General features: G+C 73.6%; 104 protein-coding genes and 3 pseudogenes (1 of these 107 running past the window's edge). 38 read left to right on the top strand and 69 right to left on the bottom strand.

Features of this window, described 5'->3' with window-relative positions; genetic code table 11:
- The 12 genes from ftsZ to mraZ all read right to left on the bottom strand — a co-directional run.
- Positions 1 to 574, bottom strand: partial view of a cell division protein FtsZ gene (gene ftsZ / locus A8711_RS19735; protein ID WP_030500246.1) — the 5' portion only. Its footprint begins 542 nt before the window's first position; 574 of the gene's 1,116 nt are visible here — the first part of the coding sequence; its start codon is at positions 572 to 574; the stop codon falls past the left edge of the window.
- A 227-nt stretch (positions 575 to 801) separates the two neighbouring features.
- A complete protein-coding gene (locus A8711_RS19730) occupies positions 802 to 1,620 on the bottom strand; it encodes a cell division protein FtsQ/DivIB (protein ID WP_069089027.1) in 819 nt (272 codons plus the stop codon).
- Positions 1,617 to 3,095 (bottom strand): UDP-N-acetylmuramate--L-alanine ligase, encoded by a 1,479-nt coding sequence (gene murC / locus A8711_RS19725; protein ID WP_064445228.1) that lies wholly within the window; start codon positions 3,093 to 3,095, stop codon positions 1,617 to 1,619. The genes A8711_RS19730 and murC overlap by 4 nt, the downstream gene beginning before the upstream one ends.
- Positions 3,096 to 3,126: 31 nt before the next feature.
- Positions 3,127 to 4,233 carry an undecaprenyldiphospho-muramoylpentapeptide beta-N-acetylglucosaminyltransferase gene (gene murG, locus A8711_RS19720; protein ID WP_043329477.1) on the bottom strand — a complete coding sequence of 369 codons (1,107 nt, stop codon included), beginning with the start codon at positions 4,231 to 4,233 and terminating at the stop codon, positions 3,127 to 3,129.
- Entirely contained in the window at positions 4,233 to 5,648 is a 1,416-nt protein-coding gene (locus A8711_RS19715) for an FtsW/RodA/SpoVE family cell cycle protein (RefSeq protein ID WP_176722845.1), read from the bottom strand. Before A8711_RS19715 ends, murG begins: the two co-directional genes overlap by 1 nt.
- Before the next feature lie 231 nt (positions 5,649 to 5,879).
- Entirely contained in the window at positions 5,880 to 7,007 is a 1,128-nt protein-coding gene (gene mraY / locus A8711_RS19710) for a phospho-N-acetylmuramoyl-pentapeptide-transferase (protein ID WP_043329473.1), read from the bottom strand.
- Positions 7,004 to 8,413, bottom strand: coding sequence for a UDP-N-acetylmuramoyl-tripeptide--D-alanyl-D-alanine ligase (gene murF, locus A8711_RS19705; protein WP_064445227.1), 1,410 nt, complete (start codon positions 8,411 to 8,413; stop codon positions 7,004 to 7,006). Before murF ends, mraY begins: the two co-directional genes overlap by 4 nt.
- Positions 8,410 to 9,972: a UDP-N-acetylmuramoyl-L-alanyl-D-glutamate--2,6-diaminopimelate ligase gene (locus A8711_RS19700; RefSeq protein ID WP_176722836.1), complete on the bottom strand. Its 1,563-nt coding sequence runs from the start codon at positions 9,970 to 9,972 to the stop codon at positions 8,410 to 8,412. Before A8711_RS19700 ends, murF begins: the two co-directional genes overlap by 4 nt.
- A 52-nt stretch (positions 9,973 to 10,024) precedes the next feature.
- A complete protein-coding gene (locus A8711_RS19695) occupies positions 10,025 to 12,217 on the bottom strand; it encodes a penicillin-binding protein 2 (protein ID WP_069089025.1) in 2,193 nt (730 codons plus the stop codon).
- A gap of 3 nt (positions 12,218 to 12,220) precedes the next feature.
- A complete protein-coding gene (locus tag A8711_RS19690) occupies positions 12,221 to 12,802 on the bottom strand; it encodes a hypothetical protein (RefSeq protein WP_043329466.1) in 582 nt (193 codons plus the stop codon).
- A complete protein-coding gene (gene rsmH, locus A8711_RS19685; RefSeq protein ID WP_043331095.1) occupies positions 12,799 to 13,908 on the bottom strand; it encodes a 16S rRNA (cytosine(1402)-N(4))-methyltransferase RsmH in 1,110 nt (369 codons plus the stop codon). The genes A8711_RS19690 and rsmH overlap by 4 nt, the downstream gene beginning before the upstream one ends.
- A 204-nt stretch (positions 13,909 to 14,112) precedes the next feature.
- On the bottom strand, positions 14,113 to 14,544 hold the full coding sequence (gene mraZ / locus A8711_RS19680) for a division/cell wall cluster transcriptional repressor MraZ (RefSeq protein ID WP_013287610.1): 432 nt from the start codon (positions 14,542 to 14,544) through the stop codon (positions 14,113 to 14,115).
- Positions 14,545 to 14,899: 355 nt separating this feature from the next.
- On the opposite strand from mraZ, the gene A8711_RS19675 reads away from it, so the two are divergent.
- The 3 genes from A8711_RS19675 to A8711_RS19665 are packed head-to-tail and all read left to right on the top strand — an operon-like array spanning position 14,900 to position 17,566.
- Positions 14,900 to 16,147: a MurT ligase domain-containing protein gene (locus A8711_RS19675; protein WP_064446416.1), complete on the top strand. Its 1,248-nt coding sequence runs from the start codon at positions 14,900 to 14,902 to the stop codon at positions 16,145 to 16,147.
- Positions 16,137 to 16,859, top strand: coding sequence for a type 1 glutamine amidotransferase (locus tag A8711_RS19670; RefSeq protein ID WP_043329464.1), 723 nt, complete (start codon positions 16,137 to 16,139; stop codon positions 16,857 to 16,859). Before A8711_RS19675 ends, A8711_RS19670 begins: the two co-directional genes overlap by 11 nt.
- 29 nt (positions 16,860 to 16,888) lie before the next feature.
- Entirely contained in the window at positions 16,889 to 17,566 is a 678-nt protein-coding gene (locus A8711_RS19665; protein ID WP_369830121.1) for a TVP38/TMEM64 family protein, read from the top strand.
- A 46-nt stretch (positions 17,567 to 17,612) separates the two neighbouring features.
- Here A8711_RS19665 and leuS read toward each other — a convergent pair whose 3' ends face one another.
- Complete coding sequence (leuS, locus tag A8711_RS19660) at positions 17,613 to 20,453, bottom strand: leucine--tRNA ligase (RefSeq protein WP_069089023.1); 2,841 nt, start codon at positions 20,451 to 20,453, stop codon at positions 17,613 to 17,615.
- 400 nt (positions 20,454 to 20,853) lie between these two features.
- Between leuS and A8711_RS19655 the strand changes: the two genes are divergently transcribed.
- Genes A8711_RS19655 through A8711_RS19645 form a run of 3 tightly spaced genes read left to right on the top strand, consistent with a single transcriptional unit; the run spans position 20,854 to position 25,694 of the window.
- Positions 20,854 to 21,909: a MoxR family ATPase gene (locus A8711_RS19655; RefSeq protein ID WP_043329458.1), complete on the top strand. Its 1,056-nt coding sequence runs from the start codon at positions 20,854 to 20,856 to the stop codon at positions 21,907 to 21,909.
- 1 nt (position 21,910) lies between these two features.
- On the top strand, positions 21,911 to 23,209 hold the full coding sequence (locus A8711_RS19650) for a DUF58 domain-containing protein (protein WP_030500230.1): 1,299 nt from the start codon (positions 21,911 to 21,913) through the stop codon (positions 23,207 to 23,209).
- Positions 23,210 to 23,225: 16 nt separating this feature from the next.
- Positions 23,226 to 25,694, top strand: coding sequence for a DUF3488 and transglutaminase-like domain-containing protein (locus tag A8711_RS19645; protein ID WP_043329454.1), 2,469 nt, complete (start codon positions 23,226 to 23,228; stop codon positions 25,692 to 25,694).
- Positions 25,695 to 26,193: 499 nt separating this feature from the next.
- Here A8711_RS19645 and A8711_RS19640 read toward each other — a convergent pair whose 3' ends face one another.
- The 10 genes and pseudogenes from A8711_RS19640 to A8711_RS19600 form a co-directional block, all read right to left on the bottom strand.
- Entirely contained in the window at positions 26,194 to 26,592 is a 399-nt protein-coding gene (locus A8711_RS19640; RefSeq protein WP_030500228.1) for a DUF3040 domain-containing protein, read from the bottom strand.
- A gap of 115 nt (positions 26,593 to 26,707) precedes the next feature.
- Positions 26,708 to 27,967 (bottom strand): DNA polymerase IV, encoded by a 1,260-nt coding sequence (locus A8711_RS19635; protein WP_069089022.1) that lies wholly within the window; start codon positions 27,965 to 27,967, stop codon positions 26,708 to 26,710.
- 84 nt (positions 27,968 to 28,051) lie between these two features.
- Positions 28,052 to 29,215, bottom strand: coding sequence for an alkaline phosphatase family protein (locus A8711_RS19630; protein WP_069089021.1), 1,164 nt, complete (start codon positions 29,213 to 29,215; stop codon positions 28,052 to 28,054).
- Positions 29,212 to 29,943, bottom strand: a complete 732-nt coding sequence (locus tag A8711_RS19625; RefSeq protein ID WP_069089020.1) for a methyltransferase domain-containing protein — start codon at positions 29,941 to 29,943, stop codon at positions 29,212 to 29,214. Before A8711_RS19625 ends, A8711_RS19630 begins: the two co-directional genes overlap by 4 nt.
- A gap of 31 nt (positions 29,944 to 29,974) precedes the next feature.
- Positions 29,975 to 30,154 carry a hypothetical protein gene (locus A8711_RS19620; protein WP_030500224.1) on the bottom strand — a complete coding sequence of 60 codons (180 nt, stop codon included), beginning with the start codon at positions 30,152 to 30,154 and terminating at the stop codon, positions 29,975 to 29,977.
- A gap of 96 nt (positions 30,155 to 30,250) precedes the next feature.
- Positions 30,251 to 33,601 carry an error-prone DNA polymerase gene (locus tag A8711_RS19615; RefSeq protein ID WP_069089019.1) on the bottom strand — a complete coding sequence of 1,117 codons (3,351 nt, stop codon included), beginning with the start codon at positions 33,599 to 33,601 and terminating at the stop codon, positions 30,251 to 30,253.
- 18 nt (positions 33,602 to 33,619) lie between these two features.
- A pseudogene (locus A8711_RS33195) lies at positions 33,620 to 34,075 on the bottom strand (DNA polymerase Y family protein); the annotation flags it as partial.
- A 132-nt stretch (positions 34,076 to 34,207) separates the two neighbouring features.
- A pseudogene (locus tag A8711_RS19610) lies at positions 34,208 to 35,446 on the bottom strand (DNA polymerase Y family protein); the annotation flags it as partial.
- Positions 35,443 to 36,204 carry a hypothetical protein gene (locus A8711_RS19605; RefSeq protein WP_064445216.1) on the bottom strand — a complete coding sequence of 254 codons (762 nt, stop codon included), beginning with the start codon at positions 36,202 to 36,204 and terminating at the stop codon, positions 35,443 to 35,445. The pseudogene A8711_RS19610 and the gene A8711_RS19605, both read right to left, overlap by 4 nt.
- A 155-nt stretch (positions 36,205 to 36,359) precedes the next feature.
- Positions 36,360 to 36,866: an SAV_6107 family HEPN domain-containing protein gene (locus A8711_RS19600; RefSeq protein ID WP_069089017.1), complete on the bottom strand. Its 507-nt coding sequence runs from the start codon at positions 36,864 to 36,866 to the stop codon at positions 36,360 to 36,362.
- Between the two features lie 509 nt (positions 36,867 to 37,375).
- On the opposite strand from A8711_RS19600, the gene A8711_RS19595 reads away from it, so the two are divergent.
- The 6 genes from A8711_RS19595 (at position 37,376) to A8711_RS19570 (ending at position 42,690) form a co-directional block, all read left to right on the top strand.
- The gene (locus tag A8711_RS19595; RefSeq protein WP_043329446.1) at positions 37,376 to 37,864 is read left to right on the top strand and encodes a YbaK/EbsC family protein; all 489 of its coding nucleotides are present in this window, start codon (positions 37,376 to 37,378) and stop codon (positions 37,862 to 37,864) included.
- Entirely contained in the window at positions 37,861 to 38,589 is a 729-nt protein-coding gene (locus A8711_RS19590; RefSeq protein ID WP_069089016.1) for a monooxygenase, read from the top strand. Before A8711_RS19595 ends, A8711_RS19590 begins: the two co-directional genes overlap by 4 nt.
- Positions 38,586 to 39,140 (top strand): GNAT family N-acetyltransferase, encoded by a 555-nt coding sequence (locus A8711_RS19585; RefSeq protein ID WP_043329442.1) that lies wholly within the window; start codon positions 38,586 to 38,588, stop codon positions 39,138 to 39,140. Before A8711_RS19590 ends, A8711_RS19585 begins: the two co-directional genes overlap by 4 nt.
- Before the next feature lie 119 nt (positions 39,141 to 39,259).
- The gene (locus A8711_RS19580) at positions 39,260 to 40,066 is read left to right on the top strand and encodes a carotenoid biosynthesis protein (RefSeq protein WP_069089015.1); all 807 of its coding nucleotides are present in this window, start codon (positions 39,260 to 39,262) and stop codon (positions 40,064 to 40,066) included.
- Positions 40,063 to 41,190: a glycosyltransferase family 2 protein gene (locus A8711_RS19575; RefSeq protein WP_069089133.1), complete on the top strand. Its 1,128-nt coding sequence runs from the start codon at positions 40,063 to 40,065 to the stop codon at positions 41,188 to 41,190. Before A8711_RS19580 ends, A8711_RS19575 begins: the two co-directional genes overlap by 4 nt.
- Before the next feature lie 12 nt (positions 41,191 to 41,202).
- On the top strand, positions 41,203 to 42,690 hold the full coding sequence (locus A8711_RS19570; protein ID WP_069089014.1) for an NAD(P)/FAD-dependent oxidoreductase: 1,488 nt from the start codon (positions 41,203 to 41,205) through the stop codon (positions 42,688 to 42,690).
- A gap of 161 nt (positions 42,691 to 42,851) precedes the next feature.
- Here A8711_RS19570 and A8711_RS19565 read toward each other — a convergent pair whose 3' ends face one another.
- Positions 42,852 to 43,541 carry a CDP-alcohol phosphatidyltransferase family protein gene (locus A8711_RS19565; protein ID WP_064445211.1) on the bottom strand — a complete coding sequence of 230 codons (690 nt, stop codon included), beginning with the start codon at positions 43,539 to 43,541 and terminating at the stop codon, positions 42,852 to 42,854.
- A gap of 44 nt (positions 43,542 to 43,585) precedes the next feature.
- Positions 43,586 to 44,503 (bottom strand): methylenetetrahydrofolate reductase [NAD(P)H], encoded by a 918-nt coding sequence (metF, locus tag A8711_RS19560; protein ID WP_064445210.1) that lies wholly within the window; start codon positions 44,501 to 44,503, stop codon positions 43,586 to 43,588.
- 219 nt (positions 44,504 to 44,722) lie between these two features.
- Between metF and A8711_RS19555 the strand changes: the two genes are divergently transcribed.
- Together A8711_RS19555 and A8711_RS19550 are read left to right on the top strand one after the other, a co-directional pair.
- Entirely contained in the window at positions 44,723 to 46,150 is a 1,428-nt protein-coding gene (locus tag A8711_RS19555) for a helix-turn-helix transcriptional regulator (protein WP_069089013.1), read from the top strand.
- A gap of 9 nt (positions 46,151 to 46,159) precedes the next feature.
- A complete protein-coding gene (locus A8711_RS19550; RefSeq protein ID WP_043329435.1) occupies positions 46,160 to 47,242 on the top strand; it encodes a polyprenyl synthetase family protein in 1,083 nt (360 codons plus the stop codon).
- Between the two features lie 136 nt (positions 47,243 to 47,378).
- Here the strand turns inward: A8711_RS19550 and A8711_RS19545 are convergent, their stop codons facing one another.
- The gene (locus A8711_RS19545) at positions 47,379 to 47,759 is read right to left on the bottom strand and encodes an Rv2175c family DNA-binding protein (protein ID WP_043329433.1); all 381 of its coding nucleotides are present in this window, start codon (positions 47,757 to 47,759) and stop codon (positions 47,379 to 47,381) included.
- A gap of 142 nt (positions 47,760 to 47,901) precedes the next feature.
- Between A8711_RS19545 and pknB the strand changes: the two genes are divergently transcribed.
- Both pknB and A8711_RS19535 read left to right on the top strand, forming a co-directional pair.
- Positions 47,902 to 49,887: a Stk1 family PASTA domain-containing Ser/Thr kinase gene (gene pknB, locus A8711_RS19540; protein ID WP_064445208.1), complete on the top strand. Its 1,986-nt coding sequence runs from the start codon at positions 47,902 to 47,904 to the stop codon at positions 49,885 to 49,887.
- The gene (locus tag A8711_RS19535) at positions 49,884 to 50,753 is read left to right on the top strand and encodes a deoxyribonuclease IV (protein WP_176722844.1); all 870 of its coding nucleotides are present in this window, start codon (positions 49,884 to 49,886) and stop codon (positions 50,751 to 50,753) included. The genes pknB and A8711_RS19535 overlap by 4 nt, the downstream gene beginning before the upstream one ends.
- Positions 50,754 to 50,796: 43 nt before the next feature.
- Here the strand turns inward: A8711_RS19535 and A8711_RS19530 are convergent, their stop codons facing one another.
- From A8711_RS19530 to A8711_RS19515, 4 genes are all read right to left on the bottom strand, one after another.
- Positions 50,797 to 51,816, bottom strand: coding sequence for a low specificity L-threonine aldolase (locus A8711_RS19530; protein WP_069089131.1), 1,020 nt, complete (start codon positions 51,814 to 51,816; stop codon positions 50,797 to 50,799).
- A gap of 59 nt (positions 51,817 to 51,875) precedes the next feature.
- Positions 51,876 to 53,282, bottom strand: coding sequence for a class II 3-deoxy-7-phosphoheptulonate synthase (locus A8711_RS19525; protein ID WP_064445207.1), 1,407 nt, complete (start codon positions 53,280 to 53,282; stop codon positions 51,876 to 51,878).
- A 57-nt stretch (positions 53,283 to 53,339) separates the two neighbouring features.
- Complete coding sequence (locus A8711_RS19520) at positions 53,340 to 53,855, bottom strand: hypothetical protein (RefSeq protein WP_069089012.1); 516 nt, start codon at positions 53,853 to 53,855, stop codon at positions 53,340 to 53,342.
- Between the two features lie 173 nt (positions 53,856 to 54,028).
- On the bottom strand, positions 54,029 to 55,663 hold the full coding sequence (locus tag A8711_RS19515; RefSeq protein WP_069089011.1) for a glycosyl hydrolase family 18 protein: 1,635 nt from the start codon (positions 55,661 to 55,663) through the stop codon (positions 54,029 to 54,031).
- Positions 55,664 to 55,806: 143 nt separating this feature from the next.
- On the opposite strand from A8711_RS19515, the gene A8711_RS19510 reads away from it, so the two are divergent.
- Positions 55,807 to 56,295 (top strand): glutathione peroxidase, encoded by a 489-nt coding sequence (locus tag A8711_RS19510; RefSeq protein WP_064445204.1) that lies wholly within the window; start codon positions 55,807 to 55,809, stop codon positions 56,293 to 56,295.
- A 72-nt stretch (positions 56,296 to 56,367) separates the two neighbouring features.
- Here the strand turns inward: A8711_RS19510 and A8711_RS19505 are convergent, their stop codons facing one another.
- From A8711_RS19505 to A8711_RS19475, 8 genes are all read right to left on the bottom strand, one after another.
- Positions 56,368 to 57,171 carry an SGNH/GDSL hydrolase family protein gene (locus tag A8711_RS19505; protein ID WP_043329427.1) on the bottom strand — a complete coding sequence of 268 codons (804 nt, stop codon included), beginning with the start codon at positions 57,169 to 57,171 and terminating at the stop codon, positions 56,368 to 56,370.
- Between the two features lie 106 nt (positions 57,172 to 57,277).
- Positions 57,278 to 57,472, bottom strand: a complete 195-nt coding sequence (locus A8711_RS32625) for a hypothetical protein (RefSeq protein ID WP_069089010.1) — start codon at positions 57,470 to 57,472, stop codon at positions 57,278 to 57,280.
- Entirely contained in the window at positions 57,469 to 57,630 is a 162-nt protein-coding gene (locus A8711_RS32620; RefSeq protein WP_198033323.1) for a hypothetical protein, read from the bottom strand. The genes A8711_RS32625 and A8711_RS32620 overlap by 4 nt, the downstream gene beginning before the upstream one ends.
- An 8-nt stretch (positions 57,631 to 57,638) precedes the next feature.
- Positions 57,639 to 57,989, bottom strand: a complete 351-nt coding sequence (locus tag A8711_RS19495) for a DUF2203 domain-containing protein (RefSeq protein WP_018785307.1) — start codon at positions 57,987 to 57,989, stop codon at positions 57,639 to 57,641.
- Between the two features lie 35 nt (positions 57,990 to 58,024).
- Positions 58,025 to 58,351 carry a DivIVA domain-containing protein gene (locus A8711_RS19490; RefSeq protein WP_043329425.1) on the bottom strand — a complete coding sequence of 109 codons (327 nt, stop codon included), beginning with the start codon at positions 58,349 to 58,351 and terminating at the stop codon, positions 58,025 to 58,027.
- On the bottom strand, positions 58,351 to 59,424 hold the full coding sequence (locus tag A8711_RS19485) for an FAD-binding oxidoreductase (RefSeq protein ID WP_233607756.1): 1,074 nt from the start codon (positions 59,422 to 59,424) through the stop codon (positions 58,351 to 58,353). Before A8711_RS19485 ends, A8711_RS19490 begins: the two co-directional genes overlap by 1 nt.
- Positions 59,421 to 59,783 carry a hypothetical protein gene (locus tag A8711_RS19480; RefSeq protein WP_244206187.1) on the bottom strand — a complete coding sequence of 121 codons (363 nt, stop codon included), beginning with the start codon at positions 59,781 to 59,783 and terminating at the stop codon, positions 59,421 to 59,423. The genes A8711_RS19485 and A8711_RS19480 overlap by 4 nt, the downstream gene beginning before the upstream one ends.
- Positions 59,774 to 60,028 (bottom strand): hypothetical protein, encoded by a 255-nt coding sequence (locus tag A8711_RS19475; protein ID WP_043331086.1) that lies wholly within the window; start codon positions 60,026 to 60,028, stop codon positions 59,774 to 59,776. The genes A8711_RS19480 and A8711_RS19475 overlap by 10 nt, the downstream gene beginning before the upstream one ends.
- A gap of 228 nt (positions 60,029 to 60,256) precedes the next feature.
- On the opposite strand from A8711_RS19475, the gene A8711_RS19470 reads away from it, so the two are divergent.
- The gene (locus tag A8711_RS19470) at positions 60,257 to 61,090 is read left to right on the top strand and encodes a DUF5919 domain-containing protein (protein ID WP_051611420.1); all 834 of its coding nucleotides are present in this window, start codon (positions 60,257 to 60,259) and stop codon (positions 61,088 to 61,090) included.
- Positions 61,087 to 61,878: an inositol monophosphatase family protein gene (locus tag A8711_RS19465; RefSeq protein ID WP_069089009.1), complete on the top strand. Its 792-nt coding sequence runs from the start codon at positions 61,087 to 61,089 to the stop codon at positions 61,876 to 61,878. Before A8711_RS19470 ends, A8711_RS19465 begins: the two co-directional genes overlap by 4 nt.
- A 432-nt stretch (positions 61,879 to 62,310) precedes the next feature.
- Here the strand turns inward: A8711_RS19465 and A8711_RS19460 are convergent, their stop codons facing one another.
- The 10 genes and pseudogenes from A8711_RS19460 to A8711_RS19415 all read right to left on the bottom strand — a co-directional run bounded on the left by A8711_RS19460 (position 62,311) and on the right by A8711_RS19415 (position 70,837).
- Positions 62,311 to 63,951: an ammonium transporter gene (locus A8711_RS19460; RefSeq protein WP_069089008.1), complete on the bottom strand. Its 1,641-nt coding sequence runs from the start codon at positions 63,949 to 63,951 to the stop codon at positions 62,311 to 62,313.
- Complete coding sequence (gene yut / locus A8711_RS19455; protein WP_051611418.1) at positions 63,929 to 64,999, bottom strand: urea transporter; 1,071 nt, start codon at positions 64,997 to 64,999, stop codon at positions 63,929 to 63,931. Before yut ends, A8711_RS19460 begins: the two co-directional genes overlap by 23 nt.
- Positions 65,000 to 65,017: 18 nt before the next feature.
- Entirely contained in the window at positions 65,018 to 65,941 is a 924-nt protein-coding gene (locus A8711_RS19450; protein ID WP_043329422.1) for an urease accessory protein UreD, read from the bottom strand.
- A complete protein-coding gene (gene ureG, locus A8711_RS19445) occupies positions 65,938 to 66,567 on the bottom strand; it encodes an urease accessory protein UreG (protein ID WP_013287653.1) in 630 nt (209 codons plus the stop codon). Before ureG ends, A8711_RS19450 begins: the two co-directional genes overlap by 4 nt.
- Positions 66,568 to 66,598: 31 nt before the next feature.
- On the bottom strand, positions 66,599 to 67,276 hold the full coding sequence (locus tag A8711_RS19440) for an urease accessory protein UreF (protein WP_233607755.1): 678 nt from the start codon (positions 67,274 to 67,276) through the stop codon (positions 66,599 to 66,601).
- A 17-nt stretch (positions 67,277 to 67,293) separates the two neighbouring features.
- Complete coding sequence (ureE, locus tag A8711_RS19435; protein ID WP_013475749.1) at positions 67,294 to 67,857, bottom strand: urease accessory protein UreE; 564 nt, start codon at positions 67,855 to 67,857, stop codon at positions 67,294 to 67,296.
- A 59-nt stretch (positions 67,858 to 67,916) separates the two neighbouring features.
- Positions 67,917 to 69,635 carry an urease subunit alpha gene (locus tag A8711_RS19430; RefSeq protein ID WP_043329421.1) on the bottom strand — a complete coding sequence of 573 codons (1,719 nt, stop codon included), beginning with the start codon at positions 69,633 to 69,635 and terminating at the stop codon, positions 67,917 to 67,919.
- A 184-nt stretch (positions 69,636 to 69,819) separates the two neighbouring features.
- Positions 69,820 to 70,155 (bottom strand): annotated as a pseudogene (locus A8711_RS19425) (urease subunit beta); the annotation flags it as partial.
- Between the two features lie 43 nt (positions 70,156 to 70,198).
- A complete protein-coding gene (locus A8711_RS19420) occupies positions 70,199 to 70,501 on the bottom strand; it encodes an urease subunit gamma (RefSeq protein ID WP_064445193.1) in 303 nt (100 codons plus the stop codon).
- A 93-nt stretch (positions 70,502 to 70,594) separates the two neighbouring features.
- Positions 70,595 to 70,837: a hypothetical protein gene (locus tag A8711_RS19415; RefSeq protein WP_069089006.1), complete on the bottom strand. Its 243-nt coding sequence runs from the start codon at positions 70,835 to 70,837 to the stop codon at positions 70,595 to 70,597.
- A 15-nt stretch (positions 70,838 to 70,852) separates the two neighbouring features.
- Here A8711_RS19415 and A8711_RS19410 point away from each other — a divergent pair, with 15 nt between their 5' ends.
- Positions 70,853 to 71,575: a YoaK family protein gene (locus A8711_RS19410; protein ID WP_223201362.1), complete on the top strand. Its 723-nt coding sequence runs from the start codon at positions 70,853 to 70,855 to the stop codon at positions 71,573 to 71,575.
- A 3-nt stretch (positions 71,576 to 71,578) separates the two neighbouring features.
- Here the strand turns inward: A8711_RS19410 and proC are convergent, their stop codons facing one another.
- From proC to A8711_RS19390, 4 genes are all read right to left on the bottom strand, one after another.
- Entirely contained in the window at positions 71,579 to 72,397 is an 819-nt protein-coding gene (gene proC, locus A8711_RS19405) for a pyrroline-5-carboxylate reductase (protein WP_043331082.1), read from the bottom strand.
- A gap of 78 nt (positions 72,398 to 72,475) precedes the next feature.
- Complete coding sequence (locus A8711_RS19400; RefSeq protein WP_043331080.1) at positions 72,476 to 73,504, bottom strand: 6-phosphofructokinase; 1,029 nt, start codon at positions 73,502 to 73,504, stop codon at positions 72,476 to 72,478.
- A gap of 179 nt (positions 73,505 to 73,683) precedes the next feature.
- A complete protein-coding gene (locus tag A8711_RS19395) occupies positions 73,684 to 74,187 on the bottom strand; it encodes a pyridoxamine 5'-phosphate oxidase family protein (protein WP_069089004.1) in 504 nt (167 codons plus the stop codon).
- Between the two features lie 56 nt (positions 74,188 to 74,243).
- On the bottom strand, positions 74,244 to 74,747 hold the full coding sequence (locus A8711_RS19390; RefSeq protein ID WP_069089003.1) for a polyadenylate-specific 3'-exoribonuclease AS: 504 nt from the start codon (positions 74,745 to 74,747) through the stop codon (positions 74,244 to 74,246).
- 248 nt (positions 74,748 to 74,995) lie between these two features.
- Between A8711_RS19390 and A8711_RS19385 the strand changes: the two genes are divergently transcribed.
- On the top strand, positions 74,996 to 75,688 hold the full coding sequence (locus A8711_RS19385) for a Crp/Fnr family transcriptional regulator (RefSeq protein ID WP_013287664.1): 693 nt from the start codon (positions 74,996 to 74,998) through the stop codon (positions 75,686 to 75,688).
- Between the two features lie 62 nt (positions 75,689 to 75,750).
- On the opposite strand, the gene A8711_RS19380 is transcribed toward A8711_RS19385, so the two are convergent.
- Positions 75,751 to 75,993, bottom strand: a complete 243-nt coding sequence (locus A8711_RS19380) for a hypothetical protein (protein ID WP_043329413.1) — start codon at positions 75,991 to 75,993, stop codon at positions 75,751 to 75,753.
- Between the two features lie 59 nt (positions 75,994 to 76,052).
- On the opposite strand from A8711_RS19380, the gene A8711_RS19375 reads away from it, so the two are divergent.
- Positions 76,053 to 79,601, top strand: coding sequence for an adenylate/guanylate cyclase domain-containing protein (locus A8711_RS19375; protein ID WP_233607754.1), 3,549 nt, complete (start codon positions 76,053 to 76,055; stop codon positions 79,599 to 79,601).
- 3 nt (positions 79,602 to 79,604) lie between these two features.
- On the opposite strand, the gene A8711_RS19370 is transcribed toward A8711_RS19375, so the two are convergent.
- The gene (locus A8711_RS19370; protein WP_043329411.1) at positions 79,605 to 80,300 is read right to left on the bottom strand and encodes a 1-acyl-sn-glycerol-3-phosphate acyltransferase; all 696 of its coding nucleotides are present in this window, start codon (positions 80,298 to 80,300) and stop codon (positions 79,605 to 79,607) included.
- A 186-nt stretch (positions 80,301 to 80,486) separates the two neighbouring features.
- Here A8711_RS19370 and A8711_RS19365 point away from each other — a divergent pair, with 186 nt between their 5' ends.
- Positions 80,487 to 81,326: a DUF308 domain-containing protein gene (locus tag A8711_RS19365; RefSeq protein WP_043329408.1), complete on the top strand. Its 840-nt coding sequence runs from the start codon at positions 80,487 to 80,489 to the stop codon at positions 81,324 to 81,326.
- A gap of 172 nt (positions 81,327 to 81,498) precedes the next feature.
- Positions 81,499 to 82,917, top strand: coding sequence for a trehalose-6-phosphate synthase (locus A8711_RS19360; RefSeq protein WP_043329406.1), 1,419 nt, complete (start codon positions 81,499 to 81,501; stop codon positions 82,915 to 82,917).
- A 16-nt stretch (positions 82,918 to 82,933) separates the two neighbouring features.
- On the opposite strand, the gene A8711_RS19355 is transcribed toward A8711_RS19360, so the two are convergent.
- From A8711_RS19355 to A8711_RS19330, 6 genes are all read right to left on the bottom strand, one after another.
- Complete coding sequence (locus tag A8711_RS19355; RefSeq protein ID WP_069089002.1) at positions 82,934 to 83,758, bottom strand: alpha/beta hydrolase; 825 nt, start codon at positions 83,756 to 83,758, stop codon at positions 82,934 to 82,936.
- Positions 83,755 to 85,161, bottom strand: coding sequence for an NAD(P)/FAD-dependent oxidoreductase (locus A8711_RS19350; RefSeq protein ID WP_043329402.1), 1,407 nt, complete (start codon positions 85,159 to 85,161; stop codon positions 83,755 to 83,757). The genes A8711_RS19355 and A8711_RS19350 overlap by 4 nt, the downstream gene beginning before the upstream one ends.
- Positions 85,162 to 85,500: 339 nt before the next feature.
- The gene (locus A8711_RS19345; RefSeq protein ID WP_043329399.1) at positions 85,501 to 86,199 is read right to left on the bottom strand and encodes an endonuclease/exonuclease/phosphatase family protein; all 699 of its coding nucleotides are present in this window, start codon (positions 86,197 to 86,199) and stop codon (positions 85,501 to 85,503) included.
- Between the two features lies 1 nt (position 86,200).
- The gene (locus tag A8711_RS19340; protein ID WP_030500161.1) at positions 86,201 to 87,148 is read right to left on the bottom strand and encodes an ROK family glucokinase; all 948 of its coding nucleotides are present in this window, start codon (positions 87,146 to 87,148) and stop codon (positions 86,201 to 86,203) included.
- Positions 87,149 to 87,221: 73 nt separating this feature from the next.
- Complete coding sequence (locus A8711_RS19335) at positions 87,222 to 87,857, bottom strand: hypothetical protein (RefSeq protein WP_043329396.1); 636 nt, start codon at positions 87,855 to 87,857, stop codon at positions 87,222 to 87,224.
- Between the two features lie 47 nt (positions 87,858 to 87,904).
- Positions 87,905 to 88,360 carry an SRPBCC family protein gene (locus A8711_RS19330; protein ID WP_043329393.1) on the bottom strand — a complete coding sequence of 152 codons (456 nt, stop codon included), beginning with the start codon at positions 88,358 to 88,360 and terminating at the stop codon, positions 87,905 to 87,907.
- A 166-nt stretch (positions 88,361 to 88,526) separates the two neighbouring features.
- Between A8711_RS19330 and A8711_RS19325 the strand changes: the two genes are divergently transcribed.
- From A8711_RS19325 to A8711_RS19305, 5 genes are all read left to right on the top strand, one after another.
- Positions 88,527 to 90,326: a long-chain fatty acid--CoA ligase gene (locus tag A8711_RS19325; protein WP_064446408.1), complete on the top strand. Its 1,800-nt coding sequence runs from the start codon at positions 88,527 to 88,529 to the stop codon at positions 90,324 to 90,326.
- Between the two features lie 14 nt (positions 90,327 to 90,340).
- Positions 90,341 to 92,035, top strand: coding sequence for a GAF domain-containing sensor histidine kinase (locus A8711_RS19320; RefSeq protein ID WP_043329391.1), 1,695 nt, complete (start codon positions 90,341 to 90,343; stop codon positions 92,033 to 92,035).
- Positions 92,036 to 92,042: 7 nt separating this feature from the next.
- A complete protein-coding gene (locus A8711_RS19315) occupies positions 92,043 to 92,711 on the top strand; it encodes a response regulator transcription factor (RefSeq protein ID WP_013287678.1) in 669 nt (222 codons plus the stop codon).
- A gap of 196 nt (positions 92,712 to 92,907) precedes the next feature.
- Positions 92,908 to 93,720, top strand: coding sequence for an SAM-dependent methyltransferase (locus tag A8711_RS19310; protein ID WP_069089001.1), 813 nt, complete (start codon positions 92,908 to 92,910; stop codon positions 93,718 to 93,720).
- Between the two features lie 76 nt (positions 93,721 to 93,796).
- Positions 93,797 to 95,464 (top strand): bifunctional diguanylate cyclase/phosphodiesterase, encoded by a 1,668-nt coding sequence (locus A8711_RS19305; RefSeq protein ID WP_205797365.1) that lies wholly within the window; start codon positions 93,797 to 93,799, stop codon positions 95,462 to 95,464.
- 48 nt (positions 95,465 to 95,512) lie between these two features.
- Here A8711_RS19305 and A8711_RS19300 read toward each other — a convergent pair whose 3' ends face one another.
- The 4 genes from A8711_RS19300 to A8711_RS19285 all read right to left on the bottom strand — a co-directional run bounded on the left by A8711_RS19300 (position 95,513) and on the right by A8711_RS19285 (position 100,265).
- Positions 95,513 to 96,637: a glycosyltransferase family 4 protein gene (locus A8711_RS19300; protein ID WP_069089000.1), complete on the bottom strand. Its 1,125-nt coding sequence runs from the start codon at positions 96,635 to 96,637 to the stop codon at positions 95,513 to 95,515.
- Positions 96,634 to 97,893 carry a M48 family metallopeptidase gene (locus A8711_RS19295; RefSeq protein WP_069088999.1) on the bottom strand — a complete coding sequence of 420 codons (1,260 nt, stop codon included), beginning with the start codon at positions 97,891 to 97,893 and terminating at the stop codon, positions 96,634 to 96,636. The genes A8711_RS19300 and A8711_RS19295 overlap by 4 nt, the downstream gene beginning before the upstream one ends.
- 535 nt (positions 97,894 to 98,428) lie before the next feature.
- Complete coding sequence (locus tag A8711_RS19290; RefSeq protein ID WP_043329386.1) at positions 98,429 to 98,656, bottom strand: hypothetical protein; 228 nt, start codon at positions 98,654 to 98,656, stop codon at positions 98,429 to 98,431.
- Between the two features lie 208 nt (positions 98,657 to 98,864).
- Positions 98,865 to 100,265, bottom strand: a complete 1,401-nt coding sequence (locus A8711_RS19285; protein ID WP_064445184.1) for an NYN domain-containing protein — start codon at positions 100,263 to 100,265, stop codon at positions 98,865 to 98,867.
- Between the two features lie 127 nt (positions 100,266 to 100,392).
- On the opposite strand from A8711_RS19285, the gene A8711_RS19280 reads away from it, so the two are divergent.
- The 5 genes from A8711_RS19280 to A8711_RS19260 all read left to right on the top strand — a co-directional run bounded on the left by A8711_RS19280 (position 100,393) and on the right by A8711_RS19260 (position 105,846).
- Positions 100,393 to 102,150, top strand: a complete 1,758-nt coding sequence (locus A8711_RS19280) for a DEDD exonuclease domain-containing protein (protein ID WP_043329382.1) — start codon at positions 100,393 to 100,395, stop codon at positions 102,148 to 102,150.
- Positions 102,151 to 102,279: 129 nt separating this feature from the next.
- Positions 102,280 to 104,067, top strand: a complete 1,788-nt coding sequence (locus tag A8711_RS19275) for a bifunctional (p)ppGpp synthetase/guanosine-3',5'-bis(diphosphate) 3'-pyrophosphohydrolase (RefSeq protein ID WP_030500149.1) — start codon at positions 102,280 to 102,282, stop codon at positions 104,065 to 104,067.
- Between the two features lie 39 nt (positions 104,068 to 104,106).
- Positions 104,107 to 104,634, top strand: coding sequence for an NUDIX hydrolase (locus A8711_RS19270; protein WP_064445183.1), 528 nt, complete (start codon positions 104,107 to 104,109; stop codon positions 104,632 to 104,634).
- A complete protein-coding gene (locus A8711_RS19265) occupies positions 104,631 to 105,506 on the top strand; it encodes a sugar phosphate nucleotidyltransferase (RefSeq protein WP_069088998.1) in 876 nt (291 codons plus the stop codon). The genes A8711_RS19270 and A8711_RS19265 overlap by 4 nt, the downstream gene beginning before the upstream one ends.
- 52 nt (positions 105,507 to 105,558) lie before the next feature.
- Positions 105,559 to 105,846: an Lrp/AsnC family transcriptional regulator gene (locus tag A8711_RS19260; protein ID WP_043329379.1), complete on the top strand. Its 288-nt coding sequence runs from the start codon at positions 105,559 to 105,561 to the stop codon at positions 105,844 to 105,846.
- A 60-nt stretch (positions 105,847 to 105,906) separates the two neighbouring features.
- Here A8711_RS19260 and A8711_RS19255 read toward each other — a convergent pair whose 3' ends face one another.
- From A8711_RS19255 to A8711_RS19235, 5 genes are all read right to left on the bottom strand, one after another.
- Positions 105,907 to 106,575 carry a DUF4142 domain-containing protein gene (locus A8711_RS19255; RefSeq protein ID WP_030500146.1) on the bottom strand — a complete coding sequence of 223 codons (669 nt, stop codon included), beginning with the start codon at positions 106,573 to 106,575 and terminating at the stop codon, positions 105,907 to 105,909.
- 210 nt (positions 106,576 to 106,785) lie between these two features.
- The gene (locus A8711_RS19250; RefSeq protein WP_030500145.1) at positions 106,786 to 108,417 is read right to left on the bottom strand and encodes a cytochrome b N-terminal domain-containing protein; all 1,632 of its coding nucleotides are present in this window, start codon (positions 108,415 to 108,417) and stop codon (positions 106,786 to 106,788) included.
- On the bottom strand, positions 108,414 to 109,502 hold the full coding sequence (locus A8711_RS19245) for a ubiquinol-cytochrome c reductase iron-sulfur subunit (RefSeq protein WP_069088997.1): 1,089 nt from the start codon (positions 109,500 to 109,502) through the stop codon (positions 108,414 to 108,416). The genes A8711_RS19250 and A8711_RS19245 overlap by 4 nt, the downstream gene beginning before the upstream one ends.
- A 67-nt stretch (positions 109,503 to 109,569) precedes the next feature.
- Positions 109,570 to 110,403, bottom strand: a complete 834-nt coding sequence (locus A8711_RS19240) for a cytochrome c (RefSeq protein WP_030500143.1) — start codon at positions 110,401 to 110,403, stop codon at positions 109,570 to 109,572.
- A 72-nt stretch (positions 110,404 to 110,475) separates the two neighbouring features.
- A complete protein-coding gene (locus A8711_RS19235) occupies positions 110,476 to 111,075 on the bottom strand; it encodes a heme-copper oxidase subunit III (RefSeq protein ID WP_043329376.1) in 600 nt (199 codons plus the stop codon).
- A gap of 108 nt (positions 111,076 to 111,183) precedes the next feature.
- Here A8711_RS19235 and A8711_RS19230 point away from each other — a divergent pair, with 108 nt between their 5' ends.
- The 4 genes from A8711_RS19230 to A8711_RS19215 all read left to right on the top strand — a co-directional run bounded on the left by A8711_RS19230 (position 111,184) and on the right by A8711_RS19215 (position 114,107).
- Entirely contained in the window at positions 111,184 to 112,137 is a 954-nt protein-coding gene (locus A8711_RS19230; protein WP_069088996.1) for a cytochrome c oxidase assembly protein, read from the top strand.
- A gap of 102 nt (positions 112,138 to 112,239) precedes the next feature.
- On the top strand, positions 112,240 to 112,638 hold the full coding sequence (locus A8711_RS19225; RefSeq protein WP_030500140.1) for a chemotaxis protein CheY: 399 nt from the start codon (positions 112,240 to 112,242) through the stop codon (positions 112,636 to 112,638).
- Between the two features lie 80 nt (positions 112,639 to 112,718).
- Positions 112,719 to 113,765, top strand: coding sequence for an anthranilate phosphoribosyltransferase (gene trpD, locus A8711_RS19220; protein WP_043329373.1), 1,047 nt, complete (start codon positions 112,719 to 112,721; stop codon positions 113,763 to 113,765).
- Between the two features lie 135 nt (positions 113,766 to 113,900).
- Positions 113,901 to 114,107, top strand: a complete 207-nt coding sequence (locus tag A8711_RS19215) for a hypothetical protein (protein WP_069088995.1) — start codon at positions 113,901 to 113,903, stop codon at positions 114,105 to 114,107.
- Positions 114,108 to 114,372 lie beyond the last annotated feature (265 nt).

Below are 114,372 nucleotides of genomic sequence, written 5' to 3'. Positions count from 1 at the left end.
GGACACCGGAGAGAAGCACCTGGTCCGCCGTGCGGAACGCGTCCATCATGGAGATGTTGCGGTCACCGAGCGCGAGCAGCCGGTCGTTCGGGATCACGATGAGCGTGTCGCACTGGTTGCGCAGCTCCTCGATGCCCGCCTCGGCCTGGACCTGCCGGCGCTTGCCCTCGAACGAGAACGGCCGGGTCACCACGCCGATGGTGAGCGCGCCGAGCTTGCGGGCGATGTTCGCCACGACCGGCGCGCCGCCGGTGCCGGTGCCGCCGCCCTCGCCACAGGTCACGAACACCATGTCGGCGCCCTTGAGGACCTCTTCGATCTCGTCGCGGTGGTCCTCGGCGGCGTTCTTGCCGACGTCCGGGTTGGCGCCCGCGCCCAGTCCCCGGGTCAGCTCCCGGCCCACGTCGAGCTTGACGTCGGCGTCGCTCATCAGCAACGCCTGCGCGTCGGTGTTGATCGCGATGAACTCGACGCCCTTGAGCCCAACCTCGATCATCCGGTTGACGGCGTTGACTCCGCCGCCCCCGATGCCGACGACCTTGATGACCGCCAGGTAGTTGTGCGGAGGTGTCATCTCCGGTCCTTTCCCTTCGAGATTGGCATGGGCCGACCCCACACGGCTTGGCCGGATCAGCGGCCTCCGACGGCTGAACCCTCACCCTCTACTAGAGGCTTAGAGTTATGTCAACCACTGATCTCTTCGGGGCAACGTATGCGCCGCCGCGCCAGGAGCCAAGGACCTGTTCCGGCGTGTCGCGACCGAGCGACAGGGGACACAGCGTCCGCTCGCTGAGCCGCCGGTCACTCGAACGTGACCACGTCCGGCGCGCTGACGTCGATCCGGTCCGCCTTGCGGCTCAGCAACGCGGTCGCCACGGTGGACTTGTCCGCGCCCCGGGAGGCGTCGCCCCAGAACACCTGACGCTCGCCGCGCAGCTGCAACGTGATCCGGGCCAGGCCGGCCACGTCCACCGCGACCAGCTCCGCGCGCAGCTTCTCCCCCAGCGCGGCGAGCACCGCCAGCCCGGCCCGCGTACCCGGATCGTCCGGGCCCGGCCGGGCCACCTTGACCAGCGGCAACCCGTCCGGCGCCCGGTCCAGGCGCTGGAAGACCACGCCCGAGCCGTCCACCACCACGAACCCGTCGCCCTGCGGCACCGCCGCCACCGCGGTGCGCTCCCGTACCCGGATCACCAGCGTGCCCGGCCACTCCCGCTCGACAGTGGCGCTGGCCACCGGCGGCAGCGTGCCGACCCGGCGGGCGGTCGCGGCCAGGTCCACCCGGGCCAGCGGCTCGTTGTCCGGCACCGCCGCGGCGTCGCGGATCTGCACCGGCGTGACCAGCCGCGCGCCGACCACCCGCACCTCGCGTACGCCGAACAGGCCGGTGCCGAGCACCGTCCACGCCACCAGGCCCACGACGGCGAGCACCGCGGCGGCGACCGCCCACGGCAGCGCGGCCCGCATCCGCCGCTGCCGGGCCCGGGCCATGAACCGGCGGGCCGACGGCGGCACGGCGTCCGCGTTGGCCCGCACGAGCTGCCAGCGCCGCACCGGGCTGCGCCGGCCACCTCCGCCGTCCGGGCCGGGGGTACGGCCGCGGGCCGGACCGGGACTCATCCGGCGGTGGCCGCCGCGCCGTCCGGGCCGACGCCGGCGTCCAGCCCCGTGCCGCCCGAGCGGGCCAGCAGGGCGTCGAGCAACTGGTCACCCATCAGCGAGATCGGCGGCGCGCCCATGGTCACCACCACGTCGCCGGCCCGGGCCCGGCGGGCCACCTCGGCCGGCACGTCGTCCCACGCCTCGACGAACACCTTGCGCTCGTCCGGCAGCGGCACGTCCTGGATCAGCGCGGCCGAGCCCTCGCCGGGGCGGCGCGTCTCGCCGGGACCGAACACCTCCAGCAGCACCACCTCGTCGGCGATGCCGAGGGCGGCGGCGATCTCCGCCTGGTTGTCCCGGGTCCGGTAGAGCCGGTACGGCTGGAACACCACGATCAGCCGGCCGTCGCCGGCCACCTCGCGCAGCGTCTGCAGCGCCAACGTCATCGAGGTCGGGTGGTAGGCGTACTCGTCGTAGACCAGCACACCGTCGGCGACGCCCTTGCGCTCGAAGCGGCGCCGCACGCCGGGGAACGCGCCGAGCGCGGCCTCCGCCGCCGGGACCGGCAGCTCCAGCAGGTACGCGGCGAGCACCGCGGCGGCGCTGTTGAGCGCCATGTGCCGCCCCGGTACGGGCAGCCGGAACTCGCCGAACGCCCGGCCCTCGATCTCGGCCTGGTAGCGCACCCCGTGCGCGGACGAGACGACGTCGCTCATCCGCAGGTCCGCGTCGGCGGACTCGCCGTACGTCCAGACCCGGCGGCCCTCGGCGCGCAGCGTCTCGGCCAGCCGCCGCCCGCCCGGGTCGTCGGCGCAGGTGACCACGAACCCCGCCGGGTCGGTGAGCCGGGCGAACTCGGCGAACGCCGCCTCCAGCGTGGCCAGGTCGCCGTAGGTGTTGAGGTGATCCGCCTCGATGTTCGTGATGATCGACACGAACGGGCGGTAGATGAGGAAGGAGCGGTCGCTCTCGTCCGCCTCGACCACGAAGTGCTCGCCGGTCCCGTGGTGCGCGCCGGAGCCGACCTCGGAGATCTCGCCGCCGATCACGAAGGACGGATCGGTGCCGGCCTGCTGGAGCACCATGGTGACCATCGAGGTGGTGGACGTCTTGCCGTGGGTGCCCGCGACCGCCACCGTACGGCGGCCGGTCATCGCCGCGGCGAGCGCCTCGGACCGGTGCAGCACCCGCAGGCCCCGCCGGCGCGCCTCCACCATCTCCAGGTGGTCCTGCGGGATCGCCGAGGAGTAGACGACCGTGTCCACGCCGTCGAGGTTGGACGCCTCGTGGGTGGAGTGGATGGTGCCGCCGAGCGCCCGCAGGCCGGCCAGCGACGGCCACTCCCGCAGCTCGCTGCCGGAGACCGGCAGACCCCGGGTGAGGAACAACCGGGCCAGCCCGGCCATCCCGACCCCGCCCACGCCGATCAGATGGATCCGGCCCAGGTCCTCCGCCGTCATGGTGCCGGCGGGCGTGAACTGCGCGGTGTTCATCAGACGTACCTTCCCGTCGCGGTTTCCCTCATCAGCGGGCCACCGCCTCGTAGACGAAGTTCAGCAGCGCCACGTCGCCGTCGCGGCGGCCGTAGCCGGCTGCCGCCTGGCTCATCGCCCAGAGCCGCTGCGGGTCCCGGATCAGCGGGATCACCGTCCGCTCCACCCAGGCCGGGGTCATCTCGGCGTCGTCGACCAGCAGACCGCCGCCCGCCTCCACCACCGGCAGCGCGTTGCGCTTCTGCTCCTGGTTGCTGTGCGGGTAGGGCACGTAGACGGTGGGCAGTCCGATCGCGGCCACCTCGGCGCAGGTCATCGCGCCGCCCCGGGCCAGCATCAGATCGGCGGCGGCGTAGCCCAGCTCCATCTCGGACAGGTACGGCAGCGTGACGTACGGCACCGGCAGGTCGGTGGGCACCGAGACCGGCTCGTTGCGGGCGCCGATGACGTGCAGCACCTGCACGCCGTTGCGGGCCAGCTCCTTCGCCGCGCCGGACACGGCCAGGTTGATCGAGCGGGCGCCCTGCGAGCCACCGGCGACGAACAGCACCGGCAGGTCGGGACGGAGTCCGAAGTGGGCGCGGGCGGCGTCACGCAGGGCGGCCCGGTCCAGCCCGGCGATGCCCCGGCGCAGCGGCACGCCCACCACCCGGGCGTCGCGCAGCGCCTCGGCCTGGGCCGGCTGGTGCGGGAAACCCACCGCGACGTTCTTGGTGAACTTCATCCCGAGCCGGTTCGCCACGCCCGGCGGCACGTTCACCTCGTGGATGACGATCGGCAGCTCCCGCCGCCACGCGGCCAGGTAACCGGGCACCGAGACGTACCCGCCGAAGCCGACCACGGCGTCGGCCTGGACCTCGTCGATCACCTTGCCCGCGGCGCGGGCCGCCTTCCACATCCGGTCCGGGGTGCGCACCAGGCTCATGTTCACCGACCGGGGAAGCTGGTACGCCGGGATCTGCCGCAGGTCGTAGCCGGCCGGCGGGATCAGCTCGTTCTCCAGCCCCTTCGGTGTGCCCAGACAGGTGATCCGGACGCTCGGGTCGTGTCGGCGCAGGCAGTCGGCGAAGGCGAGCAGCGGGTAGATGTGCCCGCCCGTACCCCCTCCGCAGAGCACCACCGAACGCAGCGGACCCATCAGCGTCTCCTCTCGCTCGCCGCGCCGGTGCGCGCCCGGTCGGACCGGGCGCCGCGGGGCGCGGCCTGATCGTCCTGCCGCCGCTGCCGGGACCGGGGCACGGACCCTCGGTCGGCCGGCGGCGACGCCGGCTTGCGGCGCCGGCCGGGAAGCGGCGGCAACGGGGCCCACACTAGTCGGACCCATCGGGCGGGCGGACGGGCATGCAGCGCTCGCGCGGCGTCCGGCTCGGCGCGGGCGAACGAGGCGAGCATGCCGACCGCGGCAAGCGTCACCACCAGGGCGCTGCCGCCGTCGGAGATGAACGGCAGCGGTACGCCGGTCAGCGGCAGCAGCCCGGTCACGCCACCGATGTTGATGACCGCCTGGCCGACCAGCCAGGCGGTCACGCCGGCGGCGGCGAGCCGGCGGAACGGGTCCTCGACCCGGCGGGCGATGCGCAGCCCGGTGTACGCGAGCACGGCGAACAGCACCAGGATCACGGTGCAGCCGACCACGCCCAGTTCCTCCGCGACGATGGCGAAGATGAAGTCGTTGTGCGCCTCGGGGAGCCAGTTCCACTTCAGCGAGCTCTGGCCCAGGCCGACGCCGAACCAGCCGCCGTTGCCGATCGCGTAGCGAGCCTGCACGAGCTGGTAGCAGTTCGGCAGCTCCTGCTCGAAACACGTGCGCGGGGAGGGCGGGTCGAGCCACATGGTGAGGCGGCCGAGCCGGTAGTTGTCGGCGCCCCGGGAGCCGGAGCCGGCGCCGAGCGAGGCCGCGGCCACCAGCAGGCCGATGCCGGCCAGGCCGATCGCGGTGAGCGCGGCGAAGACCCGGGTCCGTACGCCCGCCGCCCAGAGCATGCCGACCACGAGCGCGAGCAGGCACAGCATGCTGCCCAGGTCGTTGTAGCCGACCAGCACGAACAGCAGGCCCACCACCGGGAACAGCGGCGTGGCCAGTTCCTTCCACCAGCCCAGCACCGCGCCCTTGCGGGCCAGCACGTGCGCCGCCCACAGCACCAGCGCGAACTTCGCCACCTCGACCGGTTGCAGCGAGATCGGGCCGAGCGAGAGTGAGAGGAGTTCGGCCCGCAACGGCCCGATCGACGTCACCCCGAACAGCGAGCCCATCGCGACGAGCAGGTTGAGCAGGAGCAGCAGCGCGACCGCCACCCCCAGCGCCGGGCGGCTGACCGCCCGGAACGTGCGCGCGGGCAGCCGCTGGCAGGCCCAGAACGCGCCGATGCCGATCACCGCGAACACGGCCTGCTTGGTCAGCGACGCGGACGCGTCGCCGCCCTCGGCGAAGTCCTTCACGCTGGTCGCGGAGAAGACCATGGTGAGGCCGATCAGCAGCAGCAGTCCGACGCTGGACAGCAGCAGGTAGTACGAGGCCAGCGGCCGGGCCAGCAGGCCACGCAGCGCGGCCAGCCCACCGGCCGGATCCCAGCGCGCCGCCGGCGGTTCGGCCGGAGGCGTGGCCGCCGGCGCACGGCGGGCCGGCGGGTCGCTGGTCACCTGGATGTCTCGTCCCTCCCCCACAGGCCCATCATTGCCGCTCGCCCCGCCCGCCCGTGGCGCAACCGCCCGGTCGGCGTGTCGGATCTGAAGGAAGGGCCCCTTATTAACAGACGTCTGTTAATAAGGGGCCCTTCCTTACACCTAGCTGACCGCGGCGAGGAACTCGCTGTAGAACAGGCCCAGCGCGATGGCCACGCCGATGCCGGCGATGATCCAGAACCGGACCACGATGTTGACCTCGCTCCAGCCGGCCAGCTCGAAGTGGTGCTGCAACGGCGACATCCGGAACACCCGCTTGCCGGTGGTACGGAACGAGATGATCTGGATGACCACCGACATCGTGATGATCACGAACAGGCCGCCCAGGATCGGCAGCAGCAGGATCGTGCGGGTGGACATCGCCATGCCGGCGATCAGGCCGCCCAGCCCGAGCGCGCCGGTGTCACCCATGAAGATCCGCGCCGGGGACGTGTTCCACCACAGGAAGCCCACGCAGGCGCCCGCCGCCGCGCCGGCGATCAGCGCGATCTCCAGCGGGTCGCGCACGGTGTAGCAGTACGCCTCGGTGTAGTTCGGGTCGGCGCACCAGTGCCGGTACTGCCAGAACGCGATGAGCGCGTACGCCGCGAGCACCATCACCGAGGCGCCGGTGGCCAGGCCGTCCAGGCCGTCGGTGAGGTTGACGCCGTTGGTGGCGGCCATGACCACCATGATGATGACGATCACCGAGCCGATCTTGCCGATCTCCAGCGCCGGGATGTCCCGGATGAAGCTCAGCGTGGTGCTGGCCACCGTCTCGGTGTTCGTCGCGTTGCCGCCGGCGTCGGTCATGCTCGACGGGAAGTAGACCGCCACCGCGCCGAAGACCGCGCCGACCAGGATCTGCCCGGCCAGCTTGCCCCGCTTGTTGAGGCCGCCGCTGTGCCGCTTGCGCACCTTCAGGAAGTCGTCGATGAAGCCGACCGCGCCGGAGAACACCATCAGCCCCAGCAGCACCAGCGCCGTGATCGTCGGCTCGACCTGGGCGATCTGCGCGTCCGGCAGCGTGGTCAGGGCCAGGTGCCCGGCGACGTACGCGATGACAGTGGCCAGGATGAAGACCACGCCGCCCATCGTCGGCGTGCCCTTCTTGCCCTCGTTGCTGGCGAGCCCGAGGTTCGACCGGATCGGCTGGCCGGCCTTCAGCCGGGCGAACACCTTGATCGCGATCGGGGTGCAGAACAGCGAGATCAGGAACGCGACCCCGATGGCGACGATGACCGCCCTCATGCGGCGCCGCCCTCCGTCGCACCCTCGCGGGCGTCCGCGCGCAGCGCGTCGGCCACCTCCCAGGTCCGGTACCGGGAGCCCTTCACCAGCACCACGTCTCCCGGACGCAGCTCGCTCCGCAGCACCTCGACGGCCGCCGCCTGATCGCTGAGCAGCACCGACTCTCCTCCCCAATTGCCTACCGCTGTCGCGCCCTCGTGGATCGGCGCCGCCGGCTCGCCCACCACGAGCAGCCGGTCCACTCCCAGCTCGGCCGCGAGCCGGCCGACCTGCTGATGCCCCTGAAGTTCGAAGTCACCCAGCTCGGCCATGTAGCCGAGCACCGCGACCGTACGCCCCTCGCCGCGCATGCTGGCCAACGCCCGCAGCGCCACGCCGGTGGAGGCCGGGTTCGCGTTGTACGAGTCGTCGATCACGGTCACCCCGTCGGGGCGCTCGAAGACGTCCATCCGCCGGGTGGAGACCAGGCCCAGCTCGTTCAGCGCCGCCGCCAGGTCGGGCAGCGGCAGGCCCAGCTCGCGCCCGACCGACGCCGCGGCGAGCGAGTTGGAGACCTGGTGCCGGCCGGTCAGCCCGAGCCGCACCGGCGCGCTCCCCTCCGGGGTGACAAGCGTGTACGAGGGCCGGCCCCGGCCGTCGAGCGTCACGTCCACGGCGCGCACGTCGGCGCGCTCCGACTCGCCGTACCGCACCACCCGGGCCTGCGTACGCGTCGACATCGCGTCCACCCGCGGGTCGTCGGCGTTGAGCACCGCCAGCCCGTCGGACGGCAGCGCCTCGACCAGTTCCCCCTTGGCCAGCGCGATGGCCTCCACCGAGCCGAACTCGCCCAGGTGCGCCACGCCGACGTTGAGCACCACCGAGATCCGGGGCGGCACCACGTCGCACAGGTACCGGACGTGCCCCACCCCGCGGGCGCCCTTCTCCATCACCAGGAAGCGGGTCTCCGGGGTGGCCTGCAGCGCCGTGTACGGGTGCCCCAGCTCGTTGTTGAACGAGCCGGGCGGGGCCACCGTCGGGCCGAGCCGGACCGCGACCTGGGCGATCAGGTCCTTGGTGGTGGTCTTGCCGGACGAGCCGGTCAGCCCGATCACGGTCAGGCCGGGCAGCCGGTCGACGACGGCGCGGGCCAGCCGGCCCATCGCGTCGAGCGCGTCGCCGACGAGCACCATCGGCACGCCCGGCACCTCCCGGGTGCCGAGCACCGCCACCGCGCCCGAGGAGATCGCGCCGGCCGCGTAGTCGTGGCCGTCCACCCGCTCGCCGGGGAAGGCCACGAACAGGCCGCCCCGGCTCACCTTGCGGGAGTCGAACTCGACGGTGCCGGTGACCCGGGCGTCCGGGTCGGCGCCGACGAGCCGGCCGTCGACGGCGGTGGCCACCTCGGCCAGCGTCAGCGGGATCACCGCTGACCCACCAGGTCACCGAAGCGGGCGCGCAGCGCCGCCGCCAGCTCCACCCGGTCGTCGAACGGCAGCACCTCGCCGCCGATCTCCTGGCCGCGTTCCTGGCCCTTGCCCAGCACCGCCACCACGTCACCCGGTTCGGCCACCCGGACCGCCTCCTCGATCGCCGCCCGCCGCCCGGGCACCTCGATGACGCGGGCCGGGGTCGCGGCGGCGTACGCGCCGGCCAGCACCTCGGCCCGGATCGCGGCCGGGTCCTCGGTCCGCGGGTTGTCGTCGGTCACCAGCACCACGTCGGCGCCGCGCGCGGCCACGCCGCCCATCACCGGCCGCTTGCCCCGGTCCCGGTCGCCGCCGGCGCCCAGCACGCAGATCAGCCGGCCGCCGGTCAGGTCGCGCAGCGCCGTCAGCACCGCCTCGATCGCGTTGGCCTTGTGCGCGTAGTCGACCACCCCGCGTACCGGGGCGTCGCCGCTGACCAGTTCCAGCCGCCCGGGCACGCCGCCGCAGGCGGCCACGCCGCGCGCCGCGGTCTCCGCGTCCACCCCGACGGCGACCAGGAGCGCGACGGCCAGCAGCGCGTTCGCCACGTTGTGCCGGCCGGGCAGCGCCACGCCGGTGGGCAGCGCGAGCCCGTCCGGCCCGTGCAGGGTGAAGCGCTGCGCGTACCCCTCGCCGTCGATGCCCTCGGCCCACCAGGTGGCGTCCGGGTCGCCGGCCGCCGAGTAGGTGACCGTGCCCGGCTTGTACAGCGGGCGCAGCGCCGGGTCGTCGTGGTTGAGCACCTCGACCCGGCAGCGGCCGTCGAACAGCCGGGCCTTGGCCGCGAAGTAGTCCGCCTCGTCGGCGTGGAAGTCCAGGTGGTCGGAGCCGAAGTTGGTGTAGCCGCCGACGTCGAAGCGGACGCCGCCGACGCGGCCCATCGCCAGGGCGTGGCTGGACACCTCCATGACCACGGTGTCCACCCCGTGCTCGCGGGCCACCGCGAGCATGGCGTGCAGGTCGGTGGCCTCCGGGGTGGTCCGGACGCTGTCGATCACCAGGTCGCCGAGGCGGGTCTCCACGGTGCCGATCAGGCCGGTGACGCGCCCGGCGGCGCGCAGCCCGGCCTCGACCAGGTAGCTGGTGGACGTCTTGCCGGCGGTGCCGGTCACGCCGATCACGGTCAGGCCGGCGGTCGGGTCGCCGTAAACCGTGGCGGCCACCTCGCCGAGCGCCTCGCGCGGGTCGTCGACGACGAGCACGGGCAGGCCGGTGCCGGCGGCCAGCGCCACGCCGGCCGGGTCGGTGAGCAGGGCCACCGCGCCCGCCTCGGCGGCGGCGGCGGCGAACTCCGCGCCGTGGCGCCGCGCGCCGGGCAGGGCCGCGTACAGGTCGCCGGGGCGGACCTCCTGGCTGGCGTGGGTCACGCCGGTGACAGCCACCTCGGCGGCCCCCTCCGGCGGGGTCACCGCCACGCGGGCGGCGAGGTCGCCGAGCCGTACGGGACGCACGGTGGCGGGACGTGGATTGCCGGGCACGGCGTCAGACCCTACCCGGTCGTCCGGTTCCGACCGCACAGCCGCCCCGGTGGTTCGTCGCCACTCACCGATGATGTCCCGCCGTCCCGGCTCAGCGCGGAAAGACCTCGAACTTCGGGGACTTGTTGGTCAGCGACGGCGGCACCCGGTAGTGGCGGAGAGTGAAGCCCATCATCTCCCGGAACGCGGGCGCGGCCACCGCGCCGCCACCGCCGCCGGGGCTCCACACGAAGACCGCCACCACGTACCGGGGGTTCTCCGCCGGGGCCATGCCGATGAACGAGCCGACCTCACCGGGCTGCTGCTTGCCGTTGTCGTAGCGCAGCCCGGTGCCGGTCTTGCCGGCCACCCGGTAGCCGGGCACAGCGGCGGCCAGCCCGGTGGCCTGCCCCTCCGGGCCGTCGACGGTGGTGACCGCCTCCATCATCCGGCGCAGCGCGGCCGCGTTCGCGGGGCTGAGCACGGACCGGGTGGTCGGCGTCGCGGCGGGGCTGCGTGTGCCGTCCGCGCCGATCGTCTCCTTGACCAGGTGCGGCTGCACGTACGTGCCGTTGTTGGCGATGGCCGCGTACGCGGCGGCCATCTGCAGCGGCGTGGCGTCCACGCTGTGCCCGATCGGCACCGACCCGTACGCCGAGCCGCTCCACTGGTCCGGCGGGAGCAGCCGGCCGGCCGCCTCACCCGGCATGCCCTCGCCTGTCACCTGGCCCAGCCCGAACCGCTTCTGGTAGTCGAAGAGCCGTTCCTTGCCCAGCTTCTCGCCGATCTCGATCGTGCCGACGTTCGACGAGAAGGCGAGCATGCCGGGGATGCTCATGGTGCGGCCGTCGACCGGGTGGGTGTCGCGGAAGGTGACCCCGCCCCGCTCGATGGTGTTGGCGACCGGGAACGCGGTGTCCGGGGTGATCACGCCCTCCTGGAGCGCCGCGCCGAACGTGATCGCCTTGTGGATCGAGCCCGGGTCGACCACGAACGTGGTGGCCGCGTCGTCCCGGTCCGACGGCGAGGTGACCTTGGTGGGGTTGGCCGCGTCGTACGTCGGCTGGCTGGCCTGGGCCAGCACCTCGCCGCTGGGGATCTCGATGATCACCGCAGCGCCGACGCTGCCCTTCACCTTCTCCGTCTGCTTCGCCAGGATCCGCTGCGTCATGAACTGCAGGTCCCGGTCGACAGTGAGTTGCAGCGAGCTGCCCGGCTTCGGCTGGGTGGTCCGGCTGTAGCCGCCCGGGATGGGCGCGGCCAGGTCACCCTGGCCCACCTCGTAGGTCCGCTTGCCGGCCTGTCCCCGCAGCACGTCGTCGTACCTGGCCTCCAGCCCCTCCAGGCCGTTCATGTCCTGGCCGACGAAGCCGAGCAGGTTCGCGGCCAGGTCTCCGCCGGGCACCTCGCGCCGCTCGTCCCGGTGCACGTTGATGCCGGCCAGGTCGAGTGCCATGATCCGCTTCGCGGTGCCGATCTCGACGCCCCGGGCCAGGTAGACGAACTGCAACGGGGTGTCGGTGCCGGGCAGGTTGCGCTCGCGCATCTTCTCGGCCAGGTCCGAGGCGGGCACGCCGAGCAACGGGGACAGCGCCCGTGCGGTGGCGGCGCGGTCCTTGACCCGGGTCGGGTCGGCGAACACGTACCGGGCCTCCACACTGTGTGCCAGCGGCTCACCGTTGCGGTCGAGGATCGCCCCGCGCGGGGCCGGCAGCTCGACCACGGCGAGCCGGTTGGGCAGGCCGCCGTCGGCGTACGCCGGGGTGTCGACGGTCTGGAGGTAGACCAGCCGCACGCCGATGCTGGCGAACAACGTCAGCGCCAGCAGCGTGCCGAGGCGCAGCCGCCGGCGCGGATCGCCCAGCCGCGGGGGCCGGCGCGGCTTGCGGACCGGTCGGCGCGGCTGGGACCGGCGGCGCGGCGGCGGCGCGTCCTCCTCGTCGTCGAACGGCTCCCGCACGGGCCGGGACGAGACGGTCCGCACCACGCCGGTCCGGCCGCCCGCGGCGGTGGCCCGGCGGCCGGTCCGGGCGCCGTCACCCGTGGGCTCGCGCGTGCCGGCACGCCCGGCCCGGCCGCCGTCGAGCACCTGCAACGCGGGCCGGAACGGGTCGCCGGACCGGGTGCTGCGGGGGGTACGCCGTTGCTCGGCGCCGCCGCCCTCACGCACGGTCCGTCCGCGTGGGGTGTACGCCCGGGCGTCGGAGATCCCGCCGAGACCCGGCTCGCGCGGCTCCGACCCCCGCGACGATCCGCGCCGGGAGCCCGTGGCGTCCCGGCGCGGATCCTCCGATCTCGGCGGCACCGCTCAGCCTCCGTTGCCCTGCTGGCTGGTGACCGACGGGGCGCCCTGGGCGGGGTGCGGCACCCCGATGGTCTGCCCGTCCGGCAGCCGGATGTAGGCCGGGTCCTCGGACTCGACCAGGCCCAGCTTGCGGGCGTTGGCGGTCAGGTTGCCGGGCGCCTTCTGGTTGGCGATCTCCTTCTTGAGCTCCTGCTCGTCCACGTCGAGCTTGGCCTGCTGCTGCTGGAGCCTCTCCAGCTTGAAGGCGTTCTCATTGATCTTGGTGTTGACGGCCAGGATGCCCAGTACCCCACCGACCACGAGAACCAGGATCAGTGCGACGAAAGGCGCCCGGGGCACCCGGATCGGCGCCGGCGGGGCGACCCGCAGGCGCGGCGCCGGCGTGCCGGTGACCCGGGTCCGCTCGGCCGGCCGCAGAGCGGCGCTGCCCTGCGTCGGGAACTCGCGCGCCCCCCGGGCGCGAGTGTCCTCCCGGCGGTCGGTCGCCGTCGTGGCCCGCGTGGTGCGCTGCGCCGCGGTCCGGCCCCCCGACCGCGGTGCGCGCTGCCCGACGGCTCCCCGGCCGTCGCGCTTCTCGACGTTCATGTCCCCTCCCCCTCTTCGTCCGTCCCGATCCCGTCCCCCGGAGCCGACGCGGGGTCCGTCCCGGACCCCGGTGACCCCGTCCCCGGTTGGTGCATCGCCTTCACCCGGCGGCGGTACCGTTCGCGGTCGGTACGCCCCTGCCGGGCCGCCTCCGGGTCGAGCCGTTCCGCTGCCCGCAGCCGCACCGAGGCGGCGCGCGGGTTCGCGGCCACCTCCGCCTCCCCGGGCAGCTCGGCGCCCCGGCTCAACAGCCGGAACGTCGGGCCCGACCCGGGCAGTTCGACCGGGAGGTCGACCGGGCCCTTGCTGCGGACCCGGTCGGCGAGCGCGTGCTTGGTGAGCCGGTCCTCCAGCGAGTGGTAGGACAGGACCACCATGCGGCCGCCCACTGTGAGCTTGTCCAGAGCGGCCGGCAGCGCTGTCTCCAGCGCTGCCAGTTCTCTGTTTACCTCGATCCGTAAAGCCTGAAACGTTCTCTTTGCCGGGTGTCCGCCAGTTCGTCGGGCTGGCGCCGGAATGCTCTCCCGGACCAGCTCGGCCAGCCGGGCCGACGACGTGATCCGGGCCCGCTCCCGTTCCCGGATGATCGCCGAGGCGATCTTCCCGGCGAACTTCTCCTCGCCGTACACCCGCAGCAGGCGGGCCAGGTCCGGGTGGGAGTAGGTGTTGACCACCTCCTCGGCGGTCACCCCCCGGGTCTGGTCCATCCGCATGTCCAGCGGCGCGTCCTGCGCGTACGCGAACCCGCGGTCGGGCGCGTCCAGTTGCAGCGACGAGACGCCCAGGTCGAACAGCACCCCGTCGATCGCCGGGTAACCGAGCCGGTCGAGCACCTCGGGCAGCTCGTCGTAGACGGCGTGCTCCAGGTGGATCCGGTCGGCGAACCGGGCCAGGCGGACCCGCGCGTGGGCGAGCGCCTCGGTGTCCCGGTCCAGGCCGATCAGCACCGTGTCCGGATGCGCCGTGAGCACCGCCTCGGCGTGCCCGGCCAGGCCGAGCGTGGCGTCGACGTGGACGGTGCGACCGGGCCGGCCCAGTGCGGGGGCCAGCAGCTCGAGACACCGCTCGAGCAGCACCGGCACGTGCGTGCCGCGTAGCTCCCCCATCTCGACCCCCACCCCGTTCGCCAACCGTTCCGTCACGTGTCCGTCGTCGCCACGACGCCTCGCCATACCGCCAGATCCCCATCCGCTCCCGCCCGCCGGAGGCCGCGGCCCTCCGTGTCGGATCGTGCGCCTGGCACCGGGGAAGGGGTGCCAGGAACTCGAAAGCGGCTGGAGATCTCGCAGTACGTCGGGCGCCGTCACGCCCTACAGACCGCCGGGCAGCACCCCCTCCTCGATGTCGGCGAAGTCGTCTTCGCTCTCCGCGAGGTAGGCCTCCCAGGCCGCCTTGTCCCAGATCTCCACCCGGGTGCTCGCTCCGATCACGACCAGATCCCGGTCCAGTGCCGCGTACGACCGCAGGTGGCCGGGTATGGTGACCCGCCCCTGCTTGTCCGGCACCTCGTCGTGCGCGCTGGCGAAGAAGACCCGGCTGTAGGCCCGGGCCGCCTTGCTCGTCATCGGCTGCGCGCGCAACTGGTCGGCGATCCGCTGGAACTCGGGCATCGGGAAGACGTAGAGGCAGCGCTCCTGCCCTTTGGTGATCACGACACCCCCCGCCAGTTCGTCCCGGAACTTCGCCGGCAGGATCAACCGGCCTTTGTCGTCCAGGCGCGGAGTGTGGGTGCCGAGGAACATCGGCCCAACCCCCTCGCCCTGAGCGGCGTTCGCGGCGCCGCTGACCCCCCGGGCCGGTGTGGCCCTCCCGGCCTCACCATCGCGCCCCACTCTACTCCACTTCCCTCCACCTGCAACCAGAATCGCCCGCGCGGCGTGGCGTTTCCGCGCGCAAAACCGCACGTCAACGCGGGTGGGGCGGAGTGGAGGGGGTGGGGCGCGCCCGGCACCGTCCGCTACCCGACATCGACCGACGCCGTCCGGCCCCGCGCGCTCCACCCGTCCGCCGGAACGTCCCCGGCCGAACGGTTCGCCGTCGGCGGCGATCTGGTGGAGGTGGCGGTCCGGTAACCTCGCTCGCGTGACGGACGCGAAGATGCCCTTGCGGGCAAAGGTGGCCAGCTCCGTGTCGCGCACCGCCGCGGCGCTGTCGCGGGCCGCGGGCCGTGGCGACGGCTCGGTGATCGGCGGCTGGATCGGCCTCAAGATCGACCCGGACCTGCTCGCCCACCTCTCGGCCGGGCGCGCCATCGCCCTGGTGTCCGGCACCAACGGCAAGACCACCACCACCCGGCTCACCACCGCCGCGGTCGGCGTGCTGGGCCGGGTCGCCACCAACTCCTTCGGCGCGAACATGCCCACCGGCCACACCTCGGCGCTCGCCAAGGCCGGCAGCACGCCGTACGCGGTGCTGGAGGTGGACGAGCACTACCTCGCCCAGGTGCTGGAGGCGACCGAGCCGCACGTGGTGGCGCTGCTCAACCTCTCCCGCGACCAGCTCGACCGCGCCAAGGAGGTCGCCATGATGGCGCAGCTCTGGCGCGCCGCCCTGGTCCGGCACCCGCGGGTACGGGTGGTCGCCAACGCCGACGACCCGATGGTGGTGTGGGCCGCCACCCCGCCGGCCGACCCGGCCCAGGGCCACGTGCCGCCGCACGTCACCTGGTTCAGCGCCGGGCAGCGCTGGCACGACGACTCCTGGGTCTGCCCCGAGTGCGGCTCCACCATCCAGCGCTCCGGTGAGCAGTGGTGGTGCACCGGCTGCCCGCTGCGCCGCCCCGAGCCGAACTGGACGGTCGAGGACGACGGCGTGCTCGACCCCACCGGCGCCTGGCACAAGATCCAGCTTCAGCTCCCCGGCAAGGTCAACCTCGGCAACGCGGCCACCGCCCTGGCCGTCGCCGCCGAGTTCGGCGTACGCCCGGTGGACGCGGTCTCCCGGCTCGGCACCGTCACCTCGGTGGCCGGGCGCTACGCCCAGGTGAACCGCGACGGGCGCAACATCCGGCTGCTGCTGGCGAAGAACCCGGCGAGCTGGCTGGAGGCGTTCGACATGGCCGACGTCGCGCCGACACTGCTGTCCATCAACGCCCGCGACCCCGACGGGCTGGACACGTCCTGGCTGTTCGACGTGGACTTCTCCCCGCTGACCGGCCGGCAGGTGCTGATCACCGGCGACCGGGCGTACGACCTGGCGGTGCGGCTCGAGGTCAACGGCGTGCCGTTCCAGCACGTCCGCAGCTTCGACGAGGCGGTCCGCGCGGTGCCGCCGGGCCGGCTGGAGGTCATCGCCAACTACACCGCCTTCCAGGACATCCGAGCGGAGCTGGACCGTGTCAACTGAGAGCCTGCGCATCGTCTGGATCTATCCCGACCTGCTGTCCACCTACGGCGACCGGGGCAACGCGCTGATCCTGGCCCGCCGGGCCCAGCTGCGCGGCATGCCGGTCGAGGTGCTGGAGGTCCGCTCCGACCAGCGGCTGCCCGCCACCGCCGACATCTACCTGCTCGGCGGCGGCGAGGACGGCCCGCAGGCGCTCGGCGCCCAGCGCCTGATCGCCGACGGCGGCCTGCACCGGGCGGTGGCCCAGGGCTCGGTGGTGTTCGGCGTCTGCGCCGGCTACCAGTTGCTCGGCACCTCCTTCTTCGCCAAGGGCACCCAGTGCGCCGGCCTGGAGCTGCTCGACCTCTCCTCCGACCGCGGTCCCACCCGGGCCGTCGGCGAGCTGGCCGGCGAGGTCGACCCGCGGCTGGGCATCCCGCACCTGTCCGGGTTCGAGAACCACGGCGGCCGTACCCACCTCGGCCCCGGCGTGTCCCCGCTGGCCCGGGTCACCACGGGCGTCGGCAACGACGGCGCCACCGAGGGCGCGTGGCGGGGCAAGCTGCTGGGCACCTACTCGCACGGCCCGGCGCTGGCGCGCAACCCCGACCTGGCCGACCTGTTGCTGCGCTGGGCGACCGGCATCCACCAGCTTCCGCCGCTCGACGACACCTGGGCCGACCGGCTCCGCTCCGAACGCCGCACCGCGGTGGCCGCCGCCCCGAGGCCGTGACCGACGCCGCCCGGCCGGGGCGGCGACCGGTGGCCCGCCGGCTCGCCGGGTTGCTGCGGCAGCCCTCGGCGCGCCGGTTCGGGCTGCTCCTGCTGCTGCTCGCCGGGTTCGGCGTGACGCTGCTGCTGGTGCCGCGGCCGGATCCGGCCGACCTGCCCCGGCTCGCCGACTCGCTCGGCGGCTACGGCCCGCCCGCGGCGGTTCTCGGCGGCGCGCTGCTGCTGGTGGCTCTGGTGCCGCGCACGTTCGTCACGCTGGCCGCGGGCGCGATCTTCGGCCCGGTGCAGGGCGCCGCGTACGCGCTCGGCGCGGCGCTGCTGGCGGCGGCCCTCGGCTTCACGGTGGGGCGGGTGCTCGGGCGCGACTTCGTCGCCGAGCGGGTACGCGGCCGGCTGGCCCGCCTCGACGGCTGGTTCGCCCGGCAGAGCGTCTTCGGCGTGATCACCGTCCGGCTGCTGCCGATCGCCGGGTTCGGCCTGGTCAGCTACGGCTACGGCACCACCGCCGCCCGGGTGGGGCCGTTCCTGGCCGGCAGCGTGATCGCCTCCGCCCCCACCGCCATCGGTTACGCGGCGATCGGCGCGGCGGTGACCACGCCCGGGTCGATCAACTGGTACGCGGCGGCGCCTGCGAGCCTCGGCCTGATCGCCAGCGTGCTGATCGTCCACCGCTGGTGGCGGGCCGAACGGCGACGCCGCGCGACCTGACCGGCGGGTGGGCGTGTCCCGCGTGTGGACACGCCCACCCGCCGGGTCAGACGACGACCGAGACCATCCGGCCCTTCACCACGATCACCTTGCGCGGCTCCTTGCCGGCCAGCGCGCCGGCCACCGCCTCCAGCGCCGCCGCGCGGACCGTCTCCTCGGACGCGTCGGCCGGCACCTCGATCCGGCCCCGGACCTTGCCGTTGACCTGCACCGGGTAGGTGACCGACTCGGCCACCAGCAGGGCCGGGTCGGCGACCGGGAAGTCCGCGTACGTCAGGGATTCCTCGTGACCCAGCTTGCGCCACAGTTCCTCCGCCATGTGCGGGGCGAACGGGGCGACCATCAGCACCAGCGGCTCGGCCACCTCACGCGGCGTCTCCGCCAGCCGGGTCAGGCCGTTCGTCAGCTCGATCAGCTTGGCGATGGCGGTGTTGAACCGGATCCCGTCCATGTCGGCGCGGACCCCGTCGATCGCCTTGTGCAGCAGCCGCCGGGTCGCCTCGTCGGCCGGCGCGTCGGTGACCCGCAGCTCCCCGGTCTGCTCGTCGACGACGGTGCGCCAGACCCGCTGCAGGAACCGGTACGAGCCGACGACGGCCCGGGTCTCCCACGGGCGGGACACCTCCAGCGGGCCCATCGACATCTCGTACACCCGGAACGTGTCGGCGCCGTACGCCGCGCACATGTCGTCCGGGGTGACGACGTTCTTCAGCGACTTGCCCATCTTGCCGTACTCGCGCCGGACCTCGGTCTCGCCGTGGAACCAGCGGCCGTCGACCTCGACGACCTCCTCGGCGGGCACGTACGCGCCGCGCGGGTCGACGAACGCGTACGCCTGGATCATGCCCTGGTTGAACAGGCGGCGGAACGGCTCGAACGACGAGACGTGGCCCAGGTCGTACAGCACCTTGTGCCAGAAGCGCGCGTACAGCAGGTGCAGCACGGCGTGCTCGGCGCCGCCGACGTACAGGTCGGTGCCGCCGCAGTCACCCGGACGCTGCGGCCCCATCCAGTACGCCTCGTTCTCCGGGTCGGCGAAGCGCTGCGAGTCGGTCGGATCCAGGTAGCGCAGCTCGTACCAGCAGGAGCCGGCCCACTGCGGCATCACGTTGGTCTCGCGGGTGTAGCGCTTGGGCCCGTCACCCAGGTCCAGCTCCACCTCGACCCAGTCGCGCCGCCGCGACAGCGGGGTCTCCGGGTTGCTGTCGGCGTCGTCGGCGTCGAACGTCTTCGGCGAGAAGTCCTCCACCTCGGGCAGCTCGACCGGCAGCATCGACTCGGGCAGCGCGATCGGCGCGCCGGTCTCGTCGTACACGATCGGGAACGGCTCGCCCCAGTAACGCTGCCGGGAGAACAGCCAGTCGCGCAGCCGCCAGGTGACCGCGCCGGCGCCGTGTCCGTTCGCCTCCAGCCACTCGATGATCCGCGCCTTGGCCTCGGTGACGCCCAGGCCGTCCAGGTCGATGCCGCGCTCCGGCGCGGCGCTGTTGATCGCCGGGCCGTCCCCGGTGTACGCCTTGCCGGCGAAGCCCTCCGGCGGCTGCACGGTCCGCACGATCGGCAGCTCGAAGACCTCGGCGAAGTCCCAGTCCCGCTCGTCCTGCGCGGGCACCGCCATGATCGCGCCGGTGCCGTACCCGGCCAGCACGTAGTCGGCGATGAAGATCGGGATCTGCCCGCCGGTCACCGGGTTGGTCGCGTAGGCGCCGACGAAGACGCCGGTCTTCTCCTTGCTGTCCGCCTGCCGTTCCATGTCCGTCTTGGCCGCGGCGGCCTTCCGGTACGCCTCGACGGCCTCACGCGGGCTCGCGTGCCCGCCGGTCCAGGCGTCCTTCGTCCCCTCCGGCCAGGCGGCCGGCGTCAGCACGTCGACCAGCTCGTGCTCGGGGGCCAGCACCATGTAGGTGGCGCCGAAGACGGTGTCCGGCCGGGTCGTGAACACCCGCACCGGCGCGGCGGCGGTCGGGAAGTCGATGTGCGCGCCGGTCGACCGGCCGATCCAGTTGCGCTGCTGCAGCTTGATCGGCTCCGGCCAGTCCAGTGTGTCCAGGTCCTCCAGCAGCCGGTCCCCGTACGCGGTGATCCGCATCATCCACTGCTTCAGGTTGCGCTTGAAGACCGGGAAGTTGCCGCGCTCGGAGCGGCCGTCGGCGGTGACCTCCTCGTTGGCCAGCACGGTGCCCAGCCCCGGGCACCAGTTGACCGGCGCCTCCGAGACRTACGCCAGGCGGTGGTCGTCCACGACGCGCCGCCGCTCCCCCACGGACAGCTCGGCCCACGGCCGCCCGTCCGGGGTGGCGCGGGTGCCGCCCTCGAACTCGGCGATCAGCTCGGCGATCGGCCGGGCCTTGCGTGCGTCCGTGTCGTACCAGGAGTTGAAGACCTGCAGGAAGATCCACTGCGTCCAGCGGTAGAAGTCGGTGTCGATGGTCGCCACCGACCGCCGCTCGTCGTGGCCCAGCCCCAGCCGGCGCAGCTGCGCCCGGTACCGCTCGATGTTCGCCTCGGTGGTGGTGCGGGGGTGGGTGCCGGTCTGCACCGCGTACTGCTCGGCGGGCAGGCCGAACGCGTCGAAGCCCATCGCGTGCAGCACGTTGCGCCCGGCCATCCGCTGGTAGCGGGCGTAGCAGTCGGTGCCGATGTAGCCCAGCGGGTGGCCGACGTGCAGGCCGGCGCCGGAGGGGTACGGGAACATGTCCAGMACGTACAGCTTCTCGGCGCCCGCGCGCGGATGACCCGGGTCGGCCAGCGGGCCGGTCGGGTTCGGCGCGTGGAAGGTGCCGTCCCGCTCCCAGGTGTCCTGCCAGCGGTGTTCGATCTCGTCGGCCAGTGCGGCGGTGTACCGGAACGGGGGAATGTCGGTCGCCGGTGCGGCTGCCTCACTCATGGCGTCTCCTCGGCGCGGATCGGGCGATTCGAAAAATTGTGGGCGGTCTGCTGCGGGCACAAAAAAGCCCCTCGCGCAGGAGGGGCGGCCGTGCTGTCGCGCGTTCAGCGCATCAACACGGCTCGGTAAGAAGCAGGAAGAACCCGGCCATGCAGGCAGTGTACCTCGCAGCCCTCGGCGGCGGCGCGCCCGTTCCGCCCGGAGCGGCCGGTCCCCCGGTCCGGCGAATATTCCGGGCGTAACCGACCGACCACCTGCGGGAGTCGGCAGTAACGACAAACATGGTTAGCCTGAGAGGCCAGTGAGATTACTGCGGCAGACGTGGCTCGGCGTCGCGAACCCAACGGCGGGTCCAGGTGCTCTATAAAGAGCTGCCGTCCAGGCGACGAGGAGGAGGCCCGTGACACAACAGACCTGGGACGAGGTGGGCGGTCTGCTGCCGCACGACGAGTTCCGCGCCGCCAGCGAGGCCATCGTGGCCAACATCGAGCAGGTCATCGAGGGCAAGACCGCCACCGTCCGGCTCGCCCTGGCGGTGCTGCTGGCCGAGGGCCACCTGCTCATCGAGGACGTGCCCGGCGTCGGCAAGACCAAGCTCGCCAAGGCGATGGCCCGGTCCATCGACTGCTCGGTCCGGCGGATCCAGTTCACCCCCGACCTGCTTCCCAGCGACGTCACCGGCGTGAGCGTCTACAACCAGGAGACGCACGACTTCGAGTTCCGCCCCGGCGCGGTCTTCGCCAACCTGGTGGTCGGCGACGAGATCAACCGGGCCTCGCCGAAGACCCAGTCGGCGCTCCTGGAGTGCATGGAGGAGCGCCAGGTCACCGTCGACGGCGTCACCTACCAGCTGCAGACGCCGTTCATGGTGATCGCGACGCAGAACCCGATCGAGATGGAGGGCACGTACCCGCTGCCCGAGGCGCAGCGCGACCGGTTCACCGCCCGCATCGCCATGGGCTACCCGGACCCGCGCGCCGAGTTGGCCATGCTCGACGGGCACGGCGCCACCGACCCGCTGTCGGGGCTGCGGCCGGTCTCCGACGCGGCCACCGTCCGCCGGCTGATCGGTCACGTCCGGCAGGTGCACGTCGCCGACGCGGTCAAGCAGTACGCGATCGACCTGGTCACCGCCACCCGGGAGGCGCCGGACCTGCGCCTGGGCGCATCCCCGCGGGCCACGCTCCAGCTGCTGCGCACCGCCCGCGCGGTGGCCGCCCTGGAGGGCCGCGACTACGTGCTGCCGGACGACCTCCAGGTCCTCGCGGTGCCGGTGCTGGCGCACCGGATCATCCCGACCGCCGACGCCCAGCTGGCCCGGCGCACCACCGACGCGATCGTCTCCGAGCTGGTGCACCGCCTGCCGCTCCCGCACGACCGGCAGCGTTCGCCGTACGACACCCGCCCCGGCGGCGGCAACAACGGCCGCGGGCCGTACGAGCCGCGGAGGCCGTGACGTGCGCGACGGCCTGCGTGGGCTGACCACCCGCGGCCGCTCCTTCCTGGCGGCCGCGGTGGCCGCGGCGATCTCCGCCGGCATCCTGGGCGAGAAGGACCTGCTCCGGGTGGCGGTCCTGCTCGCCGTCCTGCCGCTGCTGGCCGCCGCGTACGTCGGGCGCAGCCGGTACAAGCTGGCCTGCAACAGGTCGCTGGAGCCGCACCGGGTGCCGGTCGGGGCCAGCTCCCGCGTGGTGCTGCGGCTGCAGAACCTGTCCCGGCTGCCCACCGGCACGCTGCTGCTGGAGGACCGCCTGCCGTACGCGCTGGGCAGCCGCCCCCGGGTGGTGCTGGAGCGGCTCGGCGCGCACCAGGCCAGCTCCGTGGCGTACACCGTCCGGGCGGACGTGCGCGGCCGCTACGAGGTGGGCCCGCTGGTGATCCGGCTGACCGACCCGTTCGGGTTGTGCGAGCTGACCCGCTCGTTCCCCAGCACCGACCACCTCACGGTGATCCCGCAGGTCACTCCGTTGCCGTCGGTGCGGCTACCAGGCGAGTACGCCGGCAGCGGCGACAGCCGGGCCCGCTCGGTAGCGGTACACGGCGAGGACGACGCCGCCACCCGGGAGTACCGGATGGGCGACGACCTGCGCCGCGTGCACTGGAAGTCGACCGCCCGCACCGGCGAGCTGATGGTGCGCCGCGAGGAGCAGCCGTGGGAGAGCCGCGCCACCGTCGTGCTGGACACCCGGGCCGCCGGGCACCGGGGCGAGGGACCGACGGCGAGCTTCGAGTGGGCGGTCTCGGCGGCCGCCAGCATCGCCGTGCACCTGCGCCAGGCCGGCTACAAGCTGCGCCTGGTCACCGGCAACGGCGCCGACGTCGCGGCGACCGAGGCCGGCGGTGAGGGCCTGCTCCTGGACCAGCTCGCCGACGTGCACCTGGACCGGCGCGGCGAGATCACCACGCTGGTGCAGCAGGTCCGGCAGCGGGCCGACGGCGGCCTGATCATCGCGTTGCTCGGCACGCTCGGCGCCGCCGAGGCGGAGCTGCTGGCCGGGCTGCGCGGCAACGGGGCGACCTGTGTGGCGTTCCTGCTCGACAGCAACACCTGGCTGAACCTGCCGCCGAAGGCCCGCACCGAGGCGGAACGGGCGCACGGCGCCGCCGCGCTCGCGCTGCTGCAGAGCGGCTGGCGGGTCATCGGGGTGGAGCACGGCAGCCGTCTGCCGGTGCTGTGGCCGCAGGCCGGGCGCGGATCGCAGGGATTCGCGCTGCGGGCGGCCCTGGCCGAGACGGTCGCCGGAGGCATGCGATGACCGGAAGGAAGCTCCCGTGACCCCCCATCGCAACATCGGGTTCGTCGCCGCGGCGGCGACCCTGCTGGCGGCGGCCCCGCTGTCGGCGATCTTCGAACGCTGGACGTGGCTGATCCAGGCCACCATCGTGGTCGCCGTGGTGGCCGGCTCGGCCGCGTTGAGCCGGCTGGCCCGGGCGCCGCTGTGGGGCCAGGTGCTGGCGATGCTCGCCGGCCTGACCCTGGGCCTGACGTGGATCTTCCCGAGCGGCGCCGAGCTGCTCGCGTTCATCCCGGCCCCGGGCACGTTCGCCCACTTCGGCGAGCTGACGCAGGCGTCGCTGGAGGACATGCGCTCGTACGGCGTGAAGGTGCCCGACGTCGACTCGCTGCTGTTCCTCGCGGTGCTCGGCATCGGCGCGGTCGCCGTGGTGGTGGACGTCCTCTCGGTCGGGCTGCGCCGGCCGGCGCTGGCCGGCCTGCCGATGCTCGCCATCTACTCGGTGCCGGTGGCGGTCTACCTGGACAGCGTCCCCGCCACCCCGTTCGTGGTGGGCGCCGCCGGCTACCTGTGGCTGCTGGTCACCGACAACGTCGACCGGGTACGCCGGTTCGGCCGCCGGTTCACCGGTGAGGGACGCGACGTCGACGTCTGGGAGGCGTCGCCGCTGGCCGCGGCGGGCCGCCGGCTGGCAGTGGTCGGCGTGGCGGTGGCGGTGGCCCTGCCCCTGGCCGTGCCCGGGATGACCGGCGGGCTGATGAACAACGTCGGCGCCGGGCCCGGTGAGGGCAACGGCCGGCCCGGCCAGGGTGGCAGCCCGGGCCGGATCGACCTGTTCGCAGCGCTCAGCGGCCAGCTCAACCAGAGCCAGGAAACCGAGCTGGTGAAGGTCAGCACCAACGAGCCGAGCCCGTTCTACCTGCGCCTCGGCGTGGTCGACGACCTGCGGCCGAGCGGCTTCCAGGCGCGCGTGCCCACCGGGCGGCCGGTCACCCGCGGCCTGCCCGACCCGAGCGAGCGCACCCCGCGTGGCGTCGAGCGGCAGCGCTACAAGGCCACCGTCGAGGTGTCGAAGAACCTGAACATGCCGCTGCTGCCGGTCTACGCCGATCCGGTGAAGGCGGACGACCTCAACGGCAACTGGCTGTACGACTCAAGCCAGCAGATCGTCTTCTCCAACCGGGAGAACGCCCGCGGCAAGAGCTACTCGTTCGAGTACGTGCGCTCGACGTTCAGCCCGGCGGCGCTGCGCGCCGCCCCGTCCCTGCCCGCGGACAGCCCGGTGAAGCGCCAGCAGACCGAGCGGCCGTCGGTCCCGGAGGTCGAGGATCTCGTCGGCGAGCTGGTGAGGGGCAAGTCGAACGACTACGACAAGGTCCGCGCGATCTACGAGTACTTCTCCGTGGAGAACGGCTTCACCTACTCGCTGTCCACCCGCGACGGCAGCAGCGGGCAGGACATCACCGACTTCCTCGCCACCAAGGTCGGCTACTGCCAGCAGTACGCGGCGGCGATGGCCTGGCTTGTCCGGGCCGCCGGCATTCCGGCCCGGGTGGCTGTCGGCTTCACCAACGGCAGCAAGTCCGACGGCGGCACGTACGTGCTGACCAACCGCAACCTGCACGCCTGGACCGAGGTCAACTTCGGCAACGGGATCGGCTGGGTGCCGTTCGACGCCACCCCGGCGGCGAGCGTGCAGGGCTCGGTCCGCTCCGCCTGGGCGCCGGACACCGACGCCCCCGAGGAGGTCACCCCGTCGCCCGGCAGCACCGTCGCTCCCGGCGCCGCCGACCCGTCGGCCGGCCCGAACGAGGCGGACCGGCTCGACAAGGACACCGACCAGGGCCTGTCCCTGGGCGGAGGTGACCCGGCCGAGCAGAACCGGGTGTGGCCGTGGTGGCTGGCCGCGGCGCTGGCGCTGCTGGCGCTGTTCGCCGTACCGGGGCTGCGCCGCTCCACCCTGCGCCGCCGCCGGCGCGTCCGGGTCCGGGCGCCCTCGGCCACCGCGCTCGCGGTGCCCGGCCAGCGGGGCGAGGCACGGGAGGTCGTCGTCGGCGTGGACGCCGAGTCCGCCCGCGCCGACGCGCACGCCGCCTGGGACGAGCTGCTCGACACGCTCGTCGACTTCCACGTCCGGGTGGACCGCACGGAGACCCCCCGCGCGACCGCCGAGCGGCTGGCCCGGGAGGCGCTCACCGAGAACGGCGACGCCGCAACCGGGGTACGGCTGCTGGGCCGGGCCGAGGAGCGGGCCCGGTACGCGCGGGACCCGCTCGCCGGCGCGGAGTTGCAACCGGCGCTGCGGACGGTCCGGGGCGCGCTCGCGGCCGGGGCGGACCGCCGCACCCGGCTGCTGGCCGCGCTGCTGCCCCCGTCGGTGATCCAGCGTTGGCGGACCGCCCTGGCCGAGCAGTCGGCCCGGATCGTCACCACGAGCGGGCAGGCCCGGACGCAGATGCTGCGCTGGAGCCCACGCCGCCTGTTGGCGGGCCGCACGGCCCGCTGACCGCCCCGCCCCGTCCCCGTCCCCCCGCCCCGTCCCCCCGCCCCCGGCCCGTTGATCAAGGAGTTTGTGTCTCCGCGAGGCCTCCGACCGGACACAAACTCCTTGATCACCGACTGCTCAGCGAGGTGACGGGGTGGGGAGCGGGGGCGCTTGAGATCTTGGTAGGAAAAGGCCCCTATAGCGGCCCTTTCGTACCAAGATCTTCGCGTTTCCCGCGCTTGGAAGATCGATCTCTATTTGTGGACGATCAGCCGACAGGAGCCGCCGCAGGTCGGCGCGGAGGCGATGATCGGCTGCGAAGCACTGGCCAGCGGACCGGGGAGAGACTCACGCCGCAGCCGGGGAATCCGGGGGCACCGCCACACCGGCCGACATCGGGGCGTGGACGGGTGCGGCGCGATCGACGGCTACGCGCACCCGCCGCCGTGGAGCGGGCACGACGAAGCGCACGCCGACGGGCGTCGCCGCGACATCCGCCCCGGTCCGGGGCGGAGCACGGTCAGCGGTGTCCCTCCGGGCGCTGCCGCCAGCGGTCCTCCATCCGGTCGAGGAAGGAGCCCCGGCGGCCACTGCTGCGGCCACGGGGACGACGCCGGCTCGTTGTGCCGCCGACCACGTGCAGGTCGGGCGACTGGGATCGGCGGTGCGACTGCACCGCGTAGCCCAACGAGGCCAGCATGACGACGAAACCCGCCACGGCCACCGCGGGAATCTTGATCACGGCACCATAGATCAACAGGGCCAGACCAGCGACGACCACGCCGGCAGCGACGAGCACGCGACGCCGCGCGTGGAAACGCGGGTCGCTGGCGCGCACGGCCGAGGCGAACTTGGGGTCCTCGGCAAGCGACCGCTCGATCTGCTCGAACAGCCGCTGCTCGTGCTCCGAGAGCGGCACGGCACTCCTCCCCGGTCACGTTGGTCGACCCGGGCGGGCCGACAGACCGTGGCAGCCAACCGGCTGCTTACCCGCAAGTCTACGAGGGCCCCCGCGCGTCGGAAAGCGGGACGACCTACGGCCGGGTCGGTTTTTCGACTTGTCGTGTATCACGACGGCCGAGAAGACTGGCCGGACCTATGACGGACCGCCCGAATCGGGCGGCCGCCGCATCGGCCGCCGCCTCCGCCTCACGCCAGCCGCGCTCGGGCGCGCCGAGGGTGAGCTGCTGCGGGGTCTCCCCGGCGGGGGCGAGACCTTCCATCCGGACCCCGACCAGCCGAACCGGCTCGCCGGGAGCGAGCGCGCCCCACAACGCCCAGGCCGTGTCGAACATCTCCCGGGCGGTGTCGGTGGGCACGGCGAGCGTGCGGGAGCGGCTGATCGTCCGGAAGTCGGCGAAACGGACCTTGAGCGACACGGTACGGCCCACCTGCCCGGCCGCCCGCAGCCGAGCGCCGGCCTTGTCGGCGAGCGCGAGCAGGGACCGCCGGATCTCGTCCGGGTCGGTCACGTCGATGTCGAACGTGACCTCCGCGCCGATCGACTTCTCCACCTGTTCGGGCGTCACCCCGCGCGGGTCGCGCCCCCACGCCAGCTCGTGCAGGTGGGCGGCGGACGCCTCGCCCACGGCCCGGCGCAGCAGGCCGGCCGGTGCCTCGGCGAGGTCGCGTACGGTGCGCAGGCCGAGGCGGCGCAGCGCGTCGGCGGAACGCTCCCCCACGCCCCACAGGGCGGACACCGGCAGCGGGTGCAGGAACTCCAGCACCCGGGCGGCCGGGACCACGAGCAGGCCGTCGGGCTTGGCCCGGGTGGAGCCGAGCTTCGCCACGAACTTGCTCGGCCCGACGCCCACCGAACAGGTCAGCCGCTGTTCCTCGGCGACCCGGCGGCGGATCAGCGCGGCGATGTCGGCGGGCCGGCCGAACAGCCGGCGGGCGCCCGCCACGTCGAGGAACGCCTCGTCCAGCGAGAGCGGCTCGACCAGCGGGGTGACGTCCCGGAAGATCCGCATGACCGCCCGCGACGCCTCGGTGTAGGCGGTGAAGTCGGGCGGCAGGTAGACCGCGCCGGGGCAGAGCGCCCGGGCACGGGCGGTGGGCATGGCGCTGCGGACGCCGTACTGCCGGGCCTCGTAGCTGGCGGAGCTGACCACGCCGCGCGGGCCGACGCCGCCCACCACCACCGGCCGCCCGCGCAGCTCGGGTCGGCGGCGCACCTCGACCGAGGCGTAGAACGCGTCCATGTCGACGTGCAGGATGGCGCAGCCGGTGTCGTCGGCGTCCGGCCCGAAGCGCGGGTCACCGCCTCGGGGCAACGACTGGCTGCGGCCCATGCCAGCAGGCTAGCCCGCCGGTCCGACAACCCCACCGCCCAGCCCGGCGGCCACCGACGCGGCCGCAGCCGCGGATGAGCCGGGTCAGCCCCGCACCACCAGCAGCGGAACGGTCATCTCGGCGGCGGTGTCCGCGCCGTGGTACGCCACCAGCCGCGACGCCATCGGCGGCTCGGAACGGGTGGCGACCACCGCGTAGGTGTCCCGGCAGACCACCACCACGTCGCCGATCCGCCTCAGGTGCGCCTCGGGCACCGGCCCGAACCAGCCGGTCGCCACCGCCTCGGCGCGGGTCAGCACGTGCGCGGCCGGGCCCAGCAGCTCGGTCCAGGCGGCCACCACGTCGGCCTCGGCGCCCGGCTCGGTGTGCAGGTAGCGGACGCGGGGCTCACCGGCGACCACCAGTACCCCGGCGCGCAGCCGGGGATCGGCGTCCAGGTCGATCCGGTGCCCGGCGGGCACGTCGAGCTGGCCGTGGTCGGCGGTGACCAGCAGCGCGGCGTCCGGCGGCAGCCCGTCGACGAGCCGGGCCAGCAGCGCGTCCACATCGGCGGCGGCCAGCCGCCACGGCTCGGAGTCGACACCGCTGAGGTGCCCGTGCCGGTCCAGGTCGGGGTGGTACCCGGACACCAGCGCGGGTCCGTCCCCGGCGGCCAGCGCCGCCAGCATCCGCGCGGCGAGCGCGTCGGCGCCGGCCGCGCCCCGGTAGTCGCCGCCCCGGTTGGCGGCGAGCGTCAGGCCGCTGCCGGCGAACTCGGGGCGGCTGACCACCGTCACCGCCACCCCGGCGGCACGCGCCCGCTGGTACCAGGTGGGCACCGGCTGCCAGCTCACCGGGTCGGGGTCGCCGGCCCAGTCGACGTGGTTGAGCACCCGGTCGGTGCCGGGCACGCGGACGGTGAAGCCGAGCACGCCGTGCGCGCCCGACGCGGTGCCGGTGCCGAGGCTGACCAGGCTGGTCGGGGTGGTGGACGGGAAGCCGGTGGTGAGCGGCCGGCCGGTGGTGGCGGCCAGTCCGGCGAGCGTCGGGGCGTACCGGGCGGCGGTGGGGATCTGGTACCAGCCGAGGCCGTCGACGAGCAGCACCGCGATCCGGCGTACCCCGGCCAGCCTCGGTGCCAGGCCGAGCCGGTCGGCCGCACCGGGTACGCCGAGCACCGACAGCGCGCTGGGCAGCACGTCGGCCAGGCTGCCGCCGTCGTAGCGCGGCGCAACCCGGTCCAGCGGGCCCGGAGCCGGGCCGGTCATGCCGGGCGGCGGGCGAACAGGTGCAGCTGAGCGGCGAGATCACGGTACGGGGGCCGGACCGCGAGCGCCCGTTCCAGCTCCACCAGGGCGGCCGGCTGACCGTCGGCCACGGCGGCCGGAAGCAGGTCGGCGAGCACCCGTACCCCGTGGATCTCCTCCACGGCAAGGCCGGCGGCGGTGAGCAGCGCGCTCGCGTCGGCGGCGTCGTAGCGGCGGCGCAACGTGTCCCGGCGGCCGGTGGTGCCGTACGGGTCGGCGGCCAGCGCCGCGGCGGCGTCAAGCTGCCCGTTCATCGCCCGGCCGAACACGGCGGCGGCCCGGCCGGCGACGAGCACGCTCGCCGCGCCGCCCGGGCGCAACGCGGTGACCAGCGCGGAGATCACCGGTTCCGGCTCGTCGACGACTTCGAGGACGGAGTGGCAGAGCACCAGGTCCACGGTGGCCGGTTCGACCAGCCCGGCGAGCGCGTCGGCGTCGCCCTGCGTCGCGCGTACCCGGTCGGCGACCCCGGCCTCGGCGGCGCGGCGGGTCAGCGCGGCGAGCGCGTCGGGGCTGGCGTCGACCACTGTGACCCGGTGACCGGCCTCGGCGAGCGGGACGGCGAAGCCGCCGGTCCCGCCGCCGACGTCGAGCACGGAGAGTCGTTCGCCGGCCCGCCGGTCCAGCTCGGCCCGGAGCACCGACCAGATGACGGCGGTGCGGGGGGTGAGGGTTCGGATCTGCTCCACGCGCCGAGCCTAGTCACCCCCCGGCCCAGGTTCAGGACTCGCCGCCGCCGGCGGGGTCGTCCTCGGCGCGGGAGCGCTGGTCGTTGGCCACCGGGCCGTCGGTCACCTGGTATTCCCGCGGCTCGGCCTCGTGGGTGGGCGCCCAGTCGGCGCCGAGGCGGGTCCGTCGGGCGTTGGCTACGCCACCGGCGTACGTGCGGTGAAAGGTCATCTGTTCATCCCCCATACCCCGGGTGGGCCACTCTGCCCACCCGCGTCGGGAGTCTCCCGCCTCCGGCTCACGGAAACCGTAATGTGGATCACTCCATCAACGGAAATCCCTGGATGCCGGTGTGACGGGGGGCTCGATCGCGTCCAGCCGGTCCGCGGTGAGGTTCGTGACGCCCTCGTGCCGCTGCAGCCGGCCCCGCACCACCAGTGCTCCACTGGTGCGGGCGATTCGACGGTAGCGCTGCCACAGCCCCGGGGAGCAAGTGACATTCAGCATTCCGGTCTCGTCCTCCAGGTTGAGGAACGTGACGCCGCCGGCGGTCGCCGGGCGCTGCCGGTGGGTGACGATCCCGCCGACCCGGATCCGCTGCCCGGGCGGCACCTGGCCGAGCCGGGCGATCGGCACCGCGCCCAGTTCGTCGAGGCGGTCCCGGATGAACCGGGCCGGGTGGCTCTCCGGGGACAGGCCGGTGGCCCAGACGTCGGCGACCAGGCGGTCCACCGCGGCCATGCCGGGCAGCGTGGGCGGGTCCGCGCCGGTCACCGTGCCGGGCAGCCGGCCGGGCCGGTCCTGGGCCGCCGCGCCGGCGGCCCAGAGGGCCTGCCGCCGGGTCAGCCCGAAACAGGCGAAGGCGTCGGCGGTGGCCAGCGCCTCCAGCTGCGCGGCGGTGAGACCGACGCGGCGGGCCAGGTCCGGCATGTCCCGGTACGGCCCGTGCGCCGTCCGTTCCGCCTCGATCCGCTCGGCCACGTCCTCGCCGAGGGTACGGACGCTGCCCAGCCCGAGCCGTACCGCCGGGCCGCCCAGCCCCCAGGCGTGCGGCGGCTCGCCCGGCACGCTGCCCCACCGCGTCTGCGGGGTGGACTCCAGCACCGCCTTGGTGCCGCTGGCGTTGATGTCCGGCCGGCGTACCTCCACGCCGTGCCGGCGGGCGTCGTCGGCGAGCGTCTGCGGCGAGTAGAAGCCCATCGGCTGGGCGTTGAGCAGCGCGGCCAGGAACGGGCCCGGGTGGTAGCGCTTGAGCCACGAGCTGGCGTACACCAGGTAGGCGAAGCTCATCGCGTGGCTCTCCGGGAAGCCGTAGCTGGCGAACGCGGTGAGCTTGCGGTAGACGTCGTCGGCCAGCTCGCCGGTGATGCCCCGCTCGGCCATCCCGGCGTAGAGCCGGTCGGCGATCTGCGCCATCCGCTCCACCGACCGTTTCGCCCCCATGGCCCGGCGCAGCTGGTCGGCGCCGGCCGCGTCGAACCCGGCCAGGTCGATGGCGAGCTGCATGAGCTGCTCCTGGAACAGCGGCACGCCGAGCGTCTTCTCCAGCGCGTTGCGCATCAGCGGGTGCGCGTACGTGACCGGCTCCTGGCCGTTCTTGCGCCTGATGTACGGGTGCACCGAGCCGCCCTGGATCGGGCCGGGCCGGATCAGCGCCACCTCCACCACCAGGTCGTAGAACTCGCGCGGCTTGAGCCGGGGCAGCGTGGCCATCTGGGCGCGGCTCTCCACCTGGAACACGCCCACCGAGTCGGCCCGGCAGAGCATGTCGTAGACCTCGGGGTCGTCCAGCGTCATGTCGCCGAGGTCGAGGCGGGAGCCGATCAGGTCGTAGCCGTAGTGCAGCGCCGAGAGCATGCCGAGGCCGAGCAGGTCGAACTTGACCAGGCCGACGGCCGCGCAGTCGTCCTTGTCCCACTGGAGCACGCTGCGGCCGGGCATCCGGCCCCACTCCACCGGGCACACCTCGATCACCGGCCGGTCGCAGATCACCATGCCGCCGGAGTGGATGCCCAGGTGCCGGGGGAACGTCTGCAGCTCGTTGGCGTACGCGACCACCTGCTCGGGGATGTCCGCCACGTCGACCGCGGCGACCGAGCCCCACCTGTCGATCTGCTTGCTCCAGGCGTCCTGCTGGCCGGGTGAGAAGCCGAACGCCTTCGCCACGTCCCGCACCGCCGACCGGGGCCGGTACGAGATGACGTTGGCGACCTGGGCGGTGTGCTCCCGGCCGTAGCGGGCGTAGACGTGCTGGATCACCTCCTCCCGGCGGTCGGACTCGATGTCCACGTCGATGTCGGGCGGGCCGTCGCGTTCCGGGGCGAGGAACCGTTCGAACAGCAGCCGGTGCCGGACCGCGTCCACGTTCGTGATGCGCAGCGCGTAGCAGACCGCCGAGTTGGCCGCCGAGCCCCGGCCCTGGCAGTAGATGTCCTGCGCGCGGCAGAACGCGACGATGTCGTAGACCACCAGGAAGTAGCCGGGGAACCCGAGGTCTTCGATCATCCGCAGCTCGTGTTCCAGCTGCGCGTACGCCTCCGGGTGCGCCTCGGGCGGGCCGTAGCGCTCGCGGGCGCCGTCCATGGTCAGCCGGCGCAGCCAGCTCATCTCGGTGTGCCCGGGCGGCACCGGGTACGCCGGCAGCTTCGGCGCCACGAGCTGAAGGTCGAAGGCGAGTTCCGCGCCGTACTCGGCGGCCCGCGCCACCGCCCCCGGGTACGCGGCGAACCGCGCCGCCATCTCCGCGCCGCTGCGCAGGTGGGCGGTGGCCGCGGCGGGCAGCCAGCCGTCGATCTCGTCGAGGCTGCGCCGGGCCCGGACTGCCGCGACTGTGGTGGCCAGCCGCCGCCGGCCCGGGGTGGCGTAGTGCACGTTGTTCGTGGCGACTGTGGGCAGCCCGGCCGCGGCGGCCAGGTCGGCGAGCGCGTCGTTGCGGTCGGCGTCGACCGGGTGGCCGTGGTCGGTCAGCTCCACCGCCACCGTCTCCGCGCCGAACAGCGCGGTGAGCCGGTCCAGCTCCCGGGCCGCCGCGTCGACGCCCTCGGTGAGCAGCGCGGCCGGCACGTGCCCCTTGCGGCAGCCGGTGAGCACCAGCACGTGGTCCTTCAGCTCCGCCGCGAGCTCCTCCAGCTCGCCGTAGACCGGGCGGCCCTTCTCCCCGCCGCGCAGCTGGGCGCGGGAGATGGTGGCGGCCAGGCGCGCGTACCCCTCGTGGCCGTGCGCCAGCACCAGCAGGTGCCGGCCGAGCGGGTCGGGTTCGCCGTTCTGCGGGCCGGGCAGCCCGAGGGACAGTTCCGCGCCGAAGATCGTCGGCAGCCGCAGCGCGCGGGCCGCCTCGGCGAAGCGCACCACGCCGTAGAAGCCGTCGTGGTCGGTGACGGCGAGCGCGGTGAGCCCGAGCCGGGCCGCCTCCTCGGCCAGTTCCTCCGGGTGGCTGGCCCCGTCGAGGAAGCTGAAGTTGGAGTGCGCGTGCAGCTCCGCGTACGGCACCACGCCGTCCGGCCGGTCCAGCTGCGGCGGCTGGTATTCCTGGCGCTTGCGGCTCCACGCCGGTGAGTCGCCGCCGTCGGCGTCGACCGCGAGCGGGTCGACCACGTGCAGGTGCCGCTCCCCCTTGGCCCGCCCGGAGAGCACCTGCTCCAGCTTCGACCACGGCATCTTCGGGTTGTGGAAGCTCACCCCGCGCTCCCCCGGCACTCAGTCATAGATCGCCTCCACCAGCCACTGCCCGCCCTCGACCGCGAGCAGCAGCGCGGCGCCGTCGGCCAGGCTCACCTGGAACCGGGCCCGGCGGCGCGCCTCGGCCGGCGCCCACCACCGCTCGTCCACCGGCCACGGGCCGGCCCACCCGGTGATCTCCGCCGGGCGGCCGTCGCCGACGGTGAGCCGGGCCGGCGCCGCGCTGACCGCCAGCCGGGCGCTCACCACGACCGGATCCCCGGCCGCGTCGCGCACGTCGGCGGCCAGTGGGGCGGGCAGCACCACGGCCGGCGCGGGCGGCGGGATCCTGCCCGGCCACGGCGGCTCGGCCATCGCCCGGCCCCGCCCGGCCCGCCGCCCCGCACGGCCCCCAGGGGGTACGACGACAGGGGCGGACGCGGCACCCGGAGCGGCCCCGGCGGCCGGGCGCGACGGCGTCACGCCGCTCGCCGGAGCGGCCGGAGCCGGGCGCGACGACGTGACACCGCGCACCGAACCGGCCGGGACCGGGCGCGACGACGCGACACCGCGCACCGAACCGGCCGGGACCGGTGGCGCGGCGGCGGGAGAGGCGGGCGGCAGGGGTGGCGGGCCGGGACGGGCGGGCACCCGCTCGTCGCCCCACGGCACGAGGCGCACCTGGTCGGCCGGGGAACGCCCGCCACCGAGCACGGCGGTGACCACCGCCTCGGGGCCGAGGATGCCTTGCACCCGGCTCAGCGCGCGGTGCGCCCGCTCCCGTTCCGCGCCGGTCTCCCCCCACAGCCCGGGTTGCAGGCCCGCCTGGGCGAGCACCCCGTCGGGCACCAGCCGCAACCGGACGATCCCGGCGGTCGGGCGGGCCGGGCGCGTCCCGCCCCGGCCGTTGCTGCCGGTGAGCCAGCCGTCGAGCTGCCAGCGGACCCGGTCGGCGATGGCCGCGGCGGTGAGCAGGCCGTCGTACCGCCAGACCCGGTGCAGCTCCTGGCCGTGCGCGGTGACCGCCTCGATGCCGAGCCGGGTGCAGGCCAGCCCGTACCCGGCCAGCCGCTCGTGCAGCAGTTCGGCGAGCGTGCGGGCGGCGAACGCGGCGGCGTCGACCCGGTCGACCGGCTCGTCGTAGTCGGCGGTGACGATCAGGTCGGCGGGCGGCTGCCGGACCGCGAGCGGGCGGTCGTCCCGGCCGCCGGCGAGCCGGTGCGCCAGCGCGCCGTCGAAACCGAACCGGGCCAGCACGTCCCCGGCGGGCAGCGCCGCGAAGTCGCCGAGGGTGCGGACGCCGAGCCGGCGCAGCAGGTCGGCCAGGGCGGGCCGGCCGAGCGCCTCGACCGGCCGGGTGGCCAGGAACTCGCGGGTGCCGCCGGGCGCCACGATCCGCCCCTCCCGGGCGGCCAGCCCGGCCGCGAACACCCCGTCGGCGATGCCGACCTGGCTCTCCACCGCGCAGCTCTGCGCGACGTGCTCGACGATCCGCTCGGCCGCCGCCTCCTCGCCGCCGAGGTAGCGGCTCGGCCCCCGGGCCGCCGTGGCGCAGGCGCCGGGCCGGATCACCTCGATGCCGGCGACCACCTCCTCCACGGCGGCCACCACCGGTTCGAACGCCCGCGCGTCCCGCCCCGGGTCGTGGTCGACCACCGTCAGGTGCGGGCAGCGCCCCTGCGCCTCCCGGCGGCGCAGCCCGCGCCGGATCCCCTCGGCACGGGCCCGCTCGGAGCAGGCGACCACCCGGTTGGCGTGCAGCACCACGACCGGGTCGGTGGCGGGCACCCCGTCGACGATCTCGGCGGCGAGGACCGGCCAGTCCGGGCACCAGAGCAGCAGCGTCCGCTGCGGTACGCCGCTCACGCCGGCCCGGCCACGGCGGGCGTACGGGCGGGTGGAGCCACCACGCGCAGCCGGCGCGACGGCGCGGCGGACGGTGCGCCGAACCCGGCCGAGCGGGGGATCACCCGGGTCAGCTCGTCGCCGGGCAGCCAGACCTTGATCTCCTTGGGGCGGGCGGCGGCGCCCCGCCCCCGGGCCGAGACGGTCACCTCACGGCGGCGCAGCCGCCCGCGACCGGCGCCGAGCCCCTGCCAGACGCCCCGGACCACCTGGAGCGTGACGTCCGCGCCGTCCCACCGGCCGTACGGGACGAGCACGCTTCCGCGCTGCCGGGCGCGGGCGGCCAGCCGGGTGGCGATCGAGGCGGAGACGGTGGCCGGCACGGCGGTGACCACCACGTCGACCCCGTCGATGAGCGCGGCGACCACTGTGGGCCACTCCGGCCCGGGGTCGGGCACCAGGGCCAGCCGGTCCAGGGCGATGCCCGCCTCGGCGGCGGCGCCGGCCCCGAAGGTGGGTACGCCGACCACGGCGCACCACGAGCCGGCCCGGGACGCCTCGGCGAGCAGCGCGAGGATCAGCGAGGTGGCGCCGCTGCGCCGGGGCTGGCCGGCGCCGACCGCGACGGTGCTGCCCCGGCGCAGGCCACGGTTGGGCAGCAGCCCGGTCAGCTCGGCCCGGACGGGCAGCACCCGGTGGCCGCCGGCCGGGTCGGGCGCGCTCGCCGGACGGACCAGCTCGGCCAGGGCGGCGGAACCGACCACCATGCGGCCCGCCATCGGACCAACCCCCCGTCGTGTTTCCGCCACGGGCCCGCCCGTGGATGGTGCTGTGGATCGTGTGCTGTGGATCGTGTCGGTGCTGCGGCACGTGGTGCCGTTGGTGCGGCGCCCGGCCACCCGGGGTCCCGCCGGTGGTGGCCGGGCGCCACGAATCAGGCGGCTGCCGCTCCGGGCCGCGACGGCGGGGAGTCGGAGGCGCCGCGCCGCAGGGGCCGGGGCAGGCCGTCGAGCGCCGGCTGGTGGGCCAGGCCGAGCGCGGTCTCCACCACTGTCACGAACTCCTCGGCGGCGCGTAGCAGGTCGTCGGCCTCCCGGGCGGTGACCACGCGGGGGATGCCTGCTTCGGCGGCGGCCCGCTTGCTCGCGCCGGCCGCGAAGTAGGCGGCCCACTCGTCCAGCTCGGGGGCGACGGTGGCGAGCAGCACCCAGACGCTGGTGATCCGGTTCCGCCGGGTGGGCGCGGGACGGGCCCGGGCGGCGAGCACTGCGGCGGCGGCGCGCAGCGCCGCGAGGTGGGCGGCGGCGTACCGGAGACCGTCGGGACGGGTGCGGGCGGCCTCGGCCAGCCCGTCGCGGGCCACCGCGAGCAACTGGGCGGGGGTGCGGTGCGGCAGCACGTGCGCGGGCACCGTGGGCGCCTGGGCCGGACTGGTCGGCATGGGTCTCTCCTCCGCGTGTGGCCGGGGCGGGCGGTCGCGCGACGGGGAAACCGTCGCCCGGTCGCCCGGAGCGGTCGGTGCGGAGGAAGACGCACCTTCAGGTGGCCGGCCGGGTGTGGACGCTTCCCCACACCCACCCCCGGCCGGCGTGCCGGCGGGTCCGTCGCCCGCCGCCCGGGGGTCGTGGGCGGCGGGCGACGACCTGCCTGACGGGCCCGGACTCGCGACTGTCCGAACCCGGTGCGGCCCGCGGTGCCGCACCTCCCGGAAGCCGGTGCCGCGAAACACCGCTTCCGGAGCGTTCGACGGGTGCCCGACCGGTCGGACCGGAGCCGGGCCAGCCGGGGAGCTGAGCCGCTATCCGCTCTAACCGAATCGAACACTCGTTCTAACTACCCTGACAGTACACCTCCCTACCGACGAAAACGCAACGTGTGACGCGCCGGGGACACACGGGAGGGCCACGGCCCCCGGCGGGGCCGGACCGGGGGTGAGGGAAGAATGGGGGCATGCAGCCACACCCGAACGTGCAGGCGGTGCAGCGCGCGCTCGACGAGGCGGGCGCGCGGGACGGATCGGGCGAGGCCAGCCTCGTCCGACTGCTGCCCGACGCGGTGCACACCGCCGCCGCCGCGGCCGAGGCGCTCGGCGTCGCCGTCGGCGCCATCGCCAACTCGCTGATCTTCGACGCGGACGGCGCGCCGCTGCTGGTGCTCACCTCCGGCGCGCACCGGGTGGACACCGCCGGGCTGGCCGCCACGCTGGGCGTGACCCGGCTGCGCCGGGCCACCCCGGAGTTCGTCAAGCAGCACACCGGGCAGGTGATCGGCGGCGTCGCCCCGGTCGGCCACCCCGCGCCGCTGCGCACCGTCGTCGACACCGCCCTGACCGGGTACGACGAGGTGTGGGCCGCCGGCGGCGTACCCCGGGCGGTGTTCCCCACCACGTACGCGGAACTGCTGCGGATCACCGCCGGCGCGCCGGCCGAGGTGGCGTGAACCCCGAACTCGTCACGCTGCACGTGTGGCGTGTGCCCCGACGGGCCGTACCCGGTGTGCCGGCCCGGATGGCCACCCACCCGGCGCGGCTGCGCCGCCTGCCCGGCGTCCGCTTCGCCAAGCTGCTCGGCACCGGGACCGGCACCGGATTCGGCCCCGGCGACGCCGACCTGACCCGGTGGGCCGCGCTCGTGGTCTGGGACTCCCCCGCCGACGCGGCCGGCTTCGACGCCTCCCCGGTCGCCCGCTCCTGGGCCCGGATCGCCCGCGCCGCGGTACGGGTCGACCTGCGCCCGCTGACCAGCCGCGGCCGGTGGTCCGGCCGGGAGCCGTTCGGCGCGCCGTCGGGCGGGCGGGTCACCGGGCCGGTGCTGGCGCTGACCCGGGCCCGGCTGCGGGCCCGCCGGGCGGCCACGTTCTGGCGGGCGATCCCGCCGGTCGCCACCGAGCTGCACGCCGCGCCCGGCCTGCTCGCCCGCTTCGGCGTCGGCGAGGCGCCGCTGGGCTGGCAGGGCACGGTGAGCGTGTGGCGCGACCCGGCGGACCTGGTCGCGTTCGCGTACCGTTCCCCCGAGCACCGCGCCGCGATCACCCGCACCCCCACCGAGGGCTGGTACGCGGAGGAACTGTTCGCGCGGTTCGCGGTGGGCGACGTGGTCGGCGACCGCACGGTGCTCGGCTGGGCCGACGAGGGCGGCCCGGAAACAGCGAGAGGGTACGCATGAGGCTGGTGCGGTGGACACCGGACGACCTGGTCCGGCGGCTGGACGACGTGGTGGCCGTCTACGGCGAGGCGATGGGCTACCGGCCCGACCTGCTGGAGGCCCGCCGCGGCTACATCGCCACCCACGTACGCCGGCCCGGCTTCCGCGCCGTCGCCAGCCTCACCACCGAGGGCCACCTGGCCGGCTTCGGGTACGGCTACCGGGGCGCGACCGGGCAGTGGTGGCACGACCAGGTGCACCGGGCGCTGAACGCGCGGGACCGGCAGCGCTGGCTGGCGCACCCGTTCGAGGTGGTCGAACTGCACGTCCGCCCGCCCGCGCAGGGGCACGGCCTGGGCGCCCGCCAGTTGCGCGCGCTGCTCGCCGTGGCCGAGGGCGACACCACGCTGCTGTCCACGCCGGAGGCCGACGAGGAGAAGTCCCGGGCCTGGCGGCTGTACCGCCGGTTCGGCTTCGTCGACGTCCTGCGGCACTTCCACTTCCCCGGCGACGAACGGCCGTTCGGCGTGCTCGGCCGGGACCTGCCGCTGCCCCCGCCGGACGCCCCGTGAGCGCGAGGAGTGAGCCGGGTTTGCGAGCCCCGCAGTCGCGAACGAAAGGGCGGCACCGTGAGCGCGAGGAGTGAGCCGGGTTTGCGAGCCCCGCAGTCGCGAACGAAAGGCGGTACAGCATGAGGGCGGCCCGGCTGCCCTGGGCGCTGCTGGCCGCGCTGATCCTCGCCCAGATCTGCTACCCGCTCACCGGCGGCGCGACCCGGGCCGGGCTCACGGTGGCCACAGTGGTGCTCGGCTGGCTGCTCTCGGTCGGCCACGCGCTGCTCACCCGCGGCGTCCGTACCGCCGCCGCGCTGGTCGCGGTCGTCACCGGCGGCGGGTTCGCGGTGGAGGCGATCGGCGTGGCCACCGGGTTCCCGTTCGGCACCTACGACTACTCCGGCGAGCTGGGCCCGAAGCTGGCCGGGGTGCCGCTGATCATCCCACTCGCCTGGACCTGGATGGCCTGGCCGGCGTGGCTCACCGCGGTCCGGCTGGTCCGCTCCCGCCTCGCCCGGATCGCGCTGTCGGCGGTCGGACTGGCCGCGTGGGACCTGTTCCTCGACCCGCAGATGGTGGCCGAGGGCTACTGGACCTGGCGTGACGCCACCCCGGCGCTACCCGGGCTGCCCGGCATCCCGGTCAGCAACTACCTGGGCTGGCTGGGCTTCGCGGTGCTGCTCGCGGTCGCGCTGCGCCCGCTCGCCGGTCCGTCGGTGGACCGGACCGACGGCCGGGACGCGCCGATGTTCGCGCTCTACCTCTGGACGTACGCCTCCAGCGTGCTGGCGCACGCGGTGTTCCTGCGGCTGCCGGCGTCGGCGCTGTGGGGCGCGGCCGGGATGGCGGTGGCGGCGGTGCCGCTGGCGGTGACGCTGTGGCGGGCCCGCCGGGACCGGGCCGCCGCGCCGGAGCCGGCGCCGCGCGTCGACGCCCCGGCATGATCGCCACCCTCGCGCTGGCCGTGGCGGTCGCCGCGCTCACCGGGCACACGATCGTCAACGCGTACGCCTGGCTGCGCCGCCCGGCCGCCGGCCCGGCCGAGGTGACCGAGCCGGTGGCGGTGCTGCTGCCGCTGCGCGACGAGGCCGAGCGGGTCACCCCGTGCCTGCGCGCGCTGCTGGCCCAGCGCGGCGTGCCGGACCTGCGGATCGTGGTGCTCGACGACGGCTCGACCGACGGCACCGCCGACGTGGTCCGCGCGGTGGCCGGTGACGATCCCCGGCTCACGCTGCTCACCGGCGTCGCCCCGCCGCCGGGCTGGCTGGGCAAGCCGCACGCCTGCTGGCAGCTCGCCACCCGGACCGCCCCGGAGCCGGCGGTGCTGGCCTTCGTCGACGCGGACGTGGTGCTCACCCCGTACGCGGTGGCGGCGGCGGTGACCGAGTTGCGCGCGGCGGACGCGGCGCTGCTGTCGCCGTACCCCCGGATCGTGGTGCGGACGGTGGCCGACCGGCTGGCGCAGCCGCTGCTGCAGTGGTTGTGGCTGACGTTCCTGCCGCTGCGCGCGATGGAACGCTCGCGGCGGCCGTCCCTCGCGGCGGCGGGCGGGCAGTTCCTGGTCGTGGACCGGGCCGGCTACCTGCGGGCCGGCGGGCACGCGGCGGTGGCCGACAAGGTGCTGGAGGACATCGAGCTGGCCCGGGCGGTGAAACGGGCCGGCGGGCGGATCGCGCTCGCCGACGGGTCCCGGCTGGCGTCCTGCCGGATGTACGACACCTGGCCGCAACTGCGCGACGGCTACACCAAGTCGCTGTGGGCGACGTTCGGGCACCCGGCCGCCGCGGCGGCCGTGCTGGCGCTGCTGTTCGCGCTCTACGTCGCGCCGCCGCTGCTGGCGCTCGGGGCGCTGCTCGCCGGCGCGCCGGCGGTGGCCGCCGTGGCGGTCCTGGCCTACCTGGCCGGGGTCGCCGGGCGGGTGGTCAGCGCCCGCGCCACCGGCGGACGGGCGTGGCCCGACGCGCTCGCACACCCCGTGTCGGTCGTGGTCCTCGGTTGGCTGACCGTCCGGTCGTACCATCTGCGGAAGCGACACCGGCTCACCTGGCGGGGTCGCCCGGTCACCTAGGAGGGGCACGCCATGGCGCGCATCGTGGTCATCGGCGCCGGGGTGGGCGGGCTCGCCGCCGCCGCCCGGCTCGCGGTCACCGGGCACGAGGTCACCGTCCTCGAACGGGCCGGCACGGTCGGGGGCAAGCTCGGCCGGTACGCCCACCACACCCCGGAGGGGGTGTGGCACTTCGACACCGGGCCGAGCCTGTTCACGCTGCCGCAGGTCTTCCACGACCTGTTCGAGGCGACCGGCGCGAAGCTCGACGAATACCTGGACCTGGTCCCGCTGGACCCGATCGTGCGGCACGTCTTCCCCGGCGGCGGACAGGCGCTCGACTCCTGCGCCGACCCGGACGAGTTCGCCGCCCGGATCGGCGCCGCGTTCGGCGACCGGTCCGCCGCCGACTGGCGCGGGCTGTGGCGGCGCGCCGGCCGGGTGTGGACGGCCTCACACCGGGACATCCTGCGCCGTACCGTCGACTCGCCCCGCGACCTGGCCGCGCTGGCCTGGCGGCTGGGCGACCTGGCCGCCATCGGCCCCGGCCGCAGCCTGCGCGGGCTGGGCCGCCGCCACCTGTCCGACCCGCGGATGCGGATGCTGCTGGACCGGTACGCCACGTACACCGGCGCCGACCCGCGCCGCGCCCCGGCCGCGCTCGTCGCCGTTCCCTACGCCGAGTTGGCGTACGGCGGCTGGTACCTGCGCGGCGGGCTGGGCACGCTCGCCGACGCGCTGCTGTCGCGCTGCCTGGACCTGGGCGTGGTGGTACGCACCGACGCCGCGGTCACCCGGATCGACGCCGCGGGCGGGCGGGTGCACGGGGTACGCGTGGCCGGGTCGGCCGCGCCGGTGCCGGCCGACGTGGTGGTCGCGAACGTGGACGCGCTCACCGTCTACCGGGACCTGCTGCCCGACCCGCGCCGGCTGGCCGCGCTCACCGACCGCAGCCTGGCCGGGTTCGTGCTGCTGCTGGGCGTACGCGGCGACTCCGGGCTGGCCCACCACACCGTGTTCTTCCCCCGCGACTACGACGCCGAGTTCGACGCCGTGTTCGGCGACCCGGGTCGCGGGGTGCGGGCCCGCCCGGCGCCCGACCCGACCGTGTTCGTCACCGCCGCCGACGATCCGGCGGTCCGCCCGGACGGCCACGAGGCGTGGTTCGTGCTCGTGAACGCGCCCCGGCACGGCACCGCCGCGAGCGCCGTGGACTGGCGGCGGCCGGGCCTGGCCGAGGCGTACGCGGACCGGATCCTCGACGTGCTGGCCGAGCGCGGCGCCGACGTGCGGGACCGGCTGGTGTTCCGGGAGATCCGTACCCCGGCCGACCTGGACGCGGCCACCGGCGCGCCGGGCGGGGCGATCTACGGCACCGCGGGCGGGCTGCTGCGCCCGGCCAACCGGGGCCCGGCGGCCGGGCTCTGGCTGGTCGGCGGCTCCAGCCACCCGGGCGGCGGGCTGCCCATGGTCACGATGTCCGCCGAGATCGTCGCCGAGGCGGTCGGCCCCGCCTGGTGAGGGGTGTAAGGAAGGGCCCCTTGTTAACGCCTCCGGTAGAGGAAGGGCCCCTTATTAACGCGCGCCGCCCGCCGCCCGCCGCCCGCCGCCCGCCTCGCGTGGGCGCGGCGGGGCTGCGCGGGCGCGGGCGCGGCGGGGCTGCGCGGGCGCGGGCGCGGCGGTCAGCCCGCGTCGACCAGGGCGCGGCGGACGGCGGAGAGCAACTGACCCAGGCCGAATCCGGCGAGCAGCACCCACACCGTGGTGGCCATGGTGATGGTGCCGGCCGTCAGGTCGGCGTCGATCAGCCCGGTGAGCCCGGCGACGAGCAGCCCGACCAGCGCCACGCTGACCCGGGTGGGCCGCTCCCCCACCGTCACCGCGCCGATCTCCCGCATCCCCGCCGACACCGCGCGCGCCCGCACGTACTCGTGCAGCCAGGACAGGCCCCCGGCCGCCGCGACCAGCGCGCCCGGCGCGCCGAGCAGCCAGAACGCGATCAGCCAGGCCACCTCGCCGAGCCGGTCGGCGACCGAGTCGTAGACGTAGCCCAGCCGGGTGGTGCGGCCGGTCGCGACCGCCACCGCGCCGTCGACGCTGTCGGCCACCGCCGCCAGCAGCACGAACAGCGCGCCCAGGAACGGTCCGTCGCCGGGCCGCTCCGCGAACAGGGGTACGCAGAAGCAGAGCAGCACCCCGAACACGGTCACCGGGGTGGGGCCGACGCGCAGCCGGCCCAGCACGTAGCCCACGTGGTAGGCGAAGCGCAGCCAGGCACGCACCACCGGCGCGGCGGTACGCGGATCGAATCCGCCGTGCAGCCGCGCCCACGCGGTCGCGTACTGGTCCCAGTTCAGCTGTGTGCCCACCACGGATCAACCGTAGAAGCACGGCGCGGGTGTCGTGTGGCGGGTGGTCACACCCGTGCGGCCGCGCGCAGCCGCTGCCACACCTCGCGGGTCGCGGTGGACCGGTTGAGCGTGATGAAGTGGATCCCCGGCACGCCCTCGTCGAGCAGCTTCTCGCACATCTCGCTCGCCTGCTCCACGCCGAGGCGGCGGACCGCCTCGGGGTCGTCGGCCACCCGCTCGAACCGCTCGGCGAGCGCCGGCGGGAACGGCGCGCCGGACAGCTGCACGGAGCGTTCGATGGTGCCGATCTGGGTCACCGGCATCACCCCGGCCAGGATCGGCGTGTCGCAGCCGGTGGCGGCCACCCGGTCACGCAGCCGCAGGTAGTCGTCGGCGTCGAAGAACATCTGGGTGATCGCGAACTCCGCGCCGGCCCGGCACTTGCGCACGAAGTACGCGGTGTCGCTGTCCACGTCCGGCGAACGCGGGTGCTTGTACGGGAAGGCGGCCACGCCGACGCTGAAGTCACCGCTGTCGCGGACCAGCCGGACCAGGTCCTCGGCGTACCGGACGCCCTCGGGGTGGGCGATCCACTCGCCGCCCGGGTCGCCCGGCGGGTCACCCCGCACGGCCAGCACGTTGCGCACCCCGACCGAGGCCAGCCGGCCGATCACGTGCCGCAGCTCGGCGACCGAGTGGTTCACCGCGGTCAGGTGCGCCATCGGCAGCAGCGTGGTCTCGGTGGCGATCCGCTCGGTCACCGCCACCGTGGTGTCGCGGGTCGAGCCGCCCGCGCCGTAGGTGATCGAGACGAACGAGGGGCGCAGCGACTCCAGCTCGCGGATGGCCTGCCAGAGCAGCTTCTCCCCGGCCTGTGTCTTCGGCGGGAAGAACTCGAAGGAGAAGGTGGGGCGGCCGTCACGGATCAGCTCCCCGATGGCCGGCTGGGGATTGGGGAGGACCGAGGGAAGACCGAGCGCCACGGACCGACTGTAGCCGGGAGCGCACGGCTTACCGAGGGTCTTCCCAGCCCGCGAACACTTCGCGGCGCGACGTCGTACCCCGGGGGTAGAAAGACCACAGCGCGGTGGGGCGGCCGACGGCCGTCCCGGGGGCCCGCGCGGGGGTCGCACGACTGTGACGCGCCGGCGCCAGCCGGACGTCCGCGTCGCCATTTCACGCCGTCGCCCCCGGAGGTCACCATGATCCCGTCCTGGCCGCCCGGTCCGCGGCTGCTCGGGCCGCTCCTGGCCGAGCTGCGGGCCGCCCGCGGCTGGAGCCAGCAGCGCCTCGCCGCCGAGCTCTGCGCCGCCTCCGGCGTGCCCACCCTGACCCGGCACGAGGTGTCCCGCTGGGAGCGCCAGCTCCGGCTCCCCGGCGACTTCTGGTCCGCGTGGCTGGCGACGGTCCTGGGCGTGCCCGGCGAGCTGCTCGCCGGGGCCGCCGCCAGCAGCCGCCGGCTCGGCGTGACGCCGGTGGCCGTCGACCCGGCCGGGTCCCGGGCCCGGCTGGCGCTGCTCACCCTGGCGCACCGCTGGGCCGCCGACCCGGGCGGCGGCACGCTGGCCGGTCCGTTCACCGGCCCGGCGACACCGCCGGTCCCCGGACCGGCCACCGGCGACGGGTACGGACCGGCCCGCGCCGCCGACCGCGCCGGCCCCGTCCGGGGGCACCCGGCGGACGGGGCGTCACTGGCCACGCTGCGCCGCTGGGACGACCTCCTCGGTGGCGGCGACCTCGCCGGCCTCGGCGCCCGCCGGCTGCGCCGCTCGGTCCGCGGCTACCGGCGCGCCGGGCCCGCCGGCCGGCGGCGGATGCTGCCGTCGCTGGCCGAGTCGGCGCAGCTCGCCGGGTGGCTGGCCGCCGACGCCGGCGACCTCACCGGCGGCCTGGTCGCCTACCGGCTGGCGCTGCGGGCCGCGGTGGCCGCCGGGGAGCCGCCGCTGGCCGGGCACGTGCTCGGGTCGGCCAGCCACCTGCTGTCCGACGCCGGTGACGCGGCCGGCGCGCTGGTCCTGGCCCGGATCGGGTACGCGGCCAGCCGCGCCACCGCCTCCCCGGGGCTGCGGGCGCTGCTGCTGCACCGGGTCGCCCTCGCCGCCGCGCTCGGCGGGCGGCGTCGCGCCGCCGGTGAGGCGCTGGCCGGCGCCGACCGGGCCGGGCCGCCGGAGCCCGGCCGGGAGCCGCAGTGGCTCTACTGGCTGGACGCCGCCGAGCTGGCCGCGATGACCGGGCGCACGCTCGTCGCGCTGGGCCGGGCCGCCGCGGCCGTGCCGCTGCTGACGCCCGTGGTGACAGCGCCGGGCCGCCCGCGCCGCTCCGCCGTGTACGGCGGCTGGCTGGCCCGGGCGCACCTGGGGCTCGGCGCGGAGCCCGAGGCGTGCGCGGTGGCCGGCGAGGCGCTGCTCGACGCGGTCCGCTCCGGTTCGCCCCGGGCCGTCGGCCAGCTCACCGAGTTCCGCCGCGGGCTGGCCCGCCGTCCGCCCGGACCGGCGACCCGGGGGTACGCACGGCTGCTCGCGGCGACCCGTCCGTACCTGCCGTCACGGCACCCGTGGCGGCCGTCGCCGCCGGTGAGCTGCGAGGCACGCCGGGACGGCGGCACGACGGGAGCGGGCCCGAACCGCTAGCGTCGTGGCGTGACCCACGCTGCTCCCGTTTCCCCCGTCGACCGTGCCGGCCTGCGTCAGCGGATCGACAAGGCGCTCACCGAGTTCCTGGCCGGCCAGCGCGGCTGGCTGACCGCCGTCGACGACGGCCTGCTGCCCGTCGCCGAGGCGATCGAGGCGTTCGTGCTGGGCGGCGGCAAGCGGCTGCGCCCGGCGTTCGGCTACTGGGGCTACCGGGGCGCCGGCGGAGTCGACTCCGACCAGGTCGTCGCCGCCCTGGCCGCGTTGGAGTTCGTGCAGGCCAGCGCGCTGATTCACGACGACCTGATGGACCGGTCGGACACCCGGCGGGGCGAGCCGGCGGTGCACCGCAGGTTCGCCGCCCGGCACCGGGCGGCCGGCTGGGGCGGCGACGCGGACGCGTTCGGCGACTCGGCCGCGATCCTGCTGGGTGACCTGTGCCTGGTCTGGTCCGACGAGCTGCTGCACTCCTCCGGCCTGCCGCCGGCGACGGTGGCCCGGGCCCGGCCGGTCTTCGACGAGATGCGCACCGAGGTGACCGTCGGGCAGTACCTGGACGTGCTGACCCAGGCGACCGCTGACACCTCGCTCGACCGGGCGGCCAAGGTGGCCCGGTACAAGTCGGCGAAGTACACGGTCGAACGGCCGCTGCTGCTGGGCGCCGCGCTGGCCGGCGCCCCGCCCGAGGTGCACGCCGCCTACTCCGCGTACGGGCTGCCGCTGGGTGAGGCGTTCCAGCTCCGCGACGACGTGCTGGGCGTGTTCGGCGACCCGGAGCTGACCGGCAAGCCGGCCGGTGACGACCTGCGCGAGGGCAAGCGGACGTACCTGGTGGCGGCCGCCCTGGAGACGCTCGACGAGGCCGGCCGGGAGGCGCTGCTGGCCGGGCTGGGCGTACCGGACCTGGACGCGGCCGGGGTGGACCGGCTGCGCGAGCTGATCACCTCCAGCGGCGCGCTGGAGCGTGCCGAACGGCACATCACCGCGCTCACGGAGAGCGCGCTGGCCGCGCTCACCGCCGTCGACCTGGACACCGAGGCCCGCCAGGCGCTGGTGGACCTGGCCATAGCCGCCACCCGCCGCCCCGCCTGACAACCACTCCCCCCGCGCTGTCCCCCGCCTCCGAAGCGGTCGATCATGAAGTTGGCGGCACTTTTGGAGATCGACTTCGCCGCCAACTTCATGATCGACGGGGTGGGTGGGGGTGGGTGGGTGGGTGGGGTGTGGGTTAGAAGGCCACGGCCTGGGCTCGGCGTTTGACCTCGCGGGCCAGGTCGCCGCCGAGGGCCACTGCGGGGGTGCCGGGAAGCGACGGGTCCTCCCGGTAGAGCCAGCGCAGCGCCTCCTCGTCGTCGTACCCGGCGTCGGCGAGCAGGTTGAGCACGCCGGGCAGGTGCTTGAGCACGGTGCGGTTGGCCACCAGGTCGGCCGGGACGCGGCGGACGCCGTCGCGGCGCACCGCGAGCAGCTCGCGGTCGCGGATCATCTGGTGCACCTTGCTGATCGACAGGTCCAGGCGCTCGGCCACGTCGGGCAGCGTCAGCCAGCCGGCCGGGTCGGCCGGTCCGGCCAGGTCGGCGCCGGTCTCGGCGGGTACGGAATCGGTCACCCGACCACCCTGCCACGTGCCCGCCGGATCCGGTGCACGGCACCCCCCGACCTGCGCCGGAGCGCGCCGGGCCACCGGTGTCCCAACCCGGCGGTAGCATCCTGTTCTACGTTCACCCTTCCGACACATAGACTGCCTGCCGATGGACACACAGGTCGCCGACACGTTGCTGGGCTCGCTGATCGAGGGGCGCTACCGCATTCGCGGTCGCGTCGCCCGTGGCGGCATGGCGACCGTGTACACCGCCACCGACGAGCGCCTGGAGCGCACCGTGGCGGTCAAGATCATTCACCCGACCCAGGCGCCGCAGGCCCGGGCCCGGATGGCCGGGTTCGTCGAGCGGTTCACCGACGAGGCGAAGACGATCGCCCGGCTCACCCACCCGAACGTGGTGGCGGTCTACGACCAGGGCATCCACGCCGGCCTGCCGTACCTGGTGATGGAGTACGTGCGCGGCCGCACGCTGCGTGACGTGCTCGCCGAGCGCCGCCGGCTGAACCCGGACGAGGCGCTCGCGATCACCGAGCAGGTGCTCGCCGCGCTCGCCGCCGCGCACCGGGCCGGCCTGGTGCACCGCGACGTCAAGCCGGAGAACGTCCTGGTCGCCGAGGTGCCCGCCGGCGGCAGCCGCGACCTGGTCGACAGCGTGGTCAAGGTGGCCGACTTCGGGCTGGCCCGGGCCGTCGAGGCGAGCGCGGAGGACGAGAACGGCAACCAGCTCATGGCGACGGTGGCGTACGTGGCGCCGGAGCTGGTCACCCAGGGCCACGCCGACCCGCGCACCGACGTCTACTCGGCCGGCATCGTGCTGTTCGAGATGCTCACCGGCCGGGTGCCCTACGACGGCGACCGCCCGGTGGAGGTCGCCTGGCAGCATGTCGACCGGGACGTGCCGGCCCCGTCCACGCTGGTTCCGGCGCTGCCGCCGGCCGTCGACGCGCTCGTCGCCCGGGCCACCCGGCGCGACCCGGCCGCCCGTCCGGCCGACGCCGCGGCGCTGCTGACCGAGGTGCAGGCGGCCCGCGAGGAACTGGGCAACCCGCACACGCACACCACTGTCCTGCGTCAGCTCAGCGACGACACGGCGGTGCTGAGCCAGCCGACGCAGGTGGTGGCCGCGCTGCAGCCGATCGAGCGCCCGTCGTGGGCCCGGCTGCCCGAGGGCGCCGCCACGCAGCGCCCGCACCGCCGACGCGCCGCCGAACCGGAGGGGGTGGGCGCCCGGTTCGCCGCCCTGCGTACCCGGATCATGGGTTCGCCGCGCGGCCGGCTGGCCGTCGCCGCGGCGGTCGTGGTGCTCGGCCTGGTCGCCGCCGTCGGCGGCTGGTGGTTCGGCGTGGGCCGCTACACGGTCGCGCCGCAGATGGTGAGCCTCACCAAGGCCGAGGCGGAGGCGCAGGCCCAGCGCGGTGGTTTCACGCTGCGCTACGCCGACCCCCGGTACGACGAGAACGTCCCGAAGGACACCGTGCTCGGGCAGGCGCCGGGCTCGGCCGCCCGGATCGTCAAGGGCGGCACGATCACGCTGACCCTGTCGCTCGGTCCGGAGCGCCTGCCGGTGCCGGACGTGGTGGGCAAGGACTTCGCGCTCGCCCAGGTGGAGCTGGAGGGTCTCAACCTGGTCGCGGCCAAGGGCAGCTCCCGCTACGACGACGCGCTGCCGGCGGGTGTCGTGCTGGCCACCGACCCGAAGGTGGGCACTGAGGTCAAGCCCGGGGCCAAGGTGACGCTGATCCTCAGCAAGGGCCGCGCTCCGGTGAGCGTGCCCGACCTGGTCGGCAAGAGCCTCACCGAGGCGCGCGCCATCCTCGCGCGGCTCGGGCTCAAGCCGGTGGAGAACGTCAAGGAGTCCGACAAGCCGAAGGACGAGATCCTCGGCCAGAGCCCGGCCGACGGCACCGGTGTGGAAAAGGGCGCCCAGGTCAAGCTGGAGATCAGCAAGGGCCCGCCGCAGGTGGCCGTGCCCCGGGTGGTCGACATGCCCTGCCAGCAGGCCAAGCAGACGCTGGAGAGCCAGGGCTTCCCGGTCAACATCCAGCTCAACCCGAACGGCATCGTCCGGATCCAGAACCCGGCCGAGAACACGCCGGTGCCGCCGGGCACCACGATCACTGTGACGTGCCTGTGAGCGCGGCGAACGGGTGCCGGCCGGTGGGGTCGCACACCCCCACCTCCGGTGGCCTGGCGCGGGCGGCCCTGCCGTACGCGGATGCGGCCGAGTCCGAGGTGGTGCAGGTCTACGTCTCGAACTCGCGTGGCTGGGCGCTGCCGGCCGGTGACCCGGCGCAGGACGCGCTGTTCCGCGACGGCTGCGCCGAGCGTGGCCTGCCCGTGTTCATCCACGCGTCGCTGCTGGTCAACCTCGGCTCCCCCACCCCCGCGACGGTCACCAGGTCGGCGGAGACGCTCGCCCACGCGCTGCGGCGGGGCCGGGCGATCGGCGCCGAGGGCGTGGTGTTCCACGCCGGCAGCTCGGTGGACGCCGGGCACGCCGAGGCGGCCCTGCGGCAGGTCCGGGAGTCGCTGCTCCCGCTGCTCGACGAGACTGCGGCCACCAGCGGGCCGATGCTGCTGGTCGAGCCGAGCGCCGGGGGCGGCCGGTCACTGGCGTCCCGGGTCGAGCACCTCGGCCCCTACCTCGACGCGGTCGACCGGCACCCGATGCTGGGCGTCTGCTTCGACACCTGTCACGCCTGGGCGGCCGGGCACGACCTGGCCGCCGAGGGCGGCATGACCGCCACGCTCGACACGCTGGTCGCCACGGTGGGCGCCGACCGGCTGCGGCTGGTGCACGCGAACGACTCGAAGGACCTGTGCGGCTCCACCCGGGACCGGCACGAGAACATCGGCAAGGGCACCATCGGCGAACCGGCGTTCGCCGAGCTGATGCGCCATCCGGCGACCGCCGGCGTACCGGTGCTGGTGGAGACCCCGACGGAGAAGCACGTCGGCCACGCCGCCGACATCGCCGCCCTCAAACGCCTGCGCCCCTGACACAGCCGTTTCCTCCCGCCCTCGCCACGGCGTTGCCGGAGGGTCAGGCGCGCAGGGCGGTGTCGAGGATGGTGGCGGCGCTGTCGATCTGCTCGTCGGTGACGTCCAGGTGGGTCACCAACCGGGCGGTACGCGGGCCGAGCACCGAGATCAGCAGACCGGCTTCCCGCGCGGCCGCCGCCAGCGCGTGCGCGTCGAGAGGGTGCTTGGTCAGGTCCAGCGGCACGATGTTCGTCCGCACCACCGACGCGAGCACCCCGTGCGGGGCGACCGCCTCGGCCAGCCGGGCCGCCTTCGCGTGGTCCTCGGCGAGCCGCTCGACGTGGTGCGCCAACGCGTACCGGCCGGCGGCGGCAAGAATGCCGACCTGCCGCATGCCACCGCCCATCCGCTTGCGCAGGACCCGCGCGCGGGCGATCTTCTCCGCGCTGCCCACCACCAGCGAGCCGACCGGCGCGCCGAGGCCCTTGGAGAGGCACACCGAGAGCGTGTCGAACAGCTCCCCGTACCCGGCCAGCGGCACCCTGTCCGCGACGTGCGCGTGCCAGATCCGGGCGCCGTCGCAGTGCAGCGCCACCCCGTGCTCGTCGGCGACCTCGCGCATGCGTCGCAGCGTCGGCAGCGGGATCACCCCGCCGCCGCCCCGGTTGTGGGTCTGCTCCACGGCGATCGCGCGGGTGGGCACCGCGAAGTAGCCGTCCGGCCGGATCATCCCGGCGACCATGTCCGGGTCCAGCTCCGCTCCCACCGCCGGCCAGGTCCGCGAGGAGATCCCACCGTACGCGGCGGCGGCCCCCACCTCGTACGTGACCACGTGCGCGTCGGCGTCGCAGAGCAACTCGTCGCCGGGCGGCACGTGCAACTGGAGCGCGATCTGGTTGGCCATCGATCCGCTCGGGGCGAACAGCGCCGCCTCGTGGCCGAACAGCGCGGCCACCTCCGCCTCCAGGGCGGTGACTGTCGGGTCCTCGCCGTAGACGTCGTCGCCCACCTCGGCGGCGGCCATCGCCTCCCGCATCCCCGGCGTCGGCCGGGTCACGGTGTCCGTCCGCAGATCGATCAGTTCAGCCACTGTCATCCCTTCGGCTGCCGACTGCGGGGCTCGCAAGCTCACTCCTCGCGTCAGCCACGGAGCATCTCCGCCACCAGGAACGCCAACTCCAGCGACTGCTGGGTGTTGAGCCGGGGGTCGCAGGCGGTCTCGTACCGGTCGGGCAGGTCGAGGTCCTCGATGCCCTGGGCGCCGCCGAGGCACTCGGTGACGTCCTCGCCGGTCAGCTCGACGTGCAGGCCGCCCGGGTGGGTGTCGAGGCCGCGGTGCACCTCGAAGTAGCCGAGCACCTCGTCCACGATCCGGTCGAAGTGCCGGGTCTTGTAGCCGTTCGAGGACTCGTGCGTGTTGCCGTGCATCGGGTCGCACTGCCAGACGACCTTCGCGCCGGCGGCGGTGACCTTCGCCACGATCGGCGGCAGCGCGTCGCGTACCCGGTGGTTGCCCATCCGGCTGATCAGCGTGAGCCGGCCGGGGATGTTGTCCGGGTTGAGCTTCTCGCAGAGCTCGATCGCCTCGTCCGGCGTGGTGGTGGGGCCGAGCTTGACGCCGATCGGGTTGGCGATGCGGGAGATGAAGTCGATGTGCGCGCCGTCGATCTGCCGGGTCCGCTCGCCGATCCAGAGGAAGTGCCCGGACAGGCCGTACGCCTTGTGGTCGGAGATCCGGGTCAGCGCCCGGTCGTACTCCAGCGCCAGCGCCTCGTGCGAGCAGTAGAGCGTGACGGTGCGCAGCGCCTCGTCGTCGGTCATCCCGCAGGCCCGGATGAGGGCCAGTGCCCGGTCGATCTCGCGGGCGATCGCGTCGTAGCGCTCCCCGGCCGGGGACTGCCGGACGAAGTCCTTGTTCCAGTCGTGCACGGCGTGCAGGTCGGCCAGGCCGCCGGCCAGGTACGCCCGGAGCATGTTCATCGCGGCGGCCGAGTTGGCGTACGCCCGGATCATGCGCTGCGGGTCGGCGACCCGCGCCTCCGGCGTGGCCTCCAGCGAGTTGATCATGTCGCCGCGGTAGGCGGGCAGCCCCCGGGCGTCGGTCGGCAGGGACCGGGGCTTGGTGTACTGGCCGGCCACCCGGGCCACCTTGACCACCGGCAGTGACGCGCCGTACGTGAGCACGATGGCCATCTGGAGCAGCGTGCGGGCGTTGGCGAGCAGGTGGCTCTCGGTGTTGTCGGCGAACGTCTCGGCGCAGTCACCGCCCTGGAGCAGGAACGCCTTGCCCTCGCAGACCAGGGCCAGCCGCTGCCGCAGCTGGTCGACCTCGTAGGGCGCGACCACCGAGGGAACCGTGTCCAGCACCCGGCAGACCTCGGCGACCTGGGCCGGGTCGTCCCACGGCGGGGTCTGCGCGCGCGGCAGCTCCCGCCATCGGTCGAGGCCGAGGGCCGCGTCCTCGGCGGAGTCGGCGGTCGGGCGGCTGGTCTGCAGGCCAGGGCTGCCCACGGCGGGGTGACTCAGCTGATGCCACTCATGGCGCATGGAGGAAAGCGTACGGCGACCGTCGCGATCACTCGCCGCCGAGGGGCATGGTTCCGGTCACTGGGAGGAGACCGGCGAGGGCCGCGCCGCCGGCGGCGGCTCGGACGGGTCGGCCGTGCGGTCGCCGGGAACCTCGCCGGAGATGCACCAGTCCGCCCCGTTACGGGTCACCGTGAACAGCAGGGACCGGGTGGCCTTGCGAGATCCGGCGGCCACCGTGACGGAGGCGCTGACCTCCTGCCCGTTCGGGCCGGAGCGGACGTCGGTGATCGTCGCGTCGGGCACCGTGAAGTGGTCGGCGAAGTCGCCGTTCGGGCCGGTGGCGGCGGCGTCGAAGGCGGCGTGCATGGGCGCGCAGAGCTGGCTGCGGCCGGCGTCGGCGTCGCGGGCGGTGAGCGCGTCGAGGTACGCCTGCACGCGCTCCCGGCTCTTGGCCGCCGCCTCCTCGGCGGGCGCCCGGCCGCTGGGCGCGGTGGCGGCGCCGTCTGGGCCGGAGCCGCAGGCGGCCAGCGCCGGCGTGAGCGCGAAGGCGAGGGCGAGCGCGGCGAACCGGCCGCGGTGGCTGCGATCCATCGGTCCTCCCGTCGCGTGGACTCGTCGAGCGGCGAGTGTGCCACACCCGGCCCGCGCGGCCGGGTGACTCCCCATCCTGACCCGGATCGGCGCGCGCGGCCAGGGCGGCACGCGGGCGGGGAGGGGCCGGTACGGCCCCTCCCCGCCGGGTGGGTGGTGCGTCGGCCCTCGGCTCAGCCGAGACCGCCCTTGATGGCGCCGATCAGCTCACCGTTGCTGGTGTCACCGGAGAGCTCCCAGAAGAACGCGCCACCGAGGCCCTGGCTGTTGGCGTAGCTCATCTTCCCGCCGATGGTCGCCGGGGTGTCGTAGCTCCACCAGTTGCTGCCGCACTTGGCGTACGCGGTGCCGCCGACCGTGCCGGTGGCCGGGCAGCTGTTCTTGAGCACCTTGTAGTCCTCGATGCCGGCCTCGTAGGTGCCGGGGGCCGCGCCGGTGGCGCTGCCGCCGGGCGCGGCCTGGGTCACGCCGGTCCAGCCGCGTCCGTAGAAGCCGACGCCGAGCAGCAGCTTGCTGGACGGTACGCCCTTGGACTTCAGCTTCTGGATCGCCGCGTCGGACCAGAAGCCCTGCTGCGGGATGCCCGAGTACGAGTAGAGCGGCGAGTGCGGCGCGGTCGGCCCCTGGGCGTTGAAGGCGCCGAAGTAGTCGTACGTCATCGGCATCAGCCAGTTGAGGTTCGTCGCGGCGCCCGCGTAGTCGGTCGCGTCGATCTTGCCGCCGTTGCTGCCGTCGGCGGTGATCGCCGCGGTGACCAGGAAGCTGGAGCCGAACTTGCTCCGCAGCGCCGAGACCACGTTCTTGAAGGCGTTCGGGCCGCTGCTGTCGCACTGGAGGCCGCAGGCGTTCGGGTACTCCCAGTCGACGTCGATGCCGTCGAAGACGTCCGCCCAGCGCGGGTCCTTGACCAGGGAGTAGCAGGAGTCGGCGAACGCGGCCGGGTTCTGCGCGGCCTGGGTGAAGCCGCCGGACCAGGTCCAGCCACCGAAGGACCAGAGGACCTTCAGGTTCGGGTACATCTTCTTCAGCTTGCGCAGCTGGTTGAAGCTGCCGCGCAGCGGCTGGTCCCAGGTGTCGGCCACGCCGTCGACGCTGTCCGCGGCGGTGTACGCCTTCTCGTAGTCGGCGTAGCTGTCCCCGATGCTGCACCGGCCACCGGTGGTGTTGCCGAAGGCGTACAGGATGTGGGTGAGCTTCGCGGCCGAGCCGCTGGTGTGGATGTTCTTGACGTGGTAGTTGCGGGCGTAGACGCCCCACTCGGCGAAGTAGCCGACGACCTTCTTGCCGCCGGGCGGCGGCGTGGTGGGCGGCTGCGTGGTCGGCGGGGCGGTCGTCGGCGGCGCCGTGGTGGGCGGCGCGGTGGTCGGCGGCGCCGTGGTCGGCGCGGTGGTCGTCGGCGTGCCGCCGCCGGTGCAGGTGCCGCCGTTGATCGTGCAGCTCACCGGCGCCTTGTAGCCGCCGGTGCCGTTGTAGCCCCAGCTGAAGCTGGCGCCCGGGGCGAGCGTCGCGGCCCAGCTCTTGTTGACCGCCACGTAGCGGTCACCGCTGCGGGTGATGTCGGCGTCCCAGGAGCTGCTGATCGAGGTGCCGGAGGGCAGCGTGAACTCGATGCGCCAGCCGTTGACGGTGGAGCTGGTGCCGTTGGTGACGGTCACCCGCCCTTCGTGGCCGGTCCCCCAGTCCTGCACCTTGGCGAAGGTGGCGGTGACGCTGCCGGCGGCCGACGCGGTGGTCATGGGCACCGCGGCGACCGCGAGCGCGACCACGGCGCCGGTGGCCCACAGGGCCCGGCGGAGCGATCTCTTCATACGGCGTCCCTCCAATAGTTAGGAAAGTTTCCAAATTGATTGCTGAGACGCTACTCACGCCGTCACCACTTCGTCAAGATGTAGATGCGTCGATTTCACGGGTGGCGCGGTACGGTCCGCGTGACGGCCCGTAGCCTCGTCACATGACCGTTTTCGACGTCCAGATCGACGCCCTCACCGGCGGACCGGCCGACCTCGGCCGCTACCGTGGCCGCGCCCTGCTCGTGGTCAACGTGGCCTCCCGCTGCGGCCTCACCCCGCAGTACGCGGGCCTTCAGGAACTCGCCGACACGTACGCCGGGCGCGGGCTCACGGTGCTCGGGGTGCCGTGCAACCAGTTCGCCGGCCAGGAGCCGGGCAGCGCCGCCGAAATCGAGGAGTTCTGCCAGGTCAACTACGGCGTGACGTTCCCGCTGACGGAGAAGGTCGACGTCAACGGGCCGGACCGGCACCCGCTCTACGCCGAACTGGTGTCCACGCCGGACGCCGAGGGGCACACCGGCGACGTGCGCTGGAACTTCGAGAAGTTCCTCGTCGCCCCGGACGGGACAGTGGCCGCCCGGTTCGCCCCGCAGGTCACGCCGGACTCGCCCGAGCTGCGCGCGGCGATCGAGAAGGTCCTGCCGGCCTGACGGTCACACCGCCGCCGGGCACGGCGAAGCGGCACGCCCCCGCGGGGAGGCGTGCCGCTGCCGCGGACCGGGTCAGCCGGCGGCGGACCGGAAGACCGGGTAGTAGCCGCCGGACTGCCCGGCCGCCGTCGGGTGGTACGACTTGCTCAGGCTCAGCACGTTGAGCGCGTGCAGCCACTTGGTCCCGCCGCTGCACAGCTGATGGCCGACGAAGATGGAGCGGACGTCGGCGAATTTGAAGCCGGCCGAGACGGCGGCCGTACGGGTGATGTCGTCGAGCAGGTTGATGCCCTCGTTGATCTTCGCCCGGGACGTGGCGCTGAGACCGACGCAAGTCGTGCCGAGCTGGTAGAAGACCGGGTAGCCGACCACCACGACGCGGGCCGAGGGCGAGCGGCTCTTGATGCCGTTGTAGACGTTGGCGAGGCGGCCCGGCATCGAGGTGCGGGCCACGTTCATGGCGGACTGCACGGCCGCCACGCACTGGGTCTCCCCCTGGAGCACACAGGTGCTCATGATGTTGGCGAAGCCCACGTCGTTGCCGCCCACGGTGACGCTGACCAGCGTGGTGGTCGAGGAGAGCGCGGAGAGCTGGCTGTTGATGACGTCGGCCGTGGTGGCGCCGGAGCAGGCCACCGATCGGTACGACGCCGGCTTGATGTTGGCGTTGTAGAGCGCCGGGTAGGCGTTCGTGCTGCGTAGACAGTTACCGCTCTCGGACGTGTAGCTGTCGGCGCCGACGCCGGAGGCGTACGAGTCGCCGAGCGCGACGTAGCGGTCGGACGGGGCCGCCTGGGCGGGGGCGGCCAGAGACAGAGTGACCCCGACCGAGGCGGCCAGGGTCAGGGCGAGGGTGGCAAGACGGGATCTCCGCACGTCGCACTCCTGGGGGCGTGAAGTGGTGGTGAGAGATAGATATCAATAAGATCACAGCGCATGGAAGATCACCGATTTGCGGTTCAGCGCGCATAGCGACTTACGCCTACAAATCGTTGCCGGCCTCGCGGAGCAGGATGAAGGATTGTTCCGCCGGGAACGTCAGGCGCATCGCCGGGTCGGCGGTCTCCCGGAAACCCAGGGCACGGTAGAGCGGCCGGCCGGCCGCCGAGGCCCGCAGGTCGACCCGGCGCACGCCCCGGTCCCGGAACCAGGCCAGCAGTGCGCTGCGGCCAGTCACGGGTCCGGCTCGGCCAGCCAGGCGCGCAGATTGTCCCGGGCCACGTCCTGCCAGCGGCCCGGCGGCGTCGGCGCGCCGCTCATTCCGGCGAGCATCAGCCCGCGCAGCCGCACCAGCTCGTCGGCGTCGGACGGCACCGCCTGGCGCGCGTCACCCACAGGCCGGCTCAGACCGGACGGCGGCCGGCGAATCCGCACTCGACCCGGTGGTACCACCGGATGTCGGTGTCCCCCTCCAGCCAGCACCACAGCACCGCCCGGCCGTCGCGCTCACCGGGGAAGTCGAGCAGCACCGGGGCGATCCCCTTGACCGCGATGTCGTGCTGGTGGAACTCGTCCACCACCACGTGCAGCCGCGCCTCCAGGGCCTTCACCTCGGCGAGCCCGCCGAGCGCGCTGACGCCGTGGTCGGCCAGATCGACACGCAGCTCGGCCAGGTCGGCCCGCAGCCGGATCAGCTCGTCGACGCGCGGCCGCAGCGTGGCCACCAGGTGTCGCGCCTGGGCGAGAGTGAACACCGGGCCAGTATGCGGCACGACCGGTGTCGTCCGGGTCACCGCTCACCCGCACGTCGACCGTCGGGGCCGGGACGGGACGGTGCGCCTGGAATGGCCGCGGGAGACCAGACGACACCGGCAGCCTCTCGCACCTCGGCCTGCCAGGCGCGCAGGGCCCGCTTGATGCGGTCGTTCTCGTCCCGGGCGTCATCGAGCAGCCGGCTCCGCTCCCCCAGTTCGTAGACGAGCCGGTGCAACAGCGCGTCGACGTCGTCGGTCCGGTAACCGCGCCGCCCCAGTGACGTGCGGGGCAGCTCGACGGCGCTGAGCCGGTCCGCGGTGAGCGGGCCGGCCAGCGCGTTGCGGCTGTGATAGACGCCCATCAGACGCCGAACCCGTCGGGCAGGTGGATCCGCTCGGCCGGCACCCCACCGGCGAGCAAGCGCAGCCGCGACCCGGCCACCATCAACGGTGGCCCGCACAGGTAGACCTCCTGGCCGGGTCGCCAGTGGTCGAGCGCGACGGTGAGCGCATCACCCTGCTCTCCCGCCTCCGCCACCGGATCGTGCGAGAACGCGGGCACGACGGTCAGCCAGTCGTTGCTGCTCTGAAGCTTGTCGAGGCTGATCGGGTCGTAGAGGTCGGCGAGGGTACGGGCGCCGACCACCATTGTGACCCGGCGACCGGCCGGCGCGGCGGCGACCTGCTCGACCAGGGCGCGCAGCGGCGCCAGCCCGGTCCCCCCGGCGACGAGCAGCAGGCCCGCCTTCGACGCCGGGTCGAGGGTCAGGCCGGTCGACCGGGGCGGGCCGAGCCAGATCCGGTCACCGGGGCGTACCCGGTGCACGAGCGTGCGGGAGACGGCGGCGACGGCACGGACGTGGAGTTCGATGGTGCCGTCGGCGCGCGGAGCGTTGGCCGGCGAGTACCAGCGCCACCAGCCGGGCCGGCGCTCGGCGCAGACGGGCAGCGCCTGGCCGGGCCGGAACGTCAGGCGGCGCCAGGGGCGCACGGTCACCACGGCGATGCCGTCGGCGGCCCGGTCGTGGTCGACGACCTGCGCCGGCCACCAGGGCGGGCCGTCGTCGGCCTGCTCGACCGCACGGCTCACCGCCGCCGTGGCCCGCCGGGCGGCCCCTGCCCAGGCCGCCACCAGTTCCGGTGTCAACCTCGCCTGCCGGGACACCGTCGCGACGAGCGCGGCCTCGACGGTGAGCTGGTGCGGCAGCAGCCGGTAGCGGCGACAGGCCCGGCCGAGCACGGTCAACAACGCCGCCCGACCGGCCGGGTCGTCGCCACCGCTGACCAGCCGTCCGAATGCGGCGAGGAACACCGCCGCCTCCCGCTCCGGCAGCGTCCCGGGGCAGCGCTCCTCGACCGCGCACCAGAAGTGGTCGGCTGCCTCGCGGGCGTACCGCATGGTGACGGACCACGACGCGGCGAGGGCGGCGGTCACCAGCCGGCCTCGTCCGAGAAGGCCCGCCGGGCCGCTGTCACCGAGCCTGCCGGCACGTCGAGCGCCCAGAGCACCCCGGCCAGGTAGTCGACCACGCGGCGGTGCTGCGCCTCGGTCAGGCCCAGGCCGCGCCATGCCTCGGCCGTCGGCCGGGCGATGTCGCCCGCCGGTCCGCCGAGCGCCACCGTGAGGGTGAGCGCCAGGTGTCCGGCGAGCCGGGCCCGATCAACCCCGACGAGGTACGGCGCCAGCTCCGCGTCCGCCGCCACCAGCCGCAGCCACCGGGCCACCGCCTCACGCACCGCCGCCGACCCGGGCCAGCTCTCCGTCGGGTACGCCCCGAGCCCGGTCACGCCCACGGCCAGGCGCCCGGGTCGCCGGCGGCGACCAACTCGTCCACGCGCTCCTCGGTGAGCCCGGCCGCCTGCAATGTGCTGCGGCCCCAGCGGGCCAGCCGGCACGGATGCGGGACCCGCTCACTGCGGCACAGTGGACCCGCCGGCCACCGCTCCGGCACATGCACCGCCACCGCGCGTACGGCCAACGCCACGTCCTCGTCGCTGACCGGGGTGAACACCGGGAAGTCGTCCAGCACCGCCGCCATGAAGAGCCCTTCCGTCGAGAGTCGGAGCGGCACCGGGGCGGGCGGGGACGGCGGACGCGCTCGGGTGACGCCCCGCCGGAGCCCAGCACCCGCCCCGGGCCATGCGTCCACCCTCGCCAGCTTGCGGCTCATCGGGTACGACTACGCTCTGCACTTGCGCTGTACCAGCTCTGAAGTCGAGTCGCTAAGCTGCTGGCAGCCGGTCTCGACGCACTCGGAGGCGAGCCGATGACGACCGTGCAGAAGTGGACCGGCCGGGAGACCCGGATGCTGCGGCACGCGCTGCGGATGAGCATCCGCGACTTCGCCGAACACCTCGGCGTCAGCGAGCGCACCGTCTCGAAGTGGGAGGCCGGCCGGGAGGCGGTGCAACCTCGACCGGAGATCCAGGCCGCGCTCGACACCGCGCTCGCGCGGGCGGGGAACGAGGTTCATCGGCGATTCCGGTCAGGCTTGGGATTGGCAGATGCCGCCGAGCTGCGGCAAGGTGCTGCCGATATCCAGGCGGAAGGGAACGGTGGCACCTCAATAGCGGACGTCACGGCGGTTTTCCGCAATCGGGCAGAGCTCTCTGCGCACCTGCCTGCGGATCGCATCCTGGACGGCGCCCGAAAGGTTCGAGCGATGGGACTCTCCCTGAACCTGCTGTGCCAGCACTACCCCGATCACCGCTGGCGTCAGCTCATCGAAGGCGGCGCACAGGTCCGATGCCTGTTCCTGGATCCTGACGGCTCGGCGATCCAAGCCAGGGAACGTGAGGAGAGCTTCCCGGCCGGCCAGCTCGCGGCACTGACGAAGCTCAACATCGAGACGATGTTGCGGGTGCGTGACCGCCTGTCGGGCGACCTGTACGGCAACGTGCAGCTCGCCCTCTACGACGAGACGCTTCGGTTCAACGTGCTCCTCATCGACGACCTCTGCCTTGCCCAGGCATACCTGCCCGCGAGCCGAGGGGTCGACTCTCCGACCTTCGTGATGCGACGCCGAGAACCCACGACGGGGTTGTATCCGGTGTATGAGCAGATTTTCGACTCTCAGTGGGAGCGGAGCCGGCAACTGTGACCTCGTACCGTGAGCTGCTGCCGGTCGCCCTCGATGCTGTTGGTCGGGCAGCCACCTTCATGCGCCGCCAGGCACCGGTCACCTCTACCAGTAAAGGCGACCGCGATCTCGTCTCGGATGTCGACTACGCGATTGAGCGAGACCTTCGATCGTTCCTGCGCGATGCGACACCCGGCATCGCCTTCCTCGGGGAGGAGGAGGGAGTCAGCGGCACCGGGGATTTGCAGTGGACGCTTGATCCGGTCGACGGAACGATCAATTTCGTGCGCGGTATCCCCTTGTGCGGCATCTCCCTCGGCTTACTCCACGGAACACGTCCAGCCCTCGGCGTCGTGGACCTACCCTTCCTCGGTGCTCGATACTGGGCCGCCGAAGGTTGTGGGGCATTCGCGAACGGCGATCCGGTCAAGGTGAGCGACACCACCAGCCTGGACGAAGCCGTCGTAGGGATCGGCGATTTCGCCGTCGGAGCGGATGCCGCGAACAAGAATCGGATCCGGCTGGCACTTATGGCGCGGCTTGCCGCGACGGTGCAGCGCGTGCGAATGAGTGGATCAGCCGCAGTGGATCTCGTCTGGTTGGCGGAGGGGAAGATCGACGCCGCCATCACCCTCTCCAACCACACCTGGGACATGACAGCCGGGGTGGCCATCGCCCGTGAGGCGGGAGCCGTCGTCGCCGACATCAGTGGGGCCGAGTACAGCGCCGAGTCGACGACTACCCTCGCGATCACCCCTGGGCTGGTCGGTCAGATGTTGCCGCACCTGCGGGAGAACGAGACGGCGTGAGCCGATGACGACTGTGGCAGAGGTCGCCCTGGGCGCTCGCTCTGACGTCGTCGTGAGGGGGCCACATGGACATCGATGAGGCGAAATGCGAGGTGCGTGAGACCATTTGGTCACGGTTGGAACAGGCTGCTCAGGCGCTACCCCCTGGCGCGTACGGGCGCATCCCCGACTTCGTTGGAGCCAAGCGGGCCGCAGAACGGCTTACGGCGCATGACGCTTGGCGCAGCGCTCGCGTCATCAAGTCCAACCCGGACAAGGCTCAACTTCCGGTGAGGCTGGGAAAGCCTCAGCTCCCAGAAGATCGGCTCCATTCCGGTCCTCAGGGCATCAGCCGCTGTTGATTGAGTGGCACCAGAACGATCCCACACAGGTCACGAGGGCCTGTCGTGACTTTCTCCGGTGAGCTGTCCGCCGGCATCGGTCGACGGACCGTCAGGACTGGACGCGTTCCGCCTCCTGCACGAACGTGTCGCTCCGCCTGGCCCCCATCCGGTCCAGTTCATCCAGCACCGCCGCCACCCCGTCCGCACCCACCAGCACCGTGACCCGCAGCCGGGCGGCGAGGGGCTGGTCCTGCCAGTAACCACGCGGCAGCAGGCTCGCCTGCGGTGTCGTCGTCGCCACGGCGGCGTCGCTGACGATCACCGAGATCGCGCCGGCGGCAAGCAGGGCGTCGCGCAGGTCGGCGCTGTTCGCCGCCGGATCCGGTTCCAGCAGCGCGGTGACCACCCGTACCCGCTGGCCTGGTGGCACTGCTGGTTCGCCGGCCGGCGCCGCCGCGGCACGGCGGCGGGGCGCGCCCGGCGCGGTCAGGCTGGTGACCCCGCCCAGGTGGTAGGCGTCGGCGCCCTGTTGCGCCTGGTCCAGGCGTTCCTGATCGGCCGGCGGCACACGCAGGCCGATGAGTGCCTGCACCCCGGCGGCGATCAGCCAGGTCAGGACGAACGAGAACGCGACCACGCTCACCACGCCGACGAGCTGGCGCCACAGCAGGCCGCCCCCGCCGCCGAGGAACAGCCCGTCCGCGCCGAGCGGGTTGACCCCGCGGTTGCCGAACAGGCCGAGCAGGAGCGTGCCGAGCATGCCGCCGACGAAGTGCACGGCGAGCACGTCGAGCGCGTCGTCGAGGCGCAGCAGGTACTTCAGCTTCAGCGCGAAGTGGCAGACCAGGCCGGCCAGCGCGCCGATCGCGACGGCCGAGGCCGCGTTGACGTACCCGGCGGTCGGGGTGACAGTGGCCAGGCCCGCGACCGCGCCGGAGACCGCGCCCACGACGGTGCTGTGTCCGTCGGTGACGCGCTCCAGCGCCAGCCAGACGAGCATCGCCGCGGCGGCGGCCAGGTGCGTGTTGAGGACGGCCTGCGCGGCCAGGCCGTTGGCCTGGAGGCCGTCGCCGCCGTTGAAGCCGAACCAGCCGAACCAGAGGATGCCGGCGCCGACGATGGTCAGCGGGATCGAGTTGGGTGGCGCGGCGGTGTGCGGCCAGTTCCGGCGGCGGCCGACGACGAGCAGGACGGCGAGGACGGCGGCGCCGGCGCTGGCGTGCACGACGAGACCGCCGGCCCAGTCCTGGGTGCCGAACTTCGCCAGCCATCCGCCGGGATGCCAGAGCCAGTGCGCGATCGGCGCGTAGACCACCACCGACCAGACCGCGAGGAACAGCACCCAGCCGCCGAAACGCAGCCGGCCCGCGGTGGCGCCGGTGACGAGCGCCGGCGTGATCACCGCGAACATCATCTGGAACAGTACGAACGCCAGCGTCGGGATGGTGATCCGGCCGTCGACCACGTGCAGGTTGGGCGCGGGCGGCACCTTGAGGTCGGCGAGCCCGAACAGTTCCAGGTTGCCGAACAGTCCGCTGCCGGCGTCGTCGCCGAAGGCGATGGTGTAGCCGACGAGCACCCAGGTCAGGCTGACCACGCCCAGCGCGATCATGTTCTGCTGCAACATCGCCAGGACGTTGCGGGTGCGGACCATGCCGCCGTAGAACGCGGCGAGCCCCGGTGTCATGAACAGGACCAAGCCGGCGCAGACGAGCACCCAGGCGGTGTCACCCGCGTTCGGAGCGGACACGGTTTCCCTCCTTCTCTCGCAGGTGGACGGAGTCGCGGACGGTGTGCATCACGGTGTCCCTGACCCGTTCGTGGTTGGGCACCGGCGCGAAGTGCCGGTCCGGCAGCAGCAACAGCCAGGTGGCGATGTTGAACGGCCCGGTGAGCACCGGGATGCCGAGCGGGGTGAGCATGGTGGTCAGCGCCATCTGCACGAACAGCGTCAGCGCGATACCGAACAGCGTGTAGACGGTGACCAGCGCGCCGGGGCGGTGCGCCACAGCGCCCACCACGATCGCGGTCAGCACCGCGTTGAAGGCGAACAGCCCCTTGTCCAGGGACGCGCCGTCGGCGCCGAACCAGAGCGCCAGCAGTGTCGCGCCGACAGCGCCGATCACCGCGAACAGCGCCGACCACCGGGAGTTGATCAGCAGGGCGACGAGGATGAGCAGGCCGGTGACCCAGCTCTCGATCAGGTAGACCTGGGACACGCCCTTGAAGAAGACCGGGATGAGGCCCCAGTCGAACGTGCCGCCGGTCAGGGATCCCTCACCGGGGAACTTCGGCGTCAGCTTGGTGAGCACCGTGAACCTGTCGAACTGGTACGCCGCCATCAGCAGGAACCAGGTCGTGAGCACGAACGGGAACGTGTAGGCGGTCAGGTTCCAGCGTTTGAACACGGCGTTGAGGGCGAGCGTGACCACCACCGTGCCGATCGCGCCGAGCACGAGGTAGAGCCACATCAGCGGGCGCTGGTCGAGGAACGTGGGCACCGCGAGGCCGGTCAGCAGCGGGCTGAAGCCGAACAGGCCCTTGCGCCAGCTGGACATGTCGACCCGCAGCGCCAGCGCGGTCGCCGTGCCCACGACCAGGCCGAGCACGCCGCCGCCGAACACCCGGGGCGTCCCGTTCTCGAACGCGCCCCAGGCCAGCGCGATCAGGATGAGCAGGCCGCTGAGCGGATTGTTCTGGAGCACCACCTGCGCGGCGCCGCGCAGGCTCGCGTCGACGAATCCGACCGCCGGGTTCCGGTCGGCCAGCCGGTGCCAGCCACGTCCGATGTCGGCCATGCCGCTGTTCTCCTCGCCTCAACGCCAGCTGAAGACCGGCGGGAAGGTGCAGCCGGTCACCTCTTCGCGGGCGGCAGTGCAGAACGCGCGTACCGCGGCGCGGACCGGTTCGGTCTCCTGCCCGAGCACCTTGAACACCAGGCCGGCGTCGTTGGGCAGTCGGCTGACAGCGGTGGCCAGCGGTGTCCGCTCGTCCCACACCGGCGTCGCGGTCCGCTCGAAGACCCGGGCCGCCCGGTCCGGGTCGGTGAGCAGCACGACGTTGCCGAAGACGTGGAAGCGGTCCATCATGCCGATCCGCGTCACCGGGAACCGGCCGGGAGTGATGACGAACTTCTCCACGAACAACGGGCGTCCGTCGGGCCGGTGCGCCCGCAGCGTGGTGGAGAACAGGTCGTACGCGAAGATCTCGCCGTCGCGGTAGTACTTGCGGCCGGGTTGGAGCACCTCGGCGTACAGCATTGTCGCGGTCTCCGGGAGCCGGACCACGGTGTCGGAGACGAACCGGCTGCGCCGGAACGGGATCACCGGCTCGGGCAGGAACTCCAGGTAGGCATCCTCGGCCAGGGTGAAGCTCTGGGTCTGGGTGCCGTAGTTGGCGTCCATCTCCTGGATCTTGGTGGCGGCCTGGGTGACCAGGTGCGCCTGCGCGCCCGGCCCCAGGTCGACGTCGATGCTCAGCCGGTCGCCCTGGAGCACGCCGCCGGAGGTGGTGAGGATCATGACGCAGGGCAGGCCCGGCATCTCCTCGTCCCAGTACAGCGCGCGTTGCACCAGCAGCGGCGACTGCCGGAAGACGTCGCGCAGGATGGTCCGGTCCTGGTCCTCGCGCCACTCGAACCCCAGCCGGAGGATGCCCACCTTGCCGTTCGCGGCGGCCGGCAGCTGCGCCGGCTGGTCCTGGTACGGCGCGAGTTCCCGGACCGAGTCCAGAGTGGTCATGCCAGCACTTCGGCGTCGAACAGCGCGTTGCGGCGGACCAGGTCCACCAGGTCGTCGATGCCCTCGCCGGTCTTGCAGTTGGTGAACACGAACGGCTTGCCGCCGCGCATCAGCTCGGCGTCGCGGGCCATCACGTCCAGGTCGGCGTCGACGTACGGGGCCAGGTCGGTCTTGTTGATCACGAGGATGTCGGACTTGGAGATGCCCGGACCGTTCTTGCGCGGGATCTTGTCGCCGGCCGCCACGTCGATCACGTAGATGAAGTAGTCGACGAGCGCGGGGCTGAACGTGAGCGTGAGGTTGTCGCCGCCGCTCTCGATGAGCACGACGTCGCTGTCCGGGAACCGCGCCTCCATGTCCTCCACCGCGGCGAGGTTCATGCTGGGGTCCTCGCGGACGGCGGTGTGCGGGCAGGCGCCGGTCTCCACGCCGACGATGCGCTCCTCCACCAGTACGCCGGTCAGGGCGCGGCGGACGTGCTTGGCGTCCTCGGTGGTGACCACGTCGTTGGTGATGACCAGGATGCGCAGGCCCTGCTCGACCAGGCGGGGCACGACGGCCTCGATGATGGCCGTCTTGCCGCTGCCCACCGGGCCGCCGACGCCGATCCGACTCGCTGATTTCATTTTCGAAGAAGCCCTTCAGGTGGGTGAGCGCTCAGCTCATGAACATGCGTACGTGTGCGTGCTGGTGCGCGCCGGCCAGCACGTCGAGGTGCGGCGCGAAGCTCTGCATGTCGTCCAGCCCGGCGGTGCGCACCTCCTCGTAGTCCTCGCCGACCCGCTCGTTCACCGCGAAGAGGATCGACTGGGTGTCGAGGTGGTCCACCCGCATCAGCCGGACCGCCGCGCCGAGCACCATGGAGGCCGCGCCGTACTGGTGGGCGGCGAACGCGTCCGCCTCGCCCACGCCGAGTTCGGCGAAGAGCACGCCGAGCGCGACCGGGTAGGTGACCGGGACGCCGCCGCCGCTCTCCGCGACGCGCTTGCGCAGCAGGGACTCCCCCACCACCCGTTCGGCGGCCTCGGCCAGCTTGCGCCCCATGCGGACGGTCATCGTCCGCGTCTCCTCGTTGATCTTGCGCAGGTGTACGGCCTCGTCGGCCGCCCGGATCCGGTCCAGGTCACCGGCACGCGCGGCGCGGTGCGCCACGAGCAGCGCCACCCCGTCACCGGTGGCGGCGGCACGGGTGACCGTCCGCACGAACTCCTGCAACGTGGTCCGGTCGTGCACCGCGCCGTGCTCGACCGCCGTCTCCAGCCCGTTGGAGAAGGAGAACGCGCCGACCGGGAAGACCGAGTCGCCGAACTGGAGCAGCTTCAGGGCCTCGGGCACCGTGGACACCCCGGCCCTCAGTTCAGGTCGGCTGGCAGGTGCGTGTGCGGGGTCGAGTCGGCCCCGCCGAACAGCCGCCGCGACTCGTGCGGGGCCAGGTACGCGATGATCTCGGTGCCGGGGATGAACTCGTGGGTGAGGCCGGTGAACGCGTGTGTCCGCATCACCGAGTCCATGACCTTGCGGTCCACAGTCAGCGGGACGTACATCTTGGTGCCCTTCACCACCGCCGGCCAGTGCTGGTTGCCGATCGCGTGGCCGAGTTCGACGGCGGAACGGATCACCATGTCCAGCGACTCGCCGTGCAGCGTGTCGAGGTGCACGACCATCACCTCGCCGAGCGCGATCCGGGCCACCACAGCGGTCGCCGTGGCGTCGTCCCAGGCGAGCACGTCGCCGTCGCGCAGCCGTACGCCGCGGGCCAGGGACAGCGCCAGCTCGGTGCCGAGGCTCGTGGTCCGGCGCAGCCGGCTCTTCTGGGCGTCCCACTGGTCGAGGACCAGGTCGTCGACCTTGGCCTCCCGGAGCCGCTCGGTCCAGGCCGGCTCGTTCACGTTGCCGAGTACCGTTTCGACGAGCATGTGTTCTCCTTTCACGCGACCCCGCCGCCGGCCCGGCCGGGGGCGGGTGCCGCGCCGGGTCAGCTGAAGAAGTAGAGCTGGCTGAGGGGAAGGTTCTTGGCCGCCGGCACCGTGGCGTGCACGCCGTCCATCTTCACGGCGAAGGTCTCCGGGTCGACCTCGAGCTTCGGCGTACGGTCGTTGCGCACCATGTCGCGCTTGGTCAGATTGCGGCAGCCGTAGACCGGCATGACCTGCCGTTGCAGGCCGAGCTGTTCGGCCACACCGGACTCGTGCGCGGCCCGGGACACGAACGTCACGCAGTTCTTGGCGAGCTGGGAGCCGGTGGCGCCGAACATGGGCCGGTAGTAGACCGGCTGCGGGGTGGGCAGCGAGGCGTTCGGGTCGCCCATGATCGACCAGGCGATCATGCCGCCTTTGAGCACCATCTTCGGCTTCGTGCCGAAGAACGCGGGCTCCCAGAGCACCAGGTCGGCGAGCTTGCCCGGGCTGACCGAGCCGATGACGTGCGAGACGCCCTGGGTGATCGCCGGGTTGATGGTCATCTTGGCGACGTAGCGCAGGACGCGGAAGTTGTCGTTGGCGTCGGAGTCCTCGGCCAGCTTGCCGCGGGCGTTCTTCATCTGCCCGGCGAGCTGGACGGTGCGCAGCCAGGTCTCCCCCACCCGGCCCATGGCCTGCGAGTCGCTCTGCATCATCGAGATGACGCCCTCGTCGAGGAGCACGTCCTCGGCGGCGATGGTCTCGGTGCGGATCCGGCTCTCCACGAAGGCGACGTCCGAGGGCACCTTCGGGTTGAAGTTGTGGCAGACCATGATCATGTCGTACAGCTCGGACTGGCTGTTGATGCCGTACGGCACTGTGGGCGTGGTCGACGCGGGCAGGACGTTCATCTGGCCGGCGACCTTGATGATGTCCGGCGCGTGCCCGCCGCCCGCGCCCTCGGTGTGGAACGTGTGGATGGTCCGGCCCTCGAAGGCGGCGATGCTGTCCTCGATGTAGCCGCTCTCGTTGAGCGTGTCGGTGTGGATGCTGATCTGGACGTCGTACTCGTCGGCGACGGCCAGGCAGGACCGGATCACCGCGGGCGGCGCGCCCCAGTCCTCGTGGATCTTGAAGCTGGGCACCCCGGCCATGATCTGCTCGACCAGTGGCGCCCGGCCGCTGCTGTTGCCCTTGCCCAGCAGGCCGATGTTGATCGGCAGGTTCTCGAAGGCCCGCATCATGTTGTGGATGTTCCACGGGCCGGGCGTGATGGTGACGCCGTTGGTGCTGTCGCTGGGCCCGGTGCCGCCGCCCCAGAGGGTGGTGACGCCGTTGCTGAGCGCGGCGTACACCTGCTGCGGAGTGACCAGGTGTACGTGCGCGTCGATGCCGCCGGCGGTCAGGATCAGGTGCTCACCGGAGATCGCGTCGGTGCCCGGCCCGGTCACCAGGCCCGGGGTCACCCCGTCCATGATGTTGGGGTTGCCGGCCTTGCCGATCCCGGCGATCCTGCCGTCCTTGATCCCCACGTCCGCCTTGACCACGCCGAGCAGCGCGTCGACGATTGTCACGTTGGTGATCACCAGATCCACCACGCCCTCGGCGCTGGTGGCCTGGCTGGCACTGCCCATGCCGTCGCGCAGGGTCTTGCCACCGCCGTACATCACCTCGTCACCGAGGACCCGCAGGTCCTTCTCGATCTCGATGTAGAGGTCGGTGTCACCCAGCCGGATCTGGTCGCCCGTGGTCGGGCCGTACATTCCGGCGTATTCCTGCCGTGAGATCTGACTCATGCGTTATCGCTCCAGCTCTGGCGCGTCTGAGAGTGGCGGGCTACTTGCCCTTGCCCTTGCCTTGGTCCTGACCCTTGCCCTGGTCCTGGTCCTGCGACGTGGTCTTGAAGCCGCGCGTCTGGGCCTGGTGGAGCGCCTCGGCCCGGTCCGGCCGGTATCCGGGGATCGGCCCGTCGCCGGTCCAGCCCTGGACCAGTCCGTTGAAGCCGTACACCCGCTGGGAGCCGCCGTACGGGATCAGTTGCACTGTCTTGCGGTCGCCGGGCTCGAACCGGATCGAGGTCGTGGCCGGGATGTTCAGCCGCTTGCCGAACGCCGCCGGGCGGTCGAACTCCAGGAAACGGTTGGCCTCGAAGAAGTGGAAGTGGGAGCCGACCTGGATGGGCCGGTCACCGGTGTTGTGCACGACCACCTCGGTCACCGGCCGCCCGGCGTTGAGTTCCAGAGGTTGGTCGCTGAGCTTGTAGCCGCCGATGGGCCGAAGGTGCTTGGAGTTCGGTCCCGGGTGTTGCTTCGCCATGTCGCCCCCGCTCTGCCGGAGACCGTGGCCTCCGGTCGCTGCTCTACTGGATGGGTGAGTGGACGGTGATCAGCCGTGACCCGTCGGTGAAGACCGCCTCGACCTGGAGCATCGGGATCATGTCCGCCACGCCGGGGATCACGTCGTCGGCCGTGAGCACGTGGCTGGCGTCGTTCATGACCTCCTCGACGGTCTTCCCCTCGCGCGCGCCTTCGAGCGCCGCGGCGCAGATCACCGCCACGGCCTCGGGGTGGTTGAGCTTGACCCCGCGCGCCCTGCGGGCGTTTGCGACCATCGCCAACGAGTGGATCGTCAGCTTGTCGAATTCCTTCGGCGTGAGATGCACTTCGCGATCCCTTCGTCCGCACGCTTTGTACGGTTTCAGCTATTACGTCACGGTAAGAGCGGTTTGGTGCAGCCGCAGCCGTTCAGGGAGATTTCAGGAACCGGCGTGCGCCCGCCGCCGCCGGTCGTAGTCGGCGGCGAACAGCGCGAACACGCCCGAGCGACCGAGCGCGTCGAGCAGGCTCAGGAAGAACTGCGTGATCAGGTACCCGGCGCCCCAGGGGCCGGCCGCGCGTCCGGTCGCCGCGTTGCGAAGCGCCCTAAACCCTACATATGCGACATATAGTAGGTTCGCCGCGGTGGCCCGACAGCGAAACTGCCGGGGCTGCTCCTGCACACGAACGGGGGACGGGTGAACCGGTCGGCGCCGTACGACCCCGCGGACTCCTACCGCGAGTTCCGGCGCCCGCTCGCGGCGCTGGTGCTCGCCGTCGTCACCGCCGGCGCGCTGGACTCCTTCGCGTTCCTGCGATACGGCGCGTTCGTCGCCAACCAGTCCGGAAACGCCATCTTCCTCGGCATGGGGCCCGCCGGCGGGCACTCCACGTGGCCGGTCTCCGCGGCCTCGATCGTCGCGTTCGCCACCGCCGCCGGGCTGGTCAGCCTGCTCCGCGGCCGCACCGGGCCGACGTCGGCGCCGCTGGTGGACATCGCGGTCACCGAGGCCGCCATGATCGTCTGGGCGGCGCTCAACCTGGCGCTCGCGTACGGCCGGGACGGCACGGCGTCCCGGGTTCTGCTCGCCGCCGCCGGCGCGGCCGCCATGGGCAGCCTGACCACGCTGGCGAGCCGTACCACGGGGATCGCCACGCCGATCACCTACCAGTCGGGCACCACGACCAAGACCGGTGAGCGGGCCGCCCGCTGGCTGCTCGGCCCCGCCGCCGGCCGGGCCCGGGCCCGGCGGGGCACCCTGCTCGGGCTGCTCGCCCTGGTCAGTTACAGCGTCGGTGGCGCGGTCGGCACGCTCGCCCAGCACCGGCCCCGCTGGGTGCCACTGTGGGGGACGCTCGCCCTGGCCGTGCTGATCCTGCTGCTCCGGCGGCATCCGCGGCCGGCGTCGCGTCGCGGCTGAGCGTCAGTCCGCCTGGGCGGCGAGTTCCCGGGCCCGGTCCCGGGCCGCCTCCAGCGCCGCCAGCATGGCCGCGCGTACGCCGTGGTTCTCCAGCTCGCGGACCGCGGAGATGGTGGTGCCGGCCGGCGAGGTGACCGCCTCGCGCAGCTTCACCGGGTGCTCGCCGGAGTCGCGCAGCATCACCGCCGAACCGATCGCGGTCTGCACGATCAGCTCGTGCGCCACCTGGCGCGGCAGGCCGAGCAGGATCCCCGCGTCGATCATCGCCTCGACCAGCAGGTAGAAGTAGGCCGGACCGGAGCCGGAGAGCGCGGTGACCGCGTCCTGCTGCGACTCGGGCACCCGGACGGTCGAGCCGAGCGGGGAGAACATCTCCTCCGCCAGGGCCAGGTGCTCACCGGTGGCGTACGCGCCCGCCGAGATGGCGCTCATCGCCTGGTCGACGAGCGCCGGGGTGTTGGTCATCACCCGGACCACAGGGGTGCCCTCTGGCAGCCGTCGGTTGAAGAACGCCGTCGGCAGGCCGGCGCAGAGCGAGATGACCAGCTTGTCCGCCGGCACCTTCGGGCCGATCTCGTCCAGCAGCGCGGCGGCGTCCTGCGGCTTGACCGACACCGCGAGCACCTCGGCCTCGGTCACCGCGGTGAGGTTGTCCACCACACGTACGCCGTAGCGGTCGGCCAGCTCCTTCGCCCGGGCCGGGCGGCGCGCGGTGGCGAGCAGCCGCTCCACCGGCCAGCCGGAGCGCAGCAGCCCGGACAGCATCAGCTCACCGATCTTGCCGGCGCCGATCACCGCGACCGTGTGCACCTCGCGTGCCATCAGCCGTACCCCTTCCCGGGTCACGTGGGCGTGGCGTGGCGGGCCGGATCACCGGCCCGCCACGCCGTGCGCCGTCGATCAGCTGCCGAAGAAGACCTCGGCCTCGGCGTACCGCTCCAGCGGCACGGTCTTCAGCTCGCGGGTGGCGTCGGCCAGCGGGACCCGGACGATGTCAGTGCTCTGCATCGCGACCATCTTGCCCCAGTCGCCCTCGTTCGCGGCGTCGATCGCGTGGAGGCCGAGCCGGGTGGCGAGCACCCGGTCGAACGCGGTCGGCGTGCCGCCGCGCTGGATGTGGCCGAGCACCACGGTGCGGGCCTCCTTGCCGGTCTTCGCCTCCAGCTGCTCGGCGAGCCACTGGCCGATGCCGCCCAGGCGGACGTGGCCGAACGCGTCCAGCTCCTGGTTGTGCAGCACCATCTGGCCGTCCAGCGGCTGGGCGCCCTCGGCGACCACGACGATCGGGGCGTACTGGTGCTGGAAGCGCTTCTCGACGTAGCCGGCGACCTGCTCGACGTCGAACTGCCGCTCCGGCAGCAGGATCACGTTGGCGCCACCGGCGAGGCCGGCGTGCAGCGCGATCCAGCCGGCGTGCCGGCCCATGACCTCGACCACGAGCGTGCGGTGGTGGCTCTCCGCGGTGGTGTGCAGCCGGTCGATCGCCTCCATCGCGATGTTCACCGCGGTGTCGAAGCCGAACGTGTAGTCGGTGGCGCCCAGGTCGTTGTCGATCGTCTTCGGCACGCCGATGACGTGGACGCCCAGCTCGTGCAGCTTGGTGGCGACGCCGAGCGTGTCCTCGCCGCCGATCGCGATCAGCGCGTCCACGCCCTGGGCGGCCAGGTTCTCCTTGATCCGCTCCACGCCGTTCTCGATCTTGAACGGGTTGGTGCGGGACGAGCCGAGGATGGTGCCGCCGCGGGGCAGGATGCCGCGCACCTCGGGGATGCCCAGCGGCTTGGTCAGGCCCTCGAGCGGGCCCTTCCAGCCGTCCCGGAAGCCCACGAACTCGTGACCGTAGGTGGCGACGCCCTTGCGGACCACCGCCCGAATCACCGCGTTGAGACCTGGGCAGTCGCCGCCGCCGGTGAGCACGCCGATACGCATGATCTGCTCATCCTCCTGGAGCATCAGGTGAAGCCCGGATAAGCCCCAGGATATGTGTCAGATCAGACCATCGGCGCCGTTGCCGGCCCGGGGCGGGCCGTCAGTGCGCACTGTAGTCGCCACAGGTGTACGCCGACACCGCACCCCGGGCCGTTCCGGACGACGGACGGCCCTACCCGTCAGTAGCTGACCTCGTGGTTCTCCCCCGCCTTCGGCGGCTTGCCGGTCACCGCCGCCCTGGCGAACCCGAGCAGGTTCACCACTGTGCTGCCGGGCGAGTCCCAGTACTCCGCCGAGCCGGCGTGCACCTTGATCAACGTGATCCCCGGCGTGTCCAGACCGTCCGGGAACCACACCTTGAGCAGCGGGTTCCACAGCTCCTTCGCCCGCTCGGGGTCCCACTCCTCGGTGGCGGTGCCGGCCACCGACACCCAGGCGTGGTGCCGCTGGTCGGAGAAACCGACGTTGACCTGGGGGTTGACCCGGATCTGCCGGATCTTGGCGGAGTCGGCGTACGCGAAGAACCACAGGTCCCCGTCGAACTCCGCCTCCTGCAGCCCCATCGGCCGGCTGACCAGCCGCCCGTCCACGCCGGTGGTGGTGAGCAGGCAGATCCGGGCGTCCCGGATCAGCTCGGTGACCCGGCGGCGGGCGTCCGCTGCGGTGGTCGGCTCGTTGCTCATGGGCACTCCTGTCTCAGATCGGCGTGATGCCGCTGCGGTGCCCGGGCCGGAACGGGTCAAACCTCCCGCGCGGTCATCGCCCGCCACCGAGCCAGGTTGTGCCGGGCGTCGACGAGCGCGTCGTGCCGGTCCGCCTCGGCGTCCGGCAGCCGGGGACGCCCCCGGTCGTCCCAGAGCTGACGCAGCTCCTTGGTGAACCGGGGGATCTCCCGGGGCAGCGCCGGCATCGCGCCCCAGAGCTGGGCCAGCACGACGTGGTCGTACGCGGCGTACCAGGCCCACAGCTCCAGCTGCTCGCCCGGCCGGTCCCGCACCGGCTCCAGCAGGAAGTCGTGCAGCTCGTCACGGATGCGCGCGCGCGAGCGCCAGGCCCGGTCGGCCGGCGAGGGGAGCTTGTCCAGCACGTTGCGTCGCACCCAGGGCACCGCCCGGGAGTCGTCGAACTCGGTGGAGACCGCGTAGAACTCGCGGCCGTACTCGTCGACGACGCCGATCGACACCAGGTCGACGATCCGGCCGTCCTCGATGAATTCGCAGTCGTAGAAATAGCGGTAGACCATCGCCCTCATCCTCGCCCATCACCGCCGGGGACCGCCCGCCGGGGCGTCCGCCGAGGTCGGCGGCGTGCCGGACACGGCCGGGCCATGGTCACGGAAGTGTCTCCGGGGGTGTACAGCACGCGACGGGACCGTCATGATCTGATGTGTACCGCCGTCGGGCGCCGAACCGGTTGAGCTGCCTTCGTACCGGGACTGACAGCTTCACCCGGTGTGCGAGTCGTGACTTCTGACCGGGGAGGGGTTGAGCCGTGGAGTCTCGCCTGCCGGAGCCGGGTGACGCGCTCACGGGCGTGGAGATGTTCGCCGGGCTCGAGCCGGAGGTGCGGCAGCGGGTCATCGCCGCGGCCGTACCGCGCACCTACCGCAAGGGGCAGCTGCTCTTCGTCGAGAACGACCCCGGCGAGTCGCTGATCGTCCTGCGCCGCGGCGCGGTCGCGGTGTTCCGTACCGCGCCGACCGGCGAGCGCGCGGTGCTGTCGGTGATCCGACCCCCGGACGTGCTCGGCGAGGTGTCCCTGTTGGACGCCTCCACCCGGTCCGCCTCGGCCGAGGCGATCGAGGACTGCGCCGCGCTGGCGCTGTCCCGGCCCGCCTTCATGGAGCTGGTGCACTCCAACCCGCGCATCCTGGACGCGGTGATGCGCTCGCTCGGCCAGCTGATCCGCCGGCTCACCGAGCAGAACGCCGACCACGTCTTCCTCGACCTGCCCGGCCGGGTGGCCAAGACGCTGGTCCGGCTGGCCGGCGAGAGCCAGGCCCCGATGATCACCATCGAGCTGAACCAGAGCCAGCTCGCCGAGATGGCCGGCGGCTCGCGGCAGAGCGTCAACCAGGCCATCGGCTCGTTCGCCAGCCGGGGCTGGCTGCGTACCGAAGGGCGCCGCATCGTGGTCACCGACGTGGCCGCGCTGCGCCGCCGGGCCGGCATGAACGACCGCTGAGCGACGACGACGCGGGGGCCGGCGGTCGTCCCGCCGGCCCCCGCGTCGTCGTGGTCGGACCGTCAGTCCTTGTCGCTGTCGGCCGGGGGCGCGCTCGGGCCCGGGCCGATCTTCGAGGGGTCGGTCTTCTTCGGCGGGGTCGTCGTGGTGGTCGTGGTCTCGGTCGATCCGCTACCCGCGGGCTGCTCCACCATTCCTTTTTCCTCCAGTTCGGCGAGGGTTACGGCGTCCACGTCGACCGTGTCGCCGACGGCCCACACCGTCCCCCGTGGATCGGTCCATGAGGCGGACAGCCGGACGTGCACGGCAATCTCCCTGTCGACGGGACTTCCTGCTAGGGGAGACTAGACCCGGCCGAACAGCCGTGACGTCCCGCCGACCCGTCGGGTACCCGACTGCGGCGGCCGCGCGGGACACTGGGGACCTCACGCGTACGGAGCCGGACATCGACCTCACCTGTGGACACTGCGCCCGGACCGCCGGGCCGGACGACCGTTTCTGCGGCGGGTGCGGCCGTCCGCTGGCGGCGTCCTGCCCGGGCTGCGGGCACGCCAACGACACCGGCGCGAACTTCTGCACCAACTGCGGTCAGCCGCTGCGCGACCACGCGGTGGCGGTACAGGAGGACCGCCGGCAGGTCAGCGTGCTCTTCATCGACATCGTCGACTTCACCACGTACGCCGAGCGGGCCGATCCGGAGCAGGCACGCAGCCTGCAACAGGTCTACTTCGCCACCGTGCGCCGGCTGGTGCACCAGTACGGCGGCGTGGTGGAGAAGTACATCGGCGACGCCGTCATGGCGCTGTTCGGCGCGCCGGTGGCCACCGACAACGACGCGCTGCGCTGCGTACGCGCCGGGCTGGAGCTGCAGCGCAGCCTGGCCCGCCAGCCGGCCGGGCCGCACCCGCCGCTGGGTTTCCGGGTCGGCATCGCCACCGGCGAGGCCCTCGTCGACCTGGCCGCGGCGCGCGACGGCGGCCAGGCGTTCGTCACCGGCGACGTGGTGAACACCGCCAGCCGGTTGCAGGCGCTCGCCCCGGTCGGCGGCGTGGTGGTCGACGAGAGCACGTGGGCGGCCACCCGGCGCGAGATGGAGTACGCGGACCAGCCGCCGGTGACGTTGCGCGGCCGGTCCACGGTGAGCCGGATCTGGCTGGCCGTGCGGGCACGGCCCCGGCGCGACGGGCAGACCGCCGAGCTGACCCCGATGGTCGACCGGGACCACGAGCGGGGCCTGCTGGTCAGCGCGTTGCACCGCACGCTGACCGAGCGCACCTCGCAGTTGCTCACCGTCTTCGGCCCGGCCGGGGTGGGCAAGAGCCGGCTGCTGCGCGAGCTGGCCCGGCACGCCGCCAGCCTGCCCGGCGCCCGGGTCACCTGGCTGACCGGCCAGTGCCCGCCGTTCGGCGAGAACGTCACCTACGCCGCGCTCGCCGACATCGTCCGCAGCTGGGCCGGGCTGACCGGCGCCGACGACCCGGCCACCGTCCGGGACCGGCTGCGCGAGCGGCTGGGCCGCCTCGCCGAGCCGCACGCGGTACGGCTGGCCGAGGCGCTGGGCCCGCTCGTCGGCGTCTCCGGCGAACGGCTCACCTCGGCCGAGACCGAGGCGGCGTGGCGGCGCTTCCTGCTCGCCCTGGCCGCGACCGGCCCCACGGTGCTCGTCTTCGAGGACATGCACTGGGCCGACGAGGCGATGCTGTCCTTCGTCGAGCAGCTCGGCGCGGCGGCGCGCAACGTGCCGCTGCTCGTCGTCGCGACCGCCCGGCCGGAGCTGCGCGAACGGCACCCGGCCTGGACCGGCACGATCAGCGGGGCGATGTCCATCTCGGTGCCGCCGATGCACGACGGGGACATCGACACGCTCTACTCGCTGCTGCTCGGCCAGGCCACGCTGCCGCAGGACGCGCGGGCGCCGCTGATCGAGTTCGCCGACGGCAACCCGCTCTACGCACAGGAGTACGCGCGGATGCTGCTCGACGGCGGGCTCGCCGAGCGGACCGCCGGGCTCGCGCTCGTCGACCCGGCCGGGGTCGCCGGGATGCCGCGTACCGTGCAGGCGGTCATCGCCAACCGGCTGGACCTGCTCGACCCGGCCGACCGCGCGGTGCTCCAGGCCGCCTCGGTGGTGGGCGTGCAGTTCTGGGCGGCGCCGGTGGCGCTGGCGCTCGGCCGCCCGACGGAGTGGGTCGAGCGCGCGCTGCACCACCTCCAGCGCCGGGACCTGGTCTACGAGTTGCCCGTCTCGACCATGCCCGGCCAGGCCGAGTACCGGTTCCGGCACGTGCTGGTCCGGGACGTCTGCTACCAGCGGCTGCCCCGGGCCGAGCGGGTCGCCCGGCACCAGCGCACCGCCGACTGGCTGGAGCAGCTCGCCGACGGCCGGCAGCACGACCGGGCCGAGGTGCTGGCCAACCACAGGTGGGCGGCGCACGAGATCGCCCGTACCGTCGGGCTGGACCAGGCCCCGCACGCCGCCGCGACCCGGTCCGCGCTGCACCGGGCCGCCCGCCGGGCGTACGAGCTGCACGCGCTGGAGACCGCTGCCACGCTCGTGGAGCGCGCGCTGAGCGTGGAGTGCGGACCGGACCCGGCGCTGGAGCTGTTCCAGGCCGAGCTGGCGTTCTACCGGGACCGCGACGGGTTCCTCGACGGCGGCGGGACCGCGCTGCTCACCACGCTGGCCGGCCGGCTGGCCGACGCCGGTGACCGGCCCGGCGCGGCGAAGGCGTGGCGGCTGCTGGCCACGGCGGCCTTCGCCCGGGCCGACCGCTCGGAGCTGATGCGCTGCCTGGATCAGGCGATCGGGCTGCACGCCACGCTGCCGGACAGCGAGGACAAGGTGGGCGTGCTGCTGGAGCTGGCCCGGGCGCACATGCTCGACGCGGAGACCGAGCCGGCGTGCGTGGCCGCGCGCAGCGCCGCCGAGCTGGCCGAGCGGCTGGGGCTGCCCGAGGCGCGGGCGAACGCGCGCATCACGCTCGCCGTGGTCCGCTACCAGGCCGGCGCCGAGGAGGCGTACGCGGAACTGGCCGAGGTGACCGAGGAGTGCCGGGTGGAGCGGCTGACCAGCCGCCGCCGCGCGGTGCACAACCTGGCCTGGGTGCTGCAGGAGGAGGGCGACCTGACCGGCTCGGCCCGGCTGGTCGACGAGCAGCGGTCCCTGGACCTGGCCGGCGAGCACGCGCTGACGGTGAGCTTCAGCGACCAGTGGGCCCAGTCGTACTACAGCGGGGACTGGACGGCGGCGCTGCGGATGGCCGAGGGGTCGACGCGACGCCCGACCGACGAGTGGGACCTGCACATCGTGGCCGTGTCCGGCTGGATCCGGGCGCTCGGCGACGACCCGGCCGGCCCGGGCGCCGGCGAGGACCTGGTGGACCAGGCGCTCGTCGCGGCCCGGCGCAGCGGCTTCCAGCGCGTGCTGCGCTCCACGCTGGCGCACGCGGCGCTCTGCCGCGCCGTGCAGGGCCGCCGGGACGAGGCGATGGCGCTGCTCACCGAGCTGGACGAGGACTGGCGGCAGACCAAGATGATCCCGTTCGCCGAGTGGGTGCCGGCGGTCGGTCACGTCGCCGCGCTGCTCGGCGGCGACGCCGCGGAGCTGGTGCGCGACCTGCTGGCCCACGCGCCACGGGTGACCCGCTGGGCGCGGGCGGCCGGGGGGTCGGCCGAGGCGGCGCTGGCCCGGCGGGCCGGGGACGCCGCGCGGGCGGGCCGGCTGCTCACCACCGCCGCCGAGGGGTACGCGGAGATGACCGACGTGACCGACCAGATGATCGCGTCCGCGCTGGCGGTCGGGCCGTTGACCGAGGCGGACCCGCCGGCCGCGGCGGCGACGCTGGCCCGGGTACGCGCGTTCGCCGACCGGCACGCCGCGGGCGGGCTGCTGCGGATCGCCGGGGCGGGCTGAGGGTCAGGCCGGTACCGGCTGGCGCGCCCCGGCGCCCTTGGCCTTCTGCGCGTACGTGTCGACGTACTCGCGGCCGGACAGCTCCATCAGCTCGTACATGATCTCGTCGGTGACGGCCCGTTCGACGAACCGGTCACCGGCCATCCCGGCGTAGCGGGAGAAGTCCAGCGGCGGCCCGAACCGGATCCGCACCCGGCCCAGGTTGGGGATGATCTGCCCGGTCGGCTGGATGGCGTCGGAGTTGAGCATGGCCATCGGGACCACCGGGGCGCCGCTCTCCAGCGCCAGCCGCGCCACCCCGGTCTTGCCCCGGTAGAGCCGGCCGTCCGGCGACCGGGTGCCCTCCGGGTAGATGCCGGCGATGCCGCCGGCCCGCAGCACCGACAGCTGGGTGTCGAGGGCGGCACGGGCGGCCCGGCCGCCGGAGCGGTCGACCGGGATGGTGCCGGAGCCGACGAAGAACATCTTGGTGAGCCAGCCCTTGAGGCCCCTACCCGTGAAGTATTCGGCTTTGGCGATGAATGTGACTTTTCGCTTGACGATCAACGGAGTGAAGATCGAATCCGAGAAGGAGAGGTGGTTGCTGGCGAGGATCACCGGCCCGGTGTCCGGCACGTGCTCCAGTCCCTCGACCTGCGGGCGGAAGATCAGCCTCAGCAGCGGGCCGAGGATGATGTACTTCAGCAGCCAGTACAGCACCGGCGTCCTTCCCGTGTCGGTGGCGGCGGGCGGGTCGCCGCGTGGCCCCGGAGGCGCCGTCGGCGCCCGGAGGAGTCCGGGAAGAGGGTACGAACGACGAGCGGCACGCCACAACGCACTCCCGGAACCGGGTGCCGACGTGTCACGATTCAGGGCACGGGCAGGGATCGGCGAAGGGGGTGTCCGGTGTCAGGGGGCGGGCCCCGTCGGGGACGACGGGACAACGGGCTCGACGCGGCCGAGTACGCGGTCGCGGGCGACGTCGATCCACGCGTCGGCGAGCACCTGCTCGACGTGCTCGCCGCCGGTGGCATCGCGGCCTACCTCCAGCCCTCGGCCGACCTGAACCCGGTGACCCGCACCACCACCGTCCCGGCCCGCCCGGTCGACCGGCTCTACGTCGACAGGTCGCACCTGACCACCGCCCGGGACTACCTCACCCAGCTCGCCGACGAGGGCGGCGGCGAGCAGCCGCGCGCCGACGAGCCGGACATCGAGGCCGAGTGGGCGAAGATCGTCGCCGGGTTCCACACCGCGCCGAGCGCCGGCAGCCACCCCTGGCCCGCGGCCGAGGACGTGGACGACCCACCCCCGCCGGGCGCCGCCGCCGGCAGCCGCCCCGAGGAGCCGGCCGGGCCGACCGCCACCGACGTGCGCCGGCTGCCGTACGCGGCCGACATCTCCGGCGTCTCGCTCAGCCGGGACCGGCACGACGAGCCCTCGCTGCTGGACGGCCTGGACACGTTCGGCGCCAACCTGCCCGACGAGGCGTCGGACGAGGAGCACTACACCCCGCCCCCGCCGCCGCCGCTGCCCCGCTTCTCCAAGTACGCGGTGCTCGGCGTGGCCTGCATCGTGCTCGGCTTCCTGCTGTTCCTGTCCCCCACCGTGGTGTCGCTGGTCGACCCGTCGGTGGTGACGCTGCTCGGCTTCTCCGGCATCCTGGCCGGTTTCGTGATGCTGATCTGGCGGCTGCGCCCCGGCGACCGGGACGACCACGACCCGGACGACGGCGCGGTCGTCTGAGGTCGCGCCGTCCGGCTCTGCCCGGATGGCGGGACGCCGCTCGCCCCTGGGCCGGGACGTAACAAGCGTGTAACTTACAGTCAGTAGGAATAGGCTGAACGTCACGTCCCGCACCGGCTGTCCGGCTTGCGTCTCTTCCGGGTCGCCGGTCCCCTGCTGAGCGGAATGCCCGATGCGACAGAGCCCCCTGGTGGTGGTGGCCAACCGCCTCCCCATCGACGACAGTGTGGCGCCCGACGGCGCCTTCGAGTGGCGCCGCAGCCCCGGCGGCCTGGTGAGCGCCCTGCACCCGCTGCTGCGGCAGACGCCCGCCACCTGGGTCGGCTGGGCCGGCGGCACCGGTCCCGCCCCCGCGCTGCCGGACGTGGACGGCGTCCGGATGCACACCGTCCCGTTGAGCGCCGAGGACTTCCGCGACCACTACGAGGGCTTCGCCAACGCCACCCTCTGGCCGCTCTACCACGACGCCGTCGAGCAGCCGGAGTACCACCGCCGGTGGTGGGAGGCGTACCAGCGGGTCAACCAGCGCTTCGCCGAGGCGGCGGCCGAGACGGCCGAGCCCGGCGGCCTGGTCTGGGTGCAGGACTACCACCTCCAGCTGGTGCCCGGCCTGCTCCGCGACCTGCGGCCGGACCTGCGGATCGGCTTCTTCCTGCACGTGCCGTTCCCGCCGCCGGAGCTGTTCATGCAGTTGCCGCGCCGCGCCGAGCTGCTGCGCGGCATGCTCGGCGCCGACCTGATCGGCTTCCAGCGGGCCCAGGCCGCGCACAACTTCGCCCAGCTCGCCACCAAGGTGCTCGGCCTGCCCGCCACCGACCGGCGGATCGGCGTCGACGGCCGGGTGGTGCGCATCGGCGCCTTCCCGGTCGCCATCGACACCGCCGAGATGTCCGCGCTCGCGGCCCGCCCGGAGGTCGCCGAGCGGGCCCGCCGCCTGCGGCAGGACCTGGGCCAGCCGGAGCAGGTGATCCTCAGCGTCGACCGGATGGACTACACGAAGGGCATCGAGCAGCGGCTCAAGGCGTACCGCGAGCTGCTCGCCAGCGGCGACATCAAGGTCCGCGACACCGTGCTGGTGCAGGTGGCGGTGCCCAGCCGCGACCGGGTGGCGCAGTACCAGATCCTGCGGGACCGGGTGGAGCACCAGGTCGGGCGGATCAACGGCGAGTTCGGCCGGGTCGGCGAGCCGGCGATCCACTACCTCTCCCAGCCGTTCGACCGGGCCGAGCTGGTCGCGCTCTACCGCGTCGCGGACGTGATGGCGGTGACGCCGCTGCGCGACGGGATGAACCTGGTCGCGAAGGAGTACGTGGCGGCCCGGGTCGACGGCACCGGCGCGCTGCTGCTCAGCGAGTTCGCCGGCGCCGCCTCCGAGCTGGAGCAGGCGTACCTGGTCAACCCGCACGACCTCGACGGCCTCAAGCAGGGGCTGCTGGCCGCGCTGCGGGCCGGCCCGGAGGACGTGTCGGCGCGGATGCGCGCGATGCGCGACCATCTGGCGCGCAACGACATCCACGCCTGGGCGGCGTCCTACCTGAGCGCGCTGGAGGAGAGCGGGTCGCTCGCCGGCCGCCGCGCCGCAACCCGCTGAGCCGGCGCCCCGGCGCTCACCCCGCCGCGGACGCCGGGTCCTTGTCCAGCCAGTCCAGGATCGCGTCGATCGGCTCCCGCCAGCGGGCGTCGAGCATCAGGTCGTGCCCCATGCCGGGGAAGAGCAGCGGCGCGGAGGCGTACCGCTGGGCGGCCCGGATCAGCGCGGACGCCGGCACGACCCGGTCGTCCGGGCTGCCCAGCACCAGCACAGGTGGCCGGCCCACCGCCGGCTCCGGCCCCCGGCCGGTCAGCAGCTGCCACTGCGCCCGCCGCCCGGCCCGGCCCAGCCGGGCCAGGTGCCGCCGGGCGTCGGCGTCGGGCAGCTCCCGGCTGAACAGCTGCCGCCGGTGCAGCCGCAGCCCGGCGCCGAAGACCGCCGGCAGGGTCCCGGCCGGATTGCGCCGCAACGCCGTGCCGAACGTCGCCCAGCCGCCGAGCACCGGCGCCACCAGCACCGCGGCCCGCGCCGGGTAGCGGGCCAGCGCGTGCGCCACGACCCGGGCGCCGGCGCCGTGCCCCACCAGCACCGCCTGCCGCGGCAGGCTCGCCGCCACCTGCGTCACGTCATGGGTGTACGAGCGCAGCGTCGCCTCCGGCGCCGGCTCGCTGCCGCCGTGCCCGCGCAGGCTCAGCGCGTACGCCGGGAAGCCGCGACCGGCGGCGTGCCCCAGCCAGTGCTCGGCGAACGCCCACGCACCGTGGCCGAAGCCGGGCACGAACAGCAGCGGCGGCTTCGCCTCCTCCCGCTCGGGTACGGCGGCGAGAACCTCCCGGCGGGCGGGCCGCTCCGGCCGGGCCCACTCCCAGGACCGGACCACCCGCACACGCTCAACCGTCATTTGACACCCTCCAGCTCGTGCAGCGCCCGCTGGAGCGCACGCAGGTAGTCGGCGTGCCCGACCTCGAACCAGTGCCGGGTGCTGTCCTTGACCTTGGCCGAGTACCGCTCGCCGAGGCCCGCGCGGACCTTGCGTTCGAACGCGGCGGCCCGCTCCGGCCGGGTGGCGCGCAGCGTGAGCAGCCGGGCGAACAGCACGCTCTGCCAGTGCGAGATGGGGAAGATGCCGGAGTCCGGCTGCACCAGGCCGACCACGGCGAGCGTGGGATACCCGGCGGTGAACGCGTTGAGCCACAGCCGGGGCCGCCCGGACCCGTCCTCGTCGCCGAGCACCTGTCCCTTGAGGAACTCGAAGCGCGGCAGGTAGCCGGTGGCGAAGACGACCAGCTCCGGGTCGATGCGCCGGCCGTCGGTCAGCTCGACCGCGCGGTCGTCGAACCGGGCCACGTCCGGCACCGGCGTGACCTCGCCGTGCCCGACGTAGTAGACGAGCTGGCTGTTGGCGATCGGGTGCGTCTCGTAGACGCGGTGGTCGGGCTCGGGCATGCCGAACCGGGTCAGGTCGCCGACGGTCAGCCGCAGCGTCCAGTGGTAGAGCCACTGCCGGACCCGCAGTGGCACCCGCAGCGCCAGCAGCGTGTCGTTGACCTGGTCGGCGGGGCGGCCGAGGACGTACTTCGGGGCGTACCAGTAGCCGCGCCGGGTGGAGTGCCAGCAGTGCGACGCCTGCTGGGCCGCCTCGACCGCGATGTCGCAGCCGGTGTTGCCGGCGCCCACCACCAGCACCCGCTTGCCGCGCAGCTGCGCCGGGTCCTTGTAGGACGAGGCGTGCATGACCTCGCCCCGGAACTGCTCCAGCCCTTCGTAGCGGGGCAGCTTCGGCGACCAGTTGTGCCCGTTGGCGAGCACCACGGCGGCGTACCGGGAGGTGCGTTCGGGGCCGTAGCCGCCGGTGCTGCGCGTGGTCACGTCCCACCGGTCCCCCTCGACCGGCTCGACCCGGACCACCTCGGTGCCGAACCAGACGTGCTGGCGCAGGTCGAAGTGGTCGGCGTACCGCTCGAAGTAGGACAGCAGCTGGCTGTGGTGCGGGTAGTCCGGCCAGTCGTCCGGCATCGGGAAGTCGGGGAACTGGGTGAACGGCCGGGACGAGATCAGGTGCGTGCTGGCGTACACCGGGCTGCGGTCGTGCCGCCAGTTCCAGGCGCCGCCGACGCCTGTCTCCCGCTCGTAGCAGTCCACGCCGAAGCCGGCCTCGCGGAGGTTCTTGACGGCGGTCAGGCCGCTGGCGCCGGCGCCGATGACGCAGACCGTGTCACCCCGGTCGGAGACCGGGCGTTCGGCACGGCTCGATGCGACCGTGGAGTCCGGATCGGGGTGGCCGGGGTCGGTGGAGGAGGACACCGCGAAATCCTGCCGAGAATGCCAGCGGTTGTCCAGCCACCGATTTCGCCGCCGCCCACCCGCTCGACTCGCTTGACACAGCGTCACCGCCGACCCGGTCACCGAGCGTGAATGGACCGGCCGCGCCGGAGGCGTACCTCGTGCGCCCTTTGCTCTGCCGCCACGGACGCGGCACCGGCGGGAGCTGGCCTGACGCCTCTCGGCCGGCCGGCCGGGAAGCGGCCGCCGATCACGACGGGTAACTGATGCGCATGTGGCGGCAGAGCAAAGGCGGCGAAGCGGTTGTCCTGCCGGCCGCCGGGTCCGTGACCGTGCGTCACGGCCGGCGGTCCGCGGCCGTCAGGCGGTGGGCAGCAGCAGGTCCACCAGGACCGGGAAGTGGTCGCTGGCGCGACGGGTCAGCGGCGTGTCCACCACGTCGTAGTCGACCACTGTGATCCGGGGGTCGACGAACAGCGCGTCGATGCGGCGGCGCGGGTCGGCGCAGGAGAACGTGTGCCGGTCGGCCCGGTCGGCGGCCAGCGCCGCGTCGGTGAGCCCCTCGGCGACCGTCCGCCAGGCCGGCCCGTCCGGGCCCTCGTTGAGGTCCGCGCCGGCCACCACGGGCAGCGTCGACGCGGCCAGCTCCCGCTTGAACGCGGCCGCCTGCGCGGGCCGCTCGGCCGGGTCGGTGGACAGGTGCGAGCCGGCCAGCAGCACGTCGACGCCGCCGACCCGGCAGCGCGCGTACGCGGCGCCGCGCATGTGCCGCCCCGGCGTCAGCGGATAGCGCTGGCAGCTGGTTTCGGTGACCCGCACCCGCAGGCTGGTCAGCAGCACGTTGCCCAGCGACGGCAGGCCACCGGCCGCCACCACCATGCCGAACGACTCGGCGAGCGCGGCGCACTTCTGCCGCCACCGGAACCGGCGCGGTCCCTCCTGGACGATCACCACGTCCGGCTCCGCGCCCCGGACCACCTCGGCCAGCGCGGCGGTGTCGTCCCGCTGGCCGTGGACGTTGTACGACAGCACCCGCAGCGGCACACCCGAGTCCGTCATGTCAGATCCGCCGGGCCAGGTCGGCGGCGCCGATCACACCTGCGGTGTTGCCCAGCTCGGCCGGGCGCACCTCGGCGACGGGCAGGCGGCTGCGCTGGGCCAGCGCCTCGGCGAACGACCGGCGGGTCGGGCCGAGCAGCAGGTCACCGGCGTCGATCACGCCGCCGCCCACCACCAGCACCTGCGGGTCGAGGATCTGCGCCATGTCCGCGAGGCTGGTGCCGAGCCAGCGGCCGACCTGGGCGAACGCCTCGGTGGAGACCGGGTCGCCGCCCTTGGCCGCGGCGGTCACCATCGGGCCGGTGATCGACTCGGCCTCGCCGTCGGCCAGCTCCAGCAGCGCGGTGGCCCGGTGCGGCTCCTGCCGGGCGGCGGCGCGGGCGAAGCGGACCAGGGCGCTGCCGCTGGCGTACTGCTCGATGCAGCCCAGCCGGCCGCAGCCGCACTGGTGGCCGTCCGGCACGGTGAGCATGTGCCCCAGCTCGGCGGCGATGCCGTTGGCGCCGCGGACCAGGCCGCCGCCGAGCACGATGCCGCCGCCGACGCCGGTGCCGATGGTGAACATGACCATCGAGTCGTCGGCGTCGCGGGCCGCACCGTAGCGGAACTCCGCCCACGCGGCCACGTTCCCGTCGTTCTCCACGATCACCGGCAGGCCGGTGGCGTCCCCGACGTACGTGCGCAGCGGCTCGTCCCGCCAGGCCAGGTTCGGGGCGAACAGCACGGTGGAGCGGGAGGCGTCGATCCAGCCGGCGGCGCCGATGCCGACCGCCTCGACGGCGTGCCCGGCGGCCAGTTCGGTGACCACCTCGATGATGACGTCGCGGGTCTTGGCCACGTCGTCGGCGGGGGTGTCCCGTCGCGTCTGCACGAGTACCGTGCCGGCGTCGTCCACGACACCGCCGGCCACCTTCGTGCCACCGACGTCGACTCCGATGGTCAGCGTCACCGCTGCCACTCCCCTCTGCTGTGCTGCCCGGGGACCGGCCGAACCAGCCGTACGGTCCCGGGATGTCCGGTGGTCAGGCCCCGTCGCCTGGTGCGTCCGCGCCCACCTCTCCGGACGCCCGCGAGGCGGGCACCACGGGACGGCCGGCCGGTGGCCGGCTCGTCGCCGGCTCCGGCGGCCCGGCGGCGTCGGCGGCGGCACCCGAATCGGCCGCGCCCTCCCCCCGGGTGGCGGCGGACCACACGTCCTGCTCGGGTGCCGGCTGAGAATCATGCCCGGTACGGGTCGCCTCGCGCCACACGTGGTCCCCGGATCCGTCCGCCGCGGCGGTGCCGTCGTCGGCGGTTCGCTCCGGCTCGGCGGGGGTGAACGCGCGCAGCAGGCTCGCCACGCCGGCCGCCAGGTCCCCGGCGCCGGTGGCGAGCCGCTCGGCGAATTCCGGACTCGGGTCGCGCAACGCGGCGATACCGCGACAGACGGGGCAGACACAGCATTCCGGCGAGCCGGTGGCGAAACCGGCGGGCGCGGGCGTCTCCGGAGCGGGCCCGGCGCCGGGCGGGGTGTGACCGAGGACACCGGAGAGGATCCCACCGAGCGGACCCCAGGCGCCGGAGCCGGGCGCCGCGGCGGCCATCTTCGCGCCGGCGAGCAGGGTGGCGACGAGGCGCTCGGCCTCTTCCCGGGCCGAACCCGGATCAGTGGTGCCCATGGTTCGGCTCCTCCAGCGTGACTACCGGGACGGTCGGGACGGTCGGGTCAGTGCGCCGCACCGGGTGCTTCTACCCGGCGCTTGAGCTGCTTCAACGCCGTATCCATGATCATTTTCTCGGCCTTGCGGCGGAACATGCCGAGCATCGCCACGGACAGCTCCACCTCCAGCGTGTAGGTCACCGTGGTCGTCCCGTCCGGGTTGCCCACCAGGTCGTACGACCCGCGCTGGGACCGCTGCATCTTCGACGGGGCGACCAGGCGCCACTCGATCCGGGAGATGTCCTCGGCGTACTCGTAGGCCAGCACGTACTCGTCGGCCAGCACGCCCGCGTCGAGGGTGAACCGGACCTGGCTGGCATAGCCGTCCTCGTACTCCTCGATCACCTCGGCCTCGCGTACCGCCTCGGTCCACTCGGGGTAACTGGGGAAGTCGCAGATGACGGCCGCCACCCGGTCCGGTGACGCGCCGATGATGATCGACTGGGTGGAGGAGTCCGCCATGGGGGGAGGCTACCCGGCCGCGTCCCGCCCGGCGCCGCTCCACCCGCCGACGGGCCTCCCACCAGCCGGTCGGCCAACCTCCCTGGCCGACCCCCCGGGGTGTGCGGGTAGGTTTCGACAGAGCCGACCAGGCCGGCCCCCGCCGGTAGAGCACGAGGGAGTGCAGGTGCGCGAGTTCTCCGTCCCGCCGATCGTCACCGTCGGCGACGCGGCCAACCTGACCGACCCGGTCTGGGAAAACGCCGAGGTCGCCCCGGACACCGTGCAGTTCGTCCGTCCCGGCGCGGGGACGGCGCGCGAGGAGGTGACCTGCCGGCAGTTCCGCGACGAGGTGGTCGCGGTGGCCCGGGGCCTGATCGCGGCGGGCGTCTCCCCCGGCGACCGGGTCGGCCTGATGAGCCGCACCCGCTACGAGTGGACCCTGTTCGACTACGCGATCTGGGCCGCCGGCGCGGTCACCGTGCCGATCTACGAGACCTCCAGCGCCGAGCAGGCCGCCTGGATCCTCGGCGACTCCGGCGCCGTCGCCGTGGTGGTGGAGAGCACCGCGCACGCCACCCTGGTCGCCGGCGTCCGGGACCGGCTGCCCGAGCTGCGCGAGGTCTGGCAGATCGAGCTGGGCGCGGTGGACGACCTGGTCACCGCCGGCGAGGCGGTGGACCCGGCCGAGGTCGAGACGCGCCGCTCCATGCTCAAGGCCGGCGACGTCGCCACGATCATCTACACCAGCGGCACCACCGGCCGGCCGAAGGGCTGCGTGCTGACCCACCGCAACATCTACACCGACATCGCCAACGCGGTGCCGGTGCTGCCGAACCTGTTCCGCCCGGGCGCCTCGACGCTGCTGTTCCTGCCGCTCGCGCACGCCTTCGCCCGGCTCATCCAGGTCGGCGTGGTGCACGCCCGGGCCACCATGGCGCACTGCGCGGACACCAAGAACCTGGTCGCCGAGCTGCAGGACGTCAAGCCGACGTTCGTGCTCTCCGTACCCCGGGTCTTCGAGAAGGTCTACAACGGCGCGCGGCAGAAGGCCGAGTCCGAGGGGAAGGGCAAGATCTTCGACCGGGCGGAGAAGGTCGCCATCGCCTGGAGCGAGGCGCAGGAGCTGCCCGGCGGTCCCGGCCTGGGCCTGCGCGCGCAGCACGCCCTCTTCGACAAGCTGGTCTACCGCAAGCTGCGGGCGGCGATGGGCGGCCGGTGCCGCGACGCCATCTCCGGCGGCGCGCCGCTGGGCGCGCGCCTCGGGCACTTCTTCCGCGGCATCGGGGTGACCATCTGCGAGGGGTACGGCCTGACCGAGACCTCCCCGGCCGCCGCCGCGAACCTGCCCACCGGCACCCGGATCGGCACCGTCGGCCGCCCGCTGCCCGGCGTCACCATCCGGATCGAGGACGACGGCGAGGTCCTCATCGCCGGCGACATCGTCTTCCAGGGCTACTGGCACAACGAGGCGGCCACCGCCGAGGCGATCAGCGCCGACGGCTGGTTCCGCACCGGCGACCTCGGGCACCTCGACGAGGACGGCTACCTGAGCATCACCGGCCGCAAGAAGGAGATCATCGTGACCGCCGGCGGCAAGAACGTCGCCCCGGCGGTGCTGGAGGACCAGGTCCGGGCGCACCCGCTGATCAGCCAGTGCGTGGTGGTCGGCGACCGGCAGCCGTTCATCGCCGCGCTCGTCACCATCGACGAGGAGGCGCTGCCGAAGTGGCTCGCCGCGCAGGGCCGCCCGGAGACCACGAGCATCGCCGAGCTGCGCGAGGACGCGACGCTGCGCGCCGAGGTGCAGGGCGCGATCGACCAGGCCAACCAGGCGGTCTCCAAGGCCGAGGCGATCAAGGTGTTCCGGATCCTGCCGCAGGACTTCACCGAGACCACCGGTGAGCTGACCCCGTCGCTGAAGGTCAAGCGGCAGGTCGTGCACAAGACGTACGCCTCGGAGATCGCGGAGATCTACCAACGCTGACTACGATCCGTCACGTGCCCGCCTCCACATCCGGCCAGCCGCAGACGCAGCCCCTCGCGGTCGCGGCCCGCGCGGTCCTCCTCGCGCTGGTCGCCGCCCTGACCCTGTTCGCCACCCGCGACGCCGCCCAGCTCTGGTGGATCGCCCTGCTGGGCGTCGCGGGGCTGCCCGCCGTGCTCGCCCCACAGCACCGGCTGCTCACCCCGATCAGCAGGTTCGCCGAGGTGGTGGTGCTCGGGCTGGCCGCCAGCCAGGTCGCCGCCGACACCCACCTCACCGGTGTCACCGGGGGCGTGGGCGCCTCGGCGGTGCTGCCGTACCTCGCGGTGCCGGTCACCGTGACCGCGCTGAGCCGCCGGTTCCGCGAGGGCGCCGCGCTGCTCGCGGTGGCGGCGGCGACGCTCGTGGCGAGCGCCGCGTTCACCCGGGTCGACGGCGGCGCGCAGCTCGGTCAGGTGGGCTACCTGGCGGTCTGCGCCCAGTGGCTGATCCTGGCCGGTCTCGGCCTCTACACCGCCGGCACGCTCCAGCGCGTGATGCGGGTCCGCGGCGAGGGCAAACCCCAGCCGTACGCCGAGGCGACCCGGCTGCTCACCCAGTTGCGTACGGTCGCCCGCCAGCTGCCCGGCGCCACGCTCGACCCGGGCGGCATCTCCGAGCACCTGCTGGAGGAGCTGCGGGTGGTGGCGAAGACCGACCGGGGCGCAGTGCTCTCCGCCAGCGGCGGCGGCCGGCTGGTGGTGCTGGCCCAGATCGGCGCGGACCGGGTCGACTGGGAGACCACGCTCGACGCCGACTCGGCCATCGCCGACGCCTGGGCCAGCCAGCAGCCGACCGTCTCGTCCCGGTCGCAGGCCCGGTCCCGGCACTCCGGCGAGGTCTCCGCGCTGATCGTGCCGCTGGTGGCGGGCGTACGCACGGTCGGCCTGGTGGTGATCGAGGCGGACACCGCCGCCGCGTACCCGCCGCCGGTGGTGTCCCGGGTGACGGCGCTGACCGGCCCGGCGGCGCTGCGGCTGGAGGCGGCGCTGCTCTTCGACGAGGTGCGCTCGCTGGCGACCAACGAGGAGCGGCAGCGGCTGGCCCGGGAGATCCACGACGGGGTCGCCCAGGAACTGGTCATGGTCGGGTACGGCATCGACAACGCCCTGGCCACCGTGCACGAGGACGCCGACGAGACCGCCGACTCGCTGCGCACGCTGCGCCAGGAGGTGACCCGGGTGATCACCGAGCTGCGGCTGAGCCTGTTCGAGCTGCGCAGCGAGGTGGACCGGCACGGTGGCCTGGCCGCCGCCATCGCCGAGTACGCCCGCACCGTCGGCGCCTCCGGCGGCCTGCGGGTGCACCTGTCACTCGACGAGTCCACCGCCCGGCTGCCGGCCGCGACCGAGGCCGAGTTGCTGCGCATCGCGCAGGAGGCGGTGACGAACGCCCGTAAGCACGCCGGCGCGTCGAATCTGTGGGTCACGTGCGAGGTGGATCCCCCGTACACCCGAATCGAAGTGTCGGATGACGGTCACGGCATCGGTGACCAGCGCCCGGACGGGCACTATGGCCTTGCGATCATGGCCGAGAGGGCGGAACGTATCCGAGGCCGGTTGGAGATCAGGCCACGTCGACCCAGTGGGACGACAGTGGCCGTGGTGCTCGGCTCGTCGCCCCGGCGCGATAAGGTGCGCGGCAGCGCCGCAGCAGCAGAAGGGGAGTAACCCGAGGATGACCAGCAGTCCGACACCGGCCACCCGTACCAAGGTTCTCCTAGTCGACGACCACGACCTCATCCGTAAGGGTCTTCGTCACGCGTTCGAGCGTGACCGTCAGTTCGAGGTCGTTGGCGAGGCCGCCACCGCCGCGGAGGGCGTGCGCCAGGCCGGCGCGCTCCAGCCCGACGTGGTGATCATGGACCTTCGCCTGCCCGACGGCAGCGGCCTGGAGGCCACCCGCGCCCTGCGCAAGTCCAGCGCGTCGATGGGCATCGTCGTGCTGACCATGTACGCCGGCGACGACCAGCTCTTCGGCGCCCTGGAAGCCGGCGCGAGCGCGTTCGTGCCGAAGACCGCGCCGGCCGACGAGGTGGTCGCCGCCGCCCGGCACGCCGCCTCCTCCCCCAGCGCGTTCACCGCCGCCGACCTGGCCGAGGCGATGAAGCGCCGGCTGGCCCCGTCCGGCCCGCAGCTGTCCCCCCGTGAGGGCCAGGTGCTGCGGCTGCTCGCCGACGGCATGAGCGTGGCGGGCATCGCCAAGCAGCTGTTCGTCAGCGAGTCGACCGCCAAGACCCACATCTCCAAGCTCTACGAGAAGCTGGGTGCCGCCAACCGGGCCCAGGCGCTGATGACCGCGCTGCGGCTGGGCCTGCTCGAGGCACCGGACGCGCCCAAGTTCTGAGGCACACCGCCGGAAGAGGCCCCGTCCACCGCGGACGCGGGCCTCTCCGGCGTCGTGGGTGCGGCTGACCGCGTACGGTGAACGGCCGGACGCATAGCGACGACGGTCTTTGCACCACGACGGCGGAGGGGCAGAATACCCGGGTGATCCGCGCGGCGGTGACCACCGCGCGCCGTCGACACCCGAGGGGCAGGACATGCAGCGGCCGGACTGGGCACCCGAGACGATCGACATCGAACGCCCCAGCGTCGCCCGCATGTACGACTACTACCTCGGCGGCTCGCACAACTTCGCCGCCGATCGGGCGGCCGCCCGCGCGATGGTGGAGGCGGTGCCGGAGGCGCCACTGATGGCCCAGGCCAACCGCGCGTTCCTGCGCCGGGCCGTGCAGTACCTCGCCCAGGCCGGCGTCCGCCAGTTCCTCGACATCGGCTCCGGCATCCCCACCGTCGGCAACGTGCACGAGATCGCCCAGCGGATCGACGGGCAGTCGCGCGTCGTCTACGTCGACGTGGACCCGGTGGCGGTGGCGCACAGCCAGGAGATCCTGGCCGGCAACGAGCACRCCACCGTACTCCAGGAGGACCTGCGCCGCCCGGAGGCGATCCTGACCCATCCGGAGGTCACCCGGCTGCTGGACTTCAGCCGTCCGGTCGCGGTGATGATCGTGGCGGTGCTGCACTTCATCCCGGACAGCGACCGCCCCGAGGAGATCCTGCGGACGCTGCGCGGAGCACTGGCGCCCGGCAGCCACCTGGTGCTCTCCCAGGCCAGCGAGGAGGGCCGCGACGGCACCGGCGAGCGGGCCGAGGCGGAGCGGGTCTACCGGCGCACCGACAGCCAGCTCTGGATCCGCAGCCGGGCCGAGCTGACCGCGCTGTTCGACGGCTTCGAACTGGTCGACCCGGGTGTGGTGTGGGTGCCGCAGTGGCGGCCGGACTCCCCCGACCAGGCCGAGAACGCCGAGCGGGCCGTGTTCATGGGCGGGGTCGGGCGGCTCGGTGGGTGACGACGCGGCCCGCAGCAGGCCCGGCGTGTTCGCCCGGGCCTGGGCCAAGGCGGTGTCCGGCACCAGCTACCTGCCGATGACCCAGTCGCAGCTGGAGGAGATGCTGCAACGGCTCACCGAACGGCTGGCCCAGGCGCTGCGTGCCGAGCCGTTCGACCTGCGGATCGGCCAGCAGGTCGGCGCGGAGCTGGTGCAGGCGCACATCGCCTCCGCCGAAGGGCTGGGCCGCACCGTCGAGGTGATCCAGCTGCGCCTGGTCCGCGACCTCGACCTGGTCGTCGACGACGTCGAGGACCGGATGGCCCGGCTGCTCGCCACCGTCGCCACCGGGTACGCCCGCGCGCTGCGCGACCGCACGCTCGACGAGCAGGAGTCCATCCGCCGGGCCGCCATGATGGCCCGTGCGCAGGCGGAACGGGCGCTGCGCGACAGCGAGGCCCGGTTCCGGCACCAGGCCACCCACGACCCGCTCACCGGCCTGCCCAACCGCACGCTGTTCACCGAGCGGCTGGCCGCCGCGATCAACCGGGGCGCCGACCGGGTCGGCGTCTGCTTCCTGGACCTGGACCGGTTCAAGGTCGTCAACGACTCCCTCGGCCACCAGGTCGGCGACTCGTTGCTGGTCGCGGTGGCGCAGCGGCTGCACGAGGCGCTCGGCGAGCATCTGGTGGCCCGGCTCGGCGGCGACGAGTTCGTGATCCTGATCGAACGCACGACCGGCACCGACGACGCGGTGCAGGTCGCCGAGGCGGCGCTGGCCGCGGTACGCGAGCCGGCGCTGGTCGACGGCCACGAGCTGACCGTCTCGGCGAGCATCGGCATCGTGGAGCGCCCGGTCGCGGGCACCTCCCCGATGGAGCTGATGCGCGCGGCCGACAGCACGCTGCACTGGGCCAAGGCCGCGGGCGGGGCCCGCTGGTCGCTGTTCGACGCCGACCGCAACCGCCGCGACCTGGCCCGGTACGCGCTGTCCGCGGCCATCCCCGCCGCCCTGGACCGGGGCGAGTTCTACCTCGACTACCAGCCGCTGACGTCCCTGCGCGACGGGCGGGTCCTCGGCATGGAGGCGCTGGTCCGCTGGCGCCACCCGGAGCTGGGCGTGCTGCGGCCGGACAGCTTCATCCCGCTGGCCGAGGAGACCGGGCTGATCGTCCCGCTCGGCAGCTGGGTGCTGGCCGAGGCGTGCCGCGAGGCGGGCACCTGGTCGGCGGTCGACGGCGACGCGCCGTTCGTCAGCGTCAACCTCGCCGTACGCCAGTTGCACCGCGCCGACCTGGTGCCCGAGGTACGCGGCGTGCTCGGCCGCACCGGCCTGCCGCCGCGCCGGCTGCAACTGGAGATCACCGAGAGCACCATGATGAGCACCGTGGTCGAGCCGGTGCGGGCGCTGCGGGTGCTCGGTGACCTGGGGGTCCGGGTCGCCATCGACGACTTCGGCACCGGCTACTGCAACCTCGCGTACCTGCGGGACCTGCCGGTCGACGAGCTGAAGGTGGCCGGTGAGTTCGTCACCGGCCTGCGCGCGCCGGACAGCGGCACCGACGAGCGGATCCTCGCCTCGCTCGTGTCGCTGGCGCACGCGCTGGACCTGACCGTCACCGCCGAGGGCGTGGAGACGGCCGACCAGGCGGACCGGCTGCGCGCGATCGGCTGCGACGCCGGGCAGGGCTGGCACTTCGGCCGCCCCGGCCCGGCGGCGCCGCACCTGGGCCGGGTGCCCGTGCACGTCGAAGCCGTCTCCTGAGGCGGCTCGGCGGTCGTGCCGGAGTCGCTTGCGGGTCGGGGGCGGCGGTCAGCCGGCCAGCAGCGCGGCCATCCGCTGCGCCTGCGTCTCCCAGCGCCACTCCCGTTCCACCCACGCCCGGCCGGCGGCGCCGAACTGCCGGGCCAGGTCCCGGTCGGCGAGCAGCGTGGCCACCCGGTCGGCGAGCTGGGCCACGTCCCGGCCGCCGACCACGTACCCGGTCTCGCCGTCGCGGACCGCGTCCGGCGCGCCCCCGGAGTCGCCGGCCACCACCGGCAGCCCGGTGGCGCCCGCCTCCAGGTAGACGATCCCGAGGCCCTCCACGTCCAGGCCCCGGTTACGGGTGCGGCAGGGCATCGCGTACACGTCACCGGCCGCGTAGTGGGCAGGCAGGTCGGCCGACGGCACCGAACCGGTGAACACCACGTCGCGTTCCAGCCCGCTCTGCCGGGCCAGCTTCTCCAGCGTCGAGCGGTACGGTCCGCCGCCGACCACCAGCAGCGCGGCGCCGGGCACCCGGCGGCGGATCTCCGGCAGCGCGCGGATCAGCATGTCCTGGCCCTTGCGGGGCACCAGCCGCGACACGCACACCACCACCGGCCGGTCGGCCAGCCCGAGCCGTTCGCGGACCTTCGTGCCGTCGACGTCCGGGTGGTAGGTGTCCACGTCCACGCCGGGCGCGAGCCGCCGCAGCTCGGTCAGCCCGTCCAGCACGCGCGCCAGCCGCGTCCGGGTGTACTCGCCGAGGTAGGTGGTCACGTCCACGCCCCGGCCGATCCGGCGCAGGGCCGAGCGGGCGCCGGGCAGCGCTGCCCATCCGACCTCGTGTCCGTGGGTCAGCGCCACGGCCCGGCGGATCCCGGACCGCCGCCGCAGGCCCGCCGCGAGCAGCCCCAGCGGGGCCGCCGCGCCGAACCAGACCGTGTCGCAGTCGTACGCGCGGGCCAGCCGCGCCGCCCGCCGCGCGATCAGCGGCGTGGGCAGCAGCACCCGGGTACGTTCCCGCACCACCTCGAACGGCTGGTCGGCGTCGAACTTCTCCGCCCCGCGCCAGCTCGACGCGTAGACCACCACCGATCCCGGCTGCTGTCGCACCGCGAGGTTGTGCACGAAGGACTGGATGCCACCGGGGCGCGGTGGGAAGTCGTTGGTGATCAGCAAGGTGCGGCTCATCGGCCGGACTCCCTGGCGTAGGCGCGGGCGGCGGCCATCCGCTCCACGGTGGACGGGTGGGTCGCCGACCAGAGGTGCTCCCAGCGCGGCGGGTCGGGGTCGGCCAGGTTCACCCCCGCCAGCCGGCGCTGCATCGCCTCGAACGTCGCCGGGTCGCCGGTGAGCGCCAGCGCGTGGGCGTCGGCGCGGGCCTCGATCCGGCGGGAGACCAGCGCCTGCACCGGCGTGGTGAGCAGCCCGGCGACCGTGACCAGCGCGATCAGCAGCGGGAACGCCCGCGGCTGGGCGATCGAGTCGACGCCGGCGAGCCGCAGCAGCGGCGTCCAGGAGCCGATCAGGTAGAGCGCCACCACCGCGGCGGCGGCGCCGAGCGCGCCGAGCAGCGTGCCGGTCCACACGTCCCGGTCCTTGGCGTGGCCCAGCTCGTGGGCGACCACGCTCGTCACCTCGGCCGGCTCCGCCTCGCGCAGCAGCGTGTCGTAGACCACCACCCGCCGCGTCGGGCCGAGCCCGGAGACGTACGCGTTCACCGCCCGGGTGCGCCGCGACGCGTCGGCGACGAGCACGTCGCGCACCGGTACGCCGTCCCGGGCCGCCATCGCGGTCAGCTCGCTGCGCAGCGGGCCCGGCTCCATCGGCGTGAACCTGTTGAACACCGGCTCGACGAGCACCGGCAGCACGAACGACAGCACCACCACCAGCGCCGCCGCGCCGGCCGCGCCGAACGCCCACCACCAGCGCGGGGCCAGCCGGACCACGGTGTAGAAGCCGAGCAGCACCAGCGCGCCGATCACCGCGCTGACCGCGTACGACTTGAGCAGGTCGACCGCCCAGCCGCCCCAGCTCTGGGTGCTCAGCCCGTAGCGGACCAGCACGGTGCGCCGCCAGGCCGCGAACGGCAGGGTGAGCAGGTCGGCGAGGAACATGACGGCCAGCCCGCCGAGCACCGCCTGCGCGATCCAGTGCCCGCCGAAGGGCCGGCCCGCCAGTTCGACCAGGCGTCCGCCCAGCGGGGTCAGGCCGAGCAGCAACGCCACCACCAGTCCGACCGCCAGCGCCGACCAGGCCGCCGGGCGCAGCGCGCCGTGGAACGCGCGGCCCCGGGTCACCTGTTCGGCCGGAAGGTCACGCAGCGCCGCGAGCTGGTCGGCGCGGGGCGCGGGCGGCCGGCTCCACGGCACCAGAAGCGCCACCGCCACGAGCAGCGCCACCGCCAGGCCGGCCAGGGTCAGCAGGGCCCACGCGCGCGGGGTCACCGCTCCACCCCGCCGTCGTGCCCGGTCCGCGTCATCCCGCCCCCTCCCGCCGTGACCGCTCATCCTATTGCCCGGCCGCGCAAGCGAGACCGCCGTGCCCGCCCCGCAGCCCCGCCCGCCCCGCCCCCGCCTGCCCCGGCCCCGCCCGCGCCCGGCCCCGCCCCGCCCGCGCGCGGCCCCAGCCCGCCCGCGCGCCGATCTTGGAGTTGTGGCGGCTGACAAACGTGGCTACTCGGACATCCTGGGCACCACAACTCCAAGATCGACGGCCCTTGCCGGGGCAGGGACGAAAAGGAGCGTCAGATGTGGCTGGAATCCAGACTCGGGAGACCGAGGAGCAGCACATGCCAGGGTGGGCCGATGCGGCAGACGGCGGCACGGGCCCGATCGGCAAGCAGTGGCCGGGGTGATCCCGACGGCCGCCCTGAGCACCCCGGGGCAGCGTTCCTTCAGCGGCAGGCGGAAGCCGGCGGGCAGCGGGCGGCGGGCAGCGAGCGGCGGGCAGCGGGCGGCGAGCGGCGAGCGGCGGGCAGCGTCAGGCGACCCGGCGGCGACGGCCGGGGCGGCGGGGCATCGGCGCCAGCGCCTCCGCGGGCGCGGGGGGTGGTAGCACCTCGACCTCGAACCCGGCCCGCGCGAACACCTCGATCGCCCGGTGCTCGGCCGGGCCGAGGTCGGCCGGGTCGGAGTCGAGCAGTGCGGTCACCAGGCAGCCGGAGCAGCCGGCGCCACGGTTGCCGCAGGTGTCGCAGTCGATGAGCATCAACGCCTCCTGACGGGTCGCCGGTGGCGCTCGGGGAAGGGAGCACCACCGTCGGTCACCAGAACGCTAACGCCCCGGTACGACAGAACCGGACAACGAGGCAGCACCCGCCGCGAACCCCAACCAGTACGCCGAAGTGGCGCGATCAGCACGCGCCCGACCCCACCACTCCCCCGATCTGGAGTCGATCAAGGGGGAGAGAGAAGGCTCAGGACCGGGCCAGGCGCCGCAGCAGCGAGTCGGCGCCCAGCGGGTACGCGCCGTGCCGGCGTACCCCGTCGGCGACCTCGCGGTCGGAGGAGACCACGACCACCGGCCGCCCGGCCGGCTCGGCGCGGACCAGCCGGCGGATCAGCTCGTCCGCGGTCTCGCCCTTGCGGGAGAACAGCACCCGCACGCCGCGCGGCGCCGGGGGCAGGCCGTGGATCCGCTCGGCGCCGTCGAAGACCACTGTGACCTCGTCCCCGGTCTGCGCGGCGATCCCGCCCAGCCCGGTGATCAGCCGTTTGCGCTGCTGCTCCAGCGACATCTCGCCGAAGCCCCGCTTCGTCACGTTGTAACCGTCCACCACCAGGTGTGCCCGGGGCAGCGCGAGCAACTGGTCGAGGCGGGCCGGGTCGTCGGTGTCGCGGGCCCGCGTCGACGGGCCGGCCTGCGCGGCGCCCGGCTGCTCGGCGAACGCGTCGGCGACGAAGTCGGCCGGAAGCTTGTCCACCGGGTCGAGCGCCAGCTCGCGGCGCAGCCCGACCGCGGCCTGGCCGATCGTCTCCAGCAGCAGCCACAGCCGGGCGTCGTCGACCGACCGGGCCTCCTTGGCGCTGGCCCGGGCCACGCCGGCGGCGGCCTCCGCCTCGGCCAGCCGGGCCCGGGCGCGGCGCAGCTCGGCGTCCGCGTCGGCCGCCGCGCGGGCCGCCCGGCCCCGCTCGGTGGCGAGCAGTTCGGTGGCCTTGCGCTCGCGGGCCTGGGTCTCCCGCAGGGTACGGGCGAGCTGGCGCGCCTCCTCGCGGAGCTGACCGAGTTCCTCGCGGACCCGGGCCAGCTCGTCGCGCAGCTTCTCCGCCTCGACCCGGGCCACCGCCCGGTCGTGCTCGGCGCGGGCGGCCCGCTGCTCGGCCTCGCGGACCAGTTCGGCCACCACAGCGCTGTCGGCCTCGGCGCGTACCGCCTCGCCGCTGGCCTCGATCAGTTCCCGCCAGCCCCGGGGCCGGGCCAGGTAGGCCAGCGCGGCCACCTCGACCGGGTCGGCCGCGGCCGGGGCGGTGCCCTCCACCACTGCCGCGCCGAGGTCGCCGGCGTCGGCGAGCACCCGGGCGGTGACCCGCTGCCGGAACAGCGGGTCGGCGGTGAGCTGGGCGGCGATCGCGGGCGCGCCGAGCCGGGCGCGGCGGTTCGGGGCGAACTTGGCGACCCGCCGCAGCGGCACCGGCACCTCGTCGGCGGGCAGGCCGGGCAGCACGGCCGCGGTGAGCGTCACGATCCGCTGCCGGACCGGTTCGGGCAGGGTGGGCTCGGGCTCGACCGGGGTCGGCGCGTCCTCACCGGTGCCGGGCACGCCGAGGACCGGCTCCTCCGCGGAGGAGTGGTCGTCGTGCGGCTCGGTGAGGGGCATGAGGCAAGTCTCCCACCCCGAACGGGCCCACCGCCCGGTGAGTGAGCCGATCTCTCATCGTACCCCCGTGGTATCTCCTGGGGCCGCAGTGACGCAAGTGTCGGACCGTGCCGCTAGCGTCCCGCGGGTGACACGAGCGGAGTACGTCCAGGAGTCGCTGGCCGGCCTGGACACTGCGGCGGGCAGCGGCGTGGACCCGGCGCTGCCGCTCTACGCGACCACCTTCGTGGTGGTCGACCTGGAGACCACGGGCGGCGCGCCCGACGGCGGCGGGATCACCGAGATCGGCGCCGTGAAGGTGCGCGGCGGCGAGGAGCTGGGCGTGCTCGCCACGCTGGTCAACCCGGGCGTGCCGATCCCGCCGTTCATCACCGTGCTCACCGGCATCACGCAGGCCATGCTGCTGCCCGCCCCGCCGATCGAGCAGGTGCTGCCGAGCTTCCTGGAGTTCGTCGGCGACGCCGTGCTGGTCGCCCACAACGCGCCGTACGACGTGGGGTTCCTCAAGGCGGCCTGCGCGAAGCACGGCTACCGCTGGCCCAACCCGCGGGTGCTGGACACGGCCGCGCTGGCCCGGCGGGTGCTGACCCGCGACGAGGTGCCCAACCGCAAGCTGGGCACGCTCGCCGCCTACTTCCGCACCGCGACCCAGCCCACCCACCGGGCGCTGGACGACGCCAAGGCCACCGTCGACGTGCTGCACGGGCTGATCGGCCGGCTCGGCGGGCACCGCGTCGACACGGTCGGCGAGGCGATCGAGTTCGCCCGCGCGGTCACACCCACCCAGCGCCGCAAGCGGCACCTCGCCGACGGGCTGCCGAAGGTGCCGGGCGTCTACATCTTCCGGGCCGCCGACGACCGGCCGCTCTACGTCGGCACGTCCGGCGACATCGCCACCCGGGTGCGCAGCTACTTCACCGCCGCGGAGAAGCGGGCCCGGATCTCCGAGATGCTCGCCGCCGCCGAGCGGGTGGAGGCGGTGGAGTGCGCCCACTCGCTGGAGGCGGAGGTCCGCGAGCTGCGGCTGATCGCGGCGCACGCGCCGCCGTACAACCGCAGGTCGAAGTATCCGGAGCGCCAGGTGTGGCTGAAGCTCACCGACGAGGCGTACCCCCGGTTGTCGATCGTGCGCGACATCGCGCCCACCGACACGGCCTACCTGGGGCCGTTCCGGTCCCGGCAGGCGGCGGAGCTGGCCGCCGCCGGCTTCCACGACGCGGTGCCGCTGCGGCAGTGCACGCACCGGCTGTCCCGGCGCACCACCATGCCGGCCTGCGCGCTGGCCGAGCTGGGTCGCTGCCCGGCGCCCTGCGAGCACCGGATCACCCCCGAGGAGTACGACGACCGGGCGGCGACGCCGTTCCGCACCGCCACCAGCGACGATCCCGGCGTGGTGGTGGACGCGCTGCTCGCCCGCATCGAGGTGCTGTCGGCCGCCCAGCGCTACGAGGAGGCGGCTGTGGTGCGCGGGCGGCTGGTCGCGGTGCTGCGCGCGGCGGTCCGGATGCAGCGGCTGGCCGCGCTGACCGGCATCGCCGAGCTGGCCGCCGCCCGGCCGGCGGCCCGGGGCGGCTGGGAGCTGGCGCTGGTGCGGCACGGGCGGCTGGCGGGGGCCGGGGTGTCCCCGCCGGGTGTCCATCCGCGACCGACGATCGACGCGATCCGGGCCACCGCCGAGACGGTGCTGCCCGGGCACGGGCCGGTGCCGGCCGCGACCGCCGAGGAGACCGAACGAATCCTGTCCTGGTTGGAGCGACCGGAGACCCGCCTGGTCGAGGCGAGCGCCGGATGGGCCTCGCCGGTGGCCGGCGCGGGGCGTTTCCGCGACCTCCTGACGAAGGCGGAGAGCGGCGGAACCCACAAAGTCTCGACCGAACGCTCATGACCAACTGACCGATCGGACTACCTCGACTCCCTTAGTCTGTTAAAGGAGTGCAGACCTGCCCGATTCGCGGGCTCTGCTCCCGGTCGCCGGTTCCCGGCGGCCGAGGGCCGGGGTGAGGAGGTGTCCCAGGTGGACGTCGACGCCGGACACGGCGCCGCCCTGGGTGGCGCGCTTCCAGCCCAGGGCGAACTGCCACTCACCCGCCGCCTGCGTTCCCTGCTCACCTGGCCGACCTCCGACGGCGACCCGGTCACCGCGCTGGTCCGGGCCCATCGCGGCATCCACGCGAGCGCCGACGCCTCGGTGTTGCGCCGCGCCTACACGATCGCCGAGAACATGCACCGCGGCCAGTTCCGCAAGAGCGGCGAGCCGTACATCACCCATCCGCTGGCGGTGGCGCAGATCTGCGCCGACCTCGGCATGGACACCATCACGCTGGTCGCCGCGCTGCTGCACGACACGGTGGAGGACACCCGCTACACGCTCCAGGCGCTCCAGGAGGACTTCGGCCGCGAGGTCGCCCACCTGGTCGACGGCGTGACGAAGTTCGACAAGGCGTTCTACGGCAAGGCCGCCGAGGCGGAGACCGTCCGCAAGATGATCGTGGCGGCCGGCAAGGACGTCCGGGTGCTGGTGATCAAGCTGGCCGACCGGCTGCACAACATGCGTACGCTCGGCGTCCGCTCGGCCGCGTCCCGGGAGCGGATCGCCCGCAAGACCCAGGAGGTGCTGGTCCCGCTCTGCGACCGGCTCGGCATCCAGACGCTCAAACGCGAGCTGGACGACGTGGTCCTGCTGCACCTGCGGCCGGAGGAGCACGCCCGGCTCGCCCGCTTCGTGCATGACCGGCCCGGCTGGGACGCCTACCTCGCCGACGTGGTGGCCCGCACCCGGGTGGCGCTGCGCCGCAACCGGGTCGACGCCGACGTCTCCCCCCGCCCCCGCCACCTCTACTCGATCTGGAAGGACACCGTCGCCGGCGGTCACACGGCCCCGTACGACCTGCCGCGTATCGCGATCGTGGTGGACGGTCCGGCGACCGACTGTTACGCCGCGCTGGGCGCCGTGCACGGGCTCTGGCGGCCGGTGCCGGGCCGCTTCAAGGACTTCATCGCCTCCCCGAAGAACAACCTCTACCGCTCCCTGCACACGAGCGTCTGCGGCCCGCAGGACCGCACCGTCGAGGTGCTGATCCGCACCACCGAGATGCACCGCTCCGCGGAGTACGGCGTAGCCGCCCACTACCGCTTCCCCCGCGCCGCGGGCCGGGCCGTCGACCGGGCGGACGAGCTGGCCTGGCTGCGCCGGGTGCTCGACTGGGAGCAGGAGACCGTCGACCCGACCCAGTTCATGGAGTCGCTGCGCTGCGACCTGTCGGAGGCGCAGATCCAGGTCGTCGCCGACGGGCGGCAGGTGGTGCTGCCGGCCGGGGCCACGCCGGTCGACCTCGCGTACGAGCTGGGCACCGAGCGCGGCGACCACTGCCTGGCGGCCCGGATCAACGGCCGGCTCGCCCCGCTCTCCTCCGAACTGGAGGAGGGCGACGTGGTGGAGATCTACACCGAGCGCGACGCGGAGAGCGGCTTCGAGGCCGACGTGGCCCCGCGCGGCCCGCGCCGGGAGTGGCTGGGCTTCGTCAAGTCGCCGCACGCCCAGATGCAGATCAACCGCTGGTTCGCCGAGCACACCGAGCCGGGCATCTCGATCGCCGACAAGGTACGCCTCGGCCGGGCCTCCATCGGGCTGGCGCTGCGCAAGCACAACCGGGGTCTGGCCAGCGACCTGCCGCTGCTGCGGCTGTCCGAGGAACTGGGCTACCCCGACCTGGAGACGATGCTGGTGGCGGTCTTCGACCGCACCGTCGAGCCGGACACCGTGGTCCAGCAGTTGATCGATCTGGTCGACCACAGGCAGTAGACGAAGCCGGTCCGCGCCGGGACCACTAGCCTGGACGGCATGATCCCCCGCGCGCGTGCCACCGGACGGGCCCTCGGCTACCAGATCTTCTACCGGCTTCCGGTCCCGCTGCGGCGGCGGCTGGTGCGGCTGGCCGTGCCGAAGTACGTCGTCGGCGCGGTCACGCTGGTCAAGGACGCGGAGGCCACCGGCGCGGGCCGCATCCTGCTGCTGCGCCAGCCGCCCGGCTACAGCTGGACGCTGCCCGCCGGGCTGCTGCAACGCGGCGAGGCCCCGGTGGTCGGCGCCGCCCGGGAGCTGTACGAGGAATCAGGTGTCCGCCTGTCCCCCGACGCGCTGCGCCCGGCGGTGCCGAACGCGGTGGTGCACGCCAAGGGCTGGGTGGACGTGGTCTTCGAGGCGGAGGTGCCGGCGTCGACCACCGAGCTGAAGGTGGACGGGGCCGAGGTCTTCGAGGCCGCCTTCCATCCGCTGGACGACCTGCCCCGGCTCAGCCGCGCCACCGCGAACCTGCTGGGCTTCTACGGCATCGGCCCGCGCGCCGGCGAGCGCCCACCGGCCGCGTGAGCACCCCGTACGCGGGCGCTCCGGCGCCGGGGGGCGAGGTGTGCGCGGTGGTGCTGGCCGCCGGTGAGGGCACCCGGCTGCGCCCGCTCACCGAGCGGGTGCCGAAGGCGCTCTGCCCGGTCGGCAACGTCCCGCTGCTGGACCGGGCGCTGGCCCGGCTGGCCGGGCTCGGCCTGGCCGGTCCGGAACGGGTCGCGGTGAACGCCTGCTACCTGGGTGACCAGGTGGTCGCGCGGGTCGGCGGCCGGGCCCACCTGTCGGTCGAGCCGGACGCCCCGCTGGGCACCGCCGGAGGCGTCGGCCGGCTGCGGGACTGGATCGCCGGCCGGGGCGTGCTGGTGGGCAACGCCGACGCGTACCTGGCCGATCCGGCGGCCCCGCCCGGGCCGGACATCGCCGCGCTGCTGGACGGCTGGGACGGGCACGGCGTACGCCTGCTCGGCCGGCCCGCCGACGACCCGGACGCCCCCGGGACGTTCGACGGTCACGAGTTCGTGGGTTTCTCGCTGCTGCCCTGGCGGCTGGTCCGCGACCTGCCGGCCACGTTCGGCGACCTGGTCCGGGCGGTGTGGCGGCCCGCGGAGGCGGCCGGCGCGCTCACCGTGGTGCCCTACCGGGGCACGTTCTACGACACCGGCACCCCGGCCGACTACCTGGACGCCAACCTGCACGCCGCCGGCCCGGACGGGCTGGTGGACCCGGCGGCGACGGTGACCGGCCGGGTCACCGGCTCGGTGGTGGGCGCGGGCGCGCGGGTGGACGGCGACGTGGACCGGTCCGTGGTGTGGCCGGGCGCGACCGTCGCGGCCGGGGAGAGCCTCCACCGGGTGATCCGGGCCGGGGACGACCTGACCGTCCCGGCGGCGCGGTGAGGGCCGCGGGATCTAGCATGGGCCTCGTCGCCGACGAACGGAGAACCGTCCCGTGATCACCGCGATCGTGCTGATCGACTGCGCCACCGACTCCATCCCCGAGGTGGCCGAGACCCTGGCCAACCTGCCCGGCGTCAGCGAGGTCTACTCGGTGGCCGGGCACGTCGACCTGATCGCCATGGTCCGCGTCCGGGAGTTCGAGCAGATCGCGCAGGTCATCGCCGGCAGCATCTCGAAGGTGCCGGGCGTGCTGAACACCGAGTCGCACATCGCGTTCCGCGCGTACTCCCAGCACGACCTGGAGGAGGCGTTCGCGATCGGGCTCGCGAGCGCCGACTGACACGAGCCGGTGGCCGGCCCGCCCCGTGGGCGGACCGGCCACCGTCGACCGTGCGGTACGTCAGCTCTGGCTGGGCACCGGGGTCTCCGTGGTGCCCGGAGCGGGCTCCTCGGTCTCGGTGCCGCCCGGAGCCGGCGACTCGGTGCCACCCGGCGAGGTGGTGCCGCCCGGGCTGGGCGTGCCGCTGGCACTGGTCTGCGGAACCGGGACACCCAGCGTCTGGGCCAGGGCCACCAGCGCGTCGTAGTGCGCCTGCAGGACCGGCAGCGCGTCCTGCGCGATCTGCACCACCGACTGCTCCGAGCCCTGCGAGATCTCGGTCTGGGTGGCCTGGATGGCCTGGACGTGGCCGGCGAGCTGCGCGGTCACCCAGGCCTTGTCGAACTCGGCCCCGTTGAGGTTGTTCAGCTTGTCGAGGACCTTCTGCTGGTCGGCGGTCGGGTCGGCCGGCAGCTGCACGTTGAGCTGCTGGGCGGTCGACTGCACCGTCTGGTCCAGCTGGGTGTGGTCCGTGACGAACATCTTGCCCAGGTCCTTGACCTGCTGGTTCTGACCCTTCTGCTGGGCCAGGTTACCGGCGGTGATCTCGAACAGGTTGACCTGGTGCACCGCCTGCAGGTACTGCGTGTCCTGCGTCGACGGCTGCGCCGCGGCCTGTGCCGCGGCGGCGGGCGCCAGCCCCACGACCACCAGCGCGGCCATCAGGCCCAGGCGTTTGATTCCCAGCATCTTTCCTCCCCCATGAGACGTCGGACCGCACGGATACCCGGCTGACCGGGGTTATTCCTGCGATTCCACCCGTCCGTGTCGGGGGGCGGCGGGGACCGGTGCACCGCACGTCGGGCGCCGGGCGGGCACAACCGGACGACAGGCACGTAAAGCGGCAGTGGCGCCCGCCGGATGATCCGGCGGGCGCCACTGTCAGTCGTACCGGGAAGGTCAGCGACGGCTCTCGCCGCTGCCGATCTCCTCCCGCTCCGGCCGGTCCTCGACCGGCGGGTGCCCCGGCGAGACCGGCGCCTCGGCCGGCTTCTCGATCGGGTAGAAGAAGCCCCGGATCGCCGGGCCGAGGGCACCGAGCCGGTTCATCTTCTTCGGCACCACCCAGCCGACGTAGTCCAGCGCCGGCGGGTGGCCGTCGTGCCCTTCGGCCGAGGTGAGCGGCTGGTGGACCTCGACGAACCGGCCGTCGGGCAGCCGCTTGATGATGCCGGTCTCCACGCCGTGGGCCAGCACCTCCCGGTCGTGCTGCTGCAGACCCAGGCAGATCCGGTACGTGATGTAGTACGCGATCGGCGGCAGGATCAGCAGGCCGATCCGGCCCGCCCAGGTCATCGCGTTCAGGCTGATGTGGAACTTGTCGGCGATGACGTCGTTGGCGCCGGAGAGCGTCAGCACGATGTAGAAGGCCAGCGCCATGGCGCCCACGGCGGTCCGGGCCGGAACGTCCCGGGGCCGCTGGAGCAGGTTGTGGTGCTTGTAGTCCTTGAGGCGGCGCGCCTCCAGGAACGGGTACATCGTCGACAGGCCCACCAGGATTCCGGGTAGGACCACCGTCGGCCAGAACAGCGGTGGGATGACGTACCCGTTGCCGATCGGGATGTGGATCTCCCAGCCCGGCATGAGCCGGGTCGAGCCGTCGAGGAACATGACGTACCAGTCGGGCTGGCTGGCGGCCGAGACCACCCACGCCTCGTACGGGCCGAACAGCCAGATCGGGTTGATCTGGAACAGGCCGCCCATCAGCGCGATCACGCCGAAGACGACCATGAAGAAGCCGCCCTGCTTGAGCGCGTAGCGCGGGAACATCCGCTCGCCGACCACGTTGGAGTTGGTCCGGCCGGGGCCGGGCCACTGGGTGTGCTTCTGCTTGAACACCAGGCCGAGGTGCACGCTGATCAGCGCCACCAGCAGACCCGGGACGAGCAGCACGTGGGCGATGAAGAAGCGGCTGATGATGATGGTGCCGGGGAACTCCCCGCCGAAGATCGACGAGCTGACCCAGGAACCGATCACCGGGATCGACAGGATGATCGCGGAGGCGATGCGCAGACCGGTGCCGGACAGGCCGTCGTCCGGCAGCGAGTAGCCGGTGAAGCCGGCCAGGAAGCCGACCCAGAACAGCAGCGAACCGATGATCCAGTTGGTCTCACGCGGCTTGCGGAACGCGCCGGTGAAGAACACCCGCAGCATGTGCACCACGATCGCGGCCATGAACAGCAGGGCCGCCCAGTGGTGCATCTGCCGCATGATCAGGCCACCCCGGACATCGAACGAGATGTCCAGGCTGGAGGCGTACGCGGCCGACATCGGGGTGCCCCGCAGCGGCGCGTAGCTGCCGTTGTAGATGACCTCGGTCATCGTCGGCTCGAAGAAGAACGTCAGGAAGACGCCGGTCAGCAGCAGGACGATGAACGAGAACAGCGCGATCTCGCCCAGCAGGAACGACCAGTGGTCGGGGAAGACCTTGTTCAGCAGCTTGCGCAGGGGCGTGGCCACCTGGAAGCGGTCGTCCACCGCCCGCGCGCTCTTGGCCGGCAGCGCGGCGGCATCAAACTTTCGGCGCTTCATGGCCGCTCCCAGAAGTCGGGACCGATGGTCTCGGTGTAGTCGGACTTCGCCACGAAGAAGCCCTCCTCGTCCACCTCGATCGGCAGCTGCGGCAGCGGCCGGTTCGCCGGGCCGAAGATCGGCTTGGCGTTGTCGGTGATGAGGAACTGGGACTGGTGGCAGGGGCAGAGCAGGCGGTTGGTCTGCTGCTCGTAGAGGCTGGCCGGGCAGCCGGCGTGCGTACAGATCTTGGAGTACGCGACGTAGTTGCCCCACATGTAGTCGCCGTGGCCCTTGCGCTCGTTCGCGGCGCGCGACTTCTGCGCGTCGTCCTCCCGCAGGTGGATGAGCAGGGTGGGCGAGTCGGCGTGCTTGTTGCTGACGCCGCCGTCGATGCCCGGGAACACGGTGAGCTGGCCGCCGACGCTGACGTCGGCCGGGCGGATCGGACGGCCGTCCTCACGGATCAGCCGGATCTTCTTGCCGCCCTCGCCCGGCTGGAAGCCGGTGGTGAACATCTGGTTGTTCTTGTGCGGCTGCTCGATCAGGCCACCGATCAGCGGCGCGGCGGCCACCGCGCCCACCGGCGCCAGGCCGGCGAGCAGCGAGATGCCCAGCAGCGGCCGGCGGCGTACGCCCATCTCGTCGGCGAGGTAGAGCATCGTCTCACCGGTGATCTTGCGACCCTCCGGGTCGTCGACCTGGTCGTGCCGGTCCTGGATCGACACCTCCTTGGGCAGCAGCTTCYTGCCCCAGGTCAGGATGCCGAAACCGATGCCCAGCAGCGCCAGGCCCAGCGTCACGCCGAGCAGCGGCGTGTAGAGCTTGTCGCCGCCGCGACCCGGCTCCCACTGCCACGGCCACCAGATGTAGACCACCAGGAAGGCGGTCGCGAAGACGCCGGTCAGCAGGAACATCAGGGCGACGGTACGGGTCAGCCGGCGCTCGGCCTTGCTGCCCGGGACCACCTGCGGCTCGTAGTGGACGATCTCGATGTCGTCCCGCCGGGCGCCCTCCTGAACGACCTCGAACCGGGAGAGCCGGGGGTCGTTCACGTCGAGCGGCTCCGGGCCCCGCTGGGCCTGGTGCTCGGTGTGGGTGCTCATGCCGTCACCTCGCTACGGGTGACGCCGGGGGTCGGCGCCACAGCACTGGAACCATTGATCCGTCCGGTCACGACTTGCCCGCAATCCACAGGCTCGCGAAGACCAGCGCGACGATGCCGACCAGGAAGATCGCGATGCCCTCGGTCGACGGGCCGTACCGGCCCAGGTTGAACCCGCCCGGGTCGCCGTCGTTCTTCAGCGTGTCCTGGATGTAGGCGATGATGTCCGCCTTCTCCTGCGGCGTGATCTGGTTGTCACCGAACACCGGCATGTTCTGCGGACCGCTCAGCATCGCGGCGTAGATCTGCCGGTCGCTGGCCGGCGCGAGGCTCGGCGCGTACTTGCCGGAGGACAGCGCACCGCCGCCACCGCCGAAGGCGTGGCACTGCGAGCAGTTGATCCGGAACAGCTCGCCACCGGTGGCCAGGTTGGCGCCCTCACGCAGGTCGCCGTTGGGCACCTCCGGACCGCCACCGAGCTCCTGGATGTACTGCCCGAGCTGGCGCACCTGCTCGTCGGTGAACTGCGGCGGCTTGCGCATGGCCTGGGCCTCCTGCCGGGCCATCGGCATGCGACCGCTGCTCACCTGGAACTCCACCGAGGCGGACCCGACGCCGATCAGGCTCGGACCACGGCCCTCGACGCCCTGGGCATTGCGACCGTGACAGGTCACACAGCTCACGTCGAACAGCGCCTTACCCTCGTTGCCTGCGGCGGTCAACGGCGGGTTGTCCTGCGCCTGCACGCCGGGGGCGAAGACGGTGTAGGCACCGCCGGCCAGCATCAGCGCGGCGAACAGCCGGACCGCGGCGCCCAGCCGGCGGCGGCCCCTGCTACGCGCTACGGGCCGCCCGCGCAGCCGCGCGAGCAGACCGCGTCGGCGGTCGTTGTCAGAAGTCATGACCTGTGTCCTTAACCGGTTGGACCTTGTCTCAGGGGACGGAGCAGCGGCGCGGTTCGTGACGCGCCAAGATCACTGGAGCCAGTAGATCATGGCGTAGAGCGCGATCCACACGACGTCCACGAAGTGCCAGTAGTAGGACACGACGATCGCCGAGGTCGCCTGGGCTGGGGTGAACCGACCCATGGTGGTGCGGATCATGAAGATGATGAAGGCGACCAGACCGCCGGTCACGTGCAGACCGTGGAATCCGGTGGTGAGGTAGAACATCGACCCGTAGCCGTCTTCGTTGATCTTCACGCCCTCGTGCACCAGGGTCCGGTACTCGTTCAGCTGACCGAGTACGAAGATCAGACCCATGATGAACGTGATCGTGAACCACCGGCGCAGGGCGTGGACGTCGCCGCGCTCGGCCGCGAACACGCCGATCTGACAGGTGATCGAGGAGAGCACCAGGATCACCGTGAACGTGGTCGCGTACGGGATGTTCAGCACCTCGGTGTGCTTCTCCCACTGCTCCGGCGCAGCCGCGCGGATGGAGAAGTACATCGCGAACAGCGCCGCGAAGAACATGAGTTCGCTGGAGAGCCACACGATCGTCCCGACGCTGACCATGTTGGGTCGCGTCAGGGAGTGGATCCGGCTCTTGTCAATGGCTGGGGCCGCAGTCACGCGGTCATTATTGCCCCTGACCGGGACCGACGATCAGCGGGGTGCCAAACCCGGCCCTTCCGTGGCCCGATCGTGGTGGTCCGCTTCGCCTGACCTACCCTGAAAAGCGTGCTGCACGTCGATCAGATCCTCGCCGTCACCTCGGCCGTTCCGGCGACGCTGGCGGCGGGAGGCGAGAGCGCCCCGCCGCCGTTCACCGTGGCCCGGGTGTTCACCGAGACCCGGCTGGACAGCTGGCTCACGCTGGGCATCGTGCTCGCCGCCGGCCTGTACCTCTACGGGGTGCACCGGCTGCGGCTGCGCGGCGACCGCTGGCCGGTCATCCGTACCGTGTCGTTCCTCGGCCCCGGCCTCGGCGGCATCGCGCTGGTCACGCTCACCGGGCTCGGCGCGTACGACACCGCCCTGCTCTCGGTGCACATGGTCCAGCACATGGTGCTGTCGATGATCGCGCCGATCTTCCTGGCGCTCGGCGCGCCGGTCACGCTGGCGCTGCGCACGCTGCCGGTACGCCCGCGCAAGCGCCTGCTCGCGGTCGTGCACAGCCGGATCGCGCGGATCTACAGCTTCCCGCTCGTGGCGTTCACCATCTTCGTGGTGAACCCGTTCGCGCTCTACTTCACCGACCTCTACGAGTTCACCCTGCGCCACGAGTGGGCGCACGAACTCGTCCACGCGCACTTCATCGCCACCGGCTGCGTCTTCTTCTGGCCGCTGCTCGGCCTCGACCCGCTGCCCGGACGCTGGCCGTACCCGGCGCGCGCGCTGCTCATGCTGCTCTCGGTGCCGTTCCACACCGTGCTCGGGCTCACCATCATGCAGAGCACCACGCTGTTCGGCGGCGACTGGTACCCGTCGCTCAACCTGTCCTGGTCCGACCCCTGGAACGACCAGGTGGTGGCCGGAGGCGTCCTCTGGGCCGGCGGCGAGTTCGTCAGCGTCACCATGCTCGCCGTCCTGGTCGTCCAGTGGGTCAAACAGTCCGAGCGCGAGGCCCGCCGGCTCGACCGCGAGCTGGACCGCCAGGAGGCCCGCGAGCGCGCCGCGGAAGCCAGCGCCTGAGGCCCCTGACGGGGTACGCCCTCCCCCGCCCGGGCGGAGGACAGGCCGAACGTGACGCCCGCTACGATCAGCGGGCAGCTACGAGGTGGGAGCCACGTCACGATGAGCGATCGTCTTTGCACCGTCCTGCTCTACAGCGACGACCCGAAGGTCCGCGACCGGATGCGGCTGGCCGTGGGCACCCGCCCGGCGCCCGGCATCGAGATCGAGTTCGTCGAGGCCGACGAGTACGCCGCCTGCGTCCGGCTGGTCGACGACTACGAGATCGACCTGCTGCTGCTCGACGGCGAGGCGAGCCCGGGCGGTGGCATCGGCATCGCCCGCCAGATCAAGGACGACCGGGACGACGCGCCGCCGACCTGCGTGGTGCTGGCCCGCGCCGCCGACCGCTGGCTGGCCGCGTACGCCGAGGTCGACGCCACGCTGACCCACCCGCTGGACCCGGTGGTCGCCGGCAGCACCGTCGCGGAGCTGCTGCGCCGCACCCACGCCGCGGCCTGATCCCCCGGCCCTCGCGCGCCACGGCGACGCGGCCGTGGCAAGCCCCAACCGCTTTCCTCACGCCGCTCGGGAGGCCCGTCATGGGCGAACGGACCTGGCCGCTTCTGCTCAACGCGCTGCTGCGCGGCGAGGAGCTCTCCACCGCCGACACGGCGTGGGCGATGGGCGAGATCATGGCCGGCTCGGCGACACCGGCGCAGATCGCCGGGTTCGCCGTGGCGCTGCGCACCAAGGGCGAGACCCCCGCCGAGCTGGGCGGCCTGGTCGAGACCATGCTGACCCGCGCGGTGCCGGTGCTCCTGCCCGACGAGGTACGCGACACCGCGCTGGACGTGGTCGGCACCGGCGGTGACCTCGCGCACACGGTGAACATCTCCACCATGGCGGCGCTCGTGGTCGCCGGGGCCGGCGTCCGCGTGGTCAAGCACGGCAACCGGGCCGCCTCCTCCTCGTGCGGCACCGCGGACGTGCTGGAGGAGCTCGGCGTACCGCTGGACCTGGAGCCCGAGCAGGTGGCCCGCTGCGTCACCGAGGCCGGCATCGGCTTCTGCTTCGCCGCCCGCTTCCACCCCGGGATGCGGCACACCGGCCCGGTCCGGCGCGAGATCGGCGTACCCACCGCGTTCAACTTCCTCGGCCCGCTGACCAACCCGGCGCGGCCCCGCGCGGGCGCGGTGGGCTGCTTCGACAAGCGGATGGCCCCGGTGATGGCGGCCGTGTTCGCGGCCCGGGGCGACTCCGCGATCGTGGTACGCGGCGAGGACGGCCTGGACGAGTTCAGCACCGGCGCGCCCACCCGGGTCTGGGTGGCGCAGCAGGGCACCGTCACGGAGGCGCTGCTGGACGCGGCGGAGCTCGGGGTACCCCGGGCCACCCTGGCCGACCTGCGCGGCGGAGACGCGGCCTACAACGCCGACGTGGTACGCCGCCTGCTCGCCGGCGAGACCGGCCCGGTACGGGACGCGGTGCTGGTCAACGCCGCTGTGGCGCTGTCCACCCAGGGCCCGCTCGACGGCGATCTGCACGAGGCGCTGCGGACCAACCTGGACCGGGCCGCCGAGGCCGTCGACTCGGGCGCCGCGGCGGCCGCGCTGGAGCGCTGGCTGGAGGTGGCACGCGCCGCCTGACGGCGAGGGTGTCGTACCCGCGTGCCAAACTACACGGGAGTTATTTTCCGTTTTCGGTCTATCCGTTTTCGGTCTTCGGTCCACCGGCCGGCGCCACACCGCCTCGCCCCGGGCCCGGAGCGAGAGGAGCCACCCGTGTCTGACCGCGAGCTGCACTGCGACACCTGCGAGGACGTCGTGCTGTTCGAGGCGCCGCCCTGCGGCGACGGGCACGGCGCCGACTGCCCGGAGCTGATCTGCACCCGCTGCGGCGCGGCGGTGGTGATCGCCACGTTCACCTTCCGCCCGGCCCGCCTGTCCGGCCGCCGCGCCCGCCGCCCTTCTCACCCCCAGGCCGCCTGACCTCCACTCCCTTTCGGCGCCCCTTCCCTCCCCGCCACGCCCGACAGCCCAACCGCCTTCCTCGCGTGATCAAGGAGTTTGTGTCCCCCACAGTTGTCCAGGCGGACACAAACTCCTTGATCAACGGGGCGGGGCGGCGCCGGGAGCGCGGTGGGCTCGGGCGTGAGTGTCAACGATGACCCGGTGGCGGCACCGCGTCATGGGGAGCGGACTGCGGTTCGCCCCACCTGGCCGAGCCGCGCGGCGAGATCTTGGAAGGAAACGG

Origin of the sequence: Micromonospora sp. II (assembly GCF_001709195.1) — a bacterium.
GTDB lineage: Bacteria > Actinomycetota > Actinomycetes > Mycobacteriales > Micromonosporaceae > Micromonospora > Micromonospora chalcea.
This window is presented reverse-complemented; position numbering and strand designations above follow the sequence as displayed.

What these genes read in the sequence shown, in the direction of transcription:
- A8711_RS19730 (WP_069089027.1), bottom strand. Translation starts at nt 1,620, where the DNA reads ATGAGTCCCGGTCCGGCCCGCGGCCGTACCCCCGGCCCGGACGGCGGA.
- murC (WP_064445228.1), bottom strand. Translation starts at nt 3,095, where the DNA reads ATGAACACCGCGCAGTTCACGCCCGCCGGCACCATGACGGCGGAGGAC.
- murG (WP_043329477.1), bottom strand. Translation starts at nt 4,233, where the DNA reads ATGGGTCCGCTGCGTTCGGTGGTGCTCTGCGGAGGGGGTACGGGCGGG.
- mraY (WP_043329473.1), bottom strand. Translation starts at nt 7,007, where the DNA reads ATGAGGGCGGTCATCGTCGCCATCGGGGTCGCGTTCCTGATCTCGCTG.
- A8711_RS19690 (WP_043329466.1), bottom strand. Translation starts at nt 12,802, where the DNA reads ATGAACGTCGAGAAGCGCGACGGCCGGGGAGCCGTCGGGCAGCGCGCA.
- rsmH (WP_043331095.1), bottom strand. Translation starts at nt 13,908, where the DNA reads ATGGGGGAGCTACGCGGCACGCACGTGCCGGTGCTGCTCGAGCGGTGT.
- mraZ (WP_013287610.1), bottom strand. Translation starts at nt 14,544, where the DNA reads ATGTTCCTCGGCACCCACACTCCGCGCCTGGACGACAAAGGCCGGTTG.
- A8711_RS19675 (WP_064446416.1), top strand. Translation starts at nt 14,900, where the DNA reads ATGCCCTTGCGGGCAAAGGTGGCCAGCTCCGTGTCGCGCACCGCCGCG.
- A8711_RS19635 (WP_069089022.1), bottom strand. Translation starts at nt 27,967, where the DNA reads ATGGGCCGCAGCCAGTCGTTGCCCCGAGGCGGTGACCCGCGCTTCGGG.
- A8711_RS19630 (WP_069089021.1), bottom strand. Translation starts at nt 29,215, where the DNA reads ATGACCGGCCCGGCTCCGGGCCCGCTGGACCGGGTTGCGCCGCGCTAC.
- A8711_RS19620 (WP_030500224.1), bottom strand. Translation starts at nt 30,154, where the DNA reads ATGACCTTTCACCGCACGTACGCCGGTGGCGTAGCCAACGCCCGACGG.
- A8711_RS19605 (WP_064445216.1), bottom strand. Translation starts at nt 36,204, where the DNA reads ATGGCGGGCCGCATGGTGGTCGGTTCCGCCGCCCTGGCCGAGCTGGTC.
- A8711_RS19600 (WP_069089017.1), bottom strand. Translation starts at nt 36,866, where the DNA reads ATGCCGACCAGTCCGGCCCAGGCGCCCACGGTGCCCGCGCACGTGCTG.
- A8711_RS19595 (WP_043329446.1), top strand. Translation starts at nt 37,376, where the DNA reads ATGCAGCCACACCCGAACGTGCAGGCGGTGCAGCGCGCGCTCGACGAG.
- A8711_RS19585 (WP_043329442.1), top strand. Translation starts at nt 38,586, where the DNA reads ATGAGGCTGGTGCGGTGGACACCGGACGACCTGGTCCGGCGGCTGGAC.
- A8711_RS19580 (WP_069089015.1), top strand. Translation starts at nt 39,260, where the DNA reads ATGAGGGCGGCCCGGCTGCCCTGGGCGCTGCTGGCCGCGCTGATCCTC.
- A8711_RS19575 (WP_069089133.1), top strand. Translation starts at nt 40,063, where the DNA reads ATGATCGCCACCCTCGCGCTGGCCGTGGCGGTCGCCGCGCTCACCGGG.
- A8711_RS19570 (WP_069089014.1), top strand. Translation starts at nt 41,203, where the DNA reads ATGGCGCGCATCGTGGTCATCGGCGCCGGGGTGGGCGGGCTCGCCGCC.
- A8711_RS19555 (WP_069089013.1), top strand. Translation starts at nt 44,723, where the DNA reads ATGATCCCGTCCTGGCCGCCCGGTCCGCGGCTGCTCGGGCCGCTCCTG.
- pknB (WP_064445208.1), top strand. Translation starts at nt 47,902, where the DNA reads ATGGACACACAGGTCGCCGACACGTTGCTGGGCTCGCTGATCGAGGGG.
- A8711_RS19525 (WP_064445207.1), bottom strand. Translation starts at nt 53,282, where the DNA reads ATGCGCCATGAGTGGCATCAGCTGAGTCACCCCGCCGTGGGCAGCCCT.
- A8711_RS19520 (WP_069089012.1), bottom strand. Translation starts at nt 53,855, where the DNA reads ATGGATCGCAGCCACCGCGGCCGGTTCGCCGCGCTCGCCCTCGCCTTC.
- A8711_RS19515 (WP_069089011.1), bottom strand. Translation starts at nt 55,663, where the DNA reads ATGAAGAGATCGCTCCGCCGGGCCCTGTGGGCCACCGGCGCCGTGGTC.
- A8711_RS19510 (WP_064445204.1), top strand. Translation starts at nt 55,807, where the DNA reads ATGACCGTTTTCGACGTCCAGATCGACGCCCTCACCGGCGGACCGGCC.
- A8711_RS19490 (WP_043329425.1), bottom strand. Translation starts at nt 58,351, where the DNA reads ATGGGCGTCTATCACAGCCGCAACGCGCTGGCCGGCCCGCTCACCGCG.
- A8711_RS19475 (WP_043331086.1), bottom strand. Translation starts at nt 60,028, where the DNA reads ATGGCGGCGGTGCTGGACGACTTCCCGGTGTTCACCCCGGTCAGCGAC.
- A8711_RS19470 (WP_051611420.1), top strand. Translation starts at nt 60,257, where the DNA reads ATGACGACCGTGCAGAAGTGGACCGGCCGGGAGACCCGGATGCTGCGG.
- yut (WP_051611418.1), bottom strand. Translation starts at nt 64,999, where the DNA reads ATGGCCGACATCGGACGTGGCTGGCACCGGCTGGCCGACCGGAACCCG.
- A8711_RS19450 (WP_043329422.1), bottom strand. Translation starts at nt 65,941, where the DNA reads ATGACCACTCTGGACTCGGTCCGGGAACTCGCGCCGTACCAGGACCAG.
- ureG (WP_013287653.1), bottom strand. Translation starts at nt 66,567, where the DNA reads ATGAAATCAGCGAGTCGGATCGGCGTCGGCGGCCCGGTGGGCAGCGGC.
- ureE (WP_013475749.1), bottom strand. Translation starts at nt 67,857, where the DNA reads ATGCTCGTCGAAACGGTACTCGGCAACGTGAACGAGCCGGCCTGGACC.
- A8711_RS19430 (WP_043329421.1), bottom strand. Translation starts at nt 69,635, where the DNA reads ATGAGTCAGATCTCACGGCAGGAATACGCCGGAATGTACGGCCCGACC.
- proC (WP_043331082.1), bottom strand. Translation starts at nt 72,397, where the DNA reads ATGGCACGCGAGGTGCACACGGTCGCGGTGATCGGCGCCGGCAAGATC.
- A8711_RS19400 (WP_043331080.1), bottom strand. Translation starts at nt 73,504, where the DNA reads ATGCGTATCGGCGTGCTCACCGGCGGCGGCGACTGCCCAGGTCTCAAC.
- A8711_RS19395 (WP_069089004.1), bottom strand. Translation starts at nt 74,187, where the DNA reads ATGAGCAACGAGCCGACCACCGCAGCGGACGCCCGCCGCCGGGTCACC.
- A8711_RS19390 (WP_069089003.1), bottom strand. Translation starts at nt 74,747, where the DNA reads ATGGTCTACCGCTATTTCTACGACTGCGAATTCATCGAGGACGGCCGG.
- A8711_RS19360 (WP_043329406.1), top strand. Translation starts at nt 81,499, where the DNA reads ATGCGACAGAGCCCCCTGGTGGTGGTGGCCAACCGCCTCCCCATCGAC.
- A8711_RS19355 (WP_069089002.1), bottom strand. Translation starts at nt 83,758, where the DNA reads ATGACGGTTGAGCGTGTGCGGGTGGTCCGGTCCTGGGAGTGGGCCCGG.
- A8711_RS19345 (WP_043329399.1), bottom strand. Translation starts at nt 86,199, where the DNA reads ATGACGGACTCGGGTGTGCCGCTGCGGGTGCTGTCGTACAACGTCCAC.
- A8711_RS19335 (WP_043329396.1), bottom strand. Translation starts at nt 87,857, where the DNA reads ATGGGCACCACTGATCCGGGTTCGGCCCGGGAAGAGGCCGAGCGCCTC.
- A8711_RS19330 (WP_043329393.1), bottom strand. Translation starts at nt 88,360, where the DNA reads ATGGCGGACTCCTCCACCCAGTCGATCATCATCGGCGCGTCACCGGAC.
- A8711_RS19315 (WP_013287678.1), top strand. Translation starts at nt 92,043, where the DNA reads ATGACCAGCAGTCCGACACCGGCCACCCGTACCAAGGTTCTCCTAGTC.
- A8711_RS19305 (WP_205797365.1), top strand. Translation starts at nt 93,797, where the DNA reads ATGACCCAGTCGCAGCTGGAGGAGATGCTGCAACGGCTCACCGAACGG.
- A8711_RS19300 (WP_069089000.1), bottom strand. Translation starts at nt 96,637, where the DNA reads ATGAGCCGCACCTTGCTGATCACCAACGACTTCCCACCGCGCCCCGGT.
- A8711_RS19290 (WP_043329386.1), bottom strand. Translation starts at nt 98,656, where the DNA reads ATGCTCATCGACTGCGACACCTGCGGCAACCGTGGCGCCGGCTGCTCC.
- A8711_RS19285 (WP_064445184.1), bottom strand. Translation starts at nt 100,265, where the DNA reads ATGCCCCTCACCGAGCCGCACGACGACCACTCCTCCGCGGAGGAGCCG.
- A8711_RS19270 (WP_064445183.1), top strand. Translation starts at nt 104,107, where the DNA reads ATGATCCCCCGCGCGCGTGCCACCGGACGGGCCCTCGGCTACCAGATC.
- A8711_RS19255 (WP_030500146.1), bottom strand. Translation starts at nt 106,575, where the DNA reads ATGCTGGGAATCAAACGCCTGGGCCTGATGGCCGCGCTGGTGGTCGTG.
- A8711_RS19250 (WP_030500145.1), bottom strand. Translation starts at nt 108,417, where the DNA reads ATGAAGCGCCGAAAGTTTGATGCCGCCGCGCTGCCGGCCAAGAGCGCG.
- A8711_RS19240 (WP_030500143.1), bottom strand. Translation starts at nt 110,403, where the DNA reads ATGACTTCTGACAACGACCGCCGACGCGGTCTGCTCGCGCGGCTGCGC.
- A8711_RS19225 (WP_030500140.1), top strand. Translation starts at nt 112,240, where the DNA reads ATGAGCGATCGTCTTTGCACCGTCCTGCTCTACAGCGACGACCCGAAG.
- trpD (WP_043329373.1), top strand. Translation starts at nt 112,719, where the DNA reads ATGGGCGAACGGACCTGGCCGCTTCTGCTCAACGCGCTGCTGCGCGGC.